The sequence below is a fragment of the Burkholderia sp. MS455 genome (genome assembly GCF_016899445.1).
Classification (GTDB): domain Bacteria; phylum Pseudomonadota; class Gammaproteobacteria; order Burkholderiales; family Burkholderiaceae; genus Burkholderia; species Burkholderia pyrrocinia_C.
Window position 1 is genome coordinate 2,832,126 of sequence record NZ_CP041779.1, and the last position, 111,494, is coordinate 2,943,619.

The following is a 111,494-nucleotide window of genomic DNA, read 5'->3' on the forward strand; positions in this document are numbered from 1 at the left end:
GGCGCGCCGCTGGGCGCATCTCGCGCCACTCGAACGCACGCTGGTGCTGCTGCCTGCCGCGGCGGCGACGCTGCCGCGCCTGTGGGCGCAGGGGCGCGATGCGCAGCTCGATTCGGCCGCACTGCTGCTGCGCGTCGCGACGGCCGCGCTCGCCGGCATCGCGCCGGGCGACGCGCCCGTGCACCGGCAGCTCGCTGCCGCATGGCGCGTGCGACGGCGCGACGAAGCCGACCTGCTGCGCCGCGCGCTCGTGCTGTGCGCCGATCACGAACTGAATCCGTCGACCTTTGCGGTGCGCTGCATCGCGTCGACCGGCACTCACCTGTTCGGCGCGATCGCGGGCGGGCTCGCGGCGCTGTCGGGCCCGCGTCACGGCGGCGAGACGTTCCGCGCGGGCGCGCTGCTCGACGAAGCAGCCCGCGCCGCCGACCTCGATCGCTACCTTGCGCTGCGGCTGGCGCACGACGAACGCGCGGACGGCGGCCGCACGGCACTGTCCGGTTTCGCGCACCCGCTCTATCCCGACGGCGATCCGCGCGCGCTGGCGCTGCTCGACGCACTGCACGCGGCGGTACCCGACCGACCGGCGCTGCACATGGCGCGCGCGCTCGCCGCACGCGTCGAAGCGGCGACGGGCCTGCGGCCGGCAATCGATTTCGCGCTCGCGGTGCTGGAGCGCACGCTCGCGCTGCCGGACGGCGCGGCGTTCACGCTGTTCGCGGCCGGCCGCACGGCCGGCTGGATCGCCCATGCGCTCGAACAATATGCGGACGGCAAGCTGATCCGGCCCCGGGCGCGCTACGTCGGCAGCGACGCGGCCGCGTGACGACGGCCGTCGCGCCACGCGACGAGCGGCCGCCACCACGCCTGCGCGGCGCGCACGGCCGGCACCGCGAGCGGACCGAACGCGAACGTCGCGCCGTGCGGCCCCGCGCTGACCCACACGCGCATGCCGGACATCAACGTCAGCGAATCGCCGGCAGCGAGCCAGTGGTCGTCGGGGCGGCCCTCGACGGTCACCCAGACGTCGCCTTCGGCCACCTCGAGTACGGTGCGATCGACGATCCGCCACCGTCCGGCCGGCTCGTCACCGTCCATCACGTAGAGTCGCAGTTCGCGCATGGCAGCCTCCTGGTCGCACGGGTTCGATGGCACCAGTATTTCGGACAGTGACAGCACACGGACAGATACGGCGGCAGACACTTTCGGCTGAACTGTACTGGTCAATCGACGGGGACGGGCATCCGCCAGCCGGACTTCGCGTTGCACCGAACCTGCACGGCACGGCGGCTTTCCCTACAATGGCGGCTGTCCCGCGCCACCGCCATGCCTTCATGTTCCAAAGCCCGCCCGCCGCCGCTCCCGGCGAAAAGAACCTCACCGTGATGCTGTGGCTCGTTGCGACGGGCTTCTTCATGCAGACGCTCGATGCGACGATCGTCAACACGGCGCTGCCGTCGATGGCCGCGAGCCTCGGCGAATCGCCGCTGCGGATGCAGTCGGTCGTGATCGCGTACTCGCTGACGATGGCGGTGATGATCCCCGTGTCGGGCTGGCTCGCCGACACGTTCGGCACGCGGCGCGTGTTCTTCAGCGCAATCCTGGTGTTCTCGCTAGGCTCGCTGCTGTGCGCGAACGCGCATACGCTGACGCAGCTCGTCGCGTTCCGCGTCGTGCAGGGGGTCGGCGGCGCGATGCTGCTGCCGGTCGGGCGGCTCGCGGTGCTGCGCACCTTTCCGGCCGAACGCTACCTGTCCGCGCTGTCGTTCGTCGCGATTCCCGGCCTGATCGGCCCGCTGATCGGGCCGACGCTCGGCGGCTGGCTCGTGAAGATCGCGTCGTGGCACTGGATCTTCCTGATCAACGTGCCGGTCGGCGTCGCGGGCTGCATCGCGACCTTCTATTCGATGCCCGATTCGCGCAACCCGGCCGTCGGCCGCTTCGACCTGAAGGGCTATCTGCTGCTGACGATCGGCATGGTCGCGATCTCGCTGTCGCTCGACGGGCTCGCCGATCTCGGCATGCAGCACGCAGCCGTGCTCGTGCTGCTGATCCTGAGCCTCGCGTGCTTCGTCGCGTACGGGCTGTACGCGGTGCGCGCGCCGCAACCGATCTTCTCGCTCGAACTGTTCAGGATCCACACGTTCAGCGTCGGGCTGCTCGGCAACCTGTTCGCGCGGATCGGCAGCGGCGCGATGCCGTACCTGATCCCGCTGCTGCTGCAGGTGAGCCTCGGCTACTCGGCGTTCGAGGCCGGGCTGATGATGCTGCCGGTCGCGGCGGCCGGGATGTTCTCGAAGCGGATCATCACGCGCCTGATCACGCAGCACGGCTACCGCAAGGTGCTGCTTGCGAACACGATCATGGTCGGCGTGATGATGGCGAGCTTCGCGCTGATGCGCGACACGGTGCCCGTATGGGTGAAGGTCGTGCATCTCGCGCTGTTCGGCGGCTTCAACTCGATGCAGTTCACCGCGATGAACACGCTGACACTGAAGGATCTCGGCACGGGCGGCGCGAGCAGCGGCAACAGCCTGTTCTCGCTCGTGCAGATGCTGTCGATGAGCCTCGGCGTTACGGTCGCCGGCGCGTTGCTCGCAACGTTCACCGGCATGCTGCGCACCGTGACGCCGAGCAACACGCTGCCGGCGTTCCATGCGACGTTCGTCTGCGTCGGGATCATCACGGCCGCGTCCGCGTGGATCTTCGCGCAGCTCGCGCCCGAGATCCGCAGCACCGCGCGCAAGACCGACCCGTCCGAGCGCGCGTGACGCGCGGCGCGCGCCGTTTCGGGCACCGCACCGTCACCGCGCGCACCATCGCGGTGCAGCTCGCCCCTGCGATGCGCGCTGCGATATCCCGTCCACCGGCCGCGACAGGCCGCCGCATGAGGCGCGATGCCGTGCACGCTTCTTGCTCGCCTATTCTCTAGGTAAACTGGCAGTCTTCCTTCGGCCGACATCATGAGCATGATCGAAATCGATCCCCCCGGCTTTCAGCCGCCCCGCCCCGTCGCCGGCGACGACGGGAACCGGCGCACCGTGCTGTACGGCGGCTACACCGTGTTCAGCGTGTTCCAGCCCGTTTTCTCGGTGTCGCACCGCCGCGCGATCGGCTATCACGCATCGCTGCGCGCGCACGACGAGGAAAGCCGCCAGGTGGCATCGCACGAGGTGTTCACGCAGGCGGCACGGCGCGGCGACCTGCTCGAACTCGGCCGGCTCGCCGAATCGCTGCATCTCGGCAATTTCCACGCGTTCGACAGTCACGACGAATGGCTTTTCCTGAGCCTGCATCCGGCCGCGCTGATGGACACCGTCTACGGCGACGCGCTGCTCGCGAACCTGAAGGCGCTCGGGCTGCCGCCGCACCGCGTGGTGCTCGAGGTGCCCGAGCAGGCGGGCGGCGAGACGCCGCGCTACGCGGCGATCGTCGACGGGCTGCGCAAGGCCGGCTTCCTGATCGCGCTCGGCGGGTTCGGCGCGAAGCATTCGAACATCGACCGCGTGTGGCACCTGCATCCCGATATCGTCACGCTCGACCGCGGCATCCTCGCGCAGGCGAGCGAACACTCGCATCTCGAACGCGTGCTGCCGGGGCTCGTGTCGCTGCTGCACGAATCCGGCCAGCTCGTGCTGATGGGCGGCCTCGCGACCGAGCGCGACGCGCTGATCGCACTCGAGTGCAACGTCGATTTCGTGCAGGGCCAGTACTTCGCGGGACCGAGCGTCGACCCCGTGCAACCGCAGGCTGCGGCGGGCTGCATGGATACGCTGTCGGCCGCGCTGCGGCTGCGCGTCGCGCAACGCGAGCGTACGCAGGCAGAACGGCTCGCACCGTATGTCGCCGCGCTCGAGGAAGCGAGCCGGAAGCTCGCTGCGGGCGAATCGCTCACCGATGCCGCCGCCGCCGTGCTCGGGCTGCCCGAGACCGCGCGCTGCTTCCTGCTCGACGCATCGGGGCGCCAGATCGGCGACAACGTGCTCGCGCGCGGCAGCGTGTCGCAGCGCGCCAAGCGCTTCCGGCCACTGCTGCATTCCGAAGGCGCGAGCTGGGAGCGCCGCCCGTACTTCATCGACGCGATGCGCGCGCCGGGCCGTGTGCATCTGACGCCGCCCTACCTGTCGATCAACGAGGCGCACCTGTGCGTGACCGCATCGGTCGCCGCACCCGCCGCGGCCGGCATGCAGGTGCTCTGCGTCGACATCAACTGGGAAGCGGCGCTCAACCGCGAGTGAACGCGACCGCGCGCCGCCTTCACGCGGCGGCGGCCGCCTTGCGCACGATCAGCCGGTGTACGCGTTTGCCGGACGACGCGCTGACGACCTCGTGCTCGTCGATCACGTGCATGCCGGCGCCGAGCGCCGCGTGCATCCGCGCCGAATCGAGCGGCGTATAGAGGCGGCCGCGCTCGTCGCGCAGCGCGCCGTTTCCGGCCACCCGCCAGCTCAGGTACAACGTGCCGCCCGGCATCAGGAGATCGACCAGCCGTGCGGCGGCCGCCGCCGCGTCTGCCTGTTCGAGGTGCATGACGACCGTCTCGCACAGCACGTTGCGAAACGCGCCGGACGGCACGCCGGCCAGCGCCGGCAGTGCGGCCAGCTCGAAGCTCAGGTCGGGATGGCGCCGCCGCGCCTCGTCGAGCAGCGCGGCACTCGCATCGTAGCCGCGCACGTCGAAGCCGCGCGAAGCGAGCCAGGCCGTGTCGCGCCCCGCTCCGCAGCCGACGTCCGCGGTCGGCCCCGGCGAGAAATGCTGTTCGAGCAGCGCGTACATGTCGTCGGGCGCGGCCTGGTCGAGCCAGTCCTGCGCATATTGCGCGGCATGGGCATCGTAGGCGTCGAGAGTCGGGCGATCCACCATGGCGATTGCTCCGCATAGGCGTCGTATGACGCACCCCGCATCTTAGCCGTTGCGCCCCGCCTGTGGCGTCGCGCGCGGCCCACGCAACGATGGCGCTAAGCCGGCCCTACGCGGCTCGCACTTCGCGCGCGAGCGGATCGAGTCAGACATGCGAGTGTGCGCCGCCGTGCACGGGCCCGGCCCGCCGCTCGACTTCGCGGCGCACGTCGCCGCGCAGCCCCGCGAAGAACGCGACTTCGGCAACGACGAACAGCGGCCCGACCATCAGGCCGACCAGATCGTCGACGAATGCGGGCTTGCGCCCTTCGAACCAGTGCCCGACGAACTGCACGATCCAGCCGACGACGAACGCACCGATGCCGATGCCGAGCCATTGCGCGGTCGGCAGCCGCGCAAGCGCCTGCGCGGCCCACAGGCCGAGCGCGAACAACGCCGTCATCACGATCCCGAACCGCAGGTCGAGACGCAGGTAGAACACCGCGAACGCGACGGCGAGCAGCAGCGCCGGCGACAGCGCGATGCCGGCCGGCATGCCGATCGCCGGCCGCGACAGCAGCACCTCGACCGCGAACACGATCATCGGAATGCCGACCAGATGCGTCGCGATGTTGCGCGCGTCGCGATGGTAGGCCGCATACTGGGAAAGATGGTCTTCGAGCGTCTTCATCCGCGTCTCCTCGTCGGTCGTTGAGCGCTATGATGCGCGTCACGCCCGAGAACCTCTGTCAACTACCCGACATCGCGTGCCCATGCCTTCGTCGCTCGCCCCCTACGTGCCGCAGATCGAAGCGAACCCGTGGTTCGCCGCGCTGCCGCCCGCGTTGCGCGCGGACCTGCTCGCCCGTGCGGCGCTGCGCCGCCTGCCGGCCGGCCACGCGCTGTTCCGGCGCGGCGACCCGCCGTGCGGGCTGTACGCGGTACTGGCCGGTTCACTCACGATAGGTGCGGTCGACCCGCAGGGCAAGGAAGCGCTGCTGACGGTCGCCGAGCCCGTCACGTGGTTCGGCGAAATCGCGCTGTTCGACGGCCAGCCGCGCACGCACGACGCGATCGCGCTCGACGACGCGCTGCTGCTGCACGTGCCGCAGGCCGCGCTGCTCGCGATGCTCGACGCGACGCCGCAATACTGGCGGCAGTTCGCGCTGCTGATGGCGCAGAAGCTGCGCCTGAGCTTCCTCACCGTCGAATCGATGAGCGTGATGCCGGCCGCGCAACGGCTCGCCGCGCGCCTGCTGATGATCGCCGAAGGCTACGGCGGCATCAGCGCCACGCGTACGCGCGTGCGGCTGTCGCAGGAAACGCTCGCGTCGATGCTGTCGCTGACGCGGCAGACCACCAACCAGCTGCTGAAGGCGCTGCAGGCCGACGGTGTCGTGCGGCTGCATGTCGGCGAGATCGAGCTCGTCGACATCGACGCGCTGCGTCGCGCGAGCGGGCTGGGCGACGATACGCCCTGAACGTCGCGCAACGGCCGCCACGCGACACCCCGCCGTCGCCGCGTTGCGCTATCGTGTCGGCTCGCTCCGCCCATCCCTCGCCCCGTCTTGAACACATCGACCGCCTCCGCCCCCTCCCGCCATCCATGGCCCGTGTTCGCCGCATTCCTGCGGCTCGGCCTCACGTCGTTCGGCGGCCCGGTCGCGCATCTCGGCTACTTCCGCGCCGAATTCGTCACGCGGCGCGGCTGGCTCACCGAGCGCACGTATGCGGATCTCGTCGGGCTGTGCCAGTTCCTGCCGGGGCCCGCGAGCAGCCAGGTCGGGATGGCGATCGGCCTCGCGCGCGCCGGCTATGCGGGAATGTTCGCCGCATGGCTCGGCTTCACGCTGCCGTCGGCGCTGCTGATGATGCTGTTTGCGCTCGGCGTTCACGCGACGGGTGCGCCGATCGAAGCCGGCGCGCTGCACGGGCTGCGCATCGTGTCGGTCGCGGTGATCGCGCAAGCCGTCTGGGGCATGGCGCGCACGCTGTGCCCGGACGCGCGCCGCGTCACGCTGATGGCCGCGGCCGCGTGCGTCGCGCTGCTCGCGCCGGCCGCGTGGACGCAGATTGCGGTGATCGTCGCGGCCGGTGCGGCCGGTCTCGTCCTGCTGCCGCAGCCGGCGCGCGACGCCCACGAGCCGTTGCCGCTGCACGTATCGCACCGCGCGGGCGTGCTGTGGCTCGCGCTGTTCGCGGCGCTGCTCGTCGCGCTGCCGTTCGCGGCACGCGTGCTCCAGTCCGATACGCTTGCCGTCGTCGATGCATTCTTCCGCACGGGCGCACTCGTGTTCGGCGGCGGGCACGTGGTGCTGCCGCTGCTGCAGGCGGCCGTGGTCGCGCCCGGCTGGGTCGGCGATTCGGCGTTCCTCGCCGGCTACGGGCTCGCGCAGGCCGTGCCGGGGCCGCTGTTCACGTTCGCGGCATTCCTCGGCGCTTCGCTGCGCGACGCACCGAACGGCTGGCTCGGCGGCACGATCGCGCTCGTCTCGATCTTCGCGCCGTCGTTCCTGCTCGTTGCCGGCACCGCACCGTTCTGGGAACGCCTGCGCCGCAGCACGCGCATGCAGGCCGCGCTCGCGGGCGTGAACGCGGCCGTCGTCGGGCTGCTGCTCGCCGCGCTCTATCACCCGGTCTGGACCGACACGATCGTGGCGCCGCGCGACCTGGCCGCCGCGCTCGTCGCGTTCGTCGCGCTGACGTTCTGGCGCGTGCCGCCGTGGGCTGTCGTGATCGCGAGCGCGGCGCTCGGCTGGGTGCTCGGCGTCGTCGGCTGATCCGGCAAGCGCGGCACGATCCTGCCGGGCAAAAAACAAAAAAGCCCTCGCAACGAGGGCTTTTCTACGGGGTGCTGCGCGCCGCTACGGCGCGCGACGCACCGGAGGACCTTACGCGAAATTCTTCGCTGCGAAGTCCCAGTTCACGATGTTCCAGAACGCTTCGACGAACTTCGGACGTGCGTTGCGGTAGTCGATGTAGTACGCGTGCTCCCACACGTCGATCGTCAGCAGTGCCTTGTCGGCGGTCGTCAGCGGCGTCGCTGCGTTGCTCGTCGACACGATGTCGAGCGAACCGTCGGCCTTCTTCACCAGCCATGCCCAGCCCGAACCGAACGTGCCGACTGCAGCCTTCGTGAACGCTTCCTTGAATGCGTCGTACGAACCCCACTTCGCGTTGATCGCATCGCCCAGCGCGCCCGTCGGTGCGCCGCCGCCGTTCGGCGACAGGCTGTTCCAGAAGAACGTGTGGTTCCAGATTTGCGCGGCGTTGTTGAAGATGCCGCCCGACGACTTCTTCACGATCTCTTCCAGCGACAGGTTTTCGAATTCCGTGCCCGGGATCAGATTGTTCAGGTTCGTCACATAAGCCTGATGGTGCTTGCCGTAGTGGTACTGGATCGTCTCGAGCGAAATGGTCGGCGCGAGTGCGTCTTCAGCGTACGGGAGCGGCGGGAGCGTATGAGCCATGGCGATTCCTTCGTTGAGTATGTAGGGGGGCTTGTGTTGAATGCTGCCGAGCGTCCGATTGTAGGCGAGGACGAATAACCCCGCAAACTCACGGGCCATTTATCCGCGGTATGCGGAAAAGCGACGTTTGCGCAACGTCCGGCAGGACGAACCGGCGGTGCGCAGTATCCGTTCCCGCGCGGGACGCATCCGTTGCGGGACCTTCGTTTCGCTTGCGCCGGTTACGTCAGATCGTATCGGTCAACCGCGGCTGCACGTCGGCGAGCGACACGTCGGCCGAGCCCTCGGCGAGATGCACGGTCAGGCGCCGCTGCGGCTTCAGCGCGCTCGGCGCGCGCACCGCGCGGCCCGTCTGCGCATCGATGAGCGCCGCATAGCCGCGCTCGAGCGTACGCTTCGGGCTCAGCACCTCGAGCCGCGCCGCACAGGCTGACACACGCGCCGTGTCGCGCTCGTGACGACGCTGCAATGCGAGCGCGAGACGTTGCGACAGCCCTGCGAGCGCCTGGCGCGCCTGTGACGGATCGGGCCGCGCGCGCTGCCAGCGCAACTGCGCGAGCGCGAAGCGCGCGCGTGCGTCGCGCACCGGCCGCGACGCCGCCGACGCGAGCCGCACCGCGAGCTGCTCGACATGCGTGCGCTGCCGCTGCAGCCGCTCGGCCGGGCTCACGAGCCGGCGCGCGAGCCAGTCGAGCTGCTGCGCACGCTGTTCGAGCCGACGTTCCATGCCGCGCGCGAGCGCACGCTGGCGGTCACCGACCTCGCGCAGCAGCAGCGCGCGCTGCGGGCTCGCGAGTTCGGCCGCGCCGGTCGGCGTCGGCGCGCGCACGTCGGCCGCGAAGTCCGCGATCGTGAAATCGGTTTCGTGCCCGACGCCGCTGACGATCGGCAGCTCGCTCGCCGCGATCGCGCGCGCCAGCGCCTCGTCGTTGAACGACCACAGATCCTCGATCGAGCCGCCGCCGCGGCAGACCAGCAGCACGTCGACCTCGCGCCGCGCATTCGCGGCCTCGACGGCCGCGACGAGCTTTTCGGCGGAACCGGCACCCTGCACGGGCGCCGGATAGACGATCACCGGAATGTGCGGCGCACGGCGTGCGAGCGTGGTCAGCACATCGCGCAGCGCGGCTGCCTGCAGCGACGTGACGATGCCGATCGCGCGCGGGTGGGCCGGCAGCGGCCGCTTGCGCTCGGGCGCGAAAAGCCCTTCGCCTTCGAGCTGCGCCTTCAGCCGGAGGAATGCCTCGTACAGGCGCCCCTGCCCAGTGCGCCGCACGGCCTCGACGTTGAGCTGCACTTCGCCGCGCGGCTCGTACATCGTGACGACCGCGCGAACCTCGATCCGGTCGCCTTCGCGCGGCGTGAATTCCGCGTATTGGGCGCGGCCGCGGAACATCACGCAGCGCATCTGCGCCTGCTGGTCCTTGATCGAGAAATACCAGTGGCCGCTCGCGGCGCGCGTGAAATTCGATACTTCGCCCGAAATCCACAGCAGCGGAAACGAACGCTCGAGCATCGTCGAAATCGCGCGATTGAGCGCCGAAACGGGAATCACTTCGTCGCCGCCGCGGGTTGCGCCGGGTGCAGCAAAAGGGGAGTCGGAAGGCATGGACGGTCGGATGAATGCTGGCGGCGACACGATAGTCCGACACACGCGCGGCGTCCAGCACTGAGCGCATGCGTCGCGGCGCTCGAAAGGTGTCCACATTCCGGCAATCGTCCGCCTAAAACGCTTGGAAACCGCGAAAAAAGCCAGACAATTCCCGATAACGCATTGATTTTTATATACTTTTAAACCTTTCGGAATGATTCTCATCCGATTCGATGCCCACCGGGCGGGCGTTTGAGGCCATCGACCGGGGAGTTCTTCACAGAGTTATCCACAGCCCGCCGCGATCCGGCCCCGCGGGCTGCGTCGGCCGGTCGCGCTTGCCGCGTCCGCATGCGGCGCGCTAGAGTGCCGCCTTCCGCAGACCCCGCGGCATGCGCCGCCCAACGGAGAATCCGCCTTGACGAATCCGTCCCACGCCGCGGCGCACGACGCGCCGCGCCCGGTCCGATGAGCGCGCCCGGCGGCCCGCTCGCCCGGCTCGAAGCGCGCCTGACACGCGAATGGCAGCGGCGCGGCGCGCTCGCGTGGGCGCTCACGCCGTTCGCATGCGTGTTCGGCCTGTGCGCGGCGCTGCGGCGCACCGCTTACGCACAAGGCTGGAAGCAGCCGGTCGACGTCGGCGTGCCCGTCGTCGTGGTCGGCAACGTGACCGTCGGCGGTACCGGCAAGACGCCGACCGTGATCGCACTCGTCGACGCGTTGCGCGCGGCCGGCTTCACGCCCGGCGTCGTGTCGCGCGGCTACGGCGCGAACGTGAAAGCGCCGACCGCCGTCACGCCCGCGTCGAGCGCGAGCGTGGGCGGCGACGAGCCGCTGCTGATCGCGCGCCGCACCGACGCGCCCGTCCGGGTGTGTCCCGACCGCGTGGCGGCCGCGCAGGCGCTGCGCGCCGCGCATCCGGACGTCGACGTGATCGTCAGCGACGACGGCCTGCAGCACTACCGCCTCGCACGCACGGTCGAGCTCGTCGTATTCGACCACCGGCTCGGCGGCAACGGCTTCCTGCTGCCGGCCGGCCCGCTGCGCGAGCCGCTGTCGCGGCACCGCGATGCAACGCTCGTCAACGATCCGTACAGCGGCGCGCTGCCGCCTTGGCCCGACACCTACGCGCTCGCGCTCACGCCGGGCGCCGCATGGCACCTCGACCAGCCCGCGCTGCGCCGCCCGCTGTCGCAGTTCGCGAACGAGCGCGTGCTCGCCGCGGCCGGCATCGGCGCGCCGGAACGCTTCTTCGCGACGCTGCGCGCGGCCGGTCTCGCGCCGGCGACGCGCGCGCTGCCCGACCACTACGCGTTCGCCGACAATCCGTTCGTCGACGATGCCGTCGATGCGATCCTGATCACCGAGAAGGATGCAGTAAAATTGGGCGCTTCCTGGCGCGACGCTCGACTCTGGGTCGTCCCTGTCGAAGCCGCGCTCGACCCTCGCCTCATTGCCCTCGTTGTGGAGAAACTCCGTGGACGCTCGCCTGCTTGAAATCCTTGTGTGCCCTATCTGCAAAGGCCCGCTCCACTATGACCGCGCCGCGCAGGAGCTGATCTGCAACGCGGACAAGCTCGCATACCCGATCCGCGACGGCATCCCCGTGATGCTCGTCGACGAAGCGCGCCAGACCGTCGAAGGCACGCCGGTCGACCCGGCCGGCCGCTAAACCGCCAGGCCGCTCGACCGCCGCAATCGCTTGAAGGCGCCCCGGCCCGGCCGGTCGCCGAACGCCGCCGGGCGACCGGCGCCGGTCGCGCCACCCGCCCCGTCCCTCTCACCGTTCCCTCCGATGACTCACCCGCAACCCTTCATCGCCGTCATTCCCGCCCGGCTCGCGTCGACGCGCCTCCCGAACAAGCCGCTCGCCGATCTCGGCGGCAAGCCGATGGTCGTGCGCGTAGCCGAGCGCGCGCGCGAAGCGGGCGCGCAGCAGGTGCTCGTCGTATCCGACGCGCAAAGCGTGCTCGATGCGGCGCGCGATCACGGCTTCGAGGCGGTGCTGACGCGTGCCGACCATCCGTCCGGCACCGACCGGCTCGCGGAAGTCGCGGCGACGTTCGGGTGGAGCGACGACACCGTCGTCGTCAACGTGCAGGGCGACGAGCCGCTGATCGACCCCGTGCTCGTGTGCGACGTAGCGTCGCACCTGGCCGCGCATCCGGCCTGCGCGATCGCGACCGCGGCCCACCCGATCCACGATGCAGCCGACGTGTTCAACCCGAACGTCGTGAAGGTCGCGCTCGACGCGCAGAGCGTCGCGCTGTACTTCTCGCGCGCGCCGATTCCGTGGAGCCGCGACGCATACCAGCCGCACTGGCCGGACGTCGCGGCGATGCCGGCCCCTGCATTTCCGGTCTATCGGCACATCGGTCTCTATGCGTATCGCGTGCGTTTCCTGCGCACGTATCCGACGCTCGCGCAGGCGCCGATCGAACAGGCCGAGCAGCTCGAACAGCTGCGCGCGCTGTGGCACGGCGAGCGCATCGCAGTACTGATCACCGAATCCGCGCCCGAAGCCGGTATCGACACGCCCGCCGATCTCGCGCGCGTGCAGGCCCTTTTTCAGCCGGGTTCAAAATAACCCGTGGCATAATCAAGCGATTGTGCGAGCCGTCCGCGACCAGCGCGTCCTCGCTTGACCCCGCCCGCGGCCCTGCCGGCAGCCGCGCGTCGCCGAAGCCGACGCGCCGCATCAGACCGGTCCGCCGCGCGCCAGGCAAGCCCCGCGCACGTTGTCGCCGGCGCCTTTGCGTCTCGCCACACGAATCTACATACTTGGAGATATCACCATGCGTTTGATCCTGTTGGGCGCGCCCGGCGCGGGAAAGGGCACCCAGGCAAACTTCATCAAGGAAAAATTCGGCATCCCGCAAATCTCGACGGGCGACATGCTGCGCGCGGCCGTGAAGGCCGGCACGCCGCTCGGCATCGAAGCGAAGCGCTTCATGGATGAAGGCAAGCTCGTGACGGACGACCTGATCATCGGCCTCGTCAAGGAACGCCTGAAGGAATCCGATTGCGCGAACGGCTATCTGTTCGACGGCTTCCCGCGCACGATCGCGCAGGCCGATGCGATGAAGGACGCCGGTGTCGCGATCGACTACGTGCTCGAGATCGACGTGCCGTTCTCGGAAATCATCGAGCGCATGAGCGGCCGCCGCACGCACCCGGCATCGGGCCGCACGTATCACGTCAAGTTCAACCCGCCGAAGGTCGAGGGCCACGACGACGTGACGGGCGAACCGCTGATCCAGCGCGACGACGACAAGGAAGAAACCGTCAAGAAGCGTCTCGAAGTGTACGAAGCGCAGACCAAGCCGCTGATCAAGTACTACGGCGACTGGGCGCAGCGCGGCGAGGAAAACGGCCTGAAGGCGCCGCAGTATCGCAAGATCTCGGGCCTCGGCAGCGTCGAGGAAATCCGCGAGCGCGCGTTCGACGCACTGAAGTAAGCACCGCATCGCGCACCGCAAGCCGCCCTTTCCGGGCGGTTTTTTTTCGCCCGCTAAAGCGCCAAGGGCGGTCGACCGCCTTGCATGGGACCTCCCTAAGCGCTAAAGCGCCAAGGGCGGTCGACAAAGGAGACAGTCATGGAGATTCGCGGCAACGTCTTTCTGATCACGGGCGGCGCGTCGGGCCTCGGCGCCGGAACGGCGCGGATGCTCGCGCAGGCCGGCGGCAAGGTCGTGCTCGCCGACCTGAACGAGGCGGCGGGCGTCGCGCTCGCGACCGAGCTGGGCGGTGAATTCGTGCGCTGCGACGTGTCGAGCGCAGCCGACGCGCAGGCGGCCGTCGACGCGGCAACGCGCGCGGGCACATTGCGCGGCCTCGTCAACTGCGCGGGCATCGCGCCCGCCGCGAAGACCGTCGGCAAGGACGGCGCGCATCCGCTCGACGTGTTCGCGAAGACGATCAACGTGAACCTCGTCGGCACGTTCAACATGATCCGGCTCGCGGCCGCCGCGATGGCCGCAACCGCGCCGACCGCGGACGGCGAGCGCGGCGTGATCGTCAGTACCGCATCGGTCGCCGCGTTCGACGGGCAGATCGGCCAGGCCGCGTACGCGGCCTCGAAGGCCGGCGTCGCGGGCATGACGCTGCCGATCGCGCGCGACCTGGCGCGCAGCGGCATCCGCGTGATGACGATCGCACCCGGCCTGTTCGAGACGCCGATGCTGCTCGGCATGCCGCAGGACGTGCAGGACGCGCTCGGCGCAATGGTGCCGTTCCCGCCGCGGCTCGGCAAACCGGCCGAATACGCGATGCTGGTGCGCCAGATCGTCGAGAATCCGATGCTCAACGGCGAAGTGATCCGCCTCGACGGCGCGATCCGGATGCAGCCGAAGTAAGCGCGAATGAAAAACGCCCGCGATGCGGGCGTTTTGCATTCCAGGTTCCGGCCGTCGCGCGACCGGCTCAGTCCTCGTCGTCGCGCTGCATCCGCTGCCGCAATTCGGTCACCTGCGACTCGACGACGGTCGCATCGTCCGCCTCCGGCCGCTCGCCGAGATACTGCTCGAGATCCTCGAGCGCGGGGCGCAGGTAGTCGAGCCGCGCATACGCGAACCCACGGTCACGCACCTCGTCGAGCTGCTCGGGCAACAGGATCACGAGCCGCTGCTGCACCGCGAGCAGCCGCTGCCAGCGTTCCGTCTGCAGATAGATCGTCTTCAGGTTGCGCAGCATCCGCGCGATGATCTCGCGGCTCGTCGCGGGCTGCAGCAGCGCGCGCAACGCGCTGTCGACCGCACCGGCCGCGCGCGCGACATACGGCTCGAGCATCTCGACCATCTCGGCTTCCGACAGCGAATGGCCGTTGGTCGGATCGATGATCAGGTCGCCGTCCGGCAGCGTGACGCGCAGCAGGAAATGGCCGGGGAACGATACGCCGCGCGCCGGCACGCCGACCTGCTCGGCGAGCTCCAGATACAGCACCGACAGCGAGATCGGGATCCCGCGCCGCCGTTTCAGCACGGCGTTCAGGTGGCTGTTATCGGGGTCGTAGTAATCGTTGTGATTGCACGTGAAGCCGAGTTCACGGAAGAAGAAGTCGTTCAGCGCGGCGACGCGGCCTTTCAGGTCCGCATCGTCGGCGAGCCGCCGGCGCAGCCGCGCCGCAAGCATGTCGAGTTCGGCCAGCGTGCCCTGCAGGTCAAGGTCGGGATATGCGTCCTGCGCCAGCGACAGCGCGGTTTCCGTGACGGGCAGGCTGTCGTCGTCCGCCACGAGCGTGCTGAAGTAGTCGAGGACGCGGGTCATAGCGGTCGTCACTTGGCGCGCCTTCTGAAGTAAGCGTATTTGAAGCCCATCACCCACAACATACCGAAATATAGTGCAGCGAACAGCACGAGGCACGCGGCCATCAGCGCGATGCGATCGAGCGGCTGCGAGCGCATCCCGGCCCAGTCGAAGCTGATCGAGAACCAGTGCATCACGCCCGCGAGCACGAGCGTCGCGCCGACGAGCTGCATGAAGAAGCGCAGCCAGCCCGGCGACGGCTGGTAGATGCCGCGCTTGCGCAGCCCGAGGAACAGCAGCAGCGAGTTCAGGCACGCGCCGACGCCGATGCTCAGCGTAAGGCCCGCATGGCCGATCAGCGGCACGAACACGTAGTTCGAGATCTGCGTGACGATCAGCACGCCGATCGCGATCTTCACGGGCGTCTTGATGTCCTGCTTCGCATAGAAGCCCGGCGCGAGGATCTTGATCAGGATGATGCCGACCAGGCCGATCCCGTAGGTCGCGAGCGCGCGCGCGACCATCGTGACGGTATGCGCGTCGAACTTGCCGTAGTTGAAGAGCGTCGCGGTGAGCGGCGTCGCGAAGAAGAACAGCGCGAGCGCGCTCGGCGCCGCGAGCAGGAACGTGACGCGCAGCCCCCAGTCGAGCAGCGCCGAATACTCGGTCGAATCGGCGTCGACGTGCGCCTTCGACAGGCTCGGCAGCAGGATCGTGCCGAGCGCGACGCCGAGCAGCGCCGTCGGGAATTCCATCAGACGATCGGCGTAGTTGATCCACGACACGGCGCCCTGCCCGAGCCGCGATGCGATGTTGGTGTTGATGATCAGCGACAGCTGCGCGACCGACACCGCAAACGTCGCGGGCACCATCTTCGCGAGCACGCGCTTCACGCCGGGGTGCCGCAGCGCACGCAGCGGGTTGAGGCCGATCAGCGGCACCATGTCGATCTTCTTCAGGCCCGGCAGCTGCACGAGGAACTGCAGCACGCCACCCACGATGACGGCCCACGCGAGCGCGAACACCGGCACCTTCAGGTGCGGCGCGACGAACACGGCCGCGGCGATGAATGCGACGTTGAGCAGCACCGGCGCGAACGCAGGCAGCGAGAAGCTCTTGTACGTGTTCAGCACGCCGGACGCGAGCGTCGTCAGCGAGATGAACACGATGTACGGGAACATGATCTGCGTCATCGTGACCGCGAGCGGGAACGCGTGGCCGTCGGTGTGCAGGCCGGACGCGACCGCGAACACGACCCACGACGCGCCGGCGATCCCGAGGACCGACAGCACGGCAAGCGCCCACGCAAGCACGGTCGACATCGCGTCGACGAGCGCCTTCGTCGCATCGTGCCCCTGCTGGTTCTTGAACTCGGCGAGGATCGGCACGAACGCCTGCGAGAACGCACCTTCCGCAGAAAGGCGGCGCAGCAGGTTCGGGATGCGGAAGGCGACGTAGAACGCGTCGGTGTATTGACTGGCGCCGAACGCACGGGCGATCAGCGTCTCGCGGGCCAGTCCGGTCACGCGCGACAGCAGCGTGAAGCCGCTGACCGTCAGCAGGGCTCGGAATAGATTCATGGGGCGCTTATTATACGGACGTTGCGTGGCCCGGCCACCGCCCGATGCCGAAAAGCGCGCCCGCCGGCGGCGCCCCGCCCGGCGGGTGTCACATCGATCTTGCCACTCGCTTGATTTTGTTGCTATAATCGCCCGTTTCTAGGCCTGTACATGTACGGCAACTGCCGTTCCCATGTTCCGGCCTCGGTTAAAATCACCGTTTTTTTATGCGCCCCTGGGCAATCGTTCTCAGGGGACGGATCGAAAAGCAGCGCTTGGCCGTCAGGCTCCAAGCTCTGGAAACAGGACAGGATAAGGAACCGTCATGGCTAACTCCGCACAAGCACGCAAGCGCGCCCGCCAGGCCGCGAAGGCAAACTCGCACAACTCGGCGCTGCGCTCGAAATTCCGTACCGCGATCAAGTCGGTTCGCAAGGCTGTTGAAGCCGGCGACCAGGCAAAGGCTGCCGAGCTGTTCAAGGCTGCCGTGAAGACGATCGACACGATCGCCGACAAGAAGATCGTTCACAAGAACAAGGCCGCTCGCAGCAAGAGCCGCCTCGCCGCAGCCGTCAAGGGCCTGCAGGCAGCAGCGTAAATCCGGTGCGCCCGCTCACGCGGGCGTTCCTGTTTCCTGCGATCGCAAAAAAGCCCGCCTAGGCGGGCTTTTTTGTTGCCTGTCGTCCAGGCATCGGATCCGGGCATCGGGGCATCGCGCCGACCGACGACAGTCGGGGCGGGCGCACCAGGCGCCCTCGCCCGCCGGCATCACCGCATCACTTCTTCTCGCCGTAGTCCGGCAGCTCGCACGCCTCGGTGACGACGAGGTTGTTGTCCTTCGCGAAATTCAGCACGAAATCGAAAGCCATCGGTTCGACATCGCGCAGCCGCGAATCGAGGATCACGCATTTCAGGTCGCCGAGCATCGTCGGACGCACGTACAGCGAATACTTGAGACGCGCATTCGGCCCGCTCGCCCCCGGCCCGAAGCAGGCCATCACACCGGCCAGACGTTCCGACCAGTCGCTCGGGCGAAACTTTTTCCCGTCTTTCGTAATGCCCTGGATAAAGAATTCGGTCGGAGGGGTTTCAGCCATGTGGTTACCCAAGTGACGGCCCGGCGATGCCCAGGCGACGGCGCCTGGATACGCGAACACAAAGCTGGAATCGACGGCGGCACAAGCATTCCGATATCCCGAAAACAGGACGCCGATGCGCGCTGCCGGTGTGCCGCACCGGATTTGTGCAGCGCACAGCTTGTGTCCGGCAGAGCGCGAAGAGGCTTGCCTGCCGGGCTGGAGAAAACTTTTCGATTATACCGCAGCGCGCCATCGTGCGTCGTCCCGACGCCCCCTCCCCGTACCGCCGGCCGCGCACCGCGATCGTGCCCCGCTTCTCTTCGCGGCTCGTCAAAGCACAGAAAATCCTTTATGCTGCTTTGAGTTATCCACACCCGACGGCGGCGCCGTCCGGCCTCGCTGCCGGGTGAAACCCGCCGTATTTCGCTTCATGACCGCCAAAACCATTCGTCACTACCTGCAGTTCAAGGATTTCTCGCTGGAAGACTACGAGTACGTGCTCGAACGCACGGGTATCCTGAAGCGCAAGTTCAAGAACTACGAGACCTATCACCCGCTGCACGACCGCACGCTCGCGATGATCTTCGAGAAGAGCTCGACGCGCACGCGCCTGTCGTTCGAGGCCGGGATCTTCCAGCTCGGCGGCCACGCCGTCTTCATGAGCACGCGCGACACGCAGCTCGGCCGCGGCGAGCCCGTCGAGGATTCCGCGCAGGTCATCTCGCGGATGGTCGACATCATCATGATCCGCACGTTCGAGCAGGAGGTCATCCAGCGCTTCGCGGAGAACTCCCGCGTGCCGGTGATCAACGGCCTGACGAACGAATATCACCCGTGCCAGGTGCTCGCCGACATCTTCACGTACTACGAGCACCGCGGCCCGATCGCCGGCAAGACCGTCGCGTGGGTCGGCGATGCGAACAACATGCTCTACACGTGGATCGAAGCCGCGCAGATCCTCGGCTTCAAGCTGCGCCTGTCGACGCCGCCCGGCTATGCGCTCGACATGAAGCTCGTGTCGCCCGACAGCGCGCCGTTCTACGAAGTGTTCGACGATCCGAACGAAGCATGCAAGGGCGCCGATCTCGTGACGACCGACGTATGGACGAGCATGGGTTTCGAAGCCGAGAACGAAGCGCGGATGAAGGCGTTCGCCGACTGGTGCGTCGACGAGGAAATGATGGGCCACGCGAACCCGGACGCGCTGTTCATGCACTGCCTGCCCGCGCACCGCGGCGAGGAAGTGACGGCCGGCGTGATCGACGGCCCGCAGAGCGTCGTGTGGGACGAGGCGGAAAACCGCCTGCACGTGCAGAAGGCGCTGATGGAGTTCCTGCTGCTCGGCCGCCTCAAGCACTGACGCGCCGCCGGAATCCGGCAGCAGACGAAAAAGGCGCCGATCGACGATCGGCGCTTTTTGTTTGGGTACGTGAAAACCGGCGCGGCCCCGCGCTACAGGCAGACCGGTTCGGCCTCGAGCTCGACGCCGAATTGCTCGCGCACGTCGGCCTGGATCGCCCGTGCCAGCGCGAGCACGTCGGCGCCCGTCGCGCCGCCGCGATTGACGAGCACGAGCGCCTGGCGGTCGTGCACGGCCGCCGCGCCCAGCGCCTGCCCCTTCCAGCCGCAGCGGTCGATCAGCCAGCCGGCCGCGAGCTTGACCTGCCCGTCCGGCTGCGGATACGACACGACATCGGGTACGCGGGCGTGCAGCGCATCGAACTGCGCGGCATCGATCACCGGATTCTTGAAGAAGCTGCCCGCGTTGCCAAGAACGAGCGGATCGGGCAGCTTCGCGCGGCGGATCGCGACGACCGCGTCGAACACGTCGCGCGGCGTCGCCGCATCGGGCGCGATGCCGCGCGCGTCGAGCTCGCGCGTGACGTCCGCGTAGCCGAGCCGCGGCGTCCATTGCCTGGGCAGCCGGAACGTCACCGACACGATCGCGAACCGGCCGCGCCCTTCCCGCTTGAAGAAGCTGTCGCGATAGCCGAACGCGCAGCGCGCGGCGTCGAAGCGCTCGCAGCGCCCCGTAGATAGCTCGACGGCGACCAGCGAATCGAAATACACCTTCATCTCGAGGCCGTACGCGCCGATGTTCTGGATCGGCGCGGCGCCGACGGTGCCCGGGATCAGCGCGAGGTTCTCGAGGCCCGGCATCCCGTGCTCGAGCGTCCACGCGACGAAGTCGTGCCAGTTCTCTCCGCCGCCGGCCTCGACGTACCACGCGTCGTCGTCCTCGCGCACGACGCGGCGGCCCGCGATCTCGTCGAGCAGCACGACGCCGTCGAAATCGCGCGTGAACACGACATTGCTGCCGCCGCCGAGCACAAGCTGCGGCAGGTTCGCGACGCGCGGGTCGCGATGCAGCGCCTCGAACTGCGACGCGTGCGTGATGCGCGCGGCGAAGCGCGCGGTCGCGGCGATGCCGAACGTGTTGTGCGCGGCGAGCGGATGGTCGGGAAGCAGCGACAGGGCGGAATCGTCAGGAGGCATCGGCATTCGCGGTCACGTCGGCCCGGGGCGGCGAATGGCCGGCCTTGGGCAAACGGGGGGGCATCGGTAAAATGGCAAACAGTCCGCAATTATAGCGAGTGCCCGCGCGCGAGCCGGGTGCCCGCATTTCAAGGGAGAATGCCATGCCATCGTTCGACGTCGTTTCCGAAGCGAACATGATCGAAGTGAAGAACGCCATCGAGCAGTCGAACAAGGAAATTTCGACGCGCTTCGACTTCAAGGGCTCCGACGCGCGCGTCGAGCAGAAGGAACGCGAGCTGACGCTGTTCGCCGACGACGATTTCAAGCTCGGCCAGGTCAAGGACGTGCTGATCGGCAAGCTGGCCAAGCGCAACGTCGACGTGCGCTTCCTCGACTACGGCAAGGTCGAGAAGATCGGCGGCGACAAGGTCAAGCAGATCGTCACCGTGAAGAAAGGCGTGACGGGCGATCTCGCGAAGAAGATCGTGCGGCTCGTGAAGGACAGCAAGATCAAGGTGCAGGCGAGCATCCAGGGCGACGCGGTGCGCGTGGCGGGCACGAAGCGCGACGACCTGCAGAGCGTGATCGCGATGCTGCGCAAGGACGTGACCGATACGCCGCTCGACTTCAACAACTTCCGCGACTGATCGCCGGCCGATCCGTCCCGTCATCACGCCGGGCCCCGCACACGCGGCGCGCCCGGCGCGCGGCAAGCGCCGCTTCGTCAGGCTTTCCCGCCGTCCTGCGCGCCGCCGTCCGCGGCCGCCTTCTTCTTGTCGCCGATCCGGCTCTCCTGCCCTGCGAGCAGCTTCGAAATGTTGCCGCGGTGACGCCACACGAGCAGCACGCTCATCGCGAGCACGGCCCATGCGACCGGGTTGCGGCCCGCGCCGAACAGGAACACGTCGAACACCGGCGCGAACACCGCCGCCACCAGCGCCGCGAGCGACGAATAGCGGAAGAAGAATGCGACGATCAGCCAGGTCAGCGCGGTCGCGAGCCCGAGCACCGGGTGTACGGCGAGCAGCACGCCGGCCGCGGTCGCGACGCCCTTGCCGCCCTGGAAGCGGAAGAACACCGGATACAGGTGGCCGATGAATACGGCGATCGCGACCCATGCGACCGCGACGTCGGGCAGGCCGAAGCGCCGCGCGAGCCAGACGGCAATCCAGCCCTTGAATGCGTCGCCGACGAGCGTCAGGATCGCGGCTTTCTTGTTGCCGCTGCGCAGCACGTTGGTCGCGCCGGGATTCTTCGACCCGTACGAACGCGGGTCGGCCAGGCCCATCGCGGCGCTGACGACGACGGCGAACGACACCGAACCGATCAGGTAGGCAACGAGGGCGGCGAGCAGGATCTGCATGCGGAGGACTCTTCTTTCAACGTATCGGTAAAGGGACGGCTGTGCGCGGCAAGCCGAAACGGCGCCCATTCTACCGAACGAGCGCAGCCTGCCACGAAGGTGAAACCCTCAGTCGACGCTCGCGCACTGCACGGGCTGCGCGCCGAGCAGCGACGTGAGCACCGCCGGCGCGAGGCTGACGAGGTAGCCGCGACGGCCGCCGTTCAGGTAGATCGCCGGCAATTCGAGGATCGTCGCCTCGACGTAGACGGGCATCGTCTTGCGCGTGCCGAACGGCGACGTGCCGCCGACGAGATAACCCGAGTGGCGGTTCGCGACCTCGGGCTTGCACGGCTCGACGCGCTTCGCGCCGATCTGCCGCGCGAGGTTCTTCGTCGACACGGTGCGGTCGCCGTGCATCAGCACGATCAGCGGCTTCGCGTGTTCGTCTTCCATCACGAGCGTCTTCACGACGCTGTGCTCGTCGACGCCGAGCTGGCGCGCCGATTCGCCGGTGCCGCCGTGTTCGACGTATTCGTACGGATGCTCGCCGAACGTGACGCCGTGGCGGCGCAACAGCTGGGTCGCAGGGGTTTCGGACACGTGTCTGGATTTGCTCATGGCGGCATTCTAATGGCGAACGACCGGCGCGCGCGATGGCGTGCCCGCGCCGGCGGTATACTCGCGGCCCGTTTTCCGCGGGGCGGCCCGCGGCGTCGCCGTGGCGATTCCGCCCATCATCATTGCGAACATCGCGAAGCGCTATTGCCCGATTGGCCGATTGTGGCGCATGCGCCGTCATGGCACGATCGTTCGCAAACATCGTCACGCCGCCGCCCGCCCCTTTTCTGGAGACGCCATGCCCTCGCCCATCCGTTCATCCGAGTCGCTCGACGTCGATGCGCTGCTCGCCGCGCTGCCCGGCCGCATCGCCGACGTGCCCGCGCGCTGGGCCGCGCGGGCGCCCGCGCACCCGGCGCTGATCGAGGACGCGCGCCGCCTGTCGTACGGCGACTTGTCGCAGGCCGTCGATGCGGCGGCCGCGCGGCTCGCGAGCCTCGGCGTGCAGGGCGGCGACCGCGTGATGATCGTCGCGGAAAACTGCGTCGCGCAGATCGTGCTGCTGTTCGCGGTCGCCCGCGTCGATGCGTGGGCGCTCGTGTCGAACGCGCGGCTGTCCGCCGGCGAACTCGATGCGATCGCCGCGCACGCGCGTCCGAAGCTGATCGCGTTCGCGACGGACGCATCGCCCGACGCACGTGCCCACGCGGCGCGGCTTGGCGCAACACCCGCCGGCGCGCTGCCGGTCGACATCGGCACCTGGTCGTATCGCGTCGATGCGAGCGCGCCTGCCGAACCGGTGGCCGCCGACGGTGCCGCGCAATGCGCGGCGCTGATCTACACGACCGGCACGACCGGCGCGCCGAAAGGCGTGATGCTGTCGCACCGCAACCTGCTGTTCATCGCGGCGACGTCGAGCACGTTGCGCCGCGTGTCGCCGGACGACGTCGTCTACACGGTGCTGCCCGTGTCGCACGTGTACGGGCTCGCGTCGGTCTGCCTCGGCAGCCTGTACGCGGGCGCGACGCTGCGGCTCGCGCCGCGCTTCGCGCCGGAGGCCGTGCGCATCGCGCTCGCCGACGAAGGCGTCACGATCTTCCAGGGCGTGCCCGCGATGCACGCGAAGCTGCTCGAACACCTGCACACGCACGGCCACGCGTGGCACGCGCCGCGCCTGCGCTTCGCGTATTCGGGCGGCTCGCCGCTCGATGCGAACCTGAAGGCGCGCGTCGAGGGCGTGTACGGCATGCCGCTGCACAACGGCTACGGGATGACCGAAAGCAGCCCGACGATCACGCAGACGCCGCTCGACGCGCCGCGCGCCGACAGCTCGGTCGGCGTGCCGATTCCGGGCGTCGACATGCGGATCGTCGCGCCGGACGGCACCGACGTGCCGCAAGGCGAAGTCGGCGAGATCCGCGTGCGCGGGCCGAACGTGATGCTCGGCTACTACCGCAACGCGGACGCCACGCGCGCGGCCGTGTCGCCGGACGGCTGGCTGAGCACCGGCGATCTCGCGCGGCAGGACGCAGACGGCGCGGTGACGATCGCGGGCCGCAGCAAGGAACTGATCATCCGGTCCGGCTTCAACGTGTATCCGGTCGAAGTCGAACAGGTTCTGAACGCGCATCCGGACGTCGTGCAGGCAGCCGTCATCGGCCGCGCGGTCGAAGGCAACGAGGAAGTGCTCGCGTTCGTCGAGCTGGTGCCCTGCGCGGCGGCGGACGAAGCGGCATTGCACGCATGGTGCGCGGAGCGATTGGCGCCTTACAAACGCCCTGCTCACATCCGCGTGCTCGACGCATTGCCGGCCGCATCGACCGGCAAGGTGCTGAAGCACAAGCTGCGCGACCTGGCCTGACGCCTGCCGGCGCGCGCAGCGAAGAACGCGCCGTGCCGGAATCGCGCGCCCCCGTGCGCTAGCCGCGCGGATGGTGTTGCGCGTGCAGCGTCCTCAGCCGCTCGCGCGCGACGTGCGTATAGATCTGCGTGGTCGAGATGTCGCTGTGGCCGAGCAGCAACTGCACGACGCGCAGGTCGGCGCCGTGGTTCAGCAGGTGTGTCGCGAACGCATGCCGCAGCGTGTGCGGCGACAGGTGCGCGCGCACGTCGGCCTGCTGCGCGTGGCGCTTGATGATGTTCCAGAACTGCTGGCGCGTCATTCCGTCGCCGCGCGCGGTCACGAACAGCGCATCGGCCGCGCGTGCGCCGAGCAGCGCCGGCCGCGCATTGCGCAGGTAGCGCTCGATCCAGCCGTGCGCGACTTCGCCGAACGGCACGAGCCGCTCCTTCGAGCCCTTGCCCATCACGCGCACGACGCCCTCGTTGAGGCCGACCTCGACGGTCTTCAGCGTCACGAGCTCGCTCACGCGCAGCCCGCTCGCGTACATCAGCTCGAGCATCGTGCGATCGCGCAGGCCGAGCGGCGTGTCGATGTCGGGCGCACCGAGCAGCGCCTCGACCTGCGCCTCGGACAGCGTCGACGGAAACCGGGCCGCCTGTTTCGCGGACGTGATCCGCAGCGTCGGGTCCGCGCTCGCGCGATGCTCGCGCACGGCCCAGCCGTAATAGCGACGGAACACCGACAGCCGCCGGTTCGACGACGTCGCCTTGCCGTCGCTGCGCGCAGCGATATAGCCCGTCACCATCGCCTCGTCGGCTGAATCGAGCGGCGCGTCGTGCGTCGCGGCCAGCCATCGGGAAAACAGCACCAGATCGCGCCGGTACGCGTCGAGCGTGTTGCGCGAGAGCCCGTGCTCGAGCCACAGCGCATCGCAGAACACGTCGATCGACGCGCGGCTCGCGAGCAGCGCGGGCGATGCCGCGGCGGCATCGTCGTCGGCTTCGGGGGAAATCAGCGGTTCGCTCATCGGTACGGCACGCCCTCGTGCGCCAGCAGCCAGCGCTTCACTTTCTGGTAATAACCGTTGTCGTCGTGGTTCGCGAAGCCGCCGAGGCCGCCTGCCGCGACGACGCGATGGCACGGGATCACGAGCGGAAAGTAGTTCGCGCCGCACGCCTGGCCGACCGCGCGCGGCGCGCTGCCGATCCGCTTCGCGACCTGGCCGTAGGTCAGCACCGTGCCGGGCGGGATATCGCTGATCACGTCCCACACGCGGTGCTGGAACGCGCTGCCGACTTCGGCGAGCGGCAGGTCGAAGCGCGCCGACGCACGCTCGAAATAACGTTCGATCTGCTGGACCGCGCGCTTCGCCAGCGGCGAATCCGGATCGACCGACTTCACCGATTCGGGCAGATAGACGATCTCGCGCACCACCGCGGCGTCCGTGCGGATGCCGACCTTGCCGAACGGCGCGTCGATGACTGCATTGAACATTGCCCTCTCCTGAGCGATGGATGCGCGCGGCACCGCCGCGCGCCGACGACACTTTACGCCGCCTTCACGCGGCGCGCAGCGCCCATTCGACATGCTCGCGCACGACCGGCGACGGATCGTCGGCCCGCGCGCGCAACGCGGCGACGATCGCGTCGCGCGCCTGCGGCGAAAGCCGGTCCGCGCTCGCACGCAGCGCATTGCCGAGCCCGACCGCGAGATTGCGCAGCCAGCTTTCGTAGCCGATGCGCCGGATCGCGCTGCCCTGCATCCGCGTATCGAACGTTTCCGCGTCCCACCCGAACAGCTCGACGAGCGTCGCGCGGTCGAGGCCGTGCCGCACGTCGAAATCGGCGACGGGCGCGGCCTGCGCGAACTTGTTCCACGGGCACACGAGCTGGCAGTCGTCGCAACCGTACACGCGATTGCCGATCATCGGCCGCAGCGGCTCGGGGATGCTGCCTTTCAGTTCGATCGTCAGGTATGAGATGCAGCGGCGCGCATCGACGCGGTACGGCTCGACGATCGCGCCGGTCGGGCACGCGCCGATGCAGCGCGTGCAACTGCCGCAATGCGCGCCGGGCGTCTCGGGCGCGGTATCGGGCGACGTATGCGCGTCGGTCGGCAGCGGAATATCGACGTAGATCTCGCCGAGGAAGAACAGCGAACCCGCGTCGCGCTGCAGCAGCAGCGTGTGCTTGCCGCGCCAGCCGACGCCGGCCTTCTGCGCGAGCTCGACCTCGAGCACGGGCGCCGAATCGGTGAACACGCGGTAGCCGAACGCGCCGATCTCGCGCTCGATGCGCTCCGCGAGCGTCTGCAGCCGGTTGCGCAGCACCTTGTGATAGTCGCGGCCGCGCGCATAGATCGACACGACGGCCGCCTGCGGATCGTCGAGCCGCGCCCGTTCGCGTGCGCGCCAGTCGTGCGGCGCGAGCGCGCCGGGCTCGCCGTCGGGTGCGCCGGCGGCGAGCGTTTCGGCCGGCAGGTAGGCGAGCCGCACGGAAATCACGCGTCGCGTACCGGCCACAAGTTCGGCCGGCCGCGCGCGTTTCATCCCATGTTTCGCCATATAATCCATTTCGCCGTGGTATCCGGCTTCCAGCCAGGCGGCGAGGCCTGCTTCGGCATCCGAGAGATCGGTATCGCTGATGCCGATCGCCCCGAAACCCAATTCGCGCCCCCACGCCCTGATGCGCGCGGCGAGCGCAGTCAAGGCCGCATCGTCGAGCGCGCACGGCGCCGCGCCTTCGGCATGAGTCGAAGGCCTGTCGGATGCGGCGAGTTCCGGTAATCGGTTCATCGCACTATTTTACGAGAATGCCAGCCACGTCCCATACGCCTCATGCCGCCACGCTGCCGGCCCCGCTCGCGGAGCGCGTGATCGCGCTCGCCGACGAAGCGGCGACCGAGGCCTTCGGCACGCGCTTCGCGCATGCGCTCGACGCGGCGCGCATCGATCTCGCCCGCGCGCACGCGTTCGACGGGCTGCAGATCCAGCTGGTCGGCGATCTCGGCGCGGGCAAGACGAGCCTCGTGCGCGCGATCCTGCGCGGCCTCGGCCACCAGGGACGCGTGCGCAGCCCGACCTATACGCTCGTCGAGCCGTACGCGCTCGAACGCAGCGATGGGGAACTCGAGGTCTATCACTTCGATCTGTATCGATTCAACGATCCGGCCGAATGGTCCGACGCAGGCTTTCGCGAATATTTCAATTCCAGCGCGATCTGCCTCGTCGAATGGCCGCAACAGGCGGGCGTGCTGCTCGGCGTGCCCGATCTGGTTTTCTCGCTCGACGTGGATGGCGACGGCCGCGCCCTCACCGTCCGGGCGTACAGCGCTTCAGGAAAGGCATGTCTCGAAAGATGTTGATCAAACCGTTCCGCTCGATCGAATCGGCGGCCACCGCGACGCATAACTGGCGGCGCCGCCAGATCCTGCGCGCGGGCGCGTCGACGCTGGTGCTCGGCCTCGTCGCCCCGCGGCTCGCGCACGCGTCGTCGGTGCTCGGCGTGCGCGTGTGGCCCGCGCGCGATTACACGCGCGTCACGATCGAATCCGACCAGCCGCTGCAGAATAGCCAACAACTGCTGCAGGGTCCCGACCGTCTCGTCGTCGACCTGAGCGGCCTCGATCTCGACCAGGCGCTGCGCGACCTCGTGTCGAAGATCGCACCGAACGATCCGCAGATCCAGTCGGTGCGCGTTGGCCAGTACCAGCCGCACGTCGTGCGGATGGTGTTCGACCTGAAAGGCTCGGTGAAGCCGCAGGTGTTCACGCTGCCGCCGGTCGGCACCTACAAGTACCGGCTCGTGTTCGACCTGTATCCGGCCGTCGCGCCCGATCCGCTGACCGACCTGATCGCGCAGACGGAACGCAAGGAACAGGCGCTCAACGACACGGCGCGCGCGCAGCAGATGCAGCCGCCGAGCGCGCTGAACGGGCCGGCGACGCCGCCCGTCGCGGGCAACGACAACAGCGACGCGTTCTTCCAGCGCTTCGCGCAGAACACGCCGGCCACGCCGCACACGCCGCCCGCTGCCGGAACGCCTGCGACGCCCGCGAAGCCGGCCGTCAAGCCGCCGCCCGTCATCGCGCGCCGCGACGACAGCGACGACGACGGCGACACCTACAAGTTCACCGCACCGAAATCCGGCAAGGGCGGCACCGTACGCCTGCTGACGGTCGCGATCGATCCGGGCCACGGCGGCGAGGATCCGGGCGCGATCGGCGGCGGCGGCACGTACGAGAAGCACATCGCGCTCGACATCGCGAAGAAGCTGCGCGCGAAGATCGACGGCGCGCCGAACATGCGCGCGATGATGACGCGCGACGCCGACTTCTTCGTGCCGCTGAACGTGCGCGTGCAGAAGGCGCGCCGCGTGGGCGCCGATCTCTTCGTGTCGATCCACGCGGACGCGTTCACGACGCCGTCCGCGCGCGGCTCGTCGGTGTTCGCGCTATCCGATCACGGCGCGTCGAGCGCCGCGGCGCGCTGGCTCGCGAACAAGGAGAATTCGTCGGACCTGATCGGCGGCATCAACATCAAGACGCAGGACGCGGCCGTGAGCCGCGCGCTGTTCGATATGTCGACGACCGCGCAGATCCGCGATTCGATGCGCTACGGCAACTACGTGCTGAAGGAAGTCGGCGGCATCAACAAGCTGCACAAGGGCTCGGTCGAACAGGCCGGGTTCGCGGTGCTGAAGGCGCCCGACATTCCGTCGATCCTCGTCGAGACCGCGTTCATCAGCAACCCGGACGAAGAGCGCAGGCTCAACGACGACAGCTATCGCGACGAGATGGCCGACGCGATCTTCCGCGGCATCAAGCGTTATTTCGCCGCGAATCCGCCGCTCGCGAAGAACCGGATGGCCTGACGGCCGTACCCGGCCACCCCGCCCCGCCGCCGGCACGCAGCGCGTGCCGGCGCGTCACGACGCCGCGAAGCGGCGCATCAGTTTCCCGCCGAACACGTTCACCGCGAGCCCGCCCATCACGAGCGCCGCACCGAGCAGTTGCGCGCGCGTCAGGTGCTCGTCGAGCAGCAGCGCCGACGACGCGAGCCCGACGATCGGCACCAGCAGCGAAAATTGCGCGACCTGCGCGGCCGGGTAGCGCGACAGCAGGCGGCTCCACAGCCCGTAGCCGAGCAGCGTCGCGACGAACGCGAGATAGACGACCGCGAAGATCGACGCGCCGTCGAGCCCGGCGAGCGCGGTCGCGATCCGCTGCGGCCCTTCGAACCACAGCGACAGCAGGAAGAACGGCACGGGCGGCACGAGGCTCGCCCATACGACGAGCGACACGAGGTTCGCTTTCCCGACCTTCTTCGTGACGATGTTGCCGAACGCCCACATCGCGGCCGAGCAGATCGTCAGCAGGAAACCCGCGAGCGTCATCGCACGGCCGCCCTGCGCCGCGATCACGACGAGCCCGCCCGCGGCGATCGCGAGCCCGACCAGGTTCTGCACGTGCAGCCGCTCACCGAGGAACAGCATCGCGAACACCAGCGTGAAAAACGCCTGCGACTGCAGCACGAGCGACGCGAGGCCGGCCGGCATGCCGACGTACATGCCGGTGAACAGGAACACGAACTGGCCGAGCTGGATCGTCGCGCCGTACAGCACCAGCAGGCGCCACGGAATCTGCGGCCGGCGCACGAAGAACACCGCGGGCACGGCCGCGAGCGTAAAGCGCAGCGCGCCGAGCAGCATCGGCGGCATCCCGTGCAGGCCGACCTTGATCACGACGAAGTTAACGCCCCACGCCAGGATCACGACCAGCGCGAGCAGCAAGTCCTTCGGGGCCATCATCGGCGTCTCCTCGATTGTCGAATCGTTGTTCCGAAGCGCGTCAGTCTACCGGGTTTCGCCGCCCGGCCCGATACCCGCGCGGCGCGCATGGAATCGTCGGCGGGCGGCTATTACAATGACCTGCATCCCCATTGCATCACCGGACCCGCCATGACCGACTCGATCAAAGCCCTGCTGAAGCCGCACGTGCGCGACATCGGCAACCTGCAGGTGCGCCGCACGCTGCCCGCGCTCGCCGCGCGCCTCGTCGGCCCGTTCATCTTCTTCGATCACATGGGGCCCGCCACGCTGCCGGCCGGCACCGGGCTCGACGTGCGCCCGCATCCGCATATCGGGCTCGCGACCGTCACCTACCTGTTCGACGGCGCGATCCTGCACCGCGACAGCCTCGGCTCGCGGCAGGAAATCGTGCCGGGCGACGTGAACTGGATGACGGCCGGCCGCGGGATCGTCCACTCCGAGCGCACGCCCGATGCGCAGCGCGCAAACGGCCACACCGTGCACGGAATCCAGACCTGGGTGGCGCTGCCGCGCGCGCACGAAACCACCGAGCCGTCGTTCGAGCACCATGCGGCCGACACGCTGCCGAAGCGCGACGAAGACGGCGTGTCGCTGACGGTGATCGCCGGCGATGCGTTCGGGCTGCGCTCGCCGGTCACGACGTTCTCGCGCACGCTGTACGTCGCGGCCGAATTCGCGGCCGGCGGCCGCATCGAACTCGACGCGTCGCACGAGGAGCGCGCGGTCTACGTGGTCGACGGCGATCTCGCGATCGACGGCACGCCGGTTCCGGCCGAGCAGATGGCCGTGCTCGCGCCGGGCGCGGCGGTCACGCTGACGAGCGCCCGCGGCGCGCGCGCGATGCTGCTCGGCGGTGACAAGATCGACGGCGAGCGCTTCATCGAATGGAATTTCGTCGCCAGCAGCCGCGACGCGATCGCGCGCGCGAAGGAAGCCTGGACGCGCCAGGAAATGGGCAAGGTGCCGGGCGAGACCGAATGGATTCCACTGCCCGAGTCGAAGCCGCGTTGAAAAACGGGCGCGCCGCCCCCATCCTGACGATATTCGAACGGAAGAGAACGACATGGACACCACGCTTGCCACATTCGAGAAAGACGTCATCGAGGCGTCGCTGGACACGCCCGTGCTGGTCGACTTCTGGGCGCCGTGGTGCGGCCCCTGCAAGACGCTCGGCCCGCTGCTCGAAAAACTCGAAGCCGATTACGAAGGCCGCTGGAAGCTCGTGAAGGTCAACGTCGACGAGAACCAGGAACTCGCCGCGCACTTCCAGACGCGCAGCATCCCGCACGTGATCGCGTTCGCGGACGGGCGCCCGGTCGACCAGTTCGTCGGCGTGCTGCCCGAAGGGCAATTGCGCGCGTTCCTCGACCGGCTGCTGCCGGCGCCCGAGGAAGCCGAACGCCGCGCCGCGCAGTACGCAATGGCCGAATCGCGCTACGACGACGCGCTCACGCACCTCGAAGCGGCGCTCGCGCTGAACCCCGGTTTCGACGACGCACGCCTCGACCTGATCGAACTGCTGCTCGCGAACAACCAGGTCGAAGTCGCACGCGCCGAGGCCGAGCGCCTGTCACCGCAGATCGTGGAAGGCGGCGATCCACGCTACCAGGCGATCAAGACCCGTTTCGACGCGCTCGACGCAACGGCCGACCTGCCGCCGACCGACGCGCTCGAAGCCCGTATCGCAGCGAACCCGGGCGATCTCGACGCGCGCTTCGACCTCGCGCAGAGCCTGATCGCGCGGCGCGAGTATGAAGGCGCGCTGGAGCAGTTGCTGGAAATCGTGCTGCGCGATCGCGCGTATGGCGACGATCTCGGCCGCAAGACGATGATTTCGGTGTTCGAGCTGGCGGGCGACCGCCCCGATATCGTCGCCGGATGGCGGCGCAAGCTGAGCATGGCGCTCAACTGACGAACGACCGGCAGGGCCGCAACGGCCCGGCCGGTCGCCGTATCGCTGGCAGCGCGTGTCCCGCGCCGCAGCATGAAGCAACGCCCGCGCGTCGCCGATTAGCCCGCGGCCTGCGCCGCGATCGCGCGCAGCGCATGCGCGGCGGCCGCGAAGCCGAAGCTCGCGGTCACGCATACGCTCGAACCGAATCCCGCACAGTTGAGCCCCGCGACGTGCGCGACCGTGGACGGCTCGGCACCGTCCTCGATGTCGCATGCGGCCGCTTCCGGGTAGATCAGCGGCTCGTCCGAATACACGGCGCTGATCTTGAAACGCGCCTTCGGCCCGCGCGGAAAGCCGTGCTGCTTGCGCAACTGCGCGCGCACCTTCGACAGCAATGGATCCTGGATCGTCAGCGCGAGATCGTCGATCCGGATGCGCGTCGGGTCGAGTTGCCCGCCTGCGCCGCCGACCGTGACGAGCGGCTGCCGCTTCGCGACGCACCATGCGATCAGCGCGACCTTCGTGCGCACGCTGTCGATCGCGTCGATCACGTAGTCGAAACCGCCGCCGAGCAGCGCGTCGAAGTTGTCGGGCTCCGCGAAATCCTCGATCCGGTTCACGCGGCACGCGGGATCGATCAGCGCGATCCGCTCGGCCATCGCGTCGACCTTCGGCTTGCCGTAATTGCCGTCGAGCGCATGGATCTGCCGGTTCGTATTGCTTTCCGCGACGTTGTCGAGATCGATCAGCGTCAATGTACCGATCGCGCTGCGCGCGAGCGCCTCGGCCGTCCACGACCCGACGCCGCCGATCCCGATCACCGCGACATGCGCACGCTCGAAAGCGGCGGCCGCCGGCGCGCCATACAGCCGCGCGACGCCGCCGAAACGCCGTTCGCGATCCACGTCAAGCTGGATTGCCGGGGTCGGGGTAAGATCAGAAGAACTGGGCGGGGCAGTGTCGGCAGCGGACATGGCAGCAAGGAAAACGTAAGTCGAGCAGCCCTCTATTTTGCCTGAACTCCCCGCTCGCACACGCCACTGTGCACGCACGATTCTTGCGCGTTCGCTATACTGGCCCCAGATTGAAGCGTTTGCATAACATGACGACTCTCGCCGATCTCCGCATCAACTATTCGCGTGCTTCGCTCGACGAAGCCGATGCCGCCCCCGACCCCTTCGTCCAGTTCGACCGCTGGTTCAAGGAGGCGCTCGCCGCCAAACTGCCCGAGCCGAACACGATGACGCTCGCGACCGTCGGCGCCGACGGCCGGCCGTCTGCCCGGATCGTGCTCATCAAGGGCGTCGACGAACGCGGGTTCGTCTTCTTTACCAATTACGAAAGCCGCAAGGGGCACGATCTCGCCGCGCATCCGCAAGCGGCGCTGCTGTTCTACTGGATCGAGCTCGAGCGCCAGGTGCGCATCGAAGGCCGGATCGAGAAAACCAGCGCCGAAGAAAGCGACCGCTATTTCGCGTCGCGCCCGCTCGGCTCGCGCATCGGCGCATGGGCGTCCGATCAGAGCGCGGTGATCGACAGCCGCGCGACGCTCGAAGCGCGCGAAAAGGCCGTCAGCGAACGCTACGGCGACACCCCGCCGCGCCCGCCGCACTGGGGCGGCTACCGCCTCGTGCCCGACGCGATCGAGTTCTGGCAGGGGCGCCCGTCGCGGCTGCACGACCGTCTGCTCTATACGCGCGACGCCGACACGTCGCCGGGCTGGACGATTTCGCGCCTGTCGCCGTAAGCGCGGCGCCGGCACACGCCGGTCGTGTCTCGTGTTGCATCCGGGCGCCCGCGCCGCAAGCGGCGGGCGCCGTCAAGATACTTGGCTGTATTCGATTCAACGAACAAACGGAGAATCCAAATGTTCTGGGAAAAGAAGCTGGCACAGTGGGCGGATGAAGTACGGGCGAAAGCGAACATACCGGCGCGCCTCGTGCTGTGGAACGGCGAACAACTCGATTTCGGCACCTTCAGCGCGCCGCAGGTCACGCTGAAGGTGAACAGCGCGTCGGCGTTGCCGCTCTTGCTCGAACCGAGCCTCGACAATCTCGGCGAGGCGTACGTGAAGGGCAAGATCGACATCGAGGGCAAGCTGTCGGACATCATCAACATCGGCTACTCGCTCGCGCGCAGCACGGTGACGAGCGCGAGCAAGCTCGCGCGCGTGAAGCGCTACTTCAACCACACGAAGAACACCGACAAGAAGGCGATCCAGTACCACTACGACGTCTCGAACGAGTTCTACAAGCTGTGGCTCGACGAGAACATGGTGTACTCGTGCGCGTACTTCGAGAACGGCGACGAGGATCTCGCCACCGCGCAGATCAAGAAGATCGACCACATCCTCACGAAAATCCAGTTGCAGCCGGGCCAGCGCCTGCTCGACATCGGCTGCGGCTGGGGCGCGCTCGTGCTGCGCGCCGCGCAGAAGTTCGGCGCGACGTGTCTCGGCGTGACGCTGTCGCAGAACCAGTTCGACCTCGCGACCGCGCGCGTGAAGGCCGCCGGGCTCGAGGACAAGATCGAGATCCGCCTGCAGGACTACCGCGAGATCGACGGCCAGTTCGACCGCATCACGAGCGTCGGGATGTTCGAGCACGTCGGCCGCAAGAACCTGCCGCTGTACTTCTCGCGGGTGCGCGAACTACTCGCCGACGACGGCATCGCGATGAACCACGGCATCACGTCGACCGACGCGGAAAGCGGCGAAACGGCACTCGGCGGCGGCGAGTTCATCGACCGCTACGTGTTCCCGGACGGCGAGCTGCCGCACATCAGCCTCGCGCTCGAAGCGGCGCAGCGTGGCGGGCTGGAAGCGGTTGACGTCGAAAGCCTGCGGCGGCACTATGCGCGCACGCTCGACATCTGGACGGAAAACTTCGAGGCGAAGGCGGAGGAAGCGCGAAAACTCGTCGACGACGAAAAATTCCGCATCTGGCGCGTGTATCTCGCCGGCTGCGCGTATGCGTTCGAACACGACGACGTGTCGATCTTCCAGATCGTGTGCCGCAAGGCCGGACGCAGCGCGAAAACGCTGCCGTGGTCGCGGCGCTATATGTACGAACACGCGCTGCCGCGCTAGGCGGCGCTTCACGCTGGGCATGCATGGGTGACGGCAGGACGCGGCGCAAGGCGCCGCCGGAACGACAGCAGCGCGACGACACGGACGAGTCGCACGCCGACGGACAATTCGACCTGTTCGGCGTGCCGGCGGACGCTGCACGCGCGTCGTCGCCCGCGGACGACACGCCCCCTGCAAACGCCGATGAACGCGTGACTTCGAACCCGCATGACGATGCGCGGCAGGCGCCGCCCGCCCGCGCAGCCTCCCGCCCTTCCGACGAACCAACGCCGCCCGCCCCCGGCCTGCTGTGGGACGACCCGTCGCCGCCGGCCGCGCCGCCGAAGAAAAGCCAGCGCCGGCGCGGCGTGCCGCCCGCGCCGATCGCGGCGGACGTCGCCGACGCAGCAGCCGGCCTGCCGCCGAATGTCCGGCTCGGCACGTCGTCGTGGTATTTCCCCGGCTGGAACGGCATCGTCTACGACGGCGATTTCGCGCAGACGAAGCTGTCGCGCGAAGGGCTCGAAGCGTACGGCGCGCATCCGCTATTGAAGAGCGTGAGCCTCGACCGGTCGTTCTACGGCCCGCTGTCGGTGGCCGACTACCTGCGCTACGCGCAGCAGGTGCCCGACGATTTCCGCTTCGTCGTGAAGGCGCCGGCCGCCGTGACCGACGCGGTCGTGCGCGGCCGGCGCGGCGAGCCGTCGGGACCGAACCCGACCTTCCTCGACGCGCAGCTCGCCACCCGGGAATTCGTGCAGCCGTGCCTCGAAGGGCTCGGCCGGAAAGCCGGCGTACTCGTGTTCCAGTTCTCGCCGTTGCCCGATCATCTGCTCGCCGAACCGGCCGCGCTGATCGATCGGCTCGCCGCGTTCTTCACGGCGCTGCCGCCGCTGCCGCCGGAAGCCGACGGCCCGCGCTACGCAATCGAGATTCGCGACGCGAGCCTGCTCACGCCGCGCTTCATCCGCGCGCTCGCCGCGCTCGGCGTGCGCTACTGCGTCGGCCTGCACGCGCGGATGCCCGACCCGCTGCGCCAGGCCGCCGCGCTCGCGCTGCTCGACGGCGACGCGCCGGGCCCGCTGATCGTGCGCTGGAGCCTGCACGGCGGCTTCAAGTACGAACAGGCGAAAGCGAAGTACGAGCCGTTCGACAAGCTCGTCGACGAGGATCCGGCTACGCGCTCGGCGCTCGCCGAACTGGCCGCGCGCTACGCGCTGGCCGGTCAGCCGGTGATCATCACGATCAACAACAAGGCGGAAGGCTCCGCGCCGCTGTCGTGCATCGCGCTCGCGCGCGAGATCGCCGCCGCGTGCGCGCAGTGGCGCGGCGAGGCGGCTTGACGCCGGTTTCGCCGGTTTCCGCCGTTCGCTCGCTTACGCGCCGCGCAGCGACTTCAGCCGGTGCGAGAACTTCTGCCGGAATTTCGCGAGCTTCGGCCCGATCACGACCGAGCAGTAGCCCTGCCCCGGGTTACGCGCGTAATAGTTCTGGTGATAGTCCTCGGCCGGCCAGTAGTTGCCGTCGAGCGGCACGACCTGCGTGACGATCGGCTGCCCGAACACCTGCTCGCGCTCCAGCTCGCGGATCACGTCGAGCGCGGTGTCGCGCTGCGCATCGGAATGCGTGAACACGACCGACCGGTACTGCGTGCCGACGTCGTTGCCCTGCCGGTTCAACTGGGTCGGATCGTGCGTCGCGAAGAAGATCTCGAGGATCTCGCGATAGCCGATGCGCGCCGGATCGAACGTCACGTTGACGACTTCCGCGTGGCCCGTGTCGCCTTCGCAGATGTCGCGATAACCGGGATTGCGCGTGTGGCCGCCCGCGTAGCCCGACTGGACGGCCGTCACGCCGTCGACGTCGAGAAACACGGCCTCCGTGCACCAGAAACACCCGCCTCCCAACGTCGCGGTTTCAAGCATTTCGTTCCCCATGAAATCAGACCCTCGTTGATGACAGCAGCCGGCACGCAGGTGCCGGCGCCACCGTTGCATCTCGCCGCTGCGCGTCCGTGGTACGCGACGCAGCGGCACTTCGGCAAGTATCTCACTCGCGCGCGAACCTGGCAGATCGCACAGGTGCCGCGCGCGACCGACCGCACGTTTCTCGACTACACTTAGGCACGCGTGACCGCGGCGCAAACCGTCCGGCCACGCAAAGCGTCCGATGCACGCCCGACCCTGATGCACCCATCATCTGCCGGAACATCGATATGCACGTCTTGACAGACATCGTCCGCATCGCGGGCCCGGTCGCCGCCACGTCGCGAGCCGACGCTTCAACTTCACCTTCGCGATATCGTGCGCCCGTGTCACTCAGGGCGTCGCGATCCGGTTCATCGTCTTCACCCGCTTTCACGATCTGATGCACGGCGCCGCGCGTGTCGCCGACGCGTGCATCCGCCTGCCGATCGCGCCCGCCGGCGAGATGCGCGCCGTGCGGCCACCTCGACCCGCACGCCCGCAGCGCACGGCCGTGCGTCAGTAGTCCGATACCACCGAGAGGGCATCACCATGAGCATGCGGCCTGACCCGACGTTTCACGCTTCGCCCGAGCTTGCGATGCAGGCGCCGGCGGAAGAGTTTGCCTATACGTTGTTGCTGAGCCCCGATTTTTCCAGACCCGACGCGCTCGCCGTGATCGACGTGAAGCCCGGCTCGCCGACCTGCGGAAAGATCGTGCACACGGTGACGATGCCGAACACCGGCGACGAGTTTCACCACTTCGGCTGGAATGCGTGTTCGTCGGCGCTGTCGCCGCTGACCGGCCATGCGTTTCTCGAACGCCGCTTCCTGATCATCCCCGGCCTGCGCTCGTCGCGCATCTATGTGATCGACACGAAGCCGCACCCGACGCAGGCGCGCATCCACAAGATCATCGAGCCCGACGAGATCTTCGCGAAGACCGGTTATTCGCGGCCGCACACCGTTCACTGCGGCCCCGAGGGCATCTACGTGAGCACGCTCGGCGGCGCGGGCAAGGACGGCACCGACGGCGCGCCCGGCATCTTCATCATGGATTGCGAAACCTTCGACGTGCTCGGCCGCTGGGAGATCGATCGCGGCCCGCAGGACAAGCACTACGATTTCTGGTGGAACCTGCCGCGCGACTACATGGTGTCGAGCGAATGGGCGCTGCCGCCGCAATTCGAGAACGGCATCGTGCCCGAGGATCTGCTCGCGAACAAATACGGGCACCGGCTGCATTTCTGGGACCTGCGCGCGCGGCGCAACGTGCAGACGATCGATCTCGGCGCGCAGCACCAGATGGCGCTCGAAGTGCGGCCCGCGCACGACCCGGTGCGCGAATACGGATTCGTCGGCGTGGTGGTCGATACGACGAACCTCGAAGGCTCGATCTGGACCTGGTGGCGCGAGGACGGCAAGTTCCATGTGAAGAAGACCGCGACGATCCCGGCCGAGCCGGCCGCGGCCGACGAACTGCCGCCGCTGCTGAAAGCGTTCGGCGCGGTGCCGCCGCTCGTGACCGACATCGACCTGTCGCTCGACGACCGCTTCCTCTACGTGTCGTGCTGGGGCACCGGCGAGATGCGCCAGTACGACGTGTCGGATCCGCACAACCCGGTGCTCGCGGGGTCGGTGCGGATCGGCGGCATCGTGCGCCGCGCGCCGCACACGAACGGCCGCGCGTTCGCGGGCGGCCCGCAAATGGTGGAGATCAGCCGCGACGGCCGGCGCGTGTACTGGACCAATTCGCTCTATTCGACGTGGGACGACCAGTTCTACCCGGACGGCGTGCCGGCCGCGCAGGTGCTCGCGCACGCAGGGCCGGACGGCGGGCTGACGCTCGCCGACGATTACTGGGTCGAGTTCCCCGACGGCTATCGCGCGCACCAGATCCGGCTCGAAGGCGGCGACTGCTCGACCGACTCGTTCTGCTACCCGTCGGTCAAGCGTTGAACACCGGACTTCACGCGCAGTTCGCGCTGTGGGCGGCCGTGCTCGCGAGCGGCGTATATCACGGGCTCAACCCCGCGATGGGCTGGCCGCTCGCGGTGTCGAACGCGCTGATGACGCGCCGCGGCGGCGCGCTCGTCGCGGCGCTCGGCTATCTCGCGCTCGGCCATGCGCTCGCGGTATTCGCGGTGATGCTGCCATTCGGGCTGCTCGCCGCGCTGCTCGCGTGGCAGTCGGCGATCCGGATCGGCGCGAGCGCGCTCGTGATCGGCTTCGGCGCCGTGCTGCTGATCCGGCGCCGGCATCCGCGCGCGCTCGCGCGGATCCCGCCGGCGCGGCTCGGCCTGTGGTCGTTCGCGGTCGCGATCGCGCACGGCGCGGGGCTGATGCTGGTGCCGATCTACCTCGGGCTTTGCGGGCTCGACATGGACGCCGGCCACCGCGCGGCGGCCACGCTCGTCGATGCGCATCTCGGGATGGCGCTCGTCGTCGCGGCCGTGCATGCGGCCGCGATGATCGCCGCCGGCGGCGGGCTCGCGTGGCTCGTGTACCGCTATCTCGGGCTGAAATTCGTGTCGCGGAGCTGGTTCAATCTCGATGCGGTGTGGGCGTCGAGCCTGATCGTGACGGGCGCGCTGTCGCTCGGGCTGGCGACGGCGCGATAGCACGGGCATCGATAGCGCGCGTGGTGGATCGGCAGGTGGACAGGCCGGCGGCACCGCACAAAAACGCGACAGAACGGCCATGCCGACCGCGCGCCATCGTGATCCCGGCAGCGCGCCGCAGTGTTCGCTACGTCACCCTATCCCCGCGATGCGCCGTCCGGCCGGGCCCGGCGGCCCCGATTCCGCTAAAATCGGGCCATGCGCACCACTTCCCAACCGACCGCCTTGTCGCCTTTCGTCCGCCGCGCCCGTCACACCCGCGTCGCGCCGCGCCCGCCCGTTTCGTTCCGGATGGCCGCCCGATGAGCCGCGCCAATCCGCCGGATTTCGACGCGGCCGCCTTCCGCCAGGCGCTCGGCCAGTTCGCGACGGGCGTGACGGTGATCACGACGCGCGCACCATCCGGGCAACTGATCGGCATCACCGCCAGCTCGTTCAACTCGGTATCGCTCGATCCGCCGCTCGTGCTGTGGAGCCTCGCGCACAAATCGGCGTCGACGCCCGTGTTTCGCGGCAACAGTCATTACGTGGTGAACGTGCTTGCGGCGTCGCAACTCGACCTGTGCAAGCGCTTCTCGACCTACAAGGGCGACCGCTTCGAAGGAATCGCGCACGTGGCCGGCAATTCGGGGATGCCCGTGCTCGACGGCGCGCTTGCGTGGTTCGAATGCCACAACCGCAGCCGCTATGACGAAGGCGACCACGTGATCTTCGTCGGCGAAGTGGAACGCTGCGGCGTGCGCGCCGCTTCGGACGAGACACCGCCGCTCGTGTTCCACGGCGGCGGCTTCCACGGCCTTACACCGCTTTGATCGCACCCGTGCGCGCCAGCCCGACCGGCGCGCCGGCTTCGTCCTTCAACGTCTGCAGCACGATGTTCGAACGGATGTCCATCACGCCGGGCGCCTTGTAGAGCCGGTTCAGCACGAAATCCGAATAGTGCTTGAGGTTGTGCGCGAGCACGCGCAGCAGATAGTGGCTCTCGCCCGTCACGACGAACGCGCCGACCACCTCCGGCCATTCGCGCAGCGCTTCCGCGAAGCGCTCGTGCCATTGATTCTCTTCGTTGCGCATCGATACCTGCACGAACGCCTCGAGCTCGAAGCCGAGCTTCTCGCGGCTCAGGCACGCGCGATAGTGCTCGATCACGCCCTGCTCCTCGAGCAGGCGCATGCGGCGCAGGCAGGCGGACGGCGAAAGCGAAATCCGTTCCGCCAGATCGAGATTGCTGATTCTGCCCTCCTCCTGCAGTACCGCCAGAATCCGGCAGTCGGTGGCATCGAGCGTGATCGCGTGCATTTTTGGTCCCCGTTTTCCCTCTCAGTCGAATTATCTGCCAATCTGGCGGATTGTCCATGTTTATTTCGCAAGCACTTTCTGCGAGCGTCCACCTATCATTCGAAGCATCGACTCACCGATTCGTCATGCCATGGACACACTCTGGGACATCTCGCCGCCTGTCAGCCCCGCCACTCCCGTATGGCCGGGCGATACGCCGGTTTCCGTCGAACGCGTGTGGCGAATGGAGGCCGGCTCGCCGGTCAACGTCGCGCGCCTGACGCTGTCGCCGCATACGGGCGCGCACTGCGACGCGCCGCTGCACTACGACGCCGACGGCGCGCCGATCGGTGCCGTGCCGCTCGACACCTATCTCGGCCCGTGCCGCGTGATCCATTGCATCGGCGCATCGCCCGTCGTGCAGCCGGCCGATATCGCGGCCGCGCTCGACGGCGTGCCGCCGCGCGTGCTGCTGCGCACCTGTGCGCAAGCGCCGGTCACGCAATGGGACCCCGGCTTCTGCGCAGTCGCGCCTGAAACGATCGACCTGCTCGCCGCACATGGCGTGAAGCTGATCGGCATCGATACACCGTCGCTCGACCCGCAGGAATCGAAGACGATGGATGCGCATCACCGCGTGCGTGCGCACCGGATGGCGATCCTCGAAGGCATCGTGCTCGACGACGTGCCGCCCGGCGACTACGAGCTGATCGCACTGCCACTGAAGTTCGCGACGCTCGACGCGAGCCCCGTGCGCGCGGTGCTGCGCGCGCTGCCCGCGCATGCTTCCTGATTACCCCGACCTACGACCCCACATCATGATCAAGACCCGTGAAGACGCGCTCGCGCTCGACCGCGACGACCCGCTCGCCCCGCTGCGCGACCAGTTCGCACTGCCCGACGGCGTGATCTATCTCGACGGCAACTCGCTCGGCGCGCAGCCGCGCGCATCGGCCACCCGCGCGCAGCAGGTGATCGGCGCCGAATGGGGCGAAGGGCTGATCCGCAGCTGGAACACGGCCGGCTGGTTCGCGCTGCCGCGCCGTCTCGGCGACAAGCTCGCGACGCTGATCGGCGGCGCGCCCGGCGAAACGGTCGTGACCGACACCATCTCGATCAACCTGTTCAAGCTGCTGTCGGCGATGCTGCGCCACCAGGCCGAGCGTGCGCCCGAGCGCCGCGTGATCGTGTCGGAACGCTCGAACTTCCCGACCGACCTGTATATCGCGCAGGGGCTGATCGAGCAGCTCGGCGGCGGCTACGAGCTGCGCCTGATCGACGATCCGGCCGACCTGCCCGACGCGCTCGGCGCGGACACGGCCGTCGCGATGGTCACGCACGTGAACTACCGCACCGGCTACATGCACGACATGCCGGCCGTCACACAGCTCGTGCACGACGCTGGCGCGCTGATGCTGTGGGATCTCGCGCACTCGGCCGGCGCGGTGCCGGTCGACCTGAACGGCGCGCGCGCGGACGGCGCGGTCGGCTGCACGTACAAGTACCTGAACGGCGGCCCCGGTTCGCCCGCGTTCGTGTGGGTGCCGCAGCGCCATCACGCGCACTTCTCGCAGCCGCTGTCCGGCTGGTGGGGCCACCGCGCGCCGTTCGCGATGCAGCCGGGCTTCGCGCCCGATCCGGGCATCGCGCGCTTCCTGTGCGGCACGCAGCCGATCGTGTCGATGTCGATGGTCGAATGCGGGCTCGACGTGTTCCTGCAGACCGACATGCAGGCGATCCGCCGCAAGTCGCTCGCGCTGACCGACGCGTTCATCGCGCTCGTCGAAGCGCGCTGCGCGGGCCTGTCGCTGAAGCTCGTCACGCCGCGCTCGCATCACCAGCGCGGCTCGCAGGCGAGCTTCGAGCATCCGCACGGCTACGAAGTGATGCAGGCGCTGATCGCGCGCGGCGTGATCGGCGACTACCGCGAGCCGTACGTGCTGCGTTTCGGCTTCACGCCGCTCTATGTGCGCTTCGTCGACGTGTGGGATGCCGTCGAGACACTGCGCGACATCCTGGCCACCGACGCGTGGAAGGCGCCCGAGTTCGCCGAACGCGGCGCGGTGACCTGACCGGTTTTGCCCGGCGCGCGCCGCAGTGACGTGCGGATAACGCGCCGCGCCCCCGTCATTCAATCCTGGAGAAAGTCGTGAATTCTGGTCATATGCAGCCACCCGGCGACGAAGCGCCGGCGGGCTGCCCGTTCTCGGGCGCACGCGCCGCGCAACCGGTACATTCGGCGCAAGCGGCACACGAAGCGCCGCACGTGCCGGGCGATGCCTCGGGCCAAGCCGGCTGGCACAACGCGCAGCTCGATTTCTCGAAGTCGATGAGCTACGGCGACTACCTGTCGCTGAATTCGATCCTCGACGCGCAGCACCCACTGTCGCCCGATCACAACGAGATGCTGTTCATCATCCAGCATCAGACGAGCGAGCTGTGGATGAAGCTCGCGCTGTTCGAGCTGCGCGGCGCACTCGACGCGGTGCGCTCCGATGCGTTGCCGCCCGCATTCAAGATGCTCGCGCGCGTGTCGCGCATCCTCGAGCAGCTCGTGCAGGCGTGGAACGTGCTGTCGACGATGACGCCGTCCGAATATTCGGCGATGCGGCCGTATCTCGGGCAGTCGTCGGGCTTCCAGTCCTACCAGTATCGCCAGCTCGAATTCCTGCTCGGCAACAAGAACGTGCAGATGCTGCAGCCGCATGCGCACCGGCCCGACATCCTCGAACAGGTGCGCGCGACGCTCGAAGCGCCGTCGTTCTACGACGAGGTCGTGCGCCTGCTCGCGCGGCGCGGGTTCCCGATCGCACCGGAGCGGCTCGAGCGCGACTGGACGCAGCCGACGCGTCACGACGAGACGGTCGAAGCCGCGTGGCTCGAGGTGTACCGACACCCGCAGCAGCACTGGGAGCTGTACGAGATGGCCGAGGAACTGGTCGATCTCGAGGACGCGTTCCGCCAGTGGCGCTTCCGTCACGTGACGACCGTCGAGCGCATCATCGGCTTCAAGCAGGGCACGGGCGGCACCAGCGGCGCGCCGTATCTGCGCAAGATGCTCGACGTCGTGCTGTTCCCCGAGCTCTGGCACGTGCGCACCACGCTCTAACGCACGCGATGCGCCCGCACGTCACGACGACGTGCGGGCCAGTTCCTCCCCGTCGCGCGGCACCGACTGCGCGCGCGACAGCCGCGGAATGTGCCGCCGCACCGCGAGCAGCGCGATGCACACGACGCCCATCGCCGCGGCCAGCATCGTCAGGTACGCACCCGCACCGCCCGCCGTGATCACGATCGCGCCCGCGAATGCGCTGAGAATCGCGCCGAGCCGGCCGAACGCGAGCGCGCTCGCGGTGCCCGTCGCGCGCACCGCCGTCGGGTAGATGTACGCACAAAGCGCATACATCGTCGACTGCACCGCGTTGACGAACAGCCCGTGCAGGCCGAGCCCGACAATCAGCCAGTTCGTGTGGCGGCTCGCATCGACTCCCATCAGCCACACTGCGCTCGCCGCGCCGCCGATGCTGCACAGCGCGAGCGGCCAGCGCGACCCGGCATGCGCGATCGCCCATGCGCACAGCAGCGCGCCGATCACGCCGCCGAGGTTGTACGCGGTGAGCCCCGCGCCCGCGACCGACACGCTCAGCCCGCTCGCGGCCAGCATCGTCGGCAGCCAGCTGAACGCCGCGTAGACAGCAAGCAGACACATGAAGAACGCGCACCACAGCGCGATCGTGTCGCGCGCCTGGCCGCTCGCGAACAGCGCGCCGAAGCCGCCGCGGCCACCGGGTGCGCGTGCGTCTTTCGTATCGGTGAACACGGTGTCCGGCGCGACCGGCCGCTGCATCCGCGCGAGCAGCGCGCCGAGTTCCGGCCAGCGCGCGGGACGCCGCGCGAGATAGCGCGGCGATTCGGGCAGCGCGCGCACGAGCACGAAGCCGAGCACAAGCGGCAGCGCGCCGCCTGCAAAGAACAGCCCGCGCCAGCCGTAGCGCGGCAGCACCTCGTGCGCGAACAGGCCGGCCAGCATCCCGCCGAGCGGCACGCAGACGATCGTCGCGGTCACCATCATCGTGCGGCGCCGCGCGGGCGTGTATTCGGCCGTCATCGTCGTGGCGGTCGGCAGCGCGCCGCCGATCCCGAGCCCCGCGCAGAAGCGCAGCATCGCGATCGCCGCGACGTCGGGCGCGAAGCCGATCGCGCAGGTCGCGACGCCGAACAGGAACACGCTGCCGATCACGGCCTGGCGGCGGCCGAAGCGGTCCGCGACGATCCCCGCGCACGCGCTGCCGATGCCCATCCCGATCAGCCCGGCCGCGACGGCCGGCGCGAACGCGCCGCGCGTGATACCCCATTCGCGGATCAGCACCGGAATCGCGAAACCGATCAACTGGCCGTCGAAGCCGTCGAGCACGATCGCGAGCGCGGCGAGCAGCACCACGCAGCGCTGCATCGTCGTGAACGGCCCGTCGTCGAGCGTCGTGCCGATGTCGACCGACGGCGGCGGCAATCCGTCGCGCGTGCTCATGCGACCTCCCGTGCGCCGCGCGTCGGTGGCAACGTGCGCGAACGGCGCGCGGCAAGACAACGGCATTCGATGGCTTTCATGGCGTCTCCTGTTGTCCGGGCTGGCGCGTCGACGCGTGCCCGGATCTCGTACTGCGCGGTCGGCCGGCGTCAATACGTCGGCGCCGGTGTCTTTTCAACCCTTCTCGATCCGGCGCCATCGCCTGCGCGCGACGGCTCGTATCGTCGTGCGGCGCAAGCCGCGCCGCCGGCCCGATGTTCAGTTCACCCGTGCGTCGATCAGCCGGACTAGCGCGAGCAGCGTCTCGGTATGCGGCACCGCGACGCCCGCGTCGCGCGCGGCCGCGACGACCTTGCCGTTGATCGCGTCGATTTCCGTGCGGCGGCCCGCGAGCACGTCCTGCAGCATCGACGGGCGATGGCCGCGATGCTCGCCGATTGCGTGTTCGACGTTGCGCGCGATGCGTTCACCGTCGACGGCGATTCCGTTCGCGAGGGCGACGGCGGCCGTCTCGGCTGCGATCGCGAGCGCGAGCCGCGGCCCGTCGTGATGGTTGCCGAGCTGGTCGACCGTGCAACCGGTCACCGCGCACAGCGTGTTGAGCGCAGCGTTGAACGCGACCTTCTCCCAGATCGCGGCCCACACGTCGGCGTCGAGCGTGCATGCGAGCCCCGCGCGCGACAGCGCATCGGCCACGGCCGTCGCGAACGGGTGTGCGTGGCCGTCGGCCGTCATCATGCGGATCGTGCCCGCGCCGTGCGAGCGAACGTGCGCGGGCCCCGCGGCATCGGCCGGCCACGTCGTCACGCCGACCAGGATTCGATCGAGCGGCACGAACGCATTCAGCGTCTCGACGTTGCCGAGCCCGTTCTGCAATGTCAGCACGTGCGTATGCGACGTCAGCAGCGCGCGCACGCCGTCGAGCGCCGCGCGCGTATGCAGCGATTTCGTGAAAACGATCAGCAGGTCGAACGATGCATCGGGCGATGCGGCCGCGTCCGCATTCGCGGCTTCCGGCCGCACGGCCTGCAATGCGCGGATGCGGCGTTCGCCGCGATCGTCGTCGATGCGCAGCCCGTCGCGACGGATCGCATCGAGATGCGCGTCGTTCACGTCGATCAGCGTGACGGCCTCGCCGCTTTCGGCCAGTAGACCGCCGAACAGCGAGCCCATCGCGCCCGCGCCCAGAATTGCGATTCTCATCGTCGGTGGCCTCGTCAGAACGGATAGTGGCGCGGCGCGGTCTGCACGGTGATCCAGCGCAGATCCGTGAACGCCGCGATGCCGGCCTTGCCGCCAAAATGGCCGAAGCCGCTGTCCTTCACGCCGCCGAACGGCATCTGCGCCTCGTCGTGCACGGTCGGGCCGTTCACGTGGCAGATGCCCGATTCGATGCGTGCCGCGACGCGCAGCGCACGCGCGACGTCGCGGCTGAACACGGCCGACGACAGCCCGAACGCGTTGTCGTTCGCGCAGCGGATTGCCGCAGCCTCGCCGTCGACGCGCACGATGCCCTTCACGGGGCCGAACGATTCTTCCGCATAGATGCGCATCGCCGGCGTCACGCGATCGAGCAGCGTCGCCGGGAACAGCGTGCTGTCGGCCTTGCCGCCGCACAGCAGTGTCGCGCCGAGCGCGAGTGCATCGTCGATCAGCGCGTTGCAGCGCTCGACGGCCTTCATGTCGATCAGCGAGCCGAGCACGACGGGGCCGTTGCGCGGGTCGCCGAGCGGCAGCGACGCGGCCTTGTCGGCAAGCTTCGCAACGAACGCATCGGCGATCGACGCGTCGACGACGATCCGCTCGGTCGACATGCAGATCTGCCCGGAATTCGCGAACGCGCCGAACGCGGCGGCCGCGACCGCCGCGTCGAGATCGGCATCGTCGAGCACGACGAACGGCGCCTTGCCGCCAAGCTCCAGCACCGACGGCTTCAGGTGGCGCGCGCATGCTTCGGCGACGATCCTGCCGACGCGCGTCGAGCCGGTGAAATTCACGCGGCGCACGGCCGGATGCGCGATCAATGCGTCGACGACGGCGCCCGCATCGTCGGGCGCATTCGTCACGAAGTTGACGACGCCCGGCGGCAATCCAGCCTCCTGCAGCGCCTCGACGATCAGCCCGTGCGTGACGGGACACAGCTCCGAGCCCTTCAGCACGACCGTGTTGCCGCACGCGAGCGGCAGCGCGAGCGCGCGCGTCGCGAGGATCACCGGCGCGTTCCACGGCGCGATGCCGAGCACCACGCCGGCCGGTTGCCGCACGCCCATCGCGAGCGACCCGGGCACGTCGGACGGAATCAGTTCGCCGCCGACCTGTGTGGTCAGTGATGCGGCCTCGACTAGCCCGCTCGCGGCAAGGTGCACGTTGAAGCAGGCCCACAGCGCGGATGCGCCCGTCTCGGCCGCCATCGCGGCGACGAACTGTTCATGCTTCGCTTCGAGCGCGGCGGCCGCCTTCAGCAGCAGCGCGCGGCGCGCGCCGGGGCCGCTCGCGGCCCATTCGGGAAAGGCGCGCGCGGCCGCGTCGGCCGCCGCACGCGCATCGTCGACGGTGCACGCGGGCGCCTCGGACGCGATTTCGCCGTCGAGCGGGTTGCGGCGCACGAAGGTCGCGCCGCTGGATGAGTGGCGGCGTTCGCCGCCGATCAGCATCGATACGGTTTGCATGGAGTCTCCGGAAAGACGCGCGTCGCGCGTCAGGCAATCTCGACTTCGACGACGACCGGCGTCGCGGCATGCAGCGCGTCGGTCAGCGTGTCGCGCAGGCGCGCCGCATCGGCGACGCGCACGCCGCGGCAGCCCATCCCTTCGGCGAGCGCGACGAAATCCAGGTCGGGCAGATCGGTGCCCTGCACGGGATCGCCGGGGCCAAAGCCGAATACCGGCGCGAAATCCTGCAGCGCCGCGTAGCGCCGGTTGTTCAGGATCACGAACGTGATCGGCAATTTCAGCTGCGCGGCGCTCCACAGTGCCTGGATCGAATACAGGCTCGACCCGTCGCCGATCAGCCCGATCACGCGCCGGCCCGGCTGCGCGAGCGCGACGCCGACGGCCGCCGGCATCCCGTAGCCGAGCCCGCCGCTGTCCATCGTGTAGAACGTGCCGCTGCGCGTGAACGGCAGGTGTTCCTGCATCACGGGCCGCGCGCTCGGCGCTTCCTCGACGACGATGTCCTGTGCGTCGCGCACGTCGGCGAGCGTCTGCAGCGCGAACGCGGCCGACATGCGCTCGCCGGCGGCCGGTGCGTCGACGCGTGCGCGCGGCGGGCGCGGCGCGGGCATCGGCCGCTCGGGCGGCGCCGGCCGTGCCAGCAGGTCGCGCGCCGCGAGCCGCAGGTTGCCGACGACCGCGTCGCCCGACGGCGTCCACGCGGCAACGCCCGGATCGTCGACGAGCTGCACGAGCGCCGCACCCGGCGGCACGTGCGGGCCGAAGCCCTCGATGTGGTAGGTAAATGCAGGCGCGCCGAACGCGAACACGAGATCGTGCCCGTCGAGCCGCGCGACGATCTTCTCGCGGATCGCGGGCAGGAAGCCGGCGAACAGCGGATGATCCTCGGGGAAGCTGCAGCGCCCCGACATCGGCGCGACGTACGCGCGCGCACGGTGCCGCTCGGCGAGCCGCACGACGTCGTCCCACGCACCGGCACGATCGACGGCCGCGCCGACCACGAACGCGGGGCGCCGCGCGGCGTCGAGCGCGTCGCCGAGCCGCGCGAGCGCGTCGGGATCGGGCCGCACGACGCTGCTGACGTCGCGCCGCGGCAGCAGCTCGGCCGGCTGGTCCCAGTCGTCGACCGGGATCGACACGAACACGGGCCCGCGCGGCTCCTGCATCGCGATGCGGTAAGCACGCGCGATCGCGGCCGGCACGTCCTGTGCACGCGCGGGCTCGATGCTCCATTTCACGTACGGCTTCGGCAGCTCGGCGGCCTGCGTCGCGCCGAGGAACGGATCGAACGGCAAGATCGCGCGCGCCTGCTGGCCCGCGGTGACGACCATGGGCGTACGGTTCCTGAACGCGGTAAAGAGATTGCCCATCGCGTTGCCGACACCCGCCGCCGAATGCAGGTTGACGACCGCCGCATTGCCGGTGGCCTGCGCATGGCCATCGGCCATCCCGACCACGACGGCCTCGTGCAAGCCGAGCACGTAGCGGAAATCGGCCGGGAAGTCGCGGAACATCGGCAGTTCGGTCGAACCGGGATTGCCGAACACGCGGTCGATGCCGAACTGGCGAAGCAGGTCGATAACCGCATCGCGAACGGTGATCGATGCGGCGGATGGGGGCAAATGGCCGGGCATGCTCAGCGCTCCTCGATGGCTTGGCGGTTTCCACAGTATCGAAGCGCAAGCCATTCTCGGATACTGTATTTTTTGCGATAAGCCATTACATTCCGGCATGACTTTCGATCTCCGACAATTGCGCGCCTTCACGACGATCGTCGCCTGCGGCAGCCTCGGCCGCGCGGCCGATGCGCTGCATGTGACGCAGCCGGCGCTGAGCCGGATCCTGAAGCGGCTCGAGGACCAGGTCGGCGCGCCGCTGTTCGAGCGCCATTCGAAGGGCGTGCAGCTCACCGCGTTCGGCGACGCGCTGCTGCCGCATGCGACGCTGCTGCAGCACGAGGCCGAGCATGCTCGCGAGGAACTCGACGCGATGCGCGGGTTCGCGAAGGGTACGATCAAGGTCGGCGCGGTGGGCAGCATCGCGAGCCTCGTGCTGCCGGTCGCGGTCGGCCGCGTGCTCGACCGCTGGCCGAACCTGCGCGTCGAGATCCTCGAAGGCGTGTGGGACCGCCTCGCCGACGGATTGAACAAGCACGAGATCGATCTCGCGCTGTCCGCGCACGGGCCCGACACCGACGAGATCGTCGCGATTCCCGAGTGCCGCTGGGAAGATCGCAGCCATATCGTTGCGGCGCCGCACCATCCGCTGCGCACGCTCGGCCGCGCGCCGACGCTCGTCGACACGCTGCACGCGCGCTGGGCGATTCCGCCGCGCGGCACCGCACCGTTCGACCACATGCGCGCGACCTTCGACGCGCACGGGCTCGCGCTGCCCGACATCGCGGTCGAAACGCGCTCGGTCACGACGCTGAAGAGCCTCGTCGCGCATGCCGGTTTCCTGAGCTGGATGGCCGAGCCGATGTACGGCGCCGAGCAGGCGGCCGGCACGATCGACACGCTGCCGGTGCAGGAGGTCGTCGCAGTGCGCACGCTCACCGCGTTCCGGCGTCGCCACGGGATCCTGCCGGGGCCGGCCGGCAAGCTGCTCGACGAACTCGTCGCGCTCACGCGCGAAGGGCGCTGACACCCGTTCCCTACCGGCCGCCTGTTCGCGCCCCTTCGCCTCCGTTCCCGCGCCACCCGCGCGCCGCCGCAGCGCACCATCGAAATGCCGTCTCCCCGCCTTGACTTTCGCTCGCCCGAATACGATCATTCGCTCACATGAAGAGCAAATGATCTAGTCGACAGGAAAGACTGGCACGAACAGGAGACACCGGATGAGCGAATCGCCCACCGCCCGCGCGCCCGTGCTGCTGCACATCGGCGCGGGCTCGTTTCACCGCGCGCACCAGGCGTGGTATCTGCATCGCGTGAACGCGGCCGTGCCGGCCGACGAACGCTGGTCGCTGACCGTCGGCAACATCCGCGACGACATGCGCGCGACGATGGACGCGCTCGCCGCGCAGCACGGCGAATACACGCTCGAAACCGTCACGCCGCAAGGCGAGCGCGCGTACGAGACGATCCGCGCGATCACGCGCGTGCTGCCCTGGTCGATCGACCTCGCCGCGCTGATCGACGCCGGCGCCGATCCGGCCTGCCGGATCGTGTCGTTCACCGTCACCGAAGGCGGCTACTACCTCGACGAACACAACCGGCTCGACGTCGCGAACGCCGATCTCGCGGCCGACCTGCAGGGCGCGCGCACGACGCTGTACGGCGCGCTCGCGGCGCTGCTCGCCGAACGCATGCAGCGCGGCGCGGGCCCGCTCACGCTGCAGAGCTGCGACAACCTGCGCAACAACGGCGCGCGCTTTCGCGCGGGCATGCGCGAATTCCTCGAACGGCGCGGGGCAGCCGACCTGCTCGCGTGGTTCGACGCGAACGTCGCCACGCCGAGCGCGATGGTCGACCGCATCACGCCGCGCCCGACCGCCGACGTGCGCGAACGCGTGCTGGCGGCCACCGGCATCGACGACGCATGCCCGGTGATGGGCGAATCGTTCATCCAGTGGGTGATCGAGGACCGCTTCGCGGCCGGCCGGCCGCGCTGGGAGCTGGCCGGCGCGGAACTCGTCGACGACGTGCACCCGTACGAGGAAGCGAAGATCCGCATCCTCAACGCGACGCACAGCTGCATCGCGTGGGCCGGCACGCTCGCGGGCTACACGTATATCCACGAAGGCACGCACGACGCGGCGATCCGCCGCTTCGCGCACGACTACGTGACGCAGGACGTGATCCCGTGCCTCACGCCGAGCCCGCTCGATCTCGCGCGCTATCGCGACGTCGTGCTCGAGCGCTTCGGCAACCCGTACGTGCTCGACACGAACCAGCGCGTCGCGGCCGACGGCTTCTCGAAGATCCCCGGCTTCATCGCGCCGACACTCGTCGAATCGTTCGCGCGCGGCGCGGCGCCGGTCGCCACCGCCGTGCTGCCCGCGCTGTTCCTGCGCTTTCTCGAACGCTGGGCGCGCGGCACGCTGCCGTACGCGTACCAGGACGGCGTGATGGACGAAAGCGCCGCACGGGCGATCGTCGACGCCGACGACCCGGCCGTCGCGCTGTGCGCGAGCCGCCCGCTGTGGGGTTCGCTCGCGGGCAACGCCGCGCTGTTCGAGGCGCTGCGCGCCGCGCTCGCCCGCGTCGACGCATGGCTCGCGCAGCGCTGACGCGCGCCAGCCGGCGCCCGGCCGCGCGGCCGGGCAAACCCGCTTGGCACATGCCGTGCGGCACGGCTAAAGTAGCGGCTCCTCTCTGACGGAACGGATCGCTCATGTATCTCGGCATCGACCTCGGCACCTCGGAAGTGAAGGTGCTGCTGCTCGCCCCGGACGGTGCGGTCGTCGGCACCGCCGGCTCGCCGTTCACCGTGTCGCGGCCGCATCCGCGCTGGGCCGAACAGCATCCGGACGACTGGTGGCAAGGCACGCTCGCCGCGCTCGCGGCGCTGCGCGAACGGCATCCGCACGCGTTCGCGCAGGTGCGCGGCATGGGCCTGTCGGGCCAGATGCACGGCGCCGTGCTGCTCGGCCGCGACGACCGCGTGCTGCGCCCCGCGATCCTGTGGAACGACATGCGCAGCGCCGACGAATGCGCGCTGCTCACCGAACGCGCGCCCGATCTCCACGCCCTCGCCGGCAATCTCGCGATGCCGGGTTTCACCGCGCCGAAACTGCTGTGGGTCGCGAAGCACGAACCCGACGTGTTCGCGGCGACCGCATGCGTGCTGATGCCGAAGGACTACCTGCGGTTCCGGCTGACCGGCGCGAAGGTGTCCGACCCGTCGGACGCGGCCGGCACGCTGTGGCTCGACGTCGCGCGCCGCGACTGGTCCGACGCGCTGCTCGCCGCGTGCGGGATGACGCGCGACCAGATGCCGCGCATCGTCGAGGGCAATGCGCCGTCCGGCACGCTGCGCGCCGATGTCGCGCGCGAGCTCGGGCTGTCGGAGGCCGTCGTGGTGGCGGGCGGCGGCGGCGACAATGCGACGAGCGCACTCGGCATCGGCGCGATCCACGCGGGCGACGGCTTCGTGTCGCTCGGCACGTCGGGCGTGCTGAGCGTGGTCGGCGACCGCTTCATGCCGAATCCCGCGTCGGCCGTGCATGCGTTCTGCCATGCGATTCCCGATCGCTGGCAATTGATGAGCGTCGTGCTGTCGGCCGCGAGCTGCCTGCGCTGGGTCTGCAAGCTGACGGGCACCGACGAGCCGGCGCTGCTCGCCGAAGTCGAGGCGCTCGACGCCGACGCGCTTGCGACGGCGCCGCTGTTCCTGCCCTACCTGTCCGGCGAACGCACGCCGCACAACGATCCGTATGCGCAGGGCGTGTTTTTCGGGATGACGCACGCGACCGAACGCGCGCATCTCGGCTACGCAGTGCTCGAAGGCGTGACGCTCGGCCTCGCCGACGGCCTCGACGCGCTGCATGCGGCCGGCGTCGAAACCGACCAGCTGTCGCTGATCGGCGGCGGCGCGCGCAGCGCGTTCTGGGCGCAACTGATCGCCGATGCGCTGAACGTGCGCACGCGCCAGATCGGCGGCGGCGAAACGGGCGCCGCGCTCGGCGCGGCGCGGCTCGGCTGGCTGGCCGTCGGCGGCGATCCGCAGACGGTGCTGACCAAGCCGCCGGTGCGCGCCGAATACGCGCCGGACGCGGCCCGCCATGCGTTGCTGCGCGAACGCCTCGACGCGTTCCGCACGCTGTACCGCCACGTGCGCCCGCTGTACGAACCGTCGCGCACGCGGCTCGCGTAAGCCCCGTCGCGGCGGCGCGCACCGGCCGTCGGCCGCGCGCAACACATGCGGTACAGTGGATGCCGTCGCGCGACCCGCCGGCCGGCCCGCGGGGCGGCCCCCAGATCCGAACCGAATCGCTATCGTGTCCAAGTCCTCAGAAAAACTCGATCTCGCCACGCGTGCCGCGTGGCTCTATTACGTCGCGGGCGACACGCAGAACGAAATCGCCGAAAAGCTGCAGGTGTCGCGCCCGGTCGCGCAGCGCCTCGTCGCGTTCGCGGTCGAGAAGAACCTGATCCGCGTGCGCGTCGACCACCAGCTCGCCGACTGTCTCGATCTCGGCGCGCAATTGTCGAAACGCTACGGCCTCGCGATGTGCGAAGTCGTGCCCGTCGATGCCGATGCGCCCGACGCGATCGACCGTAAGCTCGCGGTCGCCGGCGCGCAGGTGATGGAGCGCTATCTGGGCGAGACGCGGCCGATGGTGATCGCCGTCAGCAGCGGCCGGACGCTGAAGGCCGCCGTCGCGCAGATCGCGCAGATCGACCGACCGCAGCACCGGCTCGTATCGATGGTCGGCGCGATCGCGGCCGACGGTTCGTCGAACCGCTACGACGTCGCGCAGTACATCTCGGAGAAAACCGGCAGCAAGCACTTCCTGCTGCCCGCGCCGCTGTTCGCCGACAGCGCCGCGGAACGCGCGCAGTGGTGCAACCACCGGCTGTACCGGATCGTCGAGGCGCTGTCGGGCAAGGCCGACGTCGCGTTCATCGGGATCGGCAACACCGGCCCGCACTGCCCGCTCTACGACGACGGCTTCATCACCGAACAGGAGCTCGACGAGATGACCGCGCTCGGCGCGGTGGCCGAACTGCTCGGCATGCCGATCGACGCGCACGGCAAGCTGATCGACGTGTCGACCAGCGCGCGCGTGACGAGCGTGTCGCTCGCCACGCCGCCGAAGCGCCCGACGATCGCGTTCGCGGGCGGCCCGAAGAAACGCGACGCGGTGATCGCCGCGCTGCGCGGCGGCTGGCTGTCGGGGCTCGTCACCGACGAAACCTGCGCGCGCGCCGCGCTCGACGCGAAGGCGGACTGACGCCGCAGCGGGACGCTCAGGCCGCGCGCGGCGCCGGAAACGCATGCCGGCGCGCGCGCCACGCGCCGATCCACGCGGCCGCCAGCAGCGCCACGAGCACCCACGGAATCGCGCCGGCGCCGGTTGCGCCGAGCAGCATCCCGCCCGCGATGCCGCCGCCGGCGATCGCGAGATTCCACACCGTCACGAGCATCGACTGCGCGACGTCGGCAGACTCCCCCGCCGCGTTCGCGGCAGCCGTCTGGAACAGCGTCGGCGCGCCGCCGAACGCGAGCCCCCACAGCGCCACGCCGGCATAGACGATCACCATCCCCGATCCGGCGCCGAGCATCGCCGCCGCGAGCGCGAACAGCGCGATACTGGCAAGCGTAAGACGCCGTTGCGCGGCACCGATCCACACGCCCGTCAGCGCGATGCCGACCAGCGACGCGATGCCGAACACCAACAGCACCACATCGACCTGCGCACCCATCCGCACGCCCGCGAGAAACGGCGCGACGTACGTGTACAGCATGTTGTGCGCGAGCACGTACGCGAACATCACGGTCAGCACCGGCCGCACGCCGGGCAGCGTCATCACGCCTAGCACCGGTTCGCGCGCGCCGGCCTGCTGCCCCGGGTAATCGGGCACGCGCCAGCGGATCCAGCCGATCAGCGCGAGCGCCGCGAGCGTGATCAACGCAAACGCGACGCGCCAGCCGAGCGCCGCGCCCAGCGCGGTGCCGGCCGGAATGCCGATCGACATCGCGACCGGCGCGCCGAGCATCGCGACCGCGATCGCGCGGCCGCGCAGCGACGCGTCGACCATCCGGCTCGCATAGCCGGCCAGCAGCGCCCACAGCAGCCCGGCCGACATGCCCGCGACGAAGCGCGCGGCGAGCGTGAGTGCGTAGTACGGCGATGCGGCGGTCAGCGCATTCGACACGACGAAGCCGGCCAGCGCCGCGAGCAGCAGGCGGCGCCGGCGCATCGCGCGCGTCGCGGCGACAAGCGGAATCGCCGCGACGATCGAGCCGAGCGCATACACGGTCACGAGCTGGCCGATCAGCGCGTCGGGCACGCGCAGGTCGGCGCTCATCAGCGGCAACAGGCCGGCCGGCAATGCCTCGGTGAGGATCGTGATGAAGGCGGCCGTCGCGAGCGCCAGCAGGTTCGCGACCGGCAGGCGAGCGCGTGCCTGCGCGGGCCCGACGGAAACCTCATCGTCAATCTCAATCGTCGTGCAGTCGCTCATGCCGCGCTCCCGGTATCGACACCGTAGACCGCATCGCGCACGTCGGTCACGATGCGCCCGTGCATGCCCTCATACAGCGTGTTGGTCAGCGCGACGACCGTCAGCCCGGCCGCGCGGTCGACGAACCACGCATGCCCGTACGCGCCGCCCCAGCGCCAGGTGCCGACCGACTCCGGCGACTGCGCGGCCGCCGGATCGCGCAGCACCGAAAAGCCGAGCCCGAAACCGAAACCCGGCGCATCCGGCAACTCATGCGCGCCCGGCTGGATGCGCGCCATCTCGTCGATCCATGCGCGCTCGAGCCAGCCGTCGCGGCCGGTGCGCAGCGCGTCGAGCAGCGTCACGCAATCGCGCGCGGTGCCGACCATCCCCGCGCCGCCCGACGGCCACGCGTCGCGATCGAACACGCGCGCCGGCTCGAAGCGGATGCCGATCGTGCCGTCGAATACCGGCACGAGATCGGTGTCCGCCATTCGCCGCGGCGCACCCGGCGTGCTCACGTAAGGCGTCGCGACGCGCGCGGCGTCGTGCGCGACGAACGCGGTGTCGGTCATCCCGAGCGGCGTCGTGACGAGCGCGGCCACCACCTCGGCGAGCGGCCGGCCGTCGACCGCCTCGATCAGCGCGCCAACCACGTCGGTCGCCAGCGAATAGCCCCACGACGTGCCGGGCGCGAACTGCAGCGGCACGCCGGCGATGCGCCGCACGTTCTCCGCGAGCGAAATGCCCGAACGATCCATCCCGTCGGACACGCCGGCGCGCGCATACGGGCCGTCGCCGTCGGCTTCGAGGAAGCGGTAGCCGAGGCCGGCCGTATGCGACAGCAGATGACGCAACGTAATCGCGGCGGGTGCGCCGTCGGGCAGCGCCGGACGAAATTCGGGCAACCAGCGCGCGACCGGTTCGTCGAGCGCGATGCGCCCCGCCGCGACCAGCCGCATCGCGGCGGCCGTCACGACCGGCTTCGTGACCGACGCGAGCCGGAACAGCGCGTCTTCCCGCATCGGCGTACCGGCTTCGCGATCGGCGAGCCCGGCGGCGCGCGCATGGCGCAGCTCGCCGTCACGCGCGACCAGCACGACCGCGCCGACGATGCGCTCGTCGGCGAGCGCGCGATCGAGCGCGTCGTCGAGCCGGCGGCGCAGCGCGGCGTCCGGCTCGGCGCGGGATGCGGTGACAGGCAGGGATGACATGGCGTGACCTCTCGACAGTGAACGAACGTTCATCGTAGGGAGCCGACGCAAGAAGAAAAACCGGGTTAGAGTTCCGGACAATCCGGACGCTGGCGTCCGCAATCGGGAACTTGCATGGAAAATCTCGGCGGTTTCGTCGTGTTCGTTCAGGTCGCGGAAACGCGCAGTTTCGTCGCGGCCGGCCGCGCGCTCGGGCTGTCGGCGTCGGCGATCGGCAAGCGCATCGCGCGGCTCGAGGCGCGCCTGAACGTACGGCTGTTTCACCGCAGCACGCGCAGCATCACGCTGACGGCCGAAGGCACGCGGTTTCTCGAACGGTGCCGGCGCGTGATCGCCGAGATAGAAGCTGCCGAACAGGAACTGACGCACAGCGCCGAAGCGCCGCGCGGACGCCTGCGCGTGAGCCTGCCGACGATCGGCACGCTGCTGCTGCCGGTGCTCGCCGATTTCATGGCCGAGTACCCGGAAATCGAACTCGATATCGATTTCAGCGACCGGCTCGTCGACGTCGTCGAGGAAGGGTTCGACGCGGTGCTGCGCACTGGCCGGCCGTCGGATTCACGGCTGTCGTCGCGGCTGCTCCGCCATTTCCGCCAGCACCTCGTCGCGTCGCCCGACTACCTCGCCCGGCACGGCACGCCGCGCACACCGGTCGATCTCGCGCTGCACCGCTGCCTGCACTACCGCTTTCCGAGCAGCGGCAAGCTCGAAACCTGGCCGCTGCGCGTGCCGCGCTCGGGCACGCCGCCCGAAGTGCCCGTCTCGATGGTCAGCAACAGCGCGGAAGCGCGCCTGCGCTTCACGCTGCGCGGGCTCGGCATTGCGTGTCTGCCCGAGTTCTTCGTGCGCGGCGCGCTCGACGACGGCACGCTGTGCGCGGTGCTCGACGAACACGTCGCGAGTTGCACGCCGATCTACGTGCTGTGGCCGTCGGGCCGCCATCCGACGCCGAAGCTGCGCGCGTTCGTCGACTTCATGGCCGCAAACCTGCGCTTCTGACCGATCACGGCCGTCACGCGGCCTTCGCGTGCACGCCGAGCCGGCGAAACGCCTGCCCGTGCTCGTCGAACAGATGGCAGTGCTCGGCCTGCGCGTGCACGTGCAGCGCCTCGCCGGTGCGATACGTGTCGAGCGGCGGAATCCGCGCGATCAGCCCGTCCGGAGCGACCGCCGACTCCGCGTACAGATACGCGGCATCGCCGAGCGACTCGACGGCCATCGTGCGCGCGGCGACGCCCGCAGCCGCCGTGCCTACCAGCAGATGCTCGGGCCGCACGCCGACCGTCACCGCGGCGCCACGCTGCAGCCCGGCTGCTTCGACCGCGACGTGCTGCGTCTCGCCGCTGTCGAAGCGCACGAGCACACCGCCCGCGTCGACCGATTCGACCGCACCCTTCAGGAAGTTCATCTTCGGCGAGCCGATGAAGCCCGCGACGAACTGGTTCGCCGGCGCGTGGTACAGCGCGTTCGGCGTGCCGACCTGCTGCACCGCGCCGCCCGACAGCACGACGATCTTGTCCGCGAGCGTCATCGCCTCGACCTGGTCGTGCGTCACGTAGATCATCGTCGTCTTCAGTTCGTCGTGCAGCCGCGCGAACTCCAGCCGCATCTTCACGCGCAGCGCAGCGTCGAGGTTCGACAGCGGCTCGTCGAACAGGAACACCTTCGGCTTGCGCGTAATCGCGCGGCCGATCGCGACGCGCTGCCGCTGGCCGCCCGACAGCTGCTTCGGCTTGCGATCGAGCAGATGATCGATGTGCAGGATCTTCGCGGCCTGCTTCACGGCCTGGTCGATCTCCGGCTTCTTCGCGCCCGCGAGCTTGAGGCCGAACGCCATGTTGTCGTACAGCGTCATGTGCGGGTACAGCGCATACGACTGGAACACCATCGCGATGCCGCGCTTCGCGCTCGGCACGTCGTTGACCTTCGCGCCGTCGATCAGCAGGTCGCCGCTCGAAATATCCTCGAGGCCCGCGATCATCCGCATCAGCGTGGATTTGCCGCAGCCGCTCGGGCCGACGAACACGACGAATTCGCCGTCGGCGATGTCGAGGTTCACGTTGCGCAGCACTTCGGTTTCGTCGTAGCGCTTCGCGATATTGCGCAGGAGCACGCTTGCCATGATCTGTCTCCGTTCGTTCGTGATGCGCCGCGTGGTACGCGGCGCGCAATCGTTGCTAGTTCGGCAGCACCGCGCCCGTCGCCTGCCAGCGCGCGACGTAGCCGGGCAGCTCGTGCATGTCGTCGAATACGTGGCGCGCGCCGATGCCGCGCAGCGCGTCGATCTGCGCGGCCGACGCATGCCCGCCGCCGACGAAGCCGAGCACGGTCATGCCGGCCGCGGCCGCCGCGGTGATACCGGTCACGCTGTCCTCGACGACGAGGCACTGCGCGGGCGCGACGCCGAGCGTGCGCGCGGCCGCGAGATACACGTCCGGCGCCGGCTTCGGCCGCGCGACCGAATCCGCGCAGAACAGCCGTTCGCCGAAGAAGCGCGCGAGGCCCGTGCGCGCAAGCGCCGCCTCGACGTATGCGCGGTAGCTGTTGCTCGCGCAGGCCGTCGTCAACTGAATTGCGCCGAGCGCCGCGTCGATGCCGTCGACCATCGGCGCATTGACGGCGGCCGCCTCGACCGCGCGGCGGATCGCGTCGACGTCGTCGGCCGACAGCGTGCGTCCGACGGCGTCGCCCGCACCCGCCAGCACGCGCTCGATGCGCAGCCCGAGCAGCGGCATCACGGCCGGACGCGCATCGACGCCCGGCCAGCGCATGTCGAGTTCGCGAACGATCACGTCGGCGGCGACGGCCTCGCTGTCGATCAGCACGCCGTCGCAATCGCAGATCAGCACGTTCGCACGTTCGCCGGCCGCGCTCACTTGACCGCTCCGAACGTGAGCCCGCGCACGAGCTGCTTCTGCGACAGCCAGCCGACGATCAGGATCGGCGCGACCGCGAGCAGCGACGCCGCGGACAGCTTCGCCCAGAACAGCCCCTCGGGGCTCGAGTACGACGCGATGAACACGGTCAGCGGCGCCGCGTTCGAGCTCGACAGGTTGATGCTCCAGAACGCCTCGTTCCACGACAGGATCACGAGCAGCAGCGCGGTCGACGCAAGCCCCGGCAACGCCATCGGCATCAGCAGGTAGACGATCTCCTGCCACGTCGACGCGCCGTCGATGCGACCGGCCTCCAGGATGTCCTTCGGGATCTCGTTGAAGTACGTGAAGGTCATCCACACCGCGATCGGCAGGTTGATCAGCGTGTAGACGATCACGAGGCCCGACACCGTGTCGAGCAGCCCCGCGTTCTTCCACAGCAGGTAGATCGGCACGAGCACGCCGACCGACGGCATCATCTTCGTCGACAGCATCCACAGCAGCACCTTCTGCGTGCGGCGGTTCGGGAAGAACGCCATCGCATAGGCGGCCGGCACCGCGAACAGCAGCGAGATCACCGTGACGCCCGCCGAGATCAGCACCGAATTCCACGCGAACGAGAAGTAGTTGCTGCGCGCGAACACCTCGCGGAAACTGTCGAGCGTCGGCATGAAGAACAGCGACGATGCGTATGCCTGCTGTTCGGTCTTGAACGCGGTGATCGCCATCCAGAAGATCGGGAAGAACAGCAGCAGCGCGATCAGCCACGCAAGCGCGCCGGGCAGCGCGCGCCGCACGAGGTCGAACACGGCCGGCGCGCGCCGGCCTTCGAAGGTCAGGTCGCTCATTTCTCGTACTCCCCCTTCAGGTTGCGCGCGAGCATCCGCACGAGGAAGAACGACACGACGTTCGCGACCACGACGGCGATGATGCCGCCCGCGGACGCGAGGCCGACGTCGAACTGCTGCAGGCCGAGCGCATAGATCAGGTAAGACAGGTTGGTGGTCGCGTCGCCGGGGCCGCCGCCGGTCGTCGTGTAGATCTCCGCGAAGATCGACAGCAGGAAAATCGTCTCCATCATCACGACCACGGCGATCGCGCGCTTCAGGTGCGGCAGCGTGATGTAGAAGAACATCGCGATCGGGCCCGCGCCGTCGATGCGCGCGGCTTCCTTCTGTTCCTGGTCGAGCGACTGGATCGCGGTGAACAGGATCAGGAACGCGAACGGCAGCCATTGCCATGCGACGATGATGATCACGGCGGTGAGCGGGTAATCGGCGAACCAGTCGATCGGCGTCATCCCGAACGCGCGCATCGCGTTCGCGACGAGCCCGTACACCGGGTGCAGGATCATGTTCTTCCAGATCAGCGCGGATACCGTCGGCATCACGAAGAACGGCGCGATCGCGAGCAGCCGCGCGATGCCCTGCCCGTAGAACTTGCGGTCGAACAGCACGGCCATCAGCACGCCGCCGACCACCGTGATCGCGAGCACCGCGCCGATCAGCACGAGCGTGTGCCAGATCGCCGGCAGGAACGACGGATCGGTCGCGAGGAAGCGGTAGTTGTCGAGCCCCGCGAAACCCTTCACGTCCGGGTTCAGCAGGTTGTAGCGCGAGAACGAATACCAGATCGTCATCGCGAGCGGAATCGACATCCACAGCAGCAGCACCGCGACGGACGGCGAGACGAGCCAGCTCGCGCCGCCGCGCGCGCGGCGCGGCGCGCCTGGCGGCAACGACGCGTCGCCGACCGACGGCGCGTGACTCAGGGGAAGACGCAGGTGACGCATGATCGGGGTCCCTCCGGTTGATGCGCGGGCGCGAACGGCCTGCCCGCCTTTCGGCTTCGCCGGCCCGCGCCGCGCGCGACGGCGCACGGCGCGGGCCACGCGACTGCTTGCGCGTTACTTCTTGTAGCCGGCCTGCCGTACCGCGCGGTCGGCGGCGGCCTGCCCGGCGGCGAGCGCCTGGTCGACCGTCATCTGCCCTGCAACCGCGCCCGCGATCGACTGGCCGACCACCGTGCCGAACGACTGGAATTCAGGAATCCCGACGTACTGCACGCCCGTGTACGGCACCTTCTTCAGCGACGGATCGTTCGGGTCGGCCGTCTCGATCGCCTTCAGCACGAAGTCCGAGAACGGCGCGGCGGCCTTGTACTCGGGGCGCTGATAGGTCGACGCGCGCGTGCCCGGCGGCACCGACGCCCAGCCCTCGTCCTTGCCGACCATCTCGATGTACTGCCTCGACGTCGCCCACGCGATGAACTTGCGCGCGGCGTCCTGCTGCTTCGACGTCTTCGGCACGGCCAGCGCCCACGCCCACAGCCAGTGCGAGCCCTTCGGCGTGGCGGCGACCGGCGCGGCCGCGAAGCCGATCTTGTCGGCCACCTGCGACTGCTGCTTGTTGTAGAGCATCCCGGCCGCGACCGTCGCGTCGATCCACATCGCGCACTTGCCCGACGCGGTCAGCGTCAGGTTCTCATTGAAGCCGTTCGAGCTCGCTCCCGGCGGGCCGTCCTTCTTCAGCAGGTTCACGTAGAACGTGATCGCCTTCTTCCATTCGGGCGACGTGAGCTGCGCGTTCCAGTTCTCGTCGAACCAGCGCCCGCCGAACGTGTTCACGACCGTCGACACGAACGCCATGTTCTCGCCCCAGCCGGCCTTGCCGCGCAGGCAGATCCCGTAGGTGCCCTTCGACTTGTCGGTGAGCTTGTCCGCGAACTCGGCGATCTGGTCGTAGGTCGGCTGGTCGGGCATCTTCAGCCCCTTCGCCGCGAACAGGTCCTTGCGGTAGAACGTCATCGAGCTTTCGACGTAGAACGGCAGCGCATAGAGCTGGCCGTTGTACGACAGGCTGTCGCGCGCGGTCTTCACGATGTCGTTCAGGTCGTAGTCGGCGGGCAGGCCCGTGATCGGCGCGAGCCAGCCGCGCTTGCCCCATTGCGGCGTCTCGTAGGTGCCGATCGCCATCACGTCGAACTGGCCGCTGCCGGTCGTGATGTCGGTCGTCGCGCGCTGGCGCAGCACGTTTTCCTCGAGGATCACCCAGTTCAGCTTGATGTCGGGGTTCGCCCTCTCGAATGCCGGCGACAGCTTCTTCAGCTCGATCATGTCGGGGTTGTTCAGCGTCGCGATCGTCAGCGTGCCGGCGGACGCGGCGCAGGCGGCCGTCGCGAGCGCGGCTCCGGCGAAGCAGCGTGCGGCGGCGTCGAGCATCTTTCGTTGCATGGCATGTCTCCTGTGATTGTTCGATGTGTCGTCGGTCTTGCGTTTCCTTCGCGGCCCGTCACGCCGGCCGCTGCATTCCGCACGCGCGCGCATAGTGCGCGATCACGTCGCGTATCCGGTGGCGCACCCACGCGCGCGGCTCCTTCGCGAGCCCGCCCGCGCGGCACGCCGCGTAGACATCCGGCAGCCACTGCGCGACGAGCGTCTCGGGCACCGGCTGCCGCGCGAGATTGCCGAACAGCTGCTCGACCGCGGCCGCGACGGCCGGCTGCAGCCAGTAGTAGCGAATCCGGTCGCTGTAGCTGAACTGCCGCGCGAGCCGCTGCTCGGTTTCGTCGCCGCGGTAGTACGGCGCCCAGTGCTCGGGCTGCGCGCGCATCGCGGCATCGACGACGTCGCGCAACCGCGAGCGCTGCGCGACGTCGTCGATCAGCGCATCCTCGATGAACGTCAATGCGAACAGCGCCTCGCGCAGCGCGAACGTCAGCGCGGGGCCGACCTTCAGCACCGCGAAGTGGTCGCGCACGAGCGCGGCGAGCGCGCCCTCGGTCTGGTAATCGGTCGAATGCGCCTCGAACACGAGGCGCGGTGTATGCAGGATACTCGCGCCGAGTGACGCTGCCTTGGCACTGTCGTAGTCGAGCACGTGGCGATCGTCGAAGTCGACACCCGGCTGCGCGACGATCGCGACGACGCGCGTCCACGCGTCGTCGAGCCCGGCCGCCGCGAATGCGCTGCGGTGCGCGTCGAGCGTCGCCGCGATGCTGTCGCTGCGCGTGACCGAGATCCGCGCGATCGCCGCGCCGTTCGCATCGCCCGGATTGCCGCTGACTTCGCCGCCCGGCGTCGGCACCTCGGTGCCGATCACGTAGACGGGCGCGACACCGGTGCGCGCCGCCGCGTGTTCCGCCACGCGGCACAGCTCGGCCGCGCGCGCGGCGATCGTGCGGTCGTCGAGCCGTGCCGGATCGTCCGCGCACGCCATGCTCGCATCGAGGTGGATCTTTTCGAAACCGGCTTCGATATACGCGGCGACCATCGCGCCGGCCTCGCGCATCGCATCGGCCGCGCGGCGATGCCGCCACGGGTTCGGGCCGAGATGGTCGCCGCCGAGCACGAGCGCCGACGGCGCGAGCCCGCAGCGCGCGGCGATCGCATCGACGTCGCGGCGGAAATCGGCGGGCGTCATGCCCGTATAGCCGCCGAGATGGTTCACCTGGTTGCAGGTCGCCTCGATCAACAGCGGCGAGCCGTCCGCGCGCGCGGCTTCGCACGCGGCCTCCAGCACCAGCCGGTGCGCGCTGCAGATCGAATAGATGCCACGCTGCGCGTCCGCGCGGTTCGCGTCGAAGATCATCCGCAGCACGGCGCCTGCATCCGCGGTGCGCGGGCGTTCCGCGACGGTCGTCAGGCCGGGCATGCCACACCTCGTTCGGTCAGGAAGCGGTCGATCTCGGCCGCGCTGCTGTTGCCTTCCATCGGGCCGCGCCGCGTGACCGCGATCGCGCCTGCCGCGTTCGCGCGGCGCAGTGCGACCTCGATCGGCACGCCCGCGACAAGGCTCGCGACCAGCGTGCCGCCGAAGCAGTCGCCGGCGCCGGTCGGGTCGATTTCGTCGACCGGAAACGCCGGCGCTTCGGCACGGCTCGCGCGGTCGAACGCGACGCTGCCCGCGGCGCCGCGCTTCAGCACGACGCGCTCGAGCAGCGGATGCGTCGCGAGCAGGCCCGCAATCGCGCGCTCGGCCGGCTGCGGCCCGCAGAAGAACGGCAGGTCGGCTTCGCTCGGCAGGAACAGGTGGCAGGCGGCGAGCATCTCGTCGAGCGCCGCGCGCATCGGGCGGAAGCTCAGCATCTCGGGGCGCACGTTCGGATCGAACGATACCTTCGCGCCGGCGCGCGCGGCCTCGATCACGCCGCGCTGGACTGCCGCGATCGCCGATTCGCTCGTCAGCGACGAGCCCATCACGTGGAAATAACGACAGCCGTCGAACATCGCCGTATCGACGTCGGATGCATCGACGCACGCGGCTGCGCTGGTGGAAAGACTGAAGACGAAGCTGCGCGAACCGTCGTCGCGATACGCGACGAACGCGGTGCCGGTCGGGCGCGCGACGCGGCGGATGCGCGCGACATCGACACCGTCGCGTTCGAGCCGCGCGACGATCGCGTCGCCGAACGCGTCGCGGCCGACGCAGCCCGCATACGCGACGCGCGCGCCGAGCCGTGCGGCCTGATCGGCAAAGATCGCGGGCGCGCCGCTCGGAAACGGTCCGGCGAACAGGCCCGGTGTATCGAAACCCTGGCCGCGCTCGGCGGCGACGAATTCGGCGAGCAGTTCGCCGGCGACGACGATCGCGGCCATCAGGCGTGCCCTCCTCGTCCGAAGGCGGCCGCGGCGTGCGGCATTGCCGCGTCGTCGAAGGCCGGCAGGCAGGTTGCGCGTGCGAGCGTCGCCACGTCAGCTCATCCAGTTACCGCCGTCGACGTTCAACGTCTGGGCGGTGATGTAATCGGCGTCGGCCGACGCGAGGAACAGCGCGGCACCCGTCAGGTCGCCCGGCACGCCCATGCGGCCGAGCGGCACGGCTTTGCCGACCAGCCGCTTCTTCTCGCCGAGCGGCCGGTTCTCGTAGCGCGCGAACAGCGCGTCGACCTGCTCCCACATCGGCGTGTCGACGACGCCCGGCGCGATCCCGTTCACGTTGATCCGGTGCGGCGCGAGCGCGAGCGCGGCCGACTGCGTATAGCTGATCACCGCGGCCTTGGTCGCGCAGTAGTGCGAAACGAGTGCCTCGCCACGACGGCCGGCCTGCGACGACATGTTGACGATCTTGCCGCCGCGCCCCTGCTCGACCATCCGCTGCGCGACGGCCTGCATCAGGAAGAACAGCCCTTTCACGTTGACCGCGAACAGCCGGTCGAACACGTCCCACGATTCGTCGAGGATCGGGCGCATGTCGAACAGCGCCGCGTTGTTGAACAGGATGTCGACGCCGCCGAAGCGCTCGACGGCGGTGGCGACGATCCGCTCGATATCGTCGCGGCGCGTGACGTCCGCGGTGACGGCCACCGCGCGGCCGGGGTTCGCTTCGATGAGCCTCGCAAGCGAGCCGCCTGCCGGCTTCACGTCGACGAGCACGCAACGCGCGCCCTCGTCCAGATAGCGTTGCGCGACCGCCTCGCCGATGCCGCTTGCGGCGCCCGTCAGGATCGCGACCTTGTCTTCCAGTCTCACTGGCTGTCTCCGGTTCGTTCTGCTGTACGACGGTCGCGAGGTGAGCGAACGCTCGCAGACCGATCAATTGCTCTGTTATTGATCGAATGATCGGATACGCGATTCGCGCTGTCAAGGCAACGTGACGGCTTTCTATGACGCGCTGCGGCACGACAGCGCATCGCGCCGGCCCGTGGCGCACGCCCGGCAAGGCGCGGAGCGCGCGGTGCGGTGCGGCCGGATAGGCAATGAAGGGGACGGAGCGTGGACGGAATGGGGAATTCGCGCTGCACGGCGCGGCGATACGTTATATCATCGCCATACTCTGTTTGACTGCCTGCTTCACGCCATGGCCACCTCATCGTCCATTGACGCCCGGCTGTCCCGGGCCGACGCATTCGCCGCCGAGCACGGGCTCGCGTGGACGCCGCTGCGCCGCCAGGTCTACGAACGCGTGCTGGCCGCGCAACGTCCGATCGGCGCGTACGACCTGCTCGCCGAACTCGAACCGCAGCGCGGCCGCGTGCCGCCCACGACCGTCTATCGCGCGCTGGATTTCCTCGTCGAGCACGGTTTCATCCACCGGATCGAATCGAAGAACGCGTTCTTCGCGTGCTGCGAGATCGGCGTACCGCACGAAGGCCAGTTCCTGATCTGCGATTCGTGCGGCGACACCGTCGAGATTCCCGGCGGCGACCTCGCGAAGCAGTTGTCCGCGAGCGAGCCGGCGCACGGTTTCGAAGTCCACCACCAGGTCGTCGAGCTGAGCGGCCTGTGCGGGCACTGCAAGCGCAAGCCCGCACAACGCTGACGCCGCATCGCGCGGCGCATGCGCCGCCTTTCCAACGAGGAGTTTCATGTCCATTGCCTTGAAGCGCGCGCCGCGGCGCGCCCTGTCGCCTGTCCGCTGGCTTGCCGCCGCTGCCGCCGCGCTGTCGCTCGCGACGCCCGCGTTCGCGCAGGCCGCGACCGTCAACGTCGTCGCCGCCGAGAATTTCTATGGCGATGTCGCGTCGCAGATCGGCGGCCGCCACGTCGCGGTAACCAGCATCCTCAGCAATCCCGAACAGGATCCGCACCTGTTCGAAGCAAGCCCGAAGACCGCCCGCGCGCTCCAGCACGCGCAGGTCGTGATCTACAACGGCGCCGACTACGATCCGTGGATGGGCAAGCTGCTCGGCGCATCGAAGCAGGCGAAGCGCGCGACGATCGTCGTCGCCGATCTCGTCGGCAAGAAGGCCGGCGACAACCCGCACCTGTGGTACGACCCGGCGACGATGCCGGCCGCCGCGCGCGCGATCGCGGCCGAGTTCGGCCGCGCCGACCCGGCGAACAAGGCCGACTACGACGCGAACCTGCAGAAGTTCGTCGCGTCGCTGAAGCCCGTCGACGACAAGATCGCCGCGCTGCGCGCGCAGTACAAGGGCGTGCCGGTGACGGCCACCGAGCCCGTATTCGGCTACATGTCCGACGCGATCGGGCTCGACATGCGCAACCAGCGCTTCCAGCTCGCGACGATGAACGACACCGAGGCGAGCGCGCAGGACGTCGCCGCGTTCGAGAACGACCTGCGCAAGAAGCAGGTGCGCGTGCTGATCTACAACAGCCAGGCCGAAGCGCCGATGACCAAGCGGATGCTGAAGATCGCGCGCGACGGCGGCGTGCCGAGCGTCAGCGTCACCGAGACGCAGCCGGCCGGCAAGACCTTCCAGCAATGGATGGCCGGCCAGCTCGATGCGCTCTCCAGCGCGCTTTCGGCCGGCAAGAAATAAGCGACTGCAACGACATGACCGCCACTCCCCACGCACTCGCAGTCGATCGCGTCACGCTCGAACTGGGCGGACGCACGATCCTGCGCGACGTCAGCTTCTCGATCGAACCCGGCGAATTCGTCGGCGTGCTCGGGCCGAACGGCGCGGGCAAGACGACGCTGATGCGCGCCGTGCTCGGCCTCGTGCCCGTCTCGGCCGGCACGCTGTCCGTCGGCGGCGTGCCGGTCGTGCGCGGCAACGCGTCGATCGGCTACATGCCGCAGATCAGGAGCGGCCTCGCGAACCGCCGGATGCGCGGCTACGACTTCGTCGCGATGGCCGCCGACGGCCACCGCTGGGGGCTGCCGCGCACCAACGCGGCGACGCGCCGCGAGGTCGACCGCGTGCTTGACCTCGTCGGCGGCCCGACGCTCGCGCGCCGGCCGCTGTCGGAGCTGTCGGGCGGCGAGCGGCAGCGCCTGCTGCTCGCGCAGTGCCTGCTCGGCAACCCGAAGCTGCTGCTGCTCGACGAGCCGCTGATCAGCCTCGACCCGAACCACCAGCGCGGCGTGGTCGAACTCGTGCGCAACGTGCAGCGCGAGCTCGGCATCACCGTGCTGTTCTCCGCGCACGAACTGAATCCGCTGCTGAACGCGCTCGACCGCGTGCTGTATCTCGGCAACGGCGTCGCGGCGCTCGGCACCGTCGACGAGGTGATCACGAAGCCCGTGCTGTCGCGGCTCTACGGATCGCCGATCGACGTGATGCGCGTGAACGGCAAGATCTTCGTGATGTCGGGCGACGTCGAGATCGAGAAGCACGACCACGAACACGAGGACGACGACGGCCACTCGAACGGCGGCGGCGGACACGGCCATCACCACCACGGACACGCTCATCCCGGGCATTCGCACGATGTTTGAATACGACTTCATGATCAACGCCTTCGCGGCGTCGGGCATCGTCGCGGTGCTCGCGGGCATCGTCGGCTACTTCCTGGTGCTGCGCGGGCAGACCTTCGCCGGCCATGCGCTGTCGCACGTCGGCTTCACCGGCGCGACGGGAGCGGTGCTGCTCGGCATCTCGCCGATCTGGGGGATGGTCGGCTTCACGCTCGCAGCCGGGATCGGGATGGGCGCGCTCGGCGAACGGCTCGCGGGCCGCGACGTCGCGATCGGCGTGATCCTTTCGGGCGCGCTCGGCTTCGGCCTGCTGTTCCTGCATTTCTATACGTCGTTCGCGACGCAGGTTACCGCACTGCTGTTCGGCAACGTGCTCGCGGTCAGCCACGACACGCTCGCGGTGCTGGCCGGCATCGGCGCGGTGAGCCTGATCGCGCTCGCGCTGATCGCGCGGCCGCTGCTGTTCGCGTCGCTGCAGCCCGAACTGGCCGAAGCCAAGGGCGTGTCGCTGCGCACGGTGTCGATGCTGTTCCTCGCGGTGTGCGCGCTCGCGGTGGCCGCCGCGACGCAGATCGTCGGCGTGCTGCTCGTGTTCACGCTGCTGGTCGGGCCGGCCGCGGCCGCGCAGAACGTGTCGACGCGGCTGTCGACGGGCGTGCTGCTCGCCGCGCTGTTCGCGCTGTTCGAAGCGTGGGCCGGCATCACGCTCGCCTATCACACCGACTGGCCGACGAGCTTCTGGATTACCGCGCTGTCGGCGCTCGTGTACGGCGCGAGCCTGTTGCGGCGCCACTGATCGCCGCCCGATGCCAATCAAAACGCCGGCGTGCCCGAGGGCAGCGCCGGCGTTTTTTTATGCGCCCGCAATCGCGTGCGGCGATGCGTGCTTTACCTGCTGCGCTCCCCGTTCATCGTGCGAGCGCGCGCGCGTGATGCGCGATGTGATCGGCGATGAACGTCGAGATGAAGTAGTACCCGTGGTCGTAGCCCGGATGGCGGCGCAGCGTCAGCGGCTGGCCGGCCTTCGCGCACGCGGCTTCGAACACGTCGGGGTTCAGCTGGTTCGCGAGGAATTGATCGGCGAGACCCTGGTCGATCAGAATGCCGTCCGCGAACTTCGGCACATCCGCACGCGCGACGAGTTCGCTCGCGTCGTGTGCCTTCCACGCGTCGCGATCGTCGCCGAGATAACCCGAGAATGCCTTCTCGCCCCACGGGCAGCGCGTCGGCGCGGCGATCGGCGCGAACGCCGACACCGACCGGTACAGGCCGGGATGACGCAGCGCGAGCGTCAGCGCGCCGTGCCCGCCCATCGAGTGCCCGAAGATCCCGAGCCGCGCGCCGTCGATCGGCAGCTCGGCCGCGACGAGCTCGCGCAGCTCGCCCGTCACGTACGACTCCATCCGGTAATGCGTGGACCACGGCGCTTCGGTCGCATCGACGTAGAAGCCCGCGCCGACGCCGAAGTCCCACGCATCGGTCTCGCCCGGCACGCCCGCGCCGCGCGGGCTCGTGTCGGGCATCACGAGCGCGACGCCGTGCTGCGCCGCGTATTGCTGCGCGCCGGCCTTGATCGCGAACGTCTCGTCGGTGCAGGTCAGCCCCGCGAGGTAGAACAGCGCCGGCACGCGGCCGTGCGCGGCCTGCGGCGGCAGGTACACCGAGAACTTCATCGGCAGGCCGATCGCCGTCGAATCGTGGCGATAGAAGCGCTGCTCGCCGCCGTGGCACGCATGCGAGGAAACGAGTTCGAGCATCGCGGTGCGCTCCCGGTCAGTACAGCACGACCGAGCGGATCGACTCGCCGGCCTTCATCAGGTCGAAGCCTTCGTTGATCCGCTCGAGCGGCAGCGTGTGCGTGATCAGGTCGTCGATGTTGATCTTGCCTTCCATGTACCAGTCGACGATCTTCGGCACGTCGGTGCGGCCGCGCGCGCCGCCGAACGCCGAACCCTTCCATTCGCGGCCCGTCACGAGCTGGAACGGACGCGTGCTGATTTCCTCGCCGGCCGCCGCCACGCCGATGATGAACGACTGGCCCCAGCCCTTGTGCGTGCACTCGAGCGCCTGGCGCATCAGCTTCACGTTGCCGACGCATTCGAACGAGTAGTCGGCGCCGCCGTCGGTCAGCTGCACGATGTGGTCGACCACGTTCTCGACTTCGTTCGGGTTGATGAAGTGCGTCATCCCGAACTTCTTCGCGAGCTCGACGCGCTTCGGGTTGATGTCGACGCCGATGATCTTGTCCGCGCCGACCATCTTCGCGCCCTGGATCACGTTCAGGCCGATCCCGCCGAGGCCGAACACGACGACGTTCGCGCCCGCCTCGACCTTCGCCGAGTAGACGACCGCGCCGACGCCGGTCGTCACGCCGCAGCCGATGTAGCAGATCTTGTCGAACGGCGCGTCCTCGCGCACCTTCGCGACCGCGATCTCCGGCACGACGATGTAGTTCGAGAACGTCGACGTGCCCATGTAGTGGAACAGCGGCTTGCCGTCGAGCGAGAAGCGCGACGTCGCGTCGGGCATCAGGCCCTTGCCCTGCGTCGCGCGGATCTTCTGGCACAGGTTGGTCTTGCGCGACAGGCAGAACTTGCACTCGCGGCATTCCGGCGTGTAGAGCGGAATCACGTGGTCGCCCTTGCGCACGGTGCCGACGCCGGGGCCGACGTCGACCACGACGCCCGCGCCTTCATGGCCGAGGATCGCCGGGAAGATCCCTTCCGGATCGGCACCCGACAGCGTGTAGTAGTCGGTGTGGCAGATGCCCGTCGCCTTCACTTCGATCAGCACTTCACCTGCGCGCGGCCCTTCGAGATCGACTTCCTCGATCGTCAGCGGCGCACCCGCCTTCCATGCAATCGCGGCTTTCGTTTTCATCGTGTCACTCCTGTCTGTCAATTAGGTTGCCCCGGGGCGGCGCTTCGGCGCTTACGCAGGTCGCATTCGCACCGGGCCCCGTTCAAAGCTGTCGAAACCATGCCGCGCGACATCGCGCGCGACACGGAAAAAGCATCTCGTGCTCGCCATGATGGCCGGTCCCGCCGCACACCGCGAGCGGGAAACGGTCGCCGGCTTGCCACGATGCGTCATCGCTGACGCAAAAGAACAAGTGTCCGAGTTTAAACGCCCGTCATGAACCATGCATCCGTGCGCGCATACAGATCGATGAAGCGTGCGTGGCGCGCGGCCAGCAGGCGGTCGTCGCGCGGCGCGGCGACCGGCGACGCGGCCGGCGCCAGCGCGTGCAACGCATCTTCCCGCCAGTGTCCGATCGCAACGCCCGCGAGCAGCGCGGCGCCGCGCGTCGCGGCGTTCGGGCAATCGATCGCGTGCAGCGACGCGCCGAGCGCGTCGGCGAGCAACTGGCGCCAGCGCGGATCGACCGAGCCGCCGCCCGCGAGACGCAGCGTCGTCACCGGGTCGCGACGATCGGCATCGCGGATCGCATCGAGCCCCGCGCGCAACGCGAACGCGACGCCTTCGAACGCGGCGCGCATCATCGCGCCGCGCGTGTCGCCGAGCCCGAGACCGAGCCAGCCGCCGCGCGCATCGGGATTCATCCACGGCGAACGCTCGCCGGTCAGGTAGGGCAGGAAGCACAGCCGTTCCGACGCCGGCTGCGCGAACGCATCGTCATACGCGTCCACCCATCCCGAATAACCGAGCCAGCCGCGCACGGCTTCGAGCGCGAGCCCGACGTTCTGCATCGCGGCCATCGTGTAATAACCGCCGCCGGCCGCCGCGCGATAGCGATGCAGCCCGCGCCGCGCGGGCGGCAGCGCATCCGCGAGCACGACGATCTGGCCGCCGCTGCCCGTCGTCAGCAGCGCGTCGCCGGCCGCGGCGAGCCCGCTGCCGAGCGCCGCGCATGCGGTGTCGGCCGCGCCCGTCGCCAGCGGCACGCCGGCCGGCAGGCCGAGCGCCGCGGCCGCCTGCGCGCCGAGCGTACCGCTGCGCGCAGTCGACGCATGGACCGGCGCGAACCGGTCGGCCGGCAGGCCGAGCGCGTCGATCAAGGCCGTATCCCAGGCGCCGTCGGGCGTCGCGAGCGCGGTCGCGCACGCATCGCTCGGATCGGCTGCGACGTCGCCGCCGAGCGCGATGCGCAACCAGTCCTTCGGCTGCACGGCCCAGCGCGCAGCGCGCAGCGCATCGGGCTCGTGCGCGGCCAGCCAGCGCAACAGCGGGCCTGCCATGCCCGGCGCGACGGGGTTCGGGGCGACGGACATTCCGGCGACGGACCAATCGGACGCGTCCGCTTCGCGCACCGCGCGCGTGTCGGGCCACAGCAGCGCGGGCCGCACCGGCTGCCCGGCCGCGTCGATCAGCACGACGCCATGCATCTGGCCGGAGAAGCCGATCGCCGCGACCTGCGCGCGCTCGCCAGCCGGCAGCCGTGCGGCCGCGCGCACCAGCGCCTGCCACCACGCGTCGGGCGCGATCTCGGCCCAGCCGGGCCGCGGCGACGACAACGCATAGGGTTCGCTCGCAACCGCGCGTTCGACGCCATCGGCATCGAGCGTGACGAGTTTGACGGAGCCGGTGCCGAGGTCGATTCCGAGCAGGCGCATGACGTGACGGTGAATTCGAATGAACGGATGTCGATGATAACGGGATCCCGATACTCGCCCCGATTTTTGCCACCGCCGTGGGGCACCGGAAGCCGCGGTCGGCAGCCGGGTTTCGCCGGGCTGCACCTTGCGTGCAAAAGCGGCCGTTCGCGGGTTAACCCGGCGCGGTTTTCCGACACCCCTTTTTGCCACTATGCGGCCGCACCGATACACACCATAAAGCGGCCGATATTTGACATGGGGGCCGGCGCTATTTTGAAGGGCTATAAAACCGGGGAACCTCACTCCTGCGGCAGTTTCCCGATGATCGACACCCTGTTTCATGCCGAAATGGCATATCGAACCAGCAAAGAACGGAATAGTACCCAGTGCTCTTGTTGCACGGATTCATTCCGCATAACTTCGTATCACCCCGAAAACAAGATCATGGAGTGAGACAGATGCAATCGAACACGGTCCATCCGTGCGATGAGGTGCTGCCGACCGGCAAGCTGGTAACGCTTGGTCTGCAACACGTCCTCGTCATGTACGCCGGCGCCGTCGCCGTGCCGCTTATCGTCGGCGGCGCGCTCAAGCTGCCGAAAGACCAGATCGCGTTCCTGATCAGCGCCGATCTGTTTTCGTGCGGCATCGCCACGCTGATCCAGACGCTGGGCCTGTGGATCTTCGGGATCCGCCTGCCCGTCATCATGGGCTGCACGTTCGCGGCCGTCGGCCCGATGATCGCGATCGGTACGAACCCCGGCCTCGGCATTCTCGACATCTTCGGCTCGACCATCGCGGCCGGCATCATCGGCATCGTGCTGGCGCCGACGATCGGCAAGCTGTTGCGGTTTTTCCCGCCGGTGGTCGTCGGCACCGTGATTGCCGTGATCGGGCTGTCGCTGATGGAAGTCGGCATCAACTGGGCCGCCGGCGGCGTCGGCAATCCCGAATACGGCAGCCCGGTCTATCTCGGCCTGTCGCTGCTCGTGCTGACGCTGATCCTGCTGATCAACAAGTTCGGCCGCGGCTTCATCGCGAACATCTCGGTGCTGCTCGGCATCGTCGCCGGCTTCGTGATCGCGTTCATCCTCGGCCGCGTGAACACCGAAGGCGTGTCGCTTGCGCCGTGGGTCGGCTTCGTGATGCCGTTCCACTTCGGCTGGCCGCACTTCGACCCGCTGTCGATCGCGACGATGGTCACGGTGATGTTCGTCACGTTCATCGAATCGACCGGCATGTTCCTCGCGGTCGGCGACATGGTCGATCGCCCGGTCGACCAGGAGCGCCTGGTGCGCGGCCTGCGCGTCGACGGCCTCGGCACGCTGATCGGCGGCATCTTCAACTCGTTCCCGCATACGTCGTTCTCGCAGAACGTCGGCCTGATCGGCGTGACGGGCGTGAAGAGCCGGTTCGTGTGCGCTACGGGCGGCGTGATCCTCGTGCTGCTCGGCCTGTTCCCGAAGATGGCGCAGGTCGTCGCGTCGGTGCCGCCGTTCGTGCTCGGCGGCGCGGGCATCGTGATGTTCGGGATGGTGGCCGCGAACGGCATCAAGGTGCTGTCGAAGGTCGATTTCGTGAACAACAGCCACAACCTGTTCATCGTCGCCGTGAGCGTCGGCATGGGCCTCGTGCCGGTCGTGTCGCCGCACTTCTTCTCGAAGCTGCCGCCCGCGCTCGCACCGATCCTGCACAGCGGCATCCTGCTGGCATCGGCCACGGCCGTGATCCTGAACATCGTGTTCAACGGCGTGAAAGGCGAAAAGGATGCGCGCTGCGACATCCGCCGCGCCGGACACGACTTCGACGGGCGGCCCGCCGACGTGCACCACTGATCGCGCCGCGCCGGACGACGGCGCAACGCGGTAACAAAAAACGCCACGGACTTTCGTCCGTGGCGTTGTCGTTTCCACATACCGCCGGTTCGACGGACAGGAGCGGTCGCCCGCTCCCGCCCTGCTTCGCGCTTACCCGTTCGTTGCAGCCGACGACGTGGGCGCAGGCGCTGCCGCCTTGTCGTAGTCGACCGGCTCATCCGGCGCGCGCGGCGTCTCGCCGGCGCGCTGGGTCCAGCCGCCGCCCAGTGCGCGGTACAGGTCGACCAGGTTCGTCCAGCGCGCCAGACGCGCGCTGATGAGCGTCTGCTGCGCCGAGTACAGATCCGTCTGCGCGGTCAGCACCGACAGGTAGCTGTCGACGCCGTTCTTGTAACGCAGGTCCGACAGGTCGAAGCGGCGCTGCTGCGCGTGCTCGTTGCGTTCGAGCGCGGCGATCTGCTGGTCGTACGTGCCGCGTGCAGCCAGCCCGTCCGACACTTCGCGGAATGCCGACTGGATCGCCTTCTCGTAGTTCGCGATCTCGATGCGCTTCTGCACGTGCGCGAGATCGAGATTGGCGATGTTCGAACCGCCCTCGAAGATCGGCAGCGCAATACTCGGCGCAAACGACCACGCCGCCGTACCGGCCTTGAACAGGCCGCCGAGCGTCGGGCTCGCGGTGCCGAATGCCGCGGTCAGCGAGATCTTCGGGAAGAACGCCGCGCGTGCCGCGCCGATGTTCGCGTTCGCGGCCAGCAGCGTCTGCTCGGCCTGCATCACGTCCGGACGACGCGTCAGCAGGTCCGACGGCAACCCGGCCGGCACGTCCGTCAGCAGGTTCTGCGCGTCGAGCGGCATGCCCGGCGGCAGATCGTCCGGCAGCGGCTCGCCGATCAGCAGCACCAGCGCGTTCAGCGCCTGCGCACGCGCACGCGCTTGCGCCTGCTGGTTCGCGAGCGCCGTCTCGACCACCGTCTGCGCCTGACGCAGCTCGAGCTCGGAGCCCGTGCCGTTGTCGAACTGCAGCTTCGTCAGGTCGTACGACGCCTGCGCGGTCTTCAGCGTGTTTTCCGTGACCTTCAGCAGATCGTCGGTCGACAGCAGCGTCAGGTACTGGTCAGCCACCTGCGACACCAGCGAGATTTCCGACGCCTGCCGCGCGTATGCGGTCGACAGGTACTGCGCGAGCGCCTGGTCCTTCAGGCTCTGCACGCGGCCGAACAGGTCGAGTTCCCACGACGCCGAAAGCCCGACGTTGTAGCTGCGCGAGATGTACGGCGCACCGGTCGTCGACAAGCCCTGCGGTACGCGCTGGATGCTGCCCGTACCGGTGCCGTCGAGCGTCGGGAACAGGCCCGCGCGCGTGATCTGGTACTGCGCGCGCGCCGCCTCGATGTTCAGCACCGATACGCGCAGGTCGCGGTTGTTCTTCAGCGCGATCTCGATCAGCCGCTGCAGGCGCGGATCGACGAAGAATTCGCGCCAGCCGATGGCGGTCGCCGCCTGGCCGTTCGCGCTGCGCGCGCCGGCAGCGCCCGGCTGCGTCGCGTAGACGCCGCCGGCCGGGTACGCCTGTGCGACGGGCGCGTCGGGCCGCTTGTAATGCGGCGCCATCGTGCAGCCCGTGGCAAAGAGCGCGACCGCGATTGCAGTCAAAGCGTGTTTTTGCATCATCACTGTCCCTTGTTGCCTTCGTCGCCGTTGCCCGGCTTCTCTTCGTGGTGCGAGTGCTCCTGAGCCAGGCGCAGCGCCTCGTCGACGTCTTCCTTCTCGCCGCTGAAGATCGCGCGGATCTTCACGAAGAACATCGGGATCATGAAGATCGCGAGGAACGTCGCCGTGATCATCCCGCCGATCACGCCCGTACCGATCGCGTGCTGGCTCGCCGAACCCGCGCCGTTGCTGATCGCGAGCGGCATCACGCCGAGAATGAACGCGAGCGACGTCATCAGGATCGGACGCAGCCGCAGGCGCGCCGCTTCCAGCGCGGCCTCGATCGGCCCCATCTTCTCCGACTGCTGCAGTTCGCGCGCGAACTCGACGATCAGGATCGCGTTCTTCGCGGACAGGCCCACGGTGGTCAGCAGGCCGACCTGGAAGAACACGTCGTTCTCGAGGCCGCGCATCGTCGCCGCGAGCAGTGCGCCGATCACGCCGAGCGGCACGACCATGATCACCGAGAACGGGATCGACCAGCTTTCATACAGTGCCGCGAGACACAGGAACACGACGAGGATCGAGATCGCGTACAGGATCGGCGCCTGCGAACCGGACTGGATTTCCTGGAACGACAGGCCGGTCCACGAATAGCCGATACCGACCGGCAGCTTCTTCGCGAGCCCTTCCATCGCGGTCATCGCCTGACCGGTCGACTTGCCCGGTGCGGCCTGACCCTGGATTTCCATCGCCGAAACACCGTTGTAGCGCTCGAGCTTCGGCGAACCGTACGTCCAGTGACCGGTCGCGAACGCGCTGAACGGCACCATCCCGCCCGACCCGTTGCGCACGTACCAGATGTTCATGTCCTCCGGCGTCATCCGGAACGGTGCGTCGGCCTGCACGTAGACCTTCTTGATCCGGCCGTCGGTGTCGAGGAAGTTGTTCACGTACTTCGACGCCCACGCGATCGAGAACGTCTGGTCGATCGCATCCGCCGTCACGCCGAGCGCATTCGCCTTCTCGCGATCGATGTCGACCTTGTACTGCGGCGTGTCGTTCAGGCCGTTCGGGCGCACGCCCTGCAGCGTCGGATCCTTCGAAGCCATCCCGAGCAGCTGGTTGCGCGCGGCCATCAGCGCGTCGTGACCGAGACCGGCGTTGTCCGTCAGCTCGAAGTCGAAGCCGGCGGCCGTACCGAGTTCAGGAATCGACGGCGGGTTGAACGGGATCACGATCGCGTCCTTGTAGCCCGCGTAGCGCCCGAACATCCGGCCGATCAGCGCCTGCACCTTCTGGTTCGCATGCTGACGCTGCGAGTAGTCCTTCAGGCGCACGAACACGAGACCCGAGTTCTGGCCGCGGCCCGCGAAGCTGAAGCCGTTCACCGTGAACGCCGATTCGACGATTTCCTTCTCGTCCTTCAGCAGGTAGTCGGAAATGTTCGCGAGCGTCTTCGCGGTCGTTTCCTGCGTCGAACCCGACGGCGTCTGCACGATCACGAACATCAGGCCCTGGTCTTCATCGGGCAGGAACGACTTCGGCAGGCGCACGAACAGCAGGCCGACCGCGACGATCACGACCAGATAGATGATGAGCCAGCGGCCCGAACGCTTGATCACGTGGTGCACGCCGACGTGGTACTTGTCGCGGCTATTGTTGAACGTGCGGTTGAACCAGCCGAAGAAGCCCTTCTTCTCTTCGTGATGCCCTTGCGGGATCGGCTTCAGGATCGTCGCGCACAGCGCCGGCGTCAGAATCAACGCGACGAGCACCGACAGCACCATCGCCGACACGATCGTCAGCGAGAACTGGCGATAGATCGCGCCGACCGACCCGCCGGAGAACGCGACCGGCACGAACACCGCCGACAGCACGAGCGCCACGCCGACGAGTGCGCCGGTGATCTGGCCCATCGCCTTGCGGGTCGCCTCCTTCGGTGACAGGCCCTCTTCCGCCATCACGCGCTCGACGTTCTCGACCACCACGATCGCATCGTCGACCAGCAGGCCGATCGCGAGCACGAGGCCGAACATCGACAGCGTGTTGATCGAGAAGCCCACCAGCGACATGATCGCGAACGTGCCGAGCAGCACGACCGGCACCGCGATCGTCGGGATGATCGTCGCCCGCAGGTTCTGCAGGAACAAATACATCACGAGGAACACCAGCACGATACCTTCGAGCAGCGTCTTGACCACTTCCTCGATCGACAGCTTCACGAACGGCGTCGTGTCGTACGGATACTTCACGACGAGGCCGTGCGGGAAGAACGGTGCCAGTTCGTCGATCTTCGCGCGCACGGCCTTCGCGGTCGCGAGCGCGTTCGCGTTGGTCGCGAGCTGGATACCGAGTGCCGCGGTCGGCTGACCGTTGTACTTCGTGTCGAAGTTGTAGTTTTCACCGCCGAGGCCGATCTGCGCGACGTCCTTCAGGCGCACCTGCGAGCCGTCCTGGTTGACCTTCAGCAGGATGTTGCCGAACTGCTCGGGCGTCTGCAGCAGCGTCGATTCGGTGATCGTCGCCTGCAGCACGGTGCCCGGCTTCGCCGGCGTGCCGCCGATCTGGCCGCCCGCGATCTGCACGTTCTGCGCGGTGATCGCCGAGCTCACGTCGACCGGCGTGAGGCCGTAGTTCGTCAGGCGGGTCGGGTCGAGCCAGATCCGCATCGCGTACTGCGAGCCGAACAGCGTGACGGTACCGACGCCGTTCAGCCGGCTGATCGGATCCTTCACGTGCGACGCCACGAAGTTCGCGAGGTCGTACTTGTTCATGCTGCCGTCTTCGGAGTTGAAGGCGAGCACCAGCAGGAAGCTGCTGCTCGACTTCGTCACCGACAGGCCGAGCTGCTGCACGACCTGCGGCAGGACCGGCGTCGCGAGCGACAGCTTGTTCTGCACCTGGACCTGCGCGATGTCGGCGTTGGTGCCCGGCGCGAAGGTCAGCGTGATCGTCGCGTTGCCCGAGTCGTCACTCGTCGACGACATGTACAGGAAGTTGTCGAGACCGCTCATCTGCTGCTCGATCACCTGCGTCACCGTGTCTTCCACCGTCTTCGCGGAAGCGCCCGGGTAGTTCGCGGTGATCTGGATCGATGGCGGCGCGATCGTCGGATACTGCGAGATCGGCAGCGTGAAGATCGCCGCAACCCCGGCCAGCATCAGGATGATGGCGATCACCCACGCGAAGATCGGGCGATCGATAAAAAACTTTGCCATGAAACAGGCTCCCTGTTATTGCGCGCTCGAAGCAGCGGCGGCACTCGCCGGCGCGGCGCCCGATGCAGCGGCACCGGAAGCGGCGGCGGCGCCGGAACCGGCGGCAGCCGGTGCGGCGGTTGCGGCGGCGGCGTCCGATGCGGCACTGGCCGCCGGTGCGAGCTGCGCCGGCACCGACTTCACGGTCGCACCCGGGCGTACCTTCTCGCCGCCCTGCACGATCACGTGATCGCCCGCTTGCAGACCGCCTTCGACGATCCAGTTCTGGCCCTGCATGCCCGTCGTCTTCAGCGGACGCGGCTCGACCTTGTTGCCGGCGTTCACCACCATCGCGATCGCCTGGCCCTTCTGGTCATGCGTGACGCCGATCTGCGGCACCAGGAACGCGTTCTCGTTCACGCCTTGCTCGATCCGAGCGCGCACGAACATCCCCGGCAGCAGCACCTTGCCCGGGTTCGGGAAGACCGCACGGATCGTCACCGAGCCGGTGGCCTGGTCGACCGTCACGTCCGAGAACTGCAGCTTGCCCGGCTCCGCATAGGTCTTGCCGTCCTCGAGGATCAGCGACACCTTCGCCGCGCCCGGGCCGCTCGTCTTCAGGCGGCCGCTCTGCACGTCCTGGCGCAGCTTCAGGCCTTCGAGGCTCGACTGCGTGAGGTCGACATACACCGGGTCGAGCTGCTGCACCGTCGACATCAGCGTCGCCTGGCTCGCCTGCACGTACGCGCCCGGCGTCACTTGCGAAATGCCGACGCGGCCCGTGATCGGCGACACGACGTCGGTGTAGCCGAGGTTGATCTGCGCGGTGTCGACCGCTGCCTTGCCGGACGCGACGTCCGCCGCGGCCTGCCCTTGCGTGGCCACCGCGTTGTCGTAGTCCTGCTTGCTGACCGCGTTCGCGGCCACCAGCACCTTGTAGCGCGCGACCAGCGCGTTCTGCGTGGCGAGGTTCGCCTGCGCCTTCGCGAGCGTCGCCTTCGCGCTGTTCAGCGCGGCGATATACGGCGCCGGATCGATCTTGTAGAGACGCTGGCCGGCCTTGACGTCGGTGCCTTCGGTGAATTCACGGCGCAGCACGATGCCGTCGACCCGCGCGCGGACCTGCGCGACGAGGAACGCGCTGGTGCGGCCCGGCAGCTCGCTGAAGACCGGTACGGCTTGCGGCTGGACGGTGACGACGCCGACTTCCGGCGTTTGCGGCGGCGGTGCCGATTCTTTTTTTCCGCATGCAGCCAGGAAAACCGCGGCTGCCGCGACAGTGATCAAGCGGTATGGAACCCGTTCGACGCGCATGGAGCGACCTCTGTGTGTAACCAATGGAATAAGTGCAGCACCCGACGGGAGCGCAACACGGATGCGCCTCGCGGCGCAGATCGAACACCTGAATTACTGGACTGCTGGATACGGCACGTCGGCACGAAACCTCCATGCCGACGGGATGCAGCGAACTGCGGACTGGTACTAGGGCGGGAATCAGCAGAGTGGGATATTAACTGATTGCCACTTGGGTCATTCGATCGTAGGGTGGTATTGTATATACATTCACGAATGTATGTAAAAAGCCCGTTTGTGTCGCGCAGACCGTCCAGTCTTACGAATTATTACCAGTCGCAAGCATAGCCAATCCGCATGACGGCAAAGAGGGTTGCGGACCCTATATTCACCTACGATCGATCCAATCAGGCCTGCACATGGTCAGACGTACCAAGGAGGAGGCGCTCGAGACGCGCAATCGCATTCTCGATGCCGCCGAACACGTGTTCTTCGAGAAGGGCGTGTCGCACACGTCGCTCGCGGACATCGCCCAGCACGCCGGCGTCACGCGCGGCGCGATCTACTGGCATTTCGCGAACAAGAGCGAGCTGTTCGACGCGATGTTCGACCGCGTGTTCCTGCCGATCGACGAGCTGAAGCGGATGCCGCTCGACGCACCGGGCGGCAATCCGCTCGAGAAGATCCGCAAGATCCTGATCTGGTGCCTGCTCGGCGTGCAGCGCGACTCGCAGTTGCGGCGCGTGTTCAGCATCCTGTTCATGAAGTGCGAATACGTCGCGGACATGGAGCCCCTGCTGCAGCGCAACCGCGCGGGGATGAGCGAGGCGCTGCACATGATCGACGCCGATCTCGCGGTCGCCGTGCGGCTCAAGCTGCTGCCCGAGCGGCTCGATACGTGGCGCGCGACGCTGATGCTGCACACGCTCGTCAGCGGCTTCGTGCGCGACATGCTGATGCTGCCCGACGAGATCGACGCCGAGCAGCATGCGGAAAAGCTCGTCGACGGCTGCTTCGACATGCTGCGCTACAGCCCGGCGATGCTGAAGGAAAGCGACTGACGGCACGGCGGCTGCCCGCGCGCCGTTTCATTGTCATCGATCGGCGGGCCGGGCCGCGCAACAGTCGCGGCAATGCGCTGCCCGCCTCCGTCTCCCCGGCCGGCTCAGGCCGCCTTCGCGCGATGCGCGCGAGCCCGCCGGTTCGACGCGGCCACCGAATCGCGCTTCGGCATCGGCGCGCCGGCCAGTCCCGCGATCCACGCGTCGGTCGACATCACGGCCGCGAAATTCGACTGGAACACCACCGTGTACGCGCGGTGAATCTCTTCGGCGCTCGCCGCGCCCGCTTCGTTCTCGTACGGCAACGCGCCCGTCGCATCCTCGAGATACTCGACGTTCAGTCCCGCGTGCGCCGCGTGATAGACCGTCGACGCATTGCAGTTGTGCGTCATGTAGCCGGCCACTGCGAGCGTGTCGATCCCGTGTGCGTCGAGCCATGCGGCAAGATCGGTCCCGGCGAACGAGCTCGCCTGCGCCTTCTCGATCAGGTGCGCGTACGGGCGGCCGGCGATGACCGCGTGCAGCGCGACGCCGTCGGTGCCGGGCGCGAAGATCGGCGCACCGGCCGGCGCGACATGCTGGACGACGATCACGGGCACGCCGGCCGCATGCGCGGCGTCGATCGCGCGGCCAATGTTCGCGAGCGACACGTCGAGCGGCGGATACTCGATCGGCAGGTTGCCCGTCACGTATTCGTTCTGGACGTCGATCACGATCAGCGCGCGGCGGGAAGTGGTATGCGAGGCGGTGTTCGACACGGATGGCTCCTGGTCCTGACGCGCGGCCCCGCCCCGGAACGGGACGGCCAGCGGCGCGATGCGATGCATTGTCGGGCCGCATCGCCCGCGCGGATAGTGGCCCGATAGCCATTCTTCGATAAAATCGGGCCACCACCATTCCGGAGCCCGTCATGACCGCCGTCGCGTCACCTGCGTCACCTGCCTCGCCCGCCCCGACCGTCGTCGCCGTGATCGCATACGACGGTATCAGCCCGTTCCACCTGTCGGTGCCGTCCGTCGTGTTCGGCAAGGAGCGCGACGCGGCCGCGTCGCCGGCGTTCGAGTTTCGCGTCTGCTCGGCCGAGCGCGGCCCGCTCGCGACGACGGGCGGCTTCACGATCACCGCGCCGTACGGGCTCGACGCACTCGACGACGCGGACATCGTCATCGTGCCGGCGTGGCGCGACCCGGACGAAGCGCCGCCCGACGAACTGCTCGACGCGGTGCGCGCGGTCGCCGCACGCGGCGCGCAACTCGTCGGGCTGTGCCTCGGCGCGTACGTGCTCGCCGCGGCCGGCCTGCTCGACGGCCGCCCGGCCACCACGCACTGGGCGTGGGCCGACGACTTCGCGCAACGCTTTCCGCGCGTGAAGCTCGATCCCGACGTGCTGTACGTGGACGACGGCAACCTGATGACGTCGGCCGGCACGGCCGCGGGGCTCGACTGCTGCCTGCACGTCGTGCGGCGGCGCTTCGGCTCGGATGCCGCGAACCGGATCGCGCGCCGCCTCGTGATCCCGCCGCACCGCCAGGGCGGGCAGGCCCAATACGTGCCGCAGCCCGTCGCCGCGCACCCGCGCGATGCGCGGCTCGCGGGCCTGCTCGACTGGGTGCGCGCGCACCTCGACGCCGCGCACAGCGTCGATTCGCTCGCTGAACGCGTGCTGATGAGCCGGCGCACGTTCACGCGCCACTTCCGCCAGGCGACCGGCACGACCGTCACCGCGTGGCTGCAGGCCGAGCGGCTCGCGCGCGCGCAGCATCTGCTGGAAACCACCGGACAATCGATCGACGCGATCGCGCAGGCGGCCGGCTACGGGTCGAGCGTGTCGCTGCGCCAGCATTTCGCGGGCGCGCTCGGCACGTCGCCGTCTGCGTATCGAAGGGAATTCCGCGGCGCCGGAGCCGATGCCGATGCCGATGCCGATGCGAGGCAGTAATGCCCGCCGCGCGCCCGGGGGTGGGCGGGCCGTGAAGCGAATCCGGCGGTGCTCGGCCGCTCTGCCGCTCAGCCGCCGTTGATCCAGCGCGCCGCATAAAGCAGCAGCGCGACGAACACGATCATCGCCGCCCATGCCCAGACGGGCACCGTGCCGGCACCGCGATGATGAAGCACGCTGGCGGTACGCCCGGTCGGCGCGCCGCCAACGTGCGGCGGCAGCGGACGCTTCGTCGCGGCCATCAGCGACGCCGGCCGCAGGAACACGTGCTGGCGCCGCTGTGCGGCCGGGTTCGCGCGATTCGGCGCGAGGTCGTGCTTCGCCTGCACGACCGCGCAGAACTCGCGGAAGAAATCGTCGGTCCACTCGCGCAGCGCATTCTCGATCTGCCGCGCCGGCAACTCGGCGAGCGGCCCGCTCGCCGTCGCCCAGACCACGTACTCGATGCTTGTGGCGTTCGCATCGTCATCGGGCAGCAGCACCAGTTCGACCTGGCCGCGCAGCACGCCGAGGCCGTCGGCCCGCGCCTTGAAATTGATCACGCGGCGCGGCCGCCCTTCCGCGTCGCCCTGCTCGCCGGCCGCATGCGCACGCACGTCGTAGCGTGCGCGCAGCGGGCCGAGCGGCACCGTGATCGTCAGCGCGAACTCGCCGTGCGCGAGCTTCACGAACGATTCGCAATGGTCGAAGCTCGCCCGCAGCAATGCGGGATCCTCGAAGGCCTCCCGCACGACAGGCGGCGCGAGCGGGACGCGTAACGTGTCGTTCAGTTCCATGATGTCTCCCCGATGAACGCGCGCCGCATCAGGACGTCTCGACGAGACTGTCGATCCGTGCGACATCGAAGGCGACGTAGTGCGCAAGCGCGGCAGCGGCCGCCTTCGGTTCCTCGTAACTCCATGCGGCGTTCTCGATCACGCCGTCTTCCGTCTGCAAGTCGAAATGCACGGCTTCGCCCCTGAACGGGCAGGCGCTCGTCACGCCCGACTTCACGAGCCTGCGCATGTTGACGTCGCCGCGCGGCAGGTAGTGGACGTCCGGCAGCCCCGCTTCCCGCACGGTCAGCACGCCGTGCGAATCGGCATACGTGATGCCGCGATGGATCACGCGCACGCGATGGCGGTTCGGCACGATTTCAAGGTGAGGGGCGGCGGCGTCTGACATCGTTTCTCCTTCGGGCGGCCCGGCAGGCAGGCCGGTGACAGGAAACGAAAAAAGCCACGGCACGAATGCCGTGGCTTTCATTATGGGCGAAACTTCGTCCGATTGCGCAACCCGGGCGGGGGCCGCGTGCGGCCGGCTACTGCGCGCTCCACTGGAACGCGGCTTTCGCGCCGCCCTTCGCGCCGACCGTGACGGTACGGGATTCGTCGCTACCCTGGTACGACGCCTGCACCGTATAGCGCCCCGGCGGCACCTGCACGAGCATGTATGGCCCGCGCGTGTCGGTTTTCAGCACTTCCGCGCCCTTGCCGTCGACGATCCGCACATGGACGTCGGCCAGGAATTCGCCGCCCTTGCCGGTGAAGCGCAGCGCCAGCGGCCACTTCGCCTCGTTGCGCTGGAACGCCGTCGATTCGTCCAGCCCGATGCCGCCGGACACGAAGGTGACGTCGCCCTGCTGGCGCGCGGCGGGCAAGCCGTCCGACTGCGCGTACGCGCCGGTCGCGCCGGCTGCGAGGCCGGCGGCCAACGCCGCGGCGACGGCAAATCGGGACACGTTGCGTAGATATTGCATGGCTCTCTCCTTTGGGTCAGAACACATACGGGGCGCCACGCCACGGGGTCGGACGGCGGCGGCGCCCGCCGCGGCCGGCCTGGCCGGCCGTCGGCCGTCGCCGGTCAGCTCAGGTCGACCGGCACGAAGATCTGTGCATTATCGCGCTGGATCAGCAGAGCAAGACTGTTGCCCGCGCCCTTCACCGCGTCGCGCAACTGCTCGGGGCTCGTGACCGGCCGGCCGTTGACCGCGAGGATCACGTCGCCGGGCTGGATGCCCGCGTTGGCGGCCGGCCCGCCGGCCTGCTGCACGATCAGCCCGTGCGACAGGTTGCTGGCGCTGCGCTCCTGCGGCGACAGCGGACGCACCGCGACGCCCAGGCGGCCCTGCTCGACCGGCCCGCCGTCGTTCGACGCGAGTTTCGCATCGGCCATCGCGCCGAGCGTCACGCTGATCGACTTCTTCGACTTGTCGCGCCAGATCTGCAGGTCGGCCTTCGAACCCGGCTTCAGGTTCGCGATCTGCGCGGGCAGCGACGTCGAATCGGCGACCGGCGAGCCGTTGACCGACAGGATCACGTCGCCCGGCTGCAAGCCCGCCTTCGCGGCCGGGCCGTTCGAATCGACGGAGCTGACGAGCGCGCCGTCCGGCTTCTGCAGCCCGAACGAGCTCGCGAGCGTCTGGTTCAGCCCCTGCACGGCGACGCCGAGGCGGCCGCGGCTCACGTGGCCCGTCTTCACGAGCTCGTCCTTCACCTTGATCGCCTCATTGATCGGGATCGCGAACGACAAGCCCTGGAAGCCGCCCGTCTGCGAGTAGATCATCGAGTTGATGCCGATCACCTCGCCCTGCAGGTTGAACAGCGGGCCGCCCGAGTTGCCGGGGTTCACCGGCACGTCGGTCTGGATGAACGGCGTGTAGTTCTCGTCCGGCAGCGCGCGCGACTTCGCGCTGATGATGCCCGACGTGACCGTGTTGTCGAAGCCGTACGGCGAACCGATCGCGACGACCCACTGGCCGACCTTGCTCTGCGCCGGATCGCCGATCTTCACGGTCGGCAGCCCGCTCGCGTCGATCTTCAGCACCGCGACGTCGGACTGCTTGTCCGAGCCGACGACCTTCGCCTTGTATTCGCGCTTGTCGGTCAGCCTGACCGTGACGACGTTCGCGCCATCGATCACGTGCGCATTGGTGAGGATGTACCCGTCGGAGCTGATCACGAACCCGGAACCGAGGCTCGCGCTCGGCTGGTCGTCCGGCTGCGCGTCACCGCCCATGCCCGGAACCTGGCCGTAGAAGTGCTTGAAGAACTGGTAGAACGGGTCGCTCGGATCGACCGGCAGCTGCGGCTGCGGCTGCGGCACGCGCCGCGACACCTGCTTCACGACGTGCTTCGCGCTGATGTTCACGACCGCCGGACCGTAGGTCTCGACGAGCCCGGAGAAATCGGGGATGCCGGTCTTCGCGGCCGCTTCGGCCGGCATCAGCGCGGCCGCCTGCGCGGGCGTGATGATCTGCGGATCGGCGCGGCGGGTGCCGGCGACATAGCCGGCCGACAGGGCAGCCGCCACGGCGACCGCGACGGCGCCGCGCGCAAGGAATCGGGTGTTCATCGTAGGACCTCCTCTTTGTTAGGACGCAGCGTAACGACCCTGACTTAAAGGAGGCTTAATCAGCCTTAAGCGGAGCTTAAGCGGGCCGGCAAGGCCCGTCCGACAGCGTTCTTCACACGGATTCGGACTGCCGCGGCGCCTCGGCCGGCATCTCGGCGTCGCGGAACACGACGCTGACGAGCAGGCCGCCCGCAGCCGCGTCGCCGAGCGACACCGTCGCGCCCTGCTGCGCCGCCACGCGCTTGACGATCGCGAGCCCGAGCCCGCTGCCCGACAAGTCGGCACGCGCCCGCGCGGAGCTGTCGCGGTAGAAGCGGTCGAACACGCGCTCGCGCTCGTCGGCAGGGATGCCGGGCCCGCTGTCGCCGATCTGGACGCACGCGCGGCCGGCCGCATCGGAGGTCAGCGACACGTCGATGCGGCCGCCGTCCGGCGTGTACTTCACCGCATTGTCGAGCAGATTGCCGAACATCACGCGCAGCGCGCCGACGTCCGCGACGACGCTCGCCGCGCGCGTCTCCTCGAAGCCGAGATCGATGTCGCGCCGCTGCGCGAGCGGCGCATGCGCGGCCACGCATTCGGCCAGCAGCGCCTGCAGGTCGACCGGCTCGCGCATCGTCGCGCCGTCCGGCTCGGCGCGGGCGAGCGCGAGCAACTGCTCCGCGAGGCGCGTCGCGCGCGTGACGCCGTCCTGGAGATCCGCGACCGCCTCGCGGCGCGACGCGTCGTCCTTCGCGCGGGCGACGAGCTGCGCCTGGATCTGCACGGCCGCGAGCGGCGTGCGCAGTTCGTGCGCGGCGTCGGCCACGAACGCCTTCTGCGTGTCGAGCGCGGCCGACAGCCGCGCGAGCAGCCCGTTCAGCGCGCGCACCAGCGGCTGCACCTCGAGCGGCAGGCGCTCGTCGGGCAGCGGATCGAGCGCTTCCGGCCGGCGCGCCTCGACCGCGCGCGTCACGCGGCCGAGCGGCGCAAGCCCGCGCCCGACGATCACCCACACGGCCGCGCCGAGGAACGGCAGCAGCACGATCAGCGGCCATAGCGTGCGCAGCGCGACGTTCGCCGCGAGCCGGTTGCGCACCGACAGCGGCTGCGCGAGCTGCACGACGTTGTCGCCGACGATCGCGCCGTACACGCGCCATTCGCCGCGATCGGTGCGCTCGGTCGAGAAGCCGAGCTCCGCGCGCGGCGCGATCGGCGCGCGCGGATGCGAGAAGTACATCAGCACGCCGTTGCGGTTCCAGATCTGGATCACGATGCCTTCGTCGCCGTTGGTCCGCGAGCCGAATACCTGCGAGAACGGCTCGGACGGCAGCGCCGCGGCGATTTCCTGCAGCTGGTAGTCGAACAGCTCGTTCGCCTCGGCGAGCGCCTGCCGGTAGATCAGCCAGCCGGCAAGGCCGACGCCCGCGACGACGATCGCGAGCAGCCAGATCAGCAATTGATGACGAATCGACCTCACGCGTCAGCTTTCCTTGACGACCATGTAGCCGAGCCCGCGCACATTGCGGATCAGGTCCGAGCCGAGCTTCTTGCGCAGTGCGTGGATATAGACCTCGACCGTGTTGCTGCCGATCTCCTCGCCCCAGCCGTACATCTTTTCCTCGAGCTGGCTCTTCGACAGCACCGCGCCGGGCCGCGCGAGCAGCGCCTCGAGCAGCGCGAACTCGCGCGCGGACAGCGCGACGGGCGCGCCGTCGAGCGTCACCTGGTGCGAAGCGGGATCGAGCGTCAGCGCGCCGTGGCGGATCAGCGACTCGCTGCGCCCGGCCTGGCGGCGGATCAGCGCGCGCATCCGCGCGCCGAGTTCGTCGAGGTCGAACGGCTTGACGAGGTAATCGTCGGCGCCCGCGTCGAGCCCCTTCACGCGATCGGCGATGGCGTCGCGCGCGGTGACGATCAGCACCGGCAGCGACAGCCCGCGCGCGCGCAGCGTGCGCAGCACGTCGATGCCGTCGCGCTTGGGCAGGCCGAGGTCGAGCAGCAGCAGGTCGTACGTCTCGCCGCCGAGCGCCGTGAGCGCCGCGTCGCCGTCCTGCACCCAGTCGACCGCAAAGCCGTCCGAGCGCAGCGCCTTGCGCACGCCCTCGGCAATCATTCGGTCGTCTTCGACAAGCAGAATCCGCATCGGGACAGGCATCCATGGGTCGGGTGAAACACGCCGATCATTGTAGCGCCGCGAATCGCGTGCGCGGCATGCCCGCCGCAAAGTGATGCCTCAATGCGGCACCACACGCGATTTCGGCGGGCATTTGCCCACTTGTCTCTACAATGTGCGCTTGCGCGCGACGCACGCGCCGCCCGAGCCCCTGCTTACCCGTATTCGTCCATGCCGATTTCCGCCCTTTCCGCCCGGTTCGCCCCCCGCGCTCAAGTCTGCCTGCGCGCAGCCGCCGTCATCGCCACCTGCGCCGCGCTGGCCTTCGCGCCGCCCGCGCAAGCCCGCAAGAAATTCCACAAGGAAGCGCGCAAGACCGCCGTCGTGTCGCCCGCCGCGCGTGCGGCCGGCCTGCCGGCATCCGTGCTCGTCGCGCTGCAGCGCGCGAAGGTGCCGGCGTCGGCGATGAGCGTCGTCGTCGAGCGCGTCGGCGACCCGGAGCCGCTGATCGCGTGGAACGCGAGCCGGCCGATGCTGCCGGCGTCGACGATGAAGCTCGTCACGACCTTCTCGGGCCTGTCGATCCTCGGCCCCGACTTCCGCTGGCGCACGACCGCCTACACGGACGGCACGGTCGACCCCGACGGCACGCTGCAGGGCAACCTGTACATCAAGGGCACCGGCGATCCGAAGCTCGTGCCCGAAGAGCTGATCGACCTCGTCGACAAGATCCGCAAGGCCGGCATCAAGCGCGTGGCCGGCGGCCTCGTGCTCGACAAGAGCTATTTCGCGGCATCGACGCGCGACCTGCCGTCGTTCGACGACGACGTGAGCGCGCCGTACAACGTCGGCCCCGATCCGCTGCTGTACGCGTTCAAGGCCGTGTCGTTCACGGTCACGCCGGGCGACGACGGCAAGGTGGCCGTCGACGTGCTGCCGCCGCTCGCGGACCTGTCGATCGACAACCAGCTGGTCGAAGGCACGGGCTCGTGCAGCGCGGCCGCCGCGGCCGCGCGCCCGACGCTGACGGCCGGCGCCGGGATGATGACGGCATCGTTCGCCGGCGACTATCCGCTGCGCTGCGGCACGCGCACCACCAACCTCGCGATCCTCGATCACACGACGTTCTTCGCGCGCGGCTTCCTCGCGCTGTGGCGGCAGGACGGCGGCACGATCGCGGGGCCCGTGAGCGAAGGCAAGGTGCCGACCACCGCGCGGCCCGTCGCCGTGCATCACAGCCCGGTGCTCGGCAGCATCGTCTACGACATCAACAAGTTCAGCAACAACGTGATGGCGCGCAACCTGTTCCTGACGATCGGCGCGGTCAGCGGCAGGCCGCCCGCGACGCCCGAGCAGTCGAGCCGCGCGATCCAGGCGTTCCTGCAGAAGAACGGCATCGCGATGCCGGACCTCGCGCTCGAAAACGGCTCGGGGCTGTCGCGCGAAGAGCACGTGAGCGCGCTGTCGCTCGCCGCGCTGCTGCAGGCAGCGAACGCGAGCCCGGTCGCACAGGCGTTCGTCGATTCGCTGCCGATCGCCGGCATCGATGGCACGATGAAGAACCGCCTCACCAACGCCGGCGTGCTCGGCAACGCGCACATCAAGACCGGCACGCTGCGCGACGTGCGCGCGATCGCCGGCTACGTCGCCGGCGCCGACGGCCAGAGCTACGTCGTCGTCAGCTTCATCAACAACGACCAGGCGGAAGGCGCGCGCGCCGCGCACGACACGCTGCTCGAATGGATCTACGCGGGCGCGCACTGACGGCTCGCGCGCCGCGACGCGGCGCATCCCCGCCCCTCGGTCGACGTACGACGGCCACGAGGCGGCACCGCACATCGGGCAGCCTTGGCGGGCAGCCCGTGCGGCCCGCCGCCGCCTCGCATACGGAGTCCCGCCGTTCGCGGTTTGAAACGGGCACCTCCACCGGCGCGCGACGCATCGCACGCCAGCCGTGCGCGTAAAACGGGGCCGCGCCGCCCGGCCTCGCGCCGCACGGTTTCCGTAGAAACCCTGTCCTCAGAGGGAACCCTCTACGCTGCCCCCTCGCCTAGCGCGTGGCGATTGCGTAGGCTGTTGGCCTGACCGATATCTACAACGGGCCACGCGCCCGGCCTCACGGCTTGCAGGGGAAAGGAGGAGACACGCCCATGCGATTCGACGTCGAATTGCTTCTGCTCGCGCTGGCGCCCGTCTTCCTGCTCTGCATCGCATGGGAAGCCTGGCACCTCGCCCGCACACGTGCGCAGGACCATGTCTATGCGTGGCGCGACACGCTGTGCAATGCGGCGCTCGCGCTGATGCACCAGGGCGCGGACAAGATCGCGTGGCTCTTCGTGATCCCCGTCTACGCGTACTGCTACCGGCACTATCGCCTGTTCACGTGGCACGACGGCTGGCTGTCGTTCGCGGTGCTGTTCGTCGCGCAGGACTTCCTCTACTACGTGTTCCATCGCGCGAGCCATCGCGTGCGATGGCTGTGGGCCGCGCACGTCGTGCACCACTCGTCCGAGCGGATGAATTTCTCGACCGCGTTCCGCCAGAGCCTGATGTACCCCGTCGCGGGCATGTGGGTGTTCTGGCTGCCGCTCGCGTTCGCCGGCTTTCCGCCGCAACAGGTCGTCGGCATCGTGCTGATCAACCTCGCGTTCCAGTTCTTCGTGCACACGCAGGCGATCGGCAAGCTCGGCTGGCTCGAGTACGTGCTCAACACGCCGTCGATCCACCGCGCTCACCATGCGCGCAACCCGCGCTACATCGACCGCAATTACGCAGGCGTCCTGGTGATCTGGGATCGCCTGTTCGGCAGCTATGTCGAGGAAACACCGGACGACCCGCCGCAGTACGGGATCGTCGAGCGGCTCGGCTCGAACAACCCGCTCGTCGCGACGTTCCACGAGTGGGTGTCGATGGCGGCCGACGCGTTGCGCGTCGACGGATGGCGCAACAAGCTGCGCGCGATTTTCGGCCCGCCCGAATGGGCGAGCGCTTATCATGCGCAGGTTGCCGAGGCCGCGAACCAGGACCCGCGCACCGTGCCGCTTGCGGCTGCGCGCGACCAATAACCGTTTCAGCCAACGGCCGCCGCGCAGCCCGGTTCCGAGCAGGCACGCGGCAGATGAGAAACACATCAGGCCATATCTACGAGGAGATCGAACGATGCAGTCACAACAACAATTCCCGTCGCATACCCGGCAACGCCTGCTGCGCACCGCGCAGGCCGTGATCGCGGGCGCCGCGCTCGCGCTGCTCGCCGCATGCGGCGGCGGTGACGACAACAACAGCAGCGCGTCGAACACGCCGCCTTCCGGCGTGAAGATGCAGATCGTGTCGTTCGGCGACAGCCTGTCCGACGCCGGCACCTATTCGCAGATCAAGCTCGGCTTCGGCGGCGGCCGCTTCACGACCAACCCCGGCCAGGTGTGGGCGCAGGACGTCGCGCAGTACTACGGCGACACGCTGCAGCCCGCGAACCAGGGCGGCTTCGGCATTCCGCTGCAGGCCACCGGCGGCCTCGGCTACGCGCAGGGCGGCTCGCGCGTGACGCTGCAGCCGGGCATCGGCCATGCCGACGCGAGCGTGCCGAACGCCGACTTCGCGCAAGCGACCACGACGCCGATCGCCGACCAGGTCAAGCAGTACCTGACGCAGCACGGCAGCTTCAACGCAGGCCAGATCGTGCTGGTCAACGGCGGCGCGAACGACATCTTCTACCAGGCGCAGGTCGCGCAGGCGCAAGGCAACACGCCGGCCGCGCAACTCGCGGCGGCGCAGGCGATCGGCCTGGCCGCGCAGCAGCTCGGCGGGATCGTCCAGCAGATCGTCGCGGCAGGCGCGACGCACGTGTTCGTGTCGAACGTGCCGGACATCGGCAGCACGCCGCTCGCGCTGCAGGGCGGCACGCAGGCCGCGTTCACGCAGCTGTCGGGGCTGTTCAACAAGACGCTCGCCGGCACGCTGGCCGCGCTGAAGGTCGACACGACGAAGGTCGCGCTGCTCGACACGTTCACATGGCAGGACGGCATCGCGGCCAACTACCAGGCGAACGGCTTCAGCGTGTCGAACACCGACACCGGCTGCAACCTGAAGGCGATGGTCCAGGCCGCGACGCAATATGGCGTCGCGAACGCAACCGCATTCGGCTCGTCGCTGTTCTGCTCGCCGCAAACCTACACGGTCCCGAACGCGGACCAGACCTACATGTTCGCCGATATGGTCCACCCGACGACGCGCCTGCACGCGCTGTTCGCACAGTTCGTGGAGAAGCAGATCGCGGCTTCGGGCGTCGGCAAGTAAGCGGCACACAAGCGGACCGACGCCGGCCGGCGCGCGCGTCGCGCGGCCGGCGCGCTCTCCCCGAAAAAAAAACGCCCGACCGGTTCGCCGGTCGGGCGTTTTTCATTCGCGGGCCGTGGCTTGCCCGAGTCGTCAGTCGCGCGCTTCGAACGCAGCCGCCGCACGACCAAGACGATCGTTGACGGCAATCCATTCGACGGTCTCGGGCAACTTCTCGACGAGAATGCGCGCGACCTGCGCCCGGTCGAGCGCACGCAGCATCCCGTACAGGTCGCGCGCGTAGGCCTGCGGATCTTCCGGAGCGGCGATGAAATGCACGCCGTCGGCCTGCGCCCAGCGTCCCGCGCGCGACGCGCGAGCGACGAGCGCGACCCGCTCGCCGTCGGTTTGCGCGGCCGCGAGCAGCGGCTCGAGCGCATCGAACGGCAGCAGCGCGAGCGGCGTGCGCGGCGCGTAATGCGCCTTCAGCGTGCCGGACGCACGCGGCGCGGTCGCGTCGCTGCCGTCCGGCAGCCGCGGCGCGCGGCCGAGCACGTCGGCGATCTGCTGCGGCGTCACGTGGCCCGGGCGCAGCAGCGCCGGGAAGCCGCGCGACAGATCGAGGATCGTCGATTCGATGCCGACTTCGGACGGGCCGCCATCGAGCACGTGCACGGTGTCGCCGAATTCATCGCGCACGTGCTGCGCGGTCGTCGGGCTCACATGGCCGAACCGGTTCGCGGACGGCGCGGCAACGCCGCCGTGCCCGCCGCGCCGCGTGCTGAACGCGGCCAGCAGCGCCTGCGCGACCGGATGCGACGGGCAGCGCAGCCCGACCGAATCCTGCCCGCCGCTCACGGCGTCCGGAATGCGCGCATGGCGCTTCAGGATCAGCGTCAGCGGGCCGGGCCAGAACGCATCGATCAGCTTCCGCGCATCGTCGGGCAGGTCGTCGGCCCAGTAGCCCGGATCGCCGCCGGGCGGCAGGTGCACGATCACCGGATGGTTCGCCGGCCGCCCTTTCGCCGCGTAGATGCGCGCGACGGCCTCGGGATTCGCCGCGTCGCCGCCGAGCCCGTAGACGGTTTCGGTCGGGAACGCGACGAGTTGCCCCGCGTCGAGCAGCGCGGCGGCCGCGTCGATCTGCGCGGGCGTCACGGAGTTCGGGAGATCGATGGACATCGGCTGGCGCCTCAGTCGAGCGGCACGCGCAGCAGCTGCGCGCACGCGGTAGCCGCGGCGACGGCTTCGTCGCGCGTCGGGGCCGTGAAGTTCACGTGCCCCATCTTGCGACCGACGCGCGCGTCTTCCTTGCCGTACAGGTGCAGGTGCGCAGCCGGCATCGCCGCGACCGTGTCCCACGGCGGCGTGACGGCATCGGCTGCGGCACCGTTCGGGAACCACACGTCGCCGAGGATGTTCAGCATCGCGGCCGGCGAATGCTGGCGCGGGTTGCCGAGCGGCATGCGCGTCATCGCGCGCACCTGCTGCTCGAACTGGCTCGTTGCGCACGCATCGACCGTGTAGTGGCCGGAGTTGTGCGGGCGCGGCGCCATCTCGTTCGCGACGAACGAGCCGTCTTCCAGCACGAAGAATTCGACGCACAGCACGCCGACGTAGCCGAGCGTATCGGCGATCCGCACGGCGGCCTGCTGCGCCTCTTCGACACGCGCGGCATCGGCGGCCGGCGCGGGCACCACCGTCAGCGCGAGGATGCCGTTGTGGTGCGTGTTCTGCGCGAGCGGAAACGCGGCCGAGCGGCCGTCCGCGCCGCGCGCGATCAGCGCCGACACTTCGTATTTCAGCGGCAGGCGCTTCTCGAGCACGCACGGCACGCCGCCGAGCGCCGCATGCGCGTCTCGCGCTTCCTGCGCGGTGCGCACGCGCACCTGACCCTTGCCGTCGTAGCCGAGGCGTGCCGTCTTCAGGATGCCCGGCAGCACCGCGTCGAGCGCGGCATCGTCGAGCGCGGCGAGCGCCGCCGACGATTCGATCACGACGTGCGGCGCAACGGGTACGCCCGACGCCTCGATGAAGCGCTTCTCCGCGATCCGGTCCTGCGCGACCGCGACGCAGCGGCCGGCCGGCGCGACGAAGGTCGTGCGCGCGAGGAAGTCGAGGCTCGCGGCCGGCACGTTCTCGAACTCCGTCGACACCGCGTCGCACAGTTCGGCCAATTCGGCGAGCGCGGCTTCGTCGTCGTAGGCCGCGCGCAGGTGGCGGTCGGCGACCGCGCCGGCAGGGCTCGTCGGATCGGGATCGAGCACGGCGACGCGATAGCCCATCGACTGGGCGGCAAAGCAGAACATGCGGCCGAGCTGGCCGCCGCCGACCATGCCCAGCCACGCGCCGGGCAGGATCGGGGAAACGGAATCAGGAGTTGCGGTCATGTCAGTGGTCGGTCGCGGCGGGCGCTGCCCGCCGCAGTGGGAAGAATCAGGCAGCCGCGACGCGCGGCCGCCGGTGCGCCGTCATTCCAGCGGCGGCAGCACCATCGCGTGCGCGGCTTCGTTCTGGCGCACGCGGAACGCGGCGAGCCGGTTCGCGTAATCGGCCGACGTGCCGGACAGGATCGACACCGCGAACAGCGCGGCATTCGCGGCACCGGCCTCGCCGATCGCGAACGTCGCGACGGGCACGCCCTTCGGCATCTGCACGATCGAGTGCAGCGAATCGACACCCTTCAGGTACTTGCTCGCGACCGGTACGCCGAGCACCGGCACCGTGGTTTTCGCGGCCAGCATGCCGGGCAGGTGCGCGGCGCCGCCGGCGCCCGCGATGATCGCGCGCAGCCCGCGCTCGCGCGCCTTCTCCGCATAGTCGAACATCTCGTCGGGCATCCGGTGCGCGGACACCACCTTCGCTTCGTACGGCACGCCGAATTCCTGCAGGATCGCTACCGCGTGCTTCATCACGTCCCAGTCGGAACTCGAACCCATCAGCACGCCGACGAGCGGCGCGCTGTGCGTGTGGGCAGTCTGGACTTCACTCATTTCGTGGATTTCCTGTCGACCGGAGTTAGCGCTTCAGCGCTTATGTCGGCCGGAGTTGGTGCTTCAGCATTTACTCCGGCCCCATGCTTCGCATCCGGTCCCATGCAAAGCTCGCTCAGGCGAGCGACTGTCCGGTGATGCGCTCGAGCGCTTCCTGGTACTTCGCGGCCGTCTTTTCGACGACGTCGGCCGGCAGCGCCGGCGCCGGCGCCGTCTTGCCCCACGGCTGCGCCTCGAGCCAGTCGCGCACGAACTGCTTGTCGAACGACGGCGGGTTCGTGCCGACCTGGTACTGGTCGGCCGGCCAGAAGCGCGACGAATCGGCCGTCAGCACTTCGTCCATCAGGTACAGCTTGCCGTGGTTGTCGAGGCCGAATTCGAACTTCGTATCGGCGATGATGATGCCGCGCGTCGCCGCGTAGTCGGCCGCTTCCTTGTACAGGCGGATCGAGATGTCGCGGATCGTCGCGGCCAGCTCGGTGCCGATGCGGCGCTCGGTTTCCTCGAACGTGATGTTCTCGTCGTGCTCGCCCATCTCGGCCTTCGCGGCCGGCGTGAAGATCGGCTCGGGCAGCTTCTGCGCGTTCTGCAGGCCTTCCGGCAGCTGCACGCCGCACACGGCGCCCGATGCCTGGTATTCCTTCCAGCCGCTGCCGGCCAGGTAGCCGCGCACGACCGCTTCGATCATGATCGGCTCGAGGCGCTTGACGACCACGCCGCGGCCCGTCACCTGCTCGACCTCGTCGGCCGCGACGACCGCTTCCGGCGCGTCGCCCGTCAGATGGTTCGGCACGATGTGCGCGAGCTTGTCGAACCAGAAGTTCGCCATCTGATTCAGCACGCGGCCCTTGTTCGGAATCGGCTCGCCCATCACCACGTCGAATGCCGACAGGCGGTCGGTCGTGACGATCAGGAGCTTGTCGTTGCCGACCGCGTAGTTATCGCGGACCTTGCCGCGACCGAGGAGCGGCAGCGAGCGGAGCGTGGATTCGTAAAGGGTAGACATCGTCTTTTCGCAGATAAGGAGCCAAACAAAAAGGGAAACGCCGTTCCCCGCGGCAGGCGGGAACGGCGGTCTTGCAATACGTCGGCGAACCGGCCGGGCGTTGCCCGGGCGGTTGCCGGCCGGCCCTCGTTCGGCCGGACGGAACGGCTGCCTGGGGCCGGATCATATCCGGCCTGGCTACCCGCCCCTGCCTTGCGGAAGAATCGGGCGGGGCAATCGTACTACAGTCTCAGCGCACGACCTGTGCGAGCGCGCCGGACTTGTACTGCTCGGCGATCTTGTCGAGCGACACCGGCTTGATCTTCGCGGCCTGGCCTTCGCAGCCGAACGCGAGGTAGCGGTCGACACAGACCTGCTTCGCCGCTTCGCGCGCGGGCTTCAGGTAGTCGCGCGGATCGAACTTGCCCGGGTTCTCGAACAGGTAGCGGCGGATCGCGCCGGTGATCGCGAGACGCAGGTCGGTGTCGATGTTGATCTTGCGCACGCCGTGCTTGATGCCTTCCTGGATTTCCTCGACCGGCACGCCGTAGGTTTCCTTCATGTCGCCGCCGAACTGGCGGATTTCTTCCAGCAGCTCCTGCGGCACCGACGACGAACCGTGCATCACGAGGTGCGTGTTCGGGATGCGCGCGTGGATTTCCTTGATGCGCTGGATCGACAGGATGTCGCCCGTCGGCTTCTTCGAGAACTTGTACGCGCCGTGCGACGTGCCGATCGCGATCGCGAGCGCATCGCACTGCGTGAGCTTCACGAAATCGGCCGCCTGCTCCGGATCGGTCAGCAGCTGCTCGCGGGTCATCGTGCCTTCCGCACCGTGGCCGTCTTCCTTGTCGCCCTTCATCGTCTCGAGCGAGCCGAGCACGCCGAGTTCGGCTTCGACCGTCACGCCGATCGAGTGCGCCATCTCGACGACCTTGCGCGACACGTCGACGTTGTACTCGTACGACGCGACCGTCTTGCCGTCGGCTTCGAGCGAACCGTCCATCATCACGCTCGTGAAGCCGCTGCGGATCGCGCCCATGCAGACCGCCGGCGACTGGCCGTGATCCTGGTGCATCACGACCGGGATGTGCGGATACGACTCGACCGCCGCTTCGATCAGGTGGCGCAGGAACGGCTCGCCCGCGTACTTACGCGCGCCGGCCGATGCCTGCATGATCACGGGCGCGCCGACCTGGTCCGCTGCCGCCATGATCGCCTGGACCTGCTCCAGGTTGTTCACGTTGAAGGCCGGCAGGCCGTAACCGTGCTCTGCCGCGTGATCCAGCAATTGACGCATTGATACGAGAGGCATTGTGGAACTCCTTGAATGAAAACCGGTGCGCCCTGACGCCGGCGCGGCACCCGCCCTCGTTCAAACCGGGGCGGCGCGGCGCGGCTGAGCGTCGAATAGCCGCATTTTATCGCGAAGCGCCTCCGATTCCGACCGCCCGGTGGCACCCGCTCGCAATTTGTTACGTTCGCACGGCACAATGCGGGCAAAAAAGAGAAAAAAAGCCGCGCGGGGCTTCGGACCCCGCGCGGCTTTCGCGCGAAAAACGGTGCCGGATCGAGTTCGATCGACCCGGGCCGCCGGCAAGGTGCCCGGCGAACGCCCGACTCAATAGTGCTCGCCGACGCGCACGATCTTCAGCGTGTTGGTGCCGCCCGCCTGACCCATCGGTTCGCCGACGGTCAGCACGACCATGTCGCCGTGCTGCACGTAGCCCTGCTTGACGACGAGCTCGAGCGCCGCCTGCAGCGCCGAGTCGCGGTCGCTGTTGAAGTCGACGTGCAGCGGCGTCACGTTGCGGTACAGCGCCATCGTGCGCTCGCTGCCGACGCGCGGCGTCAGCGCGAAGATCGGCACGTGCGTGTAGTGACGCGACATCCACAGCGCGGTCGCGCCCGATTCGGTCAGCGCGATGATCGCCTTCGCGCCCAGGTGGTATGCGGTGAACAGCGCGCCCATCGCGATCGACTGGTCGATCCGCGTGAACGTGCGGTCGAGGAAATCCTTGTCCAGCTCGACGTGTTCCGACTTTTCCGCCTCGACGCACACGGCCGCCATCGTCTCGATCGTGACGACCGGGTACTTGCCGGCGGCCGTCTCGGCCGACAGCATCACCGCGTCGGTGCCGTCGAGCACCGCGTTCGCGACGTCCGACACTTCCGCGCGGGTCGGCACCGGCGCGTAGATCATCGATTCCATCATCTGCGTCGCGGTGATCACGAGCTTGTTCGACTCGCGCGCCATCCGGATCATCCGCTTCTGCAGCGCCGGCACGGCCGCGTTGCCGACTTCCACCGCGAGGTCGCCGCGCGCGACCATGATGCCGTCGGACGCGTCGAGGATGCTCTGCAGCGCCGGAATCGCCTCCGCGCGCTCGATCTTCGCGATCATCTTCGGCTTGATGCCGTACGGCGCGCCCGCGATGTTCGCGAGCTGGCGCGCCATTTCCATGTCGGTCGCATTCTTCGGGAACGACACCGCCACCAGGTCCGCGCCGAGCGACATCGCGGTGCGGATGTCCTCCATGTCCTTCGCGGTCAGCGCGGGTGCCGACAGCCCGCCGCCCTGGCGGTTGATCCCCTTGTTGTTCGACAGCTCGCCGCCCACCTTGACGATCGTGTGGATCTCGTCGCCGAGCACGCGCTCGACGGTCAGCACGATCAGGCCGTCGTTCAGCAGCAGCAGGTCGCCCGGCTTCAGGTCGCGCGGCAGTTCCTTGTAGTCGAGGCCGACCCGCTCGTCGTTGCCGAGCTCGCAGGCCGCGTCGAGGATGAACGGCTGGCCGGGCGAGAGCGTCGTCTTGCCGTTCTCGAACTTGCCGACGCGGATCTTCGGGCCCTGGAGGTCGGCCATGATCGCGATCTCGCGGCCAACCTTGCGGGCGGCCTCGCGCACCATCTCGGCGCGCTGGCGGTGATCGTCGGCCGTGCCGTGCGAAAAATTGAGCCGCACGACGTCGAGGCCCGCCTGCATCATCTGCAGCAGAATCTCCGGCGAACTGGAAGCCGGGCCGATCGTGGCGACTATCTTGGTGGCGCGCTGCATGAAACTCCTCATCTGGATCAAGGTGGATGCGCTGGGTGAAACGCTGCGAGAGCCGGACACGGCGGGCCCAGCGGCGGCCGTTCCGGAGGGCGTGCCGGTGCTTGCGCCCGGCATCGCTTTGTTCTGAATCTCGTGGTGCTGCATGGCCGCGTCGCCAGCGGCCGCCGGTGCGCGCGGGGTGGAGTTCGCCCGCGCGGGCGCGCGTTTGCGCTTGCCCGCGCCGGCCGGCTGCTCCGCTTTCGCGGAGCGCGCGGCCTTCGTCACCCCTGCGCGCGCCGCCACGCTCAGGCCGCCCGCGTTTCGAGCACTTCCACCGCCGGCAGCTTCTTCCCCTCGAGGAACTCGAGGAAGGCGCCGCCGCCTGTCGAGATGTAGCTGACCTGGTCGTGGATGCCGTACTTCGCGATGGCCGCGAGCGTGTCGCCGCCGCCCGCGATCGAGAACGCGGACGATTTGGCGATCGCTTCGGCGAGCGTCTTGGTGCCGTTGCCGAACTGGTCGAACTCGAACACGCCGACCGGGCCGTTCCACACGATCGTGCCGGCCTTCTCGAGCTGGCTCGCGAGCGCCTTGGCCGTATCGGGGCCGATGTCGAGGATCATGTCGTCCGCTTCGATGTCGGCGACCTGCTTCACCGTGGCCGCGGCCGTCGGCGAGAATTCCTTGGCCGTCACGACGTCGGTCGGGATCGGCACCGACGCGCCGCGCTCGCGCGCTTCATCGATGATCGCCTTCGCCTCGTTGACGAGGTCGGCTTCCGCGAGCGACTTGCCGATCGGCAGACCGGCCGCGAGCATGAACGTGTTCGCGATGCCGCCGCCGACGATCAGCTGATCGACCTTGCCGGCCAGCGACTTCAGGATCGTCAGCTTGGTCGACACCTTCGAGCCGGCGACGATCGCCACCAGCGGGCGGGCCGGGTTGCCGAGCGCCTTGCCGAGCGCGTCGAGTTCGGCGGCCAGCAGCGGGCCCGCGCACGCGACCGGCGCGTACTTCGCGATCCCGTGCGTGGTCGCTTCCGCGCGGTGCGCGGTGCCGAACGCGTCGTTCACGTACACGTCGCAGAGCTTCGCCATCTTTTGCGCGAGCTCGTCCGAATTCTTCTTCTCGCCCTTGTTCACGCGGCAGTTCTCGAGCAGCACGACCTGGCCCGGTGCGACGTTCACGCCGTTCTCGACCCAGTTCGACACGAGCGGCACGTCGCGGCCGAGCAGCTCGGCGAGGCGCTTCGCGACCGGCGCGAGCGAATCTTCCGGCTTGAATTCGCCTTCGGTCGGACGGCCGAGGTGCGACGTGACCATCACGGCCGCGCCGGCGTCGAGCGCGGCCTGGATGGCCGGCACGGACGCGCGCACGCGCGTGTCCTCGGTGATGTTGCCGTGATCGTCCTGCGGGACGTTCAGGTCGGCGCGGATGAACACCCGCTTGCCGGCGAGCTGGCCGGCGGCGATCAGGTCGGTAAGACGCTTGACTTGGCTCATGTTGAACAGATTGAAGTAGTGGATGGGGAAAGGGGGTTCACGCTGGACGTGCGCGGGCTGCCGCGAAAGGGCGCCGGATGCGGCCGTGGCTGGCGGTTCGCATGACGCGCACGGGTAAAAAATCTCGAACGGGCATTCTAGCCGATCCACCCGGCAGACTGACCCGTGCGGCGGCGAATTCCGCCTATTTGGGATCGCGCGCGACAGCGGCTCCATTGCCGCAGCGCAGCAATTCACGCGCGCGAGTGGCCGGCGCCCGGCGGGCCGGAACGGCGGCCCATCAGAAAATCACGCGCAGCGCGGTGAACACGAGCATCCCGACGACGATCGTGCCGAGCATGCTGCGCCGCCATAAAAACCAGCCGAGGCCGGCGAGCGCCGCGTAGAACGGATGGTTGGACAGCGCGAACGACAGCCCGGCCGGCGTTTCGAGCACGTCGGGCAGCACGACGGCGACGAGCGCGGCCGCCGGCGCGTAGCGCAGCGCGCGCTGCACGCGTTCGGGCAGCACGGTGCGCTCGCCGCCGATCAGGAACAGCGCGCGCGTGACGGCCGTGACGATCGTCATCCCGACGATGACGATCCAGATCTCGGTCGCGCTCATTCGACCTCCTTCTCGTGCACGGTTTCGGTACGGATGCGCCGCCAGTCGGCCCGTTCGACGAAGAAATCGGCCATGCTGCCGGCCGCGAGCGCGGCGAGCACCGCGAGCGGCAGCGCGAGCCGGTACGGCAGGTCGAACGCGACGAGCGACACGATGCCCGCGACCGCGACGGCCGCGAGCGTCGAGCGGTTCGCGACCGCCGACACCATGATCGGGATCAGCGCGAGCGTGCCGGCCAGTTCCAGCCCCCAGCTCGCGGGAAAGAAGCTCGCCAGCAGGATGCCCGCCAGCGACGACACCTGCCACGATGCCCAGCTCGCGAGCGCCATCCCCCAGAAATACGCTTCCTTGCCCGGCACGTGGCCGTTCGCGAAACCCTGTTTCTGGAACAGCAGGTAGATCACGTCGCCGTTGAAATAGCCTATCGCGAGGCGCCGCCACAGCGGCAGGTAGGAAAAATGGGGAGCAAGCCCGGCGCTGAAGATCACGAAGCGCGTGTTGACCATCGCGGCCGTGAGCAGCACGGTCCAGATCGGCAGCTTCGCGGCGAGGAGCGGCAGTACCGCGAGCTGCGACGAGCCCGCGTAGACGAGCAGCGACATCGCGCTCGCCTGCCCGAGCGTCATCACCGACTTGCTCATCGCGATGCCGGTGACGAGCCCCCAGGACAGGATCGCCATCAGTGTCGGGGAATAGTCGCGCGCGCCCTGGATCAGCGCGAAGCGGTCGGTGGCGGACAATCGAGCGAGCATGGAAAAGCGGGCCGCAGCGGGCGGTTCGTCGGGACGCCGGCGCCTCCTGCCGGCACGACCCGTCGTTATTGGAATCGGTGCCGGACGATTATAGCGCCGGCCCGGCGCCGGCCGACCGGATCGTCGCCAAATGACGCTAAAATAAGCGTCTTTCCGGCTCAACGCTGCATACAACCGCATCCCAGGAGAATCCTATGTCAATGGCCGACCGCGACGGCAAGATCTGGATGGACGGCAAGCTGATCGACTGGCGCGACGCCAAGATCCACGTCCTGACCCATACGCTGCACTACGGCATGGGCGTCTTCGAGGGCGTGCGCGCGTACCAGACGGCCGACGGCAGCACCGCGATCTTCCGCCTGCGCGAGCACACGAAACGTCTGCTGAATTCGGCGAAGATCTTCCAGATGGACGTGCCGTTCGACCGGGAAACGCTCGAAGCCGCGCAACTCGAAGTCGTGCGCGAGAACAAGCTCGAATCGTGCTACCTGCGCCCGATCATCTGGGTCGGCTCGGAAAAGCTCGGCGTGTCGGCGAAGGGCAACACGATCCACGTCGCGATCGCCGCATGGCCGTGGGGCGCGTACCTCGGCGAGGAAGGCCTCGCGAAGGGTATCCGCGTGAAGACGTCGTCGTTCACGCGCCACCACGTGAACGTGTCGATGGTGCGCGCGAAGGCGTCGGGCTGGTACGTGAACTCGATCCTGGCGAACCAGGAAGCGACGGCCGACGGCTACGACGAAGCGCTGCTGCTCGACGTCGACGGCTATGTGTCGGAAGGCTCCGGCGAGAACTTCTTCCTGGTCAACAACGGCAAGCTGTACACGCCCGACCTGTCGTCTTGCCTCGACGGCATCACGCGCGACACGGTCATCACGCTCGCGAAGGATGCCGGCATCGAGGTGATCGAGAAGCGCATCACGCGCGACGAGGTCTACACGGCCGACGAAGCGTTCTTCACCGGTACGGCCGCCGAAGTCACGCCGATCCGCGAGCTCGACAACCGCACGATCGGCAGCGGCGCGCGCGGCCCCGTCACGGAAAAGCTCCAGTCGGCGTTTTTCGATATCGTGTCGGGCAAGAACGCGAAGTACGCGCACTGGCTGACGAAGGTCTGAGCGCGCCGCGCCACCGACCGCCCCACAAAAGAGTGATAAGAGAAAGTCCCATGAGTGAAATCAAGGAAATGCCGCTGGTCGAGCTGACGGCCAAGGATCTTCCCGCCTACTGCCCGAACCCGGCCATGGCGCGCTGGAGCGCGCATCCGCGCGTGTTCATCGACGTCTCGCACGGCGAGGCGCGCTGCCCGTACTGCGGCACGCGCTACAAGCTGCGCGACGGCGAGGTCGTCAAGGGCCACTGAGCCCGGGCGGACGGGCCCGCGGGGCCGCCGCTCGCGAGGCGGCGCAGCCGGATGCCCGGCGCGCCGCCCTTCCCCATTCTGGCAACCCGAACGCGGCGCCCGCGCGCCGTGCTTCATTACGACATCGGAAGTCCACCTGATGCGTCGAGCGCTGGTTATCGCACCGAACTGGATCGGTGACGCATTGATGGCGCAGCCGCTCTTTGCGCTGCTGAAGAAGCTCCATCCCCGCATCGCGATCGATGCGGTCGCGCCCTCGTGGGTCGCGCCCGTGCTCGAGCGGATGCCCGAGATCCACGATGTCTACGCGACCGATCTCGCGCACGGCAAGCTGCAGCTGCTGCGCCGCTGGCAGCTCGCGAGCGACCTGCGCGACGTCGGCTACGACGCGGCGTACGTGCTGCCGAATTCGCTGAAGTCCGCGGTGATCCCGTGGCTCGCGAACATCCCGCTGCGGATCGGCTATACGGGCGAGCACCGCTACGGGCTGTTGAACGTGCGGCACGCGAATCCCGACAAGTCGGGCGAGCGGCCGCCGATGACGACCCACTACGCGGCGCTCGCGTACGCGCCGGGCGCGAAGCTGCCCGAATCGATGAAGACGCTGCCCGCGCCGCGCCTCGACGCCGACCTGAACGAAACGGCGCGCGTGTCCGCACGTTTCAATCTCGATACACGCAAGCCGCTCGTCGTGTTCTGCCCGGGCGCCGAATACGGCCCGGCCAAGCGCTGGCCGCCCGAGCACTTCGCGTCGCTCGCGACGATCGTGCACCAGTCGTTCCCGTATACGCAGATCGTCGCGCTCGGCTCGCAGAAGGACGCCGCCGCCGCGCAGGCGATCGCCGACCACGCGCCGAACGTGCGCAACCTGTGCGGGCAAACGTCGCTGTCCGAGGCGTGCGCGCTGATCGCGCGTGCGAACGCGGTCGTCACCAACGATTCGGGGCTGATGCACGTCGCCGCCGCGCTGCGCCGGCCGCTCGTCGCGCTGTACGGATCGACCGATCCGCGCCACACCCCTCCGCTGTCGGACCTGGCGAAGGTACAATGGCTGCATCTCGAATGCAGTCCCTGCTTCGAACGCGAGTGCCCGCTCGGCCACCTGAAGTGCCTGCGCGAACTCGGTCCCGAGCAGGTATTCGGCGATTTGCGCGGCATGCTCGTCGGGCAACGCTGACCCTGGCCGGCAGCGTCGCACGGCGCGCCGGGCAATCCGATTCACCGGTGTGCGGCGGCCCCATCCGGGCCGCCGTGCTGAATACGGCGCGCGACGCGCGCGAGAGACAACCCCGATGCCACGTTTTGCCCGCCTCTTCGAAGCCGCTGCCGATACGCTGAACGCCTACTACCAGGCCGTCGCCGATGCCAATCTCGACGCGCTGCTGGCGTTGTGGATCGACGAGGATTTCGCCAGCTGCGTGTGGGCGGACGGCGAGCATCTGCACGGCCTCGACCAGATCCGCAGCGGGCTCGCCAACCGGCTCGCGACGCGCCCGGTGACGATCGAACCGCTCGACATCCGCGTCTACGACAGCCTCGGCACGGTGGTCTACACGATCGCCGAAGCGCATCAGCAGGCCGACCTGACGGCCGAACCCGACATGGTTTTCGCCACGTACGTGATGATCCACGAACGCGGCGAGTGGCGCATCGCGCACATCCACGCGAGCCCGATTCCCGAACAAGCGGCCGGGCAGTTCGCCGCGAAGATCCGTCATGGGCAGGGCCCGCTGCACTGACGAAAAGACGAAGCAACGCATACGCGGGGCGATCATGAGTACGGCTTCTCCGCCCACCTCGCCGCTCGCCGGGGCCCCGGCCCCGGACGACGACACACTGCGCTATCGCGCACCGCGCTGGCTGCCGAACAGCCATGCGCAAACCATCGTGCCCGCGCTGTTCGCGCGACGACCGGCCGTCGCCTACCGACGAGAGCGATGGGAAACCCCCGATCACGACTTCATCGATCTCGACTGGGTCGCCCATCTCGACAGTGCGGCGCCGCCGCCCGATGCGCCGCTGTTCGTGCTGTTCCACGGCCTCGAAGGCAGTTCCGGCTCGCACTACGCGCTCGAGATGATGGCCGCCGCGCGCGCGAAGGGCTGGCACGCCGTCGTGCCGCACTTTCGCAGTTGCAGCGGCGAGATCAACCGCCAGCCGCGCTTCTACCATCTCGCCGATAGCGCCGAGGTCGACTGGATCCTGCGCCGACTCGCCGCGCAGCATCGCGGGCCGCTGGTCGCGGCCGGCGTGTCGCTCGGCGGCAACGTGCTGCTGCACTGGCTCGGCGAGCATCGCAGCGACACGTCGATCCTGCGGGCGGCCGCCGCGATCTCGACGCCGATCGACGTGCATGCGGGCGGCCGCGCGCTGTCGCAGGGGTTCGCGATGATCTATACGCGCAGCTTCCTGAAGACGCTCAAGCGCAAGGCGCTCGCGAAGCTCGACCAGTATCCGGGGTTGTTCGACCGCGACGCGATGCTGGAGGCCGTGACGATGCGCGACTTCGACGAGGCGGTGACCGCGCCGCTGCACGGTTTCGCAAACGCCGACGACTACTGGACGAAGGCGACGACGCGGCCGCTGCTGCCCGCGATCGACGTGCCGACGCTGATCCTCAACGCCCGCAACGACCCGTTCCTGCCCGAATCGGCACTGCCGGGCCCGGCCGACGTATCGCCGGCCGTCGAGCTCGACCAGCCCGAGGCCGGCGGGCACGCGGGATTCATGACCGGGCCGTTCCCCGGCCGTCTCGACTGGCTGTCGGCGCGCGTGTTCGGCTATTGCTCGAAATTCGTCGACCATGGATGACATCGTCAGGCAGGCGCTCGCCAAATGGCCGAACGTGCCGCACTGCACCGGCTGGCTGCTGCTCGACCGGCGCGGCGAATGGCGGCTGCGCGACGACGCGGCGCAGGCGGCCGGCGAGCTCGGCTCGCCGATCCGGCATGCGGCGCTGAACGCGTTCATCGGCCGCAACTACGAATGCGACGCGCGGGGCCGGTGGTTCTTCCAGAACGGGCCGCAGCGCGTATACGTCGAGCTCGCCTATACGCCGTGGGTCGTCCGGCTCGCCGAGCGCGACGGACAGCTCACGCTCACCGACCAGACGGGCGCCGCGTTCGAACCGGACGAAGCATGGCTCGACGATGGGGGCGGCGTGCTGTTTCGCGACGCAGGCGCGCCGCCGCGCATCGCGGCGCTGCACGACCACGATCTCGGGCTGTTCGCCGATCATGCGGATTTCGACGCCGCGCCGCCCGTGCTGCGCTGGCGTGACGGCCGCGCGCTGCCGCTCGGCACCATCGTCTGCGCGGACGTGCCCGCGCGGTTCGGCTACGTCGCGAGTCCGGCGCGACAGGCACGCGACGCGGCCGACAACGGCAACTGACCCGCACCCGCCCTTCCCGCGTTCGCCGCGCGCCGGCCGCTACCCGCGGCCGTTCTTCTCGTCGTCGCGCTCTTCCTTGTAGCGCGCCTCGAATTCCAGCAGCCGCGCGCCGATGATCGACTGCTCGTAGAACGACACGTCCTTCGCATCGCGCGCTTCCTTCAACTGGCGGATCGCCGACGGCCATGCGCCATCGAGTGCAAGTTTCTCCGCGAGCGCGCGGCGCCGCGCGAGCACGTCGCCCTTGCCGTCGCTCGCCTTCGCGAGGTAGTCCCACCAGTCCGGCTGCTCGGGATCGGCCTGCGCCTGCGCGCGTGCGAGCGCCTGCGCCTCGGCGAAGCGGCGCGCGGCGATCAGCGCCTGCAGGTGCGCGACGATCGCCGCGTGCGACGCCGGCCAGCGCCGCTGCGCGAGCGCCGCGAGCCGCACCGCGTCGTCGGTCCGGCCCGCACGGCGCGCGATGTCGGCGGCCAGCACGTCGAGGCTCGGCGAACTCGTCGCCGGGTCGTCCTCGCGCCGCTCGCGCGCATCGAACGCGCCGCGCGCCGAAGCGAGCGCCTTGTCCGCCGCGTCGTACTGGCCGAGCAGCATGTTCGCGAGCGCGATGCCGTACCAGTTCGCCGCGACGTTCGGCGCCGTGCGATCGTCGATCTCGAGCTGCATCCGGCGCGCCTCGGCCGAGATGTCGGTCGGCGCGCGGTTCTGCAGGACGCGCAGCCGCGCACGCACGAATCCGTACTCGGCCGACTGGCGCGGCTGCCGGTACGGCGCGCGGCGCGCGCGATCCTCCATGTCGGCGATCCGCTCGCCGGTCAGCGGGTGCGTGCGCGCATAGGCCGGCACGCCCGCATCGCCCATCGACGCGCGTTCGAGCCGCTCGAAGAAACCCGGCATCCCGTACGGGTCGTAGCCCGCGCCCGCGAGCAGCTGGAAGCCGACACGATCGGCCTCGCGCTCGGCCGAACGCGAGAAGCGCAACTGGTTGTCCACCGCATACGCCTGCCCGCCCATTGCGATTGCGCTGCCGAGATCGCCGCTTCTCGCGAGCACGCCGGCCAGCACGCCGAGCAGCATCGTCGCGAGCGCCGTGTAGCCGCTCTTTTCGCTCGCGCCGATCATCCGCGCGATGTGCCGCTGCAGCACGTGGCCCATCTCGTGGCCGACCACCGACGCGAGCTCCGATTCCGTCTGCGTCGTGACCACGAGCCCGCTGTTGATCCCGATGAAGCCGCCCGGCATCGAGAACGCGTTGATCTGCGGATCGCGCACCGGGAACAGGTCGAAGTCCGGCGTGTAGCCGCCGATGTAGCGCGCGGCCGCCGCGGCCGCGAGGCGCGCCGCCATCCCGTTCAGGTAGTCGCGTACTAGCCAGTCGTCGAGATAATCGGGATCGCGCCGCACTTCGCGCATCACGCGCTCGCCGAGCCGGCGCTCGGCGCGCGGCGTCAGCGAACCGCCGGAGCCGTCGCCGAGATCGGGCAGCTCGAGTGCGCGCAGCGGCGCGCGCAGGCTCGCGGCCGGCGCCGACGCGCCGCCCGCGCCCGAAAACCGGCTCTCCGCGCCGCCGTACGTGCCGAATACGCCGGTCGCGATGCCGGACGGCACGGTGGAAATCGACGAGGAGCCGCCGGCCGCCGGCTCGAGCGGCGGCGTGGATGCGCTCTGCGCATGGCCGCTCGGCGGCAACGCGAGCGCCGCCGACAGCGACACGGCAAGCAACTGTTTGACACGCATGGCAGGATGAAAACGACGCCGTCCCGCGCGCCGGGCGCGCATCGCGGCGTTTGGTCTGAATATTCGGGTCATTGTACCGGCGCATGCGCGACTGTCTCGTGCCGCGCATGCGTCATCTGCGCCCCCGGCGACGCGAACGCCGCTGCTATGATAAGCGCCCGTTGAGACGGAGCAAGACATGTCAGGACTCACCCATTTCGATGCCGCCGGCCATGCGCACATGGTCGACGTCGGCGGCAAGCAGGAAACCCGACGCATCGCGATCGCGCGCGGCACGATCCGGATGCTGCCGGCCACGTTCGCGCTGATCCGCGACGGCAAGGCGAAGAAAGGCGACGTGCTCGGCGTCGCGCGCATCGCGGCCATCCAGGGCGCGAAGCGCACGGCCGACCTCATTCCGCTGTGCCACCCGCTCGCGCTGACGCGCGTGGCCGTCGACTTCGAACTCGACGATGCGCTGCCGGGCGTCCACTGCGGCGTGCAGGTCGAGACGTTCGGCCGGACCGGCGTCGAGATGGAAGCGCTGACCGCCGTGCAGGTCGGGTTGCTGACCGTCTACGACATGTGCAAGGCCGTCGATCGCGGGATGGTGATCACCGACGTGAGCGTGCGGGAGAAGCGCGGCGGGAAGTCGGGGGACTGGAAGGCCGAAGACGCGGCGGGTTGAAGCCAGGGCGCCGCCGCCCGCCTGCAAATTCGAGATAAAACCGGTTTTCTCATACAATTACCGGATTCCGCACGAGAGAGCGTG

Annotated in this window: 106 protein-coding genes (1 of these 106 only partly in view); 51 read left to right on the forward strand and 55 right to left on the reverse strand. The window is 68.9% G+C overall.

The genetic code is table 11. From position 1 onward, the window contains the following. Positions 1 to 826, forward strand: the 3' portion of a protein-coding gene (locus tag FPJ27_RS32160; RefSeq protein WP_204424269.1) for a citrate/2-methylcitrate synthase. 407 nt of this gene lie to the left of the window's left edge; 826 of the gene's 1,233 nt are visible here — the last part of the coding sequence; the start codon falls outside the window, past its left edge; its stop codon occupies positions 824 to 826. Here the strand turns inward: FPJ27_RS32160 and FPJ27_RS32165 are convergent. Then, positions 799 to 1,122: a DUF2917 domain-containing protein gene (locus FPJ27_RS32165; protein ID WP_072442888.1), complete on the reverse strand. Its 324-nt coding sequence runs from the start codon at positions 1,120 to 1,122 to the stop codon at positions 799 to 801. The two genes, FPJ27_RS32160 and FPJ27_RS32165, sit on opposite strands and share 28 nt — an antisense overlap. A gap of 212 nt (positions 1,123 to 1,334) precedes the next feature. On the opposite strand from FPJ27_RS32165, the gene mdtD reads away from it, so the two are divergent. Both mdtD and FPJ27_RS32175 read left to right on the forward strand, forming a co-directional pair. Then, entirely contained in the window at positions 1,335 to 2,771 is a 1,437-nt protein-coding gene (gene mdtD / locus FPJ27_RS32170; protein ID WP_175961898.1) for a multidrug transporter subunit MdtD, read from the forward strand. 192 nt (positions 2,772 to 2,963) lie between these two features. Continuing rightward, the gene (locus tag FPJ27_RS32175; protein WP_072442887.1) at positions 2,964 to 4,238 is read left to right on the forward strand and encodes an EAL domain-containing protein; all 1,275 of its coding nucleotides are present in this window, start codon (positions 2,964 to 2,966) and stop codon (positions 4,236 to 4,238) included. 19 nt (positions 4,239 to 4,257) lie between these two features. Here FPJ27_RS32175 and FPJ27_RS32180 read toward each other — a convergent pair whose 3' ends face one another. Both FPJ27_RS32180 and FPJ27_RS32185 read right to left on the reverse strand, forming a co-directional pair. After that, positions 4,258 to 4,863 carry a class I SAM-dependent methyltransferase gene (locus FPJ27_RS32180; protein ID WP_204424271.1) on the reverse strand — a complete coding sequence of 202 codons (606 nt, stop codon included), beginning with the start codon at positions 4,861 to 4,863 and terminating at the stop codon, positions 4,258 to 4,260. A 142-nt stretch (positions 4,864 to 5,005) separates the two neighbouring features. Next, positions 5,006 to 5,530: an Mpo1-like protein gene (locus FPJ27_RS32185; protein WP_204424273.1), complete on the reverse strand. Its 525-nt coding sequence runs from the start codon at positions 5,528 to 5,530 to the stop codon at positions 5,006 to 5,008. A gap of 82 nt (positions 5,531 to 5,612) precedes the next feature. Here FPJ27_RS32185 and FPJ27_RS32190 point away from each other — a divergent pair, with 82 nt between their 5' ends. Continuing rightward, a complete protein-coding gene (locus tag FPJ27_RS32190) occupies positions 5,613 to 6,320 on the forward strand; it encodes a Crp/Fnr family transcriptional regulator (RefSeq protein WP_204424275.1) in 708 nt (235 codons plus the stop codon). An 87-nt stretch (positions 6,321 to 6,407) separates the two neighbouring features. Next, entirely contained in the window at positions 6,408 to 7,619 is a 1,212-nt protein-coding gene (gene chrA, locus FPJ27_RS32195; RefSeq protein WP_204424277.1) for a chromate efflux transporter, read from the forward strand. Between the two features lie 111 nt (positions 7,620 to 7,730). Here chrA and sodB read toward each other — a convergent pair whose 3' ends face one another. Together sodB and xseA are read right to left on the reverse strand one after the other, a co-directional pair. After that, complete coding sequence (sodB, locus tag FPJ27_RS32200) at positions 7,731 to 8,309, reverse strand: superoxide dismutase [Fe] (RefSeq protein WP_011352986.1); 579 nt, start codon at positions 8,307 to 8,309, stop codon at positions 7,731 to 7,733. A gap of 226 nt (positions 8,310 to 8,535) precedes the next feature. Then, positions 8,536 to 9,918, reverse strand: a complete 1,383-nt coding sequence (gene xseA, locus FPJ27_RS32205) for an exodeoxyribonuclease VII large subunit (protein ID WP_204424279.1) — start codon at positions 9,916 to 9,918, stop codon at positions 8,536 to 8,538. Positions 9,919 to 10,368: 450 nt separating this feature from the next. On the opposite strand from xseA, the gene lpxK reads away from it, so the two are divergent. From lpxK to FPJ27_RS32230, 5 genes are all read left to right on the forward strand, one after another. After that, positions 10,369 to 11,397 (forward strand): tetraacyldisaccharide 4'-kinase, encoded by a 1,029-nt coding sequence (gene lpxK / locus FPJ27_RS32210; protein ID WP_204424281.1) that lies wholly within the window; start codon positions 10,369 to 10,371, stop codon positions 11,395 to 11,397. Then, entirely contained in the window at positions 11,378 to 11,572 is a 195-nt protein-coding gene (locus tag FPJ27_RS32215; RefSeq protein ID WP_010090898.1) for a Trm112 family protein, read from the forward strand. The genes lpxK and FPJ27_RS32215 overlap by 20 nt, the downstream gene beginning before the upstream one ends. A 123-nt stretch (positions 11,573 to 11,695) precedes the next feature. Continuing rightward, on the forward strand, positions 11,696 to 12,487 hold the full coding sequence (kdsB, locus tag FPJ27_RS32220; protein WP_204424283.1) for a 3-deoxy-manno-octulosonate cytidylyltransferase: 792 nt from the start codon (positions 11,696 to 11,698) through the stop codon (positions 12,485 to 12,487). A 208-nt stretch (positions 12,488 to 12,695) separates the two neighbouring features. Beyond that, complete coding sequence (gene adk / locus FPJ27_RS32225) at positions 12,696 to 13,358, forward strand: adenylate kinase (RefSeq protein WP_034178848.1); 663 nt, start codon at positions 12,696 to 12,698, stop codon at positions 13,356 to 13,358. 138 nt (positions 13,359 to 13,496) lie between these two features. Beyond that, a complete protein-coding gene (locus tag FPJ27_RS32230) occupies positions 13,497 to 14,255 on the forward strand; it encodes an SDR family NAD(P)-dependent oxidoreductase (RefSeq protein WP_204424286.1) in 759 nt (252 codons plus the stop codon). Positions 14,256 to 14,322: 67 nt separating this feature from the next. Here the strand turns inward: FPJ27_RS32230 and FPJ27_RS32235 are convergent, their stop codons facing one another. Further along, positions 14,323 to 15,165, reverse strand: a complete 843-nt coding sequence (locus FPJ27_RS32235; protein ID WP_072442872.1) for a SirB1 family protein — start codon at positions 15,163 to 15,165, stop codon at positions 14,323 to 14,325. 8 nt (positions 15,166 to 15,173) lie between these two features. Beyond that, positions 15,174 to 16,724 carry a murein biosynthesis integral membrane protein MurJ gene (murJ, locus tag FPJ27_RS32240; RefSeq protein WP_204424288.1) on the reverse strand — a complete coding sequence of 517 codons (1,551 nt, stop codon included), beginning with the start codon at positions 16,722 to 16,724 and terminating at the stop codon, positions 15,174 to 15,176. A 304-nt stretch (positions 16,725 to 17,028) separates the two neighbouring features. On the opposite strand from murJ, the gene rpsT reads away from it, so the two are divergent. Then, positions 17,029 to 17,301 carry a 30S ribosomal protein S20 gene (gene rpsT / locus FPJ27_RS32245; protein WP_006482211.1) on the forward strand — a complete coding sequence of 91 codons (273 nt, stop codon included), beginning with the start codon at positions 17,029 to 17,031 and terminating at the stop codon, positions 17,299 to 17,301. Positions 17,302 to 17,479: 178 nt separating this feature from the next. Here the strand turns inward: rpsT and FPJ27_RS32250 are convergent, their stop codons facing one another. Further along, positions 17,480 to 17,800, reverse strand: coding sequence for a DUF3579 domain-containing protein (locus FPJ27_RS32250; protein WP_072442869.1), 321 nt, complete (start codon positions 17,798 to 17,800; stop codon positions 17,480 to 17,482). A 412-nt stretch (positions 17,801 to 18,212) separates the two neighbouring features. Between FPJ27_RS32250 and argF the strand changes: the two genes are divergently transcribed. After that, positions 18,213 to 19,142, forward strand: a complete 930-nt coding sequence (gene argF, locus FPJ27_RS32255) for an ornithine carbamoyltransferase (protein ID WP_034178853.1) — start codon at positions 18,213 to 18,215, stop codon at positions 19,140 to 19,142. 92 nt (positions 19,143 to 19,234) lie between these two features. On the opposite strand, the gene murB is transcribed toward argF, so the two are convergent. Continuing rightward, positions 19,235 to 20,284, reverse strand: a complete 1,050-nt coding sequence (gene murB, locus FPJ27_RS32260) for a UDP-N-acetylmuramate dehydrogenase (protein WP_204424290.1) — start codon at positions 20,282 to 20,284, stop codon at positions 19,235 to 19,237. 137 nt (positions 20,285 to 20,421) lie between these two features. On the opposite strand from murB, the gene FPJ27_RS32265 reads away from it, so the two are divergent. Continuing rightward, positions 20,422 to 20,907, forward strand: coding sequence for a YajQ family cyclic di-GMP-binding protein (locus FPJ27_RS32265; protein WP_011885818.1), 486 nt, complete (start codon positions 20,422 to 20,424; stop codon positions 20,905 to 20,907). Between the two features lie 77 nt (positions 20,908 to 20,984). On the opposite strand, the gene plsY is transcribed toward FPJ27_RS32265, so the two are convergent. Further along, the gene (gene plsY, locus FPJ27_RS32270; RefSeq protein WP_204424292.1) at positions 20,985 to 21,623 is read right to left on the reverse strand and encodes a glycerol-3-phosphate 1-O-acyltransferase PlsY; all 639 of its coding nucleotides are present in this window, start codon (positions 21,621 to 21,623) and stop codon (positions 20,985 to 20,987) included. A 108-nt stretch (positions 21,624 to 21,731) separates the two neighbouring features. Continuing rightward, positions 21,732 to 22,223, reverse strand: a complete 492-nt coding sequence (gene ybaK, locus FPJ27_RS32275; RefSeq protein ID WP_204424294.1) for a Cys-tRNA(Pro) deacylase — start codon at positions 22,221 to 22,223, stop codon at positions 21,732 to 21,734. A gap of 238 nt (positions 22,224 to 22,461) precedes the next feature. On the opposite strand from ybaK, the gene FPJ27_RS32280 reads away from it, so the two are divergent. Continuing rightward, positions 22,462 to 24,024: an AMP-binding protein gene (locus FPJ27_RS32280; protein ID WP_204424296.1), complete on the forward strand. Its 1,563-nt coding sequence runs from the start codon at positions 22,462 to 22,464 to the stop codon at positions 24,022 to 24,024. A gap of 58 nt (positions 24,025 to 24,082) precedes the next feature. Here the strand turns inward: FPJ27_RS32280 and xerD are convergent, their stop codons facing one another. The 3 genes from xerD to queG all read right to left on the reverse strand — a co-directional run bounded on the left by xerD (position 24,083) and on the right by queG (position 26,800). Beyond that, entirely contained in the window at positions 24,083 to 25,033 is a 951-nt protein-coding gene (xerD, locus tag FPJ27_RS32285) for a site-specific tyrosine recombinase XerD (RefSeq protein ID WP_034178857.1), read from the reverse strand. Beyond that, entirely contained in the window at positions 25,030 to 25,500 is a 471-nt protein-coding gene (locus FPJ27_RS32290) for a methylated-DNA--[protein]-cysteine S-methyltransferase (protein WP_072442857.1), read from the reverse strand. The genes xerD and FPJ27_RS32290 overlap by 4 nt, the downstream gene beginning before the upstream one ends. Before the next feature lie 64 nt (positions 25,501 to 25,564). Continuing rightward, positions 25,565 to 26,800 (reverse strand): tRNA epoxyqueuosine(34) reductase QueG, encoded by a 1,236-nt coding sequence (gene queG / locus FPJ27_RS32295; protein WP_204424298.1) that lies wholly within the window; start codon positions 26,798 to 26,800, stop codon positions 25,565 to 25,567. Between the two features lie 17 nt (positions 26,801 to 26,817). Here queG and tsaE point away from each other — a divergent pair, with 17 nt between their 5' ends. Together tsaE and FPJ27_RS32305 are read left to right on the forward strand one after the other, a co-directional pair. After that, positions 26,818 to 27,369 (forward strand): tRNA (adenosine(37)-N6)-threonylcarbamoyltransferase complex ATPase subunit type 1 TsaE, encoded by a 552-nt coding sequence (gene tsaE, locus FPJ27_RS32300; protein ID WP_204424300.1) that lies wholly within the window; start codon positions 26,818 to 26,820, stop codon positions 27,367 to 27,369. Continuing rightward, the gene (locus FPJ27_RS32305) at positions 27,351 to 28,877 is read left to right on the forward strand and encodes an N-acetylmuramoyl-L-alanine amidase (protein WP_072442851.1); all 1,527 of its coding nucleotides are present in this window, start codon (positions 27,351 to 27,353) and stop codon (positions 28,875 to 28,877) included. Before tsaE ends, FPJ27_RS32305 begins: the two co-directional genes overlap by 19 nt. Before the next feature lie 54 nt (positions 28,878 to 28,931). Here FPJ27_RS32305 and FPJ27_RS32310 read toward each other — a convergent pair whose 3' ends face one another. Beyond that, positions 28,932 to 29,810, reverse strand: a complete 879-nt coding sequence (locus FPJ27_RS32310) for an EamA family transporter (RefSeq protein ID WP_177318416.1) — start codon at positions 29,808 to 29,810, stop codon at positions 28,932 to 28,934. Between the two features lie 153 nt (positions 29,811 to 29,963). Between FPJ27_RS32310 and FPJ27_RS32315 the strand changes: the two genes are divergently transcribed. Both FPJ27_RS32315 and trxA read left to right on the forward strand, forming a co-directional pair. Beyond that, positions 29,964 to 30,845 (forward strand): pirin family protein, encoded by an 882-nt coding sequence (locus tag FPJ27_RS32315; protein ID WP_204424302.1) that lies wholly within the window; start codon positions 29,964 to 29,966, stop codon positions 30,843 to 30,845. Between the two features lie 52 nt (positions 30,846 to 30,897). Beyond that, positions 30,898 to 31,746 carry a thioredoxin gene (gene trxA / locus FPJ27_RS32320; protein ID WP_204424303.1) on the forward strand — a complete coding sequence of 283 codons (849 nt, stop codon included), beginning with the start codon at positions 30,898 to 30,900 and terminating at the stop codon, positions 31,744 to 31,746. A gap of 98 nt (positions 31,747 to 31,844) precedes the next feature. Here trxA and tcdA read toward each other — a convergent pair whose 3' ends face one another. Then, a complete protein-coding gene (gene tcdA, locus FPJ27_RS32325) occupies positions 31,845 to 32,702 on the reverse strand; it encodes a tRNA cyclic N6-threonylcarbamoyladenosine(37) synthase TcdA (protein WP_204424304.1) in 858 nt (285 codons plus the stop codon). A 128-nt stretch (positions 32,703 to 32,830) separates the two neighbouring features. Between tcdA and pdxH the strand changes: the two genes are divergently transcribed. The 3 genes from pdxH (at position 32,831) to FPJ27_RS32340 (ending at position 36,138) form a co-directional block, all read left to right on the forward strand. Beyond that, entirely contained in the window at positions 32,831 to 33,475 is a 645-nt protein-coding gene (gene pdxH, locus FPJ27_RS32330) for a pyridoxamine 5'-phosphate oxidase (protein ID WP_072442845.1), read from the forward strand. A 120-nt stretch (positions 33,476 to 33,595) separates the two neighbouring features. After that, entirely contained in the window at positions 33,596 to 34,816 is a 1,221-nt protein-coding gene (locus tag FPJ27_RS32335; protein ID WP_111016239.1) for a cyclopropane-fatty-acyl-phospholipid synthase family protein, read from the forward strand. Between the two features lie 23 nt (positions 34,817 to 34,839). Further along, positions 34,840 to 36,138: a DUF72 domain-containing protein gene (locus FPJ27_RS32340; protein ID WP_204424305.1), complete on the forward strand. Its 1,299-nt coding sequence runs from the start codon at positions 34,840 to 34,842 to the stop codon at positions 36,136 to 36,138. A 33-nt stretch (positions 36,139 to 36,171) separates the two neighbouring features. Here the strand turns inward: FPJ27_RS32340 and msrA are convergent, their stop codons facing one another. Beyond that, positions 36,172 to 36,732 (reverse strand): peptide-methionine (S)-S-oxide reductase MsrA, encoded by a 561-nt coding sequence (gene msrA, locus FPJ27_RS32345; RefSeq protein WP_059578436.1) that lies wholly within the window; start codon positions 36,730 to 36,732, stop codon positions 36,172 to 36,174. A gap of 15 nt (positions 36,733 to 36,747) precedes the next feature. On the opposite strand from msrA, the gene FPJ27_RS32350 reads away from it, so the two are divergent. From FPJ27_RS32350 to FPJ27_RS32365, 4 genes are all read left to right on the forward strand, one after another. Then, a complete protein-coding gene (locus tag FPJ27_RS32350) occupies positions 36,748 to 36,918 on the forward strand; it encodes a hypothetical protein (RefSeq protein WP_175961923.1) in 171 nt (56 codons plus the stop codon). Positions 36,919 to 37,311: 393 nt separating this feature from the next. Further along, positions 37,312 to 38,718, forward strand: a complete 1,407-nt coding sequence (locus FPJ27_RS32355) for a selenium-binding family protein (protein ID WP_204424306.1) — start codon at positions 37,312 to 37,314, stop codon at positions 38,716 to 38,718. Continuing rightward, positions 38,715 to 39,380, forward strand: coding sequence for a hypothetical protein (locus FPJ27_RS32360; RefSeq protein ID WP_204424307.1), 666 nt, complete (start codon positions 38,715 to 38,717; stop codon positions 39,378 to 39,380). Before FPJ27_RS32355 ends, FPJ27_RS32360 begins: the two co-directional genes overlap by 4 nt. Before the next feature lie 302 nt (positions 39,381 to 39,682). Next, positions 39,683 to 40,192 (forward strand): flavin reductase family protein, encoded by a 510-nt coding sequence (locus FPJ27_RS32365; protein WP_034178871.1) that lies wholly within the window; start codon positions 39,683 to 39,685, stop codon positions 40,190 to 40,192. On the opposite strand, the gene FPJ27_RS32370 is transcribed toward FPJ27_RS32365, so the two are convergent. After that, the gene (locus FPJ27_RS32370) at positions 40,179 to 40,679 is read right to left on the reverse strand and encodes an Lrp/AsnC family transcriptional regulator (RefSeq protein ID WP_006477992.1); all 501 of its coding nucleotides are present in this window, start codon (positions 40,677 to 40,679) and stop codon (positions 40,179 to 40,181) included. The two genes, FPJ27_RS32365 and FPJ27_RS32370, sit on opposite strands and share 14 nt — an antisense overlap. A 130-nt stretch (positions 40,680 to 40,809) precedes the next feature. Between FPJ27_RS32370 and kynB the strand changes: the two genes are divergently transcribed. From kynB to kynA, 3 genes are all read left to right on the forward strand, one after another. After that, positions 40,810 to 41,451, forward strand: a complete 642-nt coding sequence (kynB, locus tag FPJ27_RS32375) for an arylformamidase (RefSeq protein WP_204424308.1) — start codon at positions 40,810 to 40,812, stop codon at positions 41,449 to 41,451. 28 nt (positions 41,452 to 41,479) lie between these two features. Then, positions 41,480 to 42,730 (forward strand): kynureninase, encoded by a 1,251-nt coding sequence (gene kynU, locus FPJ27_RS32380; protein ID WP_204426385.1) that lies wholly within the window; start codon positions 41,480 to 41,482, stop codon positions 42,728 to 42,730. A 92-nt stretch (positions 42,731 to 42,822) separates the two neighbouring features. After that, entirely contained in the window at positions 42,823 to 43,767 is a 945-nt protein-coding gene (gene kynA / locus FPJ27_RS32385) for a tryptophan 2,3-dioxygenase (RefSeq protein WP_204426386.1), read from the forward strand. A gap of 21 nt (positions 43,768 to 43,788) precedes the next feature. Here kynA and FPJ27_RS32390 read toward each other — a convergent pair whose 3' ends face one another. The 4 genes from FPJ27_RS32390 to mdlC all read right to left on the reverse strand — a co-directional run bounded on the left by FPJ27_RS32390 (position 43,789) and on the right by mdlC (position 49,492). After that, positions 43,789 to 45,186 (reverse strand): MFS transporter, encoded by a 1,398-nt coding sequence (locus FPJ27_RS32390; RefSeq protein ID WP_204424309.1) that lies wholly within the window; start codon positions 45,184 to 45,186, stop codon positions 43,789 to 43,791. Between the two features lie 258 nt (positions 45,187 to 45,444). After that, positions 45,445 to 46,389, reverse strand: coding sequence for a 2-dehydropantoate 2-reductase (locus tag FPJ27_RS32395; RefSeq protein WP_204424310.1), 945 nt, complete (start codon positions 46,387 to 46,389; stop codon positions 45,445 to 45,447). A 14-nt stretch (positions 46,390 to 46,403) separates the two neighbouring features. Further along, on the reverse strand, positions 46,404 to 47,855 hold the full coding sequence (locus FPJ27_RS32400; RefSeq protein WP_204424311.1) for an aldehyde dehydrogenase: 1,452 nt from the start codon (positions 47,853 to 47,855) through the stop codon (positions 46,404 to 46,406). A gap of 29 nt (positions 47,856 to 47,884) precedes the next feature. Beyond that, positions 47,885 to 49,492 (reverse strand): benzoylformate decarboxylase, encoded by a 1,608-nt coding sequence (gene mdlC / locus FPJ27_RS32405; RefSeq protein WP_204424312.1) that lies wholly within the window; start codon positions 49,490 to 49,492, stop codon positions 47,885 to 47,887. Positions 49,493 to 49,589: 97 nt separating this feature from the next. Here mdlC and FPJ27_RS32410 point away from each other — a divergent pair, with 97 nt between their 5' ends. The 4 genes from FPJ27_RS32410 to FPJ27_RS32425 all read left to right on the forward strand — a co-directional run bounded on the left by FPJ27_RS32410 (position 49,590) and on the right by FPJ27_RS32425 (position 54,756). Further along, on the forward strand, positions 49,590 to 50,501 hold the full coding sequence (locus tag FPJ27_RS32410) for a LysR family transcriptional regulator (RefSeq protein ID WP_204424313.1): 912 nt from the start codon (positions 49,590 to 49,592) through the stop codon (positions 50,499 to 50,501). A 193-nt stretch (positions 50,502 to 50,694) separates the two neighbouring features. Then, positions 50,695 to 52,089, forward strand: coding sequence for a D-arabinitol 4-dehydrogenase (dalD, locus tag FPJ27_RS32415; protein WP_072442826.1), 1,395 nt, complete (start codon positions 50,695 to 50,697; stop codon positions 52,087 to 52,089). Between the two features lie 104 nt (positions 52,090 to 52,193). Next, on the forward strand, positions 52,194 to 53,675 hold the full coding sequence (gene xylB / locus FPJ27_RS32420) for a xylulokinase (protein WP_204424314.1): 1,482 nt from the start codon (positions 52,194 to 52,196) through the stop codon (positions 53,673 to 53,675). 124 nt (positions 53,676 to 53,799) lie between these two features. Further along, complete coding sequence (locus FPJ27_RS32425) at positions 53,800 to 54,756, forward strand: sugar-binding transcriptional regulator (RefSeq protein WP_204424317.1); 957 nt, start codon at positions 53,800 to 53,802, stop codon at positions 54,754 to 54,756. A 16-nt stretch (positions 54,757 to 54,772) separates the two neighbouring features. Here the strand turns inward: FPJ27_RS32425 and FPJ27_RS32430 are convergent, their stop codons facing one another. Beyond that, on the reverse strand, positions 54,773 to 55,990 hold the full coding sequence (locus FPJ27_RS32430; RefSeq protein WP_204424319.1) for an MFS transporter: 1,218 nt from the start codon (positions 55,988 to 55,990) through the stop codon (positions 54,773 to 54,775). Next, positions 55,987 to 57,183 carry a serine hydrolase domain-containing protein gene (locus FPJ27_RS32435; protein WP_204424321.1) on the reverse strand — a complete coding sequence of 399 codons (1,197 nt, stop codon included), beginning with the start codon at positions 57,181 to 57,183 and terminating at the stop codon, positions 55,987 to 55,989. Before FPJ27_RS32435 ends, FPJ27_RS32430 begins: the two co-directional genes overlap by 4 nt. Positions 57,184 to 57,297: 114 nt before the next feature. On the opposite strand from FPJ27_RS32435, the gene FPJ27_RS32440 reads away from it, so the two are divergent. Then, complete coding sequence (locus tag FPJ27_RS32440) at positions 57,298 to 58,182, forward strand: LysR family transcriptional regulator (RefSeq protein ID WP_204424324.1); 885 nt, start codon at positions 57,298 to 57,300, stop codon at positions 58,180 to 58,182. Between the two features lie 13 nt (positions 58,183 to 58,195). Here the strand turns inward: FPJ27_RS32440 and ugpC are convergent, their stop codons facing one another. The 8 genes from ugpC to FPJ27_RS32480 form a co-directional block, all read right to left on the reverse strand. Next, positions 58,196 to 59,305 carry a sn-glycerol-3-phosphate ABC transporter ATP-binding protein UgpC gene (ugpC, locus tag FPJ27_RS32445; RefSeq protein WP_204424326.1) on the reverse strand — a complete coding sequence of 370 codons (1,110 nt, stop codon included), beginning with the start codon at positions 59,303 to 59,305 and terminating at the stop codon, positions 58,196 to 58,198. A 55-nt stretch (positions 59,306 to 59,360) separates the two neighbouring features. Continuing rightward, positions 59,361 to 60,059 carry an HAD family phosphatase gene (locus tag FPJ27_RS32450; protein WP_204424328.1) on the reverse strand — a complete coding sequence of 233 codons (699 nt, stop codon included), beginning with the start codon at positions 60,057 to 60,059 and terminating at the stop codon, positions 59,361 to 59,363. Continuing rightward, a complete protein-coding gene (locus tag FPJ27_RS32455) occupies positions 60,056 to 60,907 on the reverse strand; it encodes a carbohydrate ABC transporter permease (protein ID WP_204424330.1) in 852 nt (283 codons plus the stop codon). Before FPJ27_RS32455 ends, FPJ27_RS32450 begins: the two co-directional genes overlap by 4 nt. Beyond that, on the reverse strand, positions 60,904 to 61,851 hold the full coding sequence (locus tag FPJ27_RS32460; protein ID WP_072442809.1) for a sugar ABC transporter permease: 948 nt from the start codon (positions 61,849 to 61,851) through the stop codon (positions 60,904 to 60,906). The genes FPJ27_RS32455 and FPJ27_RS32460 overlap by 4 nt, the downstream gene beginning before the upstream one ends. A 114-nt stretch (positions 61,852 to 61,965) precedes the next feature. Further along, positions 61,966 to 63,291, reverse strand: coding sequence for a sugar ABC transporter substrate-binding protein (locus FPJ27_RS32465; RefSeq protein WP_204424333.1), 1,326 nt, complete (start codon positions 63,289 to 63,291; stop codon positions 61,966 to 61,968). A 58-nt stretch (positions 63,292 to 63,349) separates the two neighbouring features. Beyond that, positions 63,350 to 64,711 (reverse strand): D-tagatose-bisphosphate aldolase, class II, non-catalytic subunit, encoded by a 1,362-nt coding sequence (locus FPJ27_RS32470; protein WP_204424335.1) that lies wholly within the window; start codon positions 64,709 to 64,711, stop codon positions 63,350 to 63,352. Then, entirely contained in the window at positions 64,699 to 65,655 is a 957-nt protein-coding gene (locus FPJ27_RS32475) for a sugar kinase (RefSeq protein WP_204424337.1), read from the reverse strand. Before FPJ27_RS32475 ends, FPJ27_RS32470 begins: the two co-directional genes overlap by 13 nt. A gap of 96 nt (positions 65,656 to 65,751) precedes the next feature. Further along, positions 65,752 to 66,528: an L-iditol 2-dehydrogenase gene (locus FPJ27_RS32480; protein ID WP_204424339.1), complete on the reverse strand. Its 777-nt coding sequence runs from the start codon at positions 66,526 to 66,528 to the stop codon at positions 65,752 to 65,754. A 328-nt stretch (positions 66,529 to 66,856) separates the two neighbouring features. Here FPJ27_RS32480 and FPJ27_RS32485 point away from each other — a divergent pair, with 328 nt between their 5' ends. From FPJ27_RS32485 to FPJ27_RS32500, 4 genes are read left to right on the forward strand one after another with little or no spacing between them, the layout of a single operon-like run. Continuing rightward, complete coding sequence (locus FPJ27_RS32485) at positions 66,857 to 67,318, forward strand: Fur family transcriptional regulator (RefSeq protein WP_011546084.1); 462 nt, start codon at positions 66,857 to 66,859, stop codon at positions 67,316 to 67,318. A 46-nt stretch (positions 67,319 to 67,364) separates the two neighbouring features. Then, positions 67,365 to 68,279 (forward strand): metal ABC transporter solute-binding protein, encoded by a 915-nt coding sequence (locus tag FPJ27_RS32490; RefSeq protein ID WP_204424341.1) that lies wholly within the window; start codon positions 67,365 to 67,367, stop codon positions 68,277 to 68,279. Between the two features lie 14 nt (positions 68,280 to 68,293). Beyond that, complete coding sequence (locus FPJ27_RS32495) at positions 68,294 to 69,181, forward strand: ABC transporter ATP-binding protein (protein ID WP_204424343.1); 888 nt, start codon at positions 68,294 to 68,296, stop codon at positions 69,179 to 69,181. After that, the gene (locus tag FPJ27_RS32500; RefSeq protein WP_174419802.1) at positions 69,174 to 69,956 is read left to right on the forward strand and encodes a metal ABC transporter permease; all 783 of its coding nucleotides are present in this window, start codon (positions 69,174 to 69,176) and stop codon (positions 69,954 to 69,956) included. The genes FPJ27_RS32495 and FPJ27_RS32500 overlap by 8 nt, the downstream gene beginning before the upstream one ends. A gap of 112 nt (positions 69,957 to 70,068) precedes the next feature. Here the strand turns inward: FPJ27_RS32500 and fghA are convergent, their stop codons facing one another. The 3 genes from fghA to FPJ27_RS32515 all read right to left on the reverse strand — a co-directional run bounded on the left by fghA (position 70,069) and on the right by FPJ27_RS32515 (position 73,734). Next, positions 70,069 to 70,917, reverse strand: a complete 849-nt coding sequence (gene fghA / locus FPJ27_RS32505) for an S-formylglutathione hydrolase (protein WP_204424347.1) — start codon at positions 70,915 to 70,917, stop codon at positions 70,069 to 70,071. 16 nt (positions 70,918 to 70,933) lie between these two features. Then, entirely contained in the window at positions 70,934 to 72,040 is a 1,107-nt protein-coding gene (locus FPJ27_RS32510) for an S-(hydroxymethyl)glutathione dehydrogenase/class III alcohol dehydrogenase (RefSeq protein WP_006483756.1), read from the reverse strand. 242 nt (positions 72,041 to 72,282) lie between these two features. Further along, positions 72,283 to 73,734: an FGGY family carbohydrate kinase gene (locus FPJ27_RS32515; protein WP_204424349.1), complete on the reverse strand. Its 1,452-nt coding sequence runs from the start codon at positions 73,732 to 73,734 to the stop codon at positions 72,283 to 72,285. Positions 73,735 to 74,174: 440 nt separating this feature from the next. Here FPJ27_RS32515 and FPJ27_RS32520 point away from each other — a divergent pair, with 440 nt between their 5' ends. After that, complete coding sequence (locus tag FPJ27_RS32520; RefSeq protein WP_174419806.1) at positions 74,175 to 75,551, forward strand: nucleobase:cation symporter-2 family protein; 1,377 nt, start codon at positions 74,175 to 74,177, stop codon at positions 75,549 to 75,551. 132 nt (positions 75,552 to 75,683) lie between these two features. Here the strand turns inward: FPJ27_RS32520 and FPJ27_RS32525 are convergent, their stop codons facing one another. The 3 genes from FPJ27_RS32525 to FPJ27_RS32535 are packed head-to-tail and all read right to left on the reverse strand — an operon-like array spanning position 75,684 to position 81,700. Beyond that, positions 75,684 to 77,207, reverse strand: coding sequence for an efflux transporter outer membrane subunit (locus FPJ27_RS32525; RefSeq protein ID WP_204424351.1), 1,524 nt, complete (start codon positions 77,205 to 77,207; stop codon positions 75,684 to 75,686). Further along, positions 77,207 to 80,407: an efflux RND transporter permease BpeB gene (bpeB, locus tag FPJ27_RS32530; protein WP_072442778.1), complete on the reverse strand. Its 3,201-nt coding sequence runs from the start codon at positions 80,405 to 80,407 to the stop codon at positions 77,207 to 77,209. Before bpeB ends, FPJ27_RS32525 begins: the two co-directional genes overlap by 1 nt. A gap of 15 nt (positions 80,408 to 80,422) precedes the next feature. Continuing rightward, positions 80,423 to 81,700, reverse strand: a complete 1,278-nt coding sequence (locus FPJ27_RS32535) for an efflux RND transporter periplasmic adaptor subunit (RefSeq protein ID WP_072442776.1) — start codon at positions 81,698 to 81,700, stop codon at positions 80,423 to 80,425. Between the two features lie 398 nt (positions 81,701 to 82,098). Here FPJ27_RS32535 and FPJ27_RS32540 point away from each other — a divergent pair, with 398 nt between their 5' ends. Continuing rightward, the gene (locus FPJ27_RS32540) at positions 82,099 to 82,740 is read left to right on the forward strand and encodes a TetR family transcriptional regulator (protein WP_072442774.1); all 642 of its coding nucleotides are present in this window, start codon (positions 82,099 to 82,101) and stop codon (positions 82,738 to 82,740) included. A 104-nt stretch (positions 82,741 to 82,844) separates the two neighbouring features. On the opposite strand, the gene FPJ27_RS32545 is transcribed toward FPJ27_RS32540, so the two are convergent. Next, entirely contained in the window at positions 82,845 to 83,498 is a 654-nt protein-coding gene (locus tag FPJ27_RS32545) for a cysteine hydrolase family protein (RefSeq protein ID WP_204424353.1), read from the reverse strand. A gap of 152 nt (positions 83,499 to 83,650) precedes the next feature. Here FPJ27_RS32545 and FPJ27_RS32550 point away from each other — a divergent pair, with 152 nt between their 5' ends. Next, positions 83,651 to 84,679, forward strand: coding sequence for a helix-turn-helix domain-containing protein (locus FPJ27_RS32550; RefSeq protein ID WP_204424355.1), 1,029 nt, complete (start codon positions 83,651 to 83,653; stop codon positions 84,677 to 84,679). Positions 84,680 to 84,747: 68 nt separating this feature from the next. On the opposite strand, the gene FPJ27_RS32555 is transcribed toward FPJ27_RS32550, so the two are convergent. From FPJ27_RS32555 to FPJ27_RS32580, 6 genes are all read right to left on the reverse strand, one after another. Beyond that, the gene (locus FPJ27_RS32555) at positions 84,748 to 85,455 is read right to left on the reverse strand and encodes an SRPBCC domain-containing protein (RefSeq protein ID WP_204424358.1); all 708 of its coding nucleotides are present in this window, start codon (positions 85,453 to 85,455) and stop codon (positions 84,748 to 84,750) included. A gap of 28 nt (positions 85,456 to 85,483) precedes the next feature. Further along, positions 85,484 to 85,843, reverse strand: a complete 360-nt coding sequence (locus FPJ27_RS32560) for a DUF427 domain-containing protein (RefSeq protein ID WP_072442899.1) — start codon at positions 85,841 to 85,843, stop codon at positions 85,484 to 85,486. 136 nt (positions 85,844 to 85,979) lie between these two features. Beyond that, a complete protein-coding gene (locus FPJ27_RS32565) occupies positions 85,980 to 86,417 on the reverse strand; it encodes a carboxypeptidase-like regulatory domain-containing protein (RefSeq protein ID WP_034178906.1) in 438 nt (145 codons plus the stop codon). 104 nt (positions 86,418 to 86,521) lie between these two features. Continuing rightward, entirely contained in the window at positions 86,522 to 88,012 is a 1,491-nt protein-coding gene (locus tag FPJ27_RS32570; protein WP_204424360.1) for a DegQ family serine endoprotease, read from the reverse strand. A 112-nt stretch (positions 88,013 to 88,124) separates the two neighbouring features. After that, complete coding sequence (locus FPJ27_RS32575) at positions 88,125 to 89,471, reverse strand: ATP-binding protein (protein ID WP_072442766.1); 1,347 nt, start codon at positions 89,469 to 89,471, stop codon at positions 88,125 to 88,127. A 3-nt stretch (positions 89,472 to 89,474) separates the two neighbouring features. Next, on the reverse strand, positions 89,475 to 90,137 hold the full coding sequence (locus FPJ27_RS32580; protein WP_009691805.1) for a response regulator: 663 nt from the start codon (positions 90,135 to 90,137) through the stop codon (positions 89,475 to 89,477). Between the two features lie 201 nt (positions 90,138 to 90,338). Here FPJ27_RS32580 and dacB point away from each other — a divergent pair, with 201 nt between their 5' ends. The 3 genes from dacB (at position 90,339) to FPJ27_RS32595 (ending at position 94,403) form a co-directional block, all read left to right on the forward strand. Continuing rightward, a complete protein-coding gene (gene dacB / locus FPJ27_RS32585; RefSeq protein ID WP_204424362.1) occupies positions 90,339 to 91,871 on the forward strand; it encodes a D-alanyl-D-alanine carboxypeptidase/D-alanyl-D-alanine-endopeptidase in 1,533 nt (510 codons plus the stop codon). A 386-nt stretch (positions 91,872 to 92,257) separates the two neighbouring features. Continuing rightward, positions 92,258 to 93,172, forward strand: a complete 915-nt coding sequence (locus FPJ27_RS32590; RefSeq protein ID WP_204424363.1) for a sterol desaturase family protein — start codon at positions 92,258 to 92,260, stop codon at positions 93,170 to 93,172. A gap of 94 nt (positions 93,173 to 93,266) precedes the next feature. After that, positions 93,267 to 94,403 carry an SGNH/GDSL hydrolase family protein gene (locus FPJ27_RS32595; RefSeq protein ID WP_204424366.1) on the forward strand — a complete coding sequence of 379 codons (1,137 nt, stop codon included), beginning with the start codon at positions 93,267 to 93,269 and terminating at the stop codon, positions 94,401 to 94,403. Between the two features lie 132 nt (positions 94,404 to 94,535). Here the strand turns inward: FPJ27_RS32595 and FPJ27_RS32600 are convergent, their stop codons facing one another. The 6 genes from FPJ27_RS32600 to pyk form a co-directional block, all read right to left on the reverse strand. Further along, positions 94,536 to 95,564: an L-threonylcarbamoyladenylate synthase gene (locus tag FPJ27_RS32600; protein ID WP_204424369.1), complete on the reverse strand. Its 1,029-nt coding sequence runs from the start codon at positions 95,562 to 95,564 to the stop codon at positions 94,536 to 94,538. Between the two features lie 11 nt (positions 95,565 to 95,575). Next, positions 95,576 to 96,772, reverse strand: coding sequence for a 5-(carboxyamino)imidazole ribonucleotide synthase (locus tag FPJ27_RS32605; RefSeq protein ID WP_204424371.1), 1,197 nt, complete (start codon positions 96,770 to 96,772; stop codon positions 95,576 to 95,578). Positions 96,773 to 96,853: 81 nt separating this feature from the next. Further along, complete coding sequence (gene purE / locus FPJ27_RS32610) at positions 96,854 to 97,375, reverse strand: 5-(carboxyamino)imidazole ribonucleotide mutase (protein WP_006763511.1); 522 nt, start codon at positions 97,373 to 97,375, stop codon at positions 96,854 to 96,856. Positions 97,376 to 97,490: 115 nt separating this feature from the next. Next, positions 97,491 to 98,381, reverse strand: a complete 891-nt coding sequence (locus tag FPJ27_RS32615) for a phosphoribosylaminoimidazolesuccinocarboxamide synthase (RefSeq protein ID WP_034178915.1) — start codon at positions 98,379 to 98,381, stop codon at positions 97,491 to 97,493. Positions 98,382 to 98,610: 229 nt separating this feature from the next. Further along, positions 98,611 to 99,675, reverse strand: a complete 1,065-nt coding sequence (gene fba / locus FPJ27_RS32620) for a class II fructose-bisphosphate aldolase (RefSeq protein ID WP_034178916.1) — start codon at positions 99,673 to 99,675, stop codon at positions 98,611 to 98,613. Positions 99,676 to 99,981: 306 nt separating this feature from the next. Beyond that, on the reverse strand, positions 99,982 to 101,418 hold the full coding sequence (gene pyk / locus FPJ27_RS32625; RefSeq protein ID WP_105390034.1) for a pyruvate kinase: 1,437 nt from the start codon (positions 101,416 to 101,418) through the stop codon (positions 99,982 to 99,984). Here pyk and FPJ27_RS36860 point away from each other — a divergent pair. Beyond that, a complete protein-coding gene (locus tag FPJ27_RS36860) occupies positions 101,417 to 101,545 on the forward strand; it encodes a hypothetical protein (protein ID WP_258170483.1) in 129 nt (42 codons plus the stop codon). The genes pyk and FPJ27_RS36860 overlap by 2 nt on opposite strands. A gap of 157 nt (positions 101,546 to 101,702) precedes the next feature. Here the strand turns inward: FPJ27_RS36860 and FPJ27_RS32630 are convergent, their stop codons facing one another. From FPJ27_RS32630 to FPJ27_RS32640, 3 genes are all read right to left on the reverse strand, one after another. Next, positions 101,703 to 102,899, reverse strand: a complete 1,197-nt coding sequence (locus FPJ27_RS32630) for a phosphoglycerate kinase (protein WP_072442751.1) — start codon at positions 102,897 to 102,899, stop codon at positions 101,703 to 101,705. Positions 102,900 to 103,179: 280 nt separating this feature from the next. Continuing rightward, positions 103,180 to 103,503 carry an AzlD domain-containing protein gene (locus tag FPJ27_RS32635; RefSeq protein WP_072442750.1) on the reverse strand — a complete coding sequence of 108 codons (324 nt, stop codon included), beginning with the start codon at positions 103,501 to 103,503 and terminating at the stop codon, positions 103,180 to 103,182. Further along, entirely contained in the window at positions 103,500 to 104,255 is a 756-nt protein-coding gene (locus FPJ27_RS32640; RefSeq protein ID WP_204424374.1) for an AzlC family ABC transporter permease, read from the reverse strand. Before FPJ27_RS32640 ends, FPJ27_RS32635 begins: the two co-directional genes overlap by 4 nt. A 194-nt stretch (positions 104,256 to 104,449) precedes the next feature. Between FPJ27_RS32640 and FPJ27_RS32645 the strand changes: the two genes are divergently transcribed. The 6 genes from FPJ27_RS32645 to FPJ27_RS32670 all read left to right on the forward strand — a co-directional run bounded on the left by FPJ27_RS32645 (position 104,450) and on the right by FPJ27_RS32670 (position 109,009). Further along, complete coding sequence (locus FPJ27_RS32645) at positions 104,450 to 105,373, forward strand: branched-chain amino acid transaminase (protein ID WP_072442746.1); 924 nt, start codon at positions 104,450 to 104,452, stop codon at positions 105,371 to 105,373. 50 nt (positions 105,374 to 105,423) lie between these two features. Continuing rightward, positions 105,424 to 105,618 carry a zinc-finger domain-containing protein gene (locus FPJ27_RS32650; protein ID WP_006749970.1) on the forward strand — a complete coding sequence of 65 codons (195 nt, stop codon included), beginning with the start codon at positions 105,424 to 105,426 and terminating at the stop codon, positions 105,616 to 105,618. A 139-nt stretch (positions 105,619 to 105,757) separates the two neighbouring features. Further along, a complete protein-coding gene (gene waaF, locus FPJ27_RS32655; protein WP_072442744.1) occupies positions 105,758 to 106,795 on the forward strand; it encodes a lipopolysaccharide heptosyltransferase II in 1,038 nt (345 codons plus the stop codon). Positions 106,796 to 106,910: 115 nt separating this feature from the next. Continuing rightward, positions 106,911 to 107,357, forward strand: coding sequence for a nuclear transport factor 2 family protein (locus FPJ27_RS32660; protein ID WP_034178922.1), 447 nt, complete (start codon positions 106,911 to 106,913; stop codon positions 107,355 to 107,357). Between the two features lie 34 nt (positions 107,358 to 107,391). Beyond that, the gene (locus tag FPJ27_RS32665) at positions 107,392 to 108,429 is read left to right on the forward strand and encodes a hydrolase (protein WP_204424377.1); all 1,038 of its coding nucleotides are present in this window, start codon (positions 107,392 to 107,394) and stop codon (positions 108,427 to 108,429) included. After that, positions 108,422 to 109,009, forward strand: a complete 588-nt coding sequence (locus tag FPJ27_RS32670; protein ID WP_175961972.1) for a DUF2946 family protein — start codon at positions 108,422 to 108,424, stop codon at positions 109,007 to 109,009. The genes FPJ27_RS32665 and FPJ27_RS32670 overlap by 8 nt, the downstream gene beginning before the upstream one ends. A gap of 39 nt (positions 109,010 to 109,048) precedes the next feature. Here the strand turns inward: FPJ27_RS32670 and FPJ27_RS32675 are convergent, their stop codons facing one another. Further along, the gene (locus FPJ27_RS32675; RefSeq protein ID WP_204424379.1) at positions 109,049 to 110,743 is read right to left on the reverse strand and encodes a M48 family metalloprotease; all 1,695 of its coding nucleotides are present in this window, start codon (positions 110,741 to 110,743) and stop codon (positions 109,049 to 109,051) included. Between the two features lie 178 nt (positions 110,744 to 110,921). Here FPJ27_RS32675 and moaC point away from each other — a divergent pair, with 178 nt between their 5' ends. Next, a complete protein-coding gene (gene moaC, locus FPJ27_RS32680; protein ID WP_034178925.1) occupies positions 110,922 to 111,410 on the forward strand; it encodes a cyclic pyranopterin monophosphate synthase MoaC in 489 nt (162 codons plus the stop codon). The last annotated feature ends 84 nt before the right edge of the window (positions 111,411 to 111,494 follow it).

Excerpts from the sequence above, each read along its gene's own strand:
- FPJ27_RS32165 (WP_072442888.1), bottom strand. The coding sequence starts at position 1,122 with ATGCGCGAACTGCGACTCTACGTGATGGACGGTGACGAGCCGGCCGGA.
- mdtD (WP_175961898.1), top strand. The coding sequence starts at position 1,335 with ATGTTCCAAAGCCCGCCCGCCGCCGCTCCCGGCGAAAAGAACCTCACC.
- FPJ27_RS32175 (WP_072442887.1), top strand. The coding sequence starts at position 2,964 with ATGAGCATGATCGAAATCGATCCCCCCGGCTTTCAGCCGCCCCGCCCC.
- FPJ27_RS32180 (WP_204424271.1), bottom strand. The coding sequence starts at position 4,863 with ATGGTGGATCGCCCGACTCTCGACGCCTACGATGCCCATGCCGCGCAA.
- FPJ27_RS32185 (WP_204424273.1), bottom strand. The coding sequence starts at position 5,530 with ATGAAGACGCTCGAAGACCATCTTTCCCAGTATGCGGCCTACCATCGC.
- FPJ27_RS32190 (WP_204424275.1), top strand. The coding sequence starts at position 5,613 with ATGCCTTCGTCGCTCGCCCCCTACGTGCCGCAGATCGAAGCGAACCCG.
- sodB (WP_011352986.1), bottom strand. The coding sequence starts at position 8,309 with ATGGCTCATACGCTCCCGCCGCTCCCGTACGCTGAAGACGCACTCGCG.
- xseA (WP_204424279.1), bottom strand. The coding sequence starts at position 9,918 with ATGCCTTCCGACTCCCCTTTTGCTGCACCCGGCGCAACCCGCGGCGGC.
- lpxK (WP_204424281.1), top strand. The coding sequence starts at position 10,369 with ATGAGCGCGCCCGGCGGCCCGCTCGCCCGGCTCGAAGCGCGCCTGACA.
- kdsB (WP_204424283.1), top strand. The coding sequence starts at position 11,696 with ATGACTCACCCGCAACCCTTCATCGCCGTCATTCCCGCCCGGCTCGCG.
- adk (WP_034178848.1), top strand. The coding sequence starts at position 12,696 with ATGCGTTTGATCCTGTTGGGCGCGCCCGGCGCGGGAAAGGGCACCCAG.
- FPJ27_RS32230 (WP_204424286.1), top strand. The coding sequence starts at position 13,497 with ATGGAGATTCGCGGCAACGTCTTTCTGATCACGGGCGGCGCGTCGGGC.
- FPJ27_RS32235 (WP_072442872.1), bottom strand. The coding sequence starts at position 15,165 with ATGACCCGCGTCCTCGACTACTTCAGCACGCTCGTGGCGGACGACGAC.
- murJ (WP_204424288.1), bottom strand. The coding sequence starts at position 16,724 with ATGAATCTATTCCGAGCCCTGCTGACGGTCAGCGGCTTCACGCTGCTG.
- rpsT (WP_006482211.1), top strand. The coding sequence starts at position 17,029 with ATGGCTAACTCCGCACAAGCACGCAAGCGCGCCCGCCAGGCCGCGAAG.
- FPJ27_RS32250 (WP_072442869.1), bottom strand. The coding sequence starts at position 17,800 with ATGGCTGAAACCCCTCCGACCGAATTCTTTATCCAGGGCATTACGAAA.
- argF (WP_034178853.1), top strand. The coding sequence starts at position 18,213 with ATGACCGCCAAAACCATTCGTCACTACCTGCAGTTCAAGGATTTCTCG.
- murB (WP_204424290.1), bottom strand. The coding sequence starts at position 20,284 with ATGCCGATGCCTCCTGACGATTCCGCCCTGTCGCTGCTTCCCGACCAT.
- FPJ27_RS32265 (WP_011885818.1), top strand. The coding sequence starts at position 20,422 with ATGCCATCGTTCGACGTCGTTTCCGAAGCGAACATGATCGAAGTGAAG.
- plsY (WP_204424292.1), bottom strand. The coding sequence starts at position 21,623 with ATGCAGATCCTGCTCGCCGCCCTCGTTGCCTACCTGATCGGTTCGGTG.
- ybaK (WP_204424294.1), bottom strand. The coding sequence starts at position 22,223 with ATGAGCAAATCCAGACACGTGTCCGAAACCCCTGCGACCCAGCTGTTG.
- FPJ27_RS32280 (WP_204424296.1), top strand. The coding sequence starts at position 22,462 with ATGCCCTCGCCCATCCGTTCATCCGAGTCGCTCGACGTCGATGCGCTG.
- xerD (WP_034178857.1), bottom strand. The coding sequence starts at position 25,033 with ATGAGCGAACCGCTGATTTCCCCCGAAGCCGACGACGATGCCGCCGCG.
- FPJ27_RS32290 (WP_072442857.1), bottom strand. The coding sequence starts at position 25,500 with ATGTTCAATGCAGTCATCGACGCGCCGTTCGGCAAGGTCGGCATCCGC.
- queG (WP_204424298.1), bottom strand. The coding sequence starts at position 26,800 with ATGAACCGATTACCGGAACTCGCCGCATCCGACAGGCCTTCGACTCAT.
- tsaE (WP_204424300.1), top strand. The coding sequence starts at position 26,818 with ATGCCAGCCACGTCCCATACGCCTCATGCCGCCACGCTGCCGGCCCCG.
- FPJ27_RS32305 (WP_072442851.1), top strand. The coding sequence starts at position 27,351 with ATGTCTCGAAAGATGTTGATCAAACCGTTCCGCTCGATCGAATCGGCG.
- FPJ27_RS32310 (WP_177318416.1), bottom strand. The coding sequence starts at position 29,810 with ATGGCCCCGAAGGACTTGCTGCTCGCGCTGGTCGTGATCCTGGCGTGG.
- FPJ27_RS32315 (WP_204424302.1), top strand. The coding sequence starts at position 29,964 with ATGACCGACTCGATCAAAGCCCTGCTGAAGCCGCACGTGCGCGACATC.
- trxA (WP_204424303.1), top strand. The coding sequence starts at position 30,898 with ATGGACACCACGCTTGCCACATTCGAGAAAGACGTCATCGAGGCGTCG.
- tcdA (WP_204424304.1), bottom strand. The coding sequence starts at position 32,702 with ATGTCCGCTGCCGACACTGCCCCGCCCAGTTCTTCTGATCTTACCCCG.
- pdxH (WP_072442845.1), top strand. The coding sequence starts at position 32,831 with ATGACGACTCTCGCCGATCTCCGCATCAACTATTCGCGTGCTTCGCTC.
- FPJ27_RS32335 (WP_111016239.1), top strand. The coding sequence starts at position 33,596 with ATGTTCTGGGAAAAGAAGCTGGCACAGTGGGCGGATGAAGTACGGGCG.
- FPJ27_RS32340 (WP_204424305.1), top strand. The coding sequence starts at position 34,840 with ATGGGTGACGGCAGGACGCGGCGCAAGGCGCCGCCGGAACGACAGCAG.
- msrA (WP_059578436.1), bottom strand. The coding sequence starts at position 36,732 with ATGGGGAACGAAATGCTTGAAACCGCGACGTTGGGAGGCGGGTGTTTC.
- FPJ27_RS32355 (WP_204424306.1), top strand. The coding sequence starts at position 37,312 with ATGAGCATGCGGCCTGACCCGACGTTTCACGCTTCGCCCGAGCTTGCG.
- FPJ27_RS32365 (WP_034178871.1), top strand. The coding sequence starts at position 39,683 with ATGAGCCGCGCCAATCCGCCGGATTTCGACGCGGCCGCCTTCCGCCAG.
- FPJ27_RS32370 (WP_006477992.1), bottom strand. The coding sequence starts at position 40,679 with ATGCACGCGATCACGCTCGATGCCACCGACTGCCGGATTCTGGCGGTA.
- kynB (WP_204424308.1), top strand. The coding sequence starts at position 40,810 with ATGGACACACTCTGGGACATCTCGCCGCCTGTCAGCCCCGCCACTCCC.
- kynA (WP_204426386.1), top strand. The coding sequence starts at position 42,823 with ATGCAGCCACCCGGCGACGAAGCGCCGGCGGGCTGCCCGTTCTCGGGC.
- FPJ27_RS32390 (WP_204424309.1), bottom strand. The coding sequence starts at position 45,186 with ATGAGCACGCGCGACGGATTGCCGCCGCCGTCGGTCGACATCGGCACG.
- FPJ27_RS32395 (WP_204424310.1), bottom strand. The coding sequence starts at position 46,389 with ATGAGAATCGCAATTCTGGGCGCGGGCGCGATGGGCTCGCTGTTCGGC.
- FPJ27_RS32400 (WP_204424311.1), bottom strand. The coding sequence starts at position 47,855 with ATGCAAACCGTATCGATGCTGATCGGCGGCGAACGCCGCCACTCATCC.
- mdlC (WP_204424312.1), bottom strand. The coding sequence starts at position 49,492 with ATGCCCGGCCATTTGCCCCCATCCGCCGCATCGATCACCGTTCGCGAT.
- FPJ27_RS32410 (WP_204424313.1), top strand. The coding sequence starts at position 49,590 with ATGACTTTCGATCTCCGACAATTGCGCGCCTTCACGACGATCGTCGCC.
- dalD (WP_072442826.1), top strand. The coding sequence starts at position 50,695 with ATGAGCGAATCGCCCACCGCCCGCGCGCCCGTGCTGCTGCACATCGGC.
- xylB (WP_204424314.1), top strand. The coding sequence starts at position 52,194 with ATGTATCTCGGCATCGACCTCGGCACCTCGGAAGTGAAGGTGCTGCTG.
- FPJ27_RS32430 (WP_204424319.1), bottom strand. The coding sequence starts at position 55,990 with ATGAGCGACTGCACGACGATTGAGATTGACGATGAGGTTTCCGTCGGG.
- FPJ27_RS32435 (WP_204424321.1), bottom strand. The coding sequence starts at position 57,183 with ATGTCATCCCTGCCTGTCACCGCATCCCGCGCCGAGCCGGACGCCGCG.
- FPJ27_RS32440 (WP_204424324.1), top strand. The coding sequence starts at position 57,298 with ATGGAAAATCTCGGCGGTTTCGTCGTGTTCGTTCAGGTCGCGGAAACG.
- ugpC (WP_204424326.1), bottom strand. The coding sequence starts at position 59,305 with ATGGCAAGCGTGCTCCTGCGCAATATCGCGAAGCGCTACGACGAAACC.
- FPJ27_RS32455 (WP_204424330.1), bottom strand. The coding sequence starts at position 60,907 with ATGAGCGACCTGACCTTCGAAGGCCGGCGCGCGCCGGCCGTGTTCGAC.
- FPJ27_RS32460 (WP_072442809.1), bottom strand. The coding sequence starts at position 61,851 with ATGCGTCACCTGCGTCTTCCCCTGAGTCACGCGCCGTCGGTCGGCGAC.
- FPJ27_RS32465 (WP_204424333.1), bottom strand. The coding sequence starts at position 63,291 with ATGCAACGAAAGATGCTCGACGCCGCCGCACGCTGCTTCGCCGGAGCC.
- FPJ27_RS32470 (WP_204424335.1), bottom strand. The coding sequence starts at position 64,711 with ATGCCCGGCCTGACGACCGTCGCGGAACGCCCGCGCACCGCGGATGCA.
- FPJ27_RS32475 (WP_204424337.1), bottom strand. The coding sequence starts at position 65,655 with ATGGCCGCGATCGTCGTCGCCGGCGAACTGCTCGCCGAATTCGTCGCC.
- FPJ27_RS32485 (WP_011546084.1), top strand. The coding sequence starts at position 66,857 with ATGGCCACCTCATCGTCCATTGACGCCCGGCTGTCCCGGGCCGACGCA.
- FPJ27_RS32490 (WP_204424341.1), top strand. The coding sequence starts at position 67,365 with ATGTCCATTGCCTTGAAGCGCGCGCCGCGGCGCGCCCTGTCGCCTGTC.
- FPJ27_RS32495 (WP_204424343.1), top strand. The coding sequence starts at position 68,294 with ATGACCGCCACTCCCCACGCACTCGCAGTCGATCGCGTCACGCTCGAA.
- FPJ27_RS32500 (WP_174419802.1), top strand. The coding sequence starts at position 69,174 with ATGTTTGAATACGACTTCATGATCAACGCCTTCGCGGCGTCGGGCATC.
- fghA (WP_204424347.1), bottom strand. The coding sequence starts at position 70,917 with ATGCTCGAACTCGTTTCCTCGCATGCGTGCCACGGCGGCGAGCAGCGC.
- FPJ27_RS32510 (WP_006483756.1), bottom strand. The coding sequence starts at position 72,040 with ATGAAAACGAAAGCCGCGATTGCATGGAAGGCGGGTGCGCCGCTGACG.
- FPJ27_RS32515 (WP_204424349.1), bottom strand. The coding sequence starts at position 73,734 with ATGCGCCTGCTCGGAATCGACCTCGGCACCGGCTCCGTCAAACTCGTC.
- FPJ27_RS32520 (WP_174419806.1), top strand. The coding sequence starts at position 74,175 with ATGCAATCGAACACGGTCCATCCGTGCGATGAGGTGCTGCCGACCGGC.
- FPJ27_RS32525 (WP_204424351.1), bottom strand. The coding sequence starts at position 77,207 with ATGATGCAAAAACACGCTTTGACTGCAATCGCGGTCGCGCTCTTTGCC.
- bpeB (WP_072442778.1), bottom strand. The coding sequence starts at position 80,407 with ATGGCAAAGTTTTTTATCGATCGCCCGATCTTCGCGTGGGTGATCGCC.
- FPJ27_RS32535 (WP_072442776.1), bottom strand. The coding sequence starts at position 81,700 with ATGCGCGTCGAACGGGTTCCATACCGCTTGATCACTGTCGCGGCAGCC.
- FPJ27_RS32540 (WP_072442774.1), top strand. The coding sequence starts at position 82,099 with ATGGTCAGACGTACCAAGGAGGAGGCGCTCGAGACGCGCAATCGCATT.
- FPJ27_RS32550 (WP_204424355.1), top strand. The coding sequence starts at position 83,651 with ATGACCGCCGTCGCGTCACCTGCGTCACCTGCCTCGCCCGCCCCGACC.
- FPJ27_RS32555 (WP_204424358.1), bottom strand. The coding sequence starts at position 85,455 with ATGGAACTGAACGACACGTTACGCGTCCCGCTCGCGCCGCCTGTCGTG.
- FPJ27_RS32560 (WP_072442899.1), bottom strand. The coding sequence starts at position 85,843 with ATGTCAGACGCCGCCGCCCCTCACCTTGAAATCGTGCCGAACCGCCAT.
- FPJ27_RS32565 (WP_034178906.1), bottom strand. The coding sequence starts at position 86,417 with ATGCAATATCTACGCAACGTGTCCCGATTTGCCGTCGCCGCGGCGTTG.
- FPJ27_RS32570 (WP_204424360.1), bottom strand. The coding sequence starts at position 88,012 with ATGAACACCCGATTCCTTGCGCGCGGCGCCGTCGCGGTCGCCGTGGCG.
- FPJ27_RS32580 (WP_009691805.1), bottom strand. The coding sequence starts at position 90,137 with ATGCGGATTCTGCTTGTCGAAGACGACCGAATGATTGCCGAGGGCGTG.
- dacB (WP_204424362.1), top strand. The coding sequence starts at position 90,339 with ATGCCGATTTCCGCCCTTTCCGCCCGGTTCGCCCCCCGCGCTCAAGTC.
- FPJ27_RS32590 (WP_204424363.1), top strand. The coding sequence starts at position 92,258 with ATGCGATTCGACGTCGAATTGCTTCTGCTCGCGCTGGCGCCCGTCTTC.
- FPJ27_RS32595 (WP_204424366.1), top strand. The coding sequence starts at position 93,267 with ATGCAGTCACAACAACAATTCCCGTCGCATACCCGGCAACGCCTGCTG.
- FPJ27_RS32600 (WP_204424369.1), bottom strand. The coding sequence starts at position 95,564 with ATGTCCATCGATCTCCCGAACTCCGTGACGCCCGCGCAGATCGACGCG.
- FPJ27_RS32605 (WP_204424371.1), bottom strand. The coding sequence starts at position 96,772 with ATGACCGCAACTCCTGATTCCGTTTCCCCGATCCTGCCCGGCGCGTGG.
- purE (WP_006763511.1), bottom strand. The coding sequence starts at position 97,375 with ATGAGTGAAGTCCAGACTGCCCACACGCACAGCGCGCCGCTCGTCGGC.
- FPJ27_RS32615 (WP_034178915.1), bottom strand. The coding sequence starts at position 98,381 with ATGTCTACCCTTTACGAATCCACGCTCCGCTCGCTGCCGCTCCTCGGT.
- fba (WP_034178916.1), bottom strand. The coding sequence starts at position 99,675 with ATGCCTCTCGTATCAATGCGTCAATTGCTGGATCACGCGGCAGAGCAC.
- FPJ27_RS36860 (WP_258170483.1), top strand. The coding sequence starts at position 101,417 with ATGAAACTCCTCATCTGGATCAAGGTGGATGCGCTGGGTGAAACGCTG.
- pyk (WP_105390034.1), bottom strand. The coding sequence starts at position 101,418 with ATGCAGCGCGCCACCAAGATAGTCGCCACGATCGGCCCGGCTTCCAGT.
- FPJ27_RS32630 (WP_072442751.1), bottom strand. The coding sequence starts at position 102,899 with ATGAGCCAAGTCAAGCGTCTTACCGACCTGATCGCCGCCGGCCAGCTC.
- FPJ27_RS32635 (WP_072442750.1), bottom strand. The coding sequence starts at position 103,503 with ATGAGCGCGACCGAGATCTGGATCGTCATCGTCGGGATGACGATCGTC.
- FPJ27_RS32640 (WP_204424374.1), bottom strand. The coding sequence starts at position 104,255 with ATGCTCGCTCGATTGTCCGCCACCGACCGCTTCGCGCTGATCCAGGGC.
- FPJ27_RS32645 (WP_072442746.1), top strand. The coding sequence starts at position 104,450 with ATGTCAATGGCCGACCGCGACGGCAAGATCTGGATGGACGGCAAGCTG.
- FPJ27_RS32650 (WP_006749970.1), top strand. The coding sequence starts at position 105,424 with ATGAGTGAAATCAAGGAAATGCCGCTGGTCGAGCTGACGGCCAAGGAT.
- waaF (WP_072442744.1), top strand. The coding sequence starts at position 105,758 with ATGCGTCGAGCGCTGGTTATCGCACCGAACTGGATCGGTGACGCATTG.
- FPJ27_RS32660 (WP_034178922.1), top strand. The coding sequence starts at position 106,911 with ATGCCACGTTTTGCCCGCCTCTTCGAAGCCGCTGCCGATACGCTGAAC.
- FPJ27_RS32665 (WP_204424377.1), top strand. The coding sequence starts at position 107,392 with ATGAGTACGGCTTCTCCGCCCACCTCGCCGCTCGCCGGGGCCCCGGCC.
- FPJ27_RS32670 (WP_175961972.1), top strand. The coding sequence starts at position 108,422 with ATGGATGACATCGTCAGGCAGGCGCTCGCCAAATGGCCGAACGTGCCG.
- FPJ27_RS32675 (WP_204424379.1), bottom strand. The coding sequence starts at position 110,743 with ATGCGTGTCAAACAGTTGCTTGCCGTGTCGCTGTCGGCGGCGCTCGCG.
- moaC (WP_034178925.1), top strand. The coding sequence starts at position 110,922 with ATGTCAGGACTCACCCATTTCGATGCCGCCGGCCATGCGCACATGGTC.